General features: G+C 37.7%; 106 protein-coding genes, 14 tRNA genes, 2 pseudogenes and 2 riboswitches. Of the genes and pseudogenes, 26 read left to right on the top strand and 96 right to left on the bottom strand.

Annotation, left to right across the window (positions count from 1 at the left end):
- Nucleotides 1-351: 351 nt before the first annotated feature.
- From EDD71_RS08315 to EDD71_RS08275, 9 genes are all read right to left on the bottom strand, one after another.
- The gene (locus EDD71_RS08315) at nucleotides 352-1,047 is read right to left on the bottom strand and encodes a response regulator transcription factor (protein WP_133628268.1); all 696 of its coding nucleotides are present in this window, start codon (nucleotides 1,045-1,047) and stop codon (nucleotides 352-354) included.
- A complete protein-coding gene (locus EDD71_RS08310) occupies nucleotides 1,044-2,486 on the bottom strand; it encodes a sensor histidine kinase (RefSeq protein WP_133628267.1) in 1,443 nt (480 codons plus the stop codon). The genes EDD71_RS08315 and EDD71_RS08310 overlap by 4 nt, the downstream gene beginning before the upstream one ends.
- Nucleotides 2,487-2,495: 9 nt before the next feature.
- Nucleotides 2,496-3,248 carry an ABC transporter permease gene (locus EDD71_RS08305; RefSeq protein ID WP_133628266.1) on the bottom strand — a complete coding sequence of 251 codons (753 nt, stop codon included), beginning with the start codon at nucleotides 3,246-3,248 and terminating at the stop codon, nucleotides 2,496-2,498.
- Nucleotides 3,235-3,960, bottom strand: coding sequence for an ABC transporter ATP-binding protein (locus tag EDD71_RS08300; RefSeq protein ID WP_133628265.1), 726 nt, complete (start codon nucleotides 3,958-3,960; stop codon nucleotides 3,235-3,237). Before EDD71_RS08300 ends, EDD71_RS08305 begins: the two co-directional genes overlap by 14 nt.
- Before the next feature lie 83 nt (nucleotides 3,961-4,043).
- A complete protein-coding gene (locus EDD71_RS08295) occupies nucleotides 4,044-5,297 on the bottom strand; it encodes a hypothetical protein (RefSeq protein WP_133628264.1) in 1,254 nt (417 codons plus the stop codon).
- A gap of 362 nt (nucleotides 5,298-5,659) precedes the next feature.
- Nucleotides 5,660-7,075, bottom strand: coding sequence for an NADP-dependent phosphogluconate dehydrogenase (gndA, locus tag EDD71_RS08290; RefSeq protein ID WP_133628263.1), 1,416 nt, complete (start codon nucleotides 7,073-7,075; stop codon nucleotides 5,660-5,662).
- 275 nt (nucleotides 7,076-7,350) lie between these two features.
- Complete coding sequence (locus tag EDD71_RS08285; RefSeq protein ID WP_133628262.1) at nucleotides 7,351-8,052, bottom strand: DUF7986 domain-containing protein; 702 nt, start codon at nucleotides 8,050-8,052, stop codon at nucleotides 7,351-7,353.
- Nucleotides 8,053-8,744: 692 nt separating this feature from the next.
- The gene (locus EDD71_RS15295; protein ID WP_166636400.1) at nucleotides 8,745-8,903 is read right to left on the bottom strand and encodes a hypothetical protein; all 159 of its coding nucleotides are present in this window, start codon (nucleotides 8,901-8,903) and stop codon (nucleotides 8,745-8,747) included.
- 344 nt (nucleotides 8,904-9,247) lie between these two features.
- Nucleotides 9,248-9,321: transfer RNA gene (locus EDD71_RS08275), tRNA-Gly, on the bottom strand.
- A 230-nt stretch (nucleotides 9,322-9,551) separates the two neighbouring features.
- Here EDD71_RS08275 and EDD71_RS08270 point away from each other — a divergent pair.
- Entirely contained in the window at nucleotides 9,552-9,839 is a 288-nt protein-coding gene (locus tag EDD71_RS08270; protein ID WP_133628261.1) for a DUF1657 domain-containing protein, read from the top strand.
- Nucleotides 9,840-9,989: 150 nt separating this feature from the next.
- Nucleotides 9,990-11,162 carry a beta-aspartyl-peptidase gene (gene iadA, locus EDD71_RS08265; protein ID WP_133628260.1) on the top strand — a complete coding sequence of 391 codons (1,173 nt, stop codon included), beginning with the start codon at nucleotides 9,990-9,992 and terminating at the stop codon, nucleotides 11,160-11,162.
- 78 nt (nucleotides 11,163-11,240) lie between these two features.
- Here the strand turns inward: iadA and mltG are convergent, their stop codons facing one another.
- From mltG to EDD71_RS08245, 4 genes are all read right to left on the bottom strand, one after another.
- Complete coding sequence (gene mltG / locus EDD71_RS08260; protein WP_133628259.1) at nucleotides 11,241-12,245, bottom strand: endolytic transglycosylase MltG; 1,005 nt, start codon at nucleotides 12,243-12,245, stop codon at nucleotides 11,241-11,243.
- A gap of 630 nt (nucleotides 12,246-12,875) precedes the next feature.
- Entirely contained in the window at nucleotides 12,876-14,258 is a 1,383-nt protein-coding gene (locus tag EDD71_RS08255) for a sensor histidine kinase (RefSeq protein WP_133628258.1), read from the bottom strand.
- Nucleotides 14,255-14,953, bottom strand: coding sequence for a response regulator transcription factor (locus tag EDD71_RS08250; RefSeq protein WP_133628257.1), 699 nt, complete (start codon nucleotides 14,951-14,953; stop codon nucleotides 14,255-14,257). The genes EDD71_RS08255 and EDD71_RS08250 overlap by 4 nt, the downstream gene beginning before the upstream one ends.
- A 49-nt stretch (nucleotides 14,954-15,002) precedes the next feature.
- Complete coding sequence (locus tag EDD71_RS08245; protein WP_133628256.1) at nucleotides 15,003-15,245, bottom strand: SHOCT domain-containing protein; 243 nt, start codon at nucleotides 15,243-15,245, stop codon at nucleotides 15,003-15,005.
- 253 nt (nucleotides 15,246-15,498) lie between these two features.
- Between EDD71_RS08245 and EDD71_RS08240 the strand changes: the two genes are divergently transcribed.
- Nucleotides 15,499-15,843 carry a DUF2680 domain-containing protein gene (locus tag EDD71_RS08240; RefSeq protein WP_133628255.1) on the top strand — a complete coding sequence of 115 codons (345 nt, stop codon included), beginning with the start codon at nucleotides 15,499-15,501 and terminating at the stop codon, nucleotides 15,841-15,843.
- A gap of 270 nt (nucleotides 15,844-16,113) precedes the next feature.
- On the opposite strand, the gene EDD71_RS08235 is transcribed toward EDD71_RS08240, so the two are convergent.
- The 5 genes from EDD71_RS08235 to EDD71_RS08220 form a co-directional block, all read right to left on the bottom strand.
- The gene (locus EDD71_RS08235; RefSeq protein ID WP_207669314.1) at nucleotides 16,114-16,419 is read right to left on the bottom strand and encodes a DUF5661 family protein; all 306 of its coding nucleotides are present in this window, start codon (nucleotides 16,417-16,419) and stop codon (nucleotides 16,114-16,116) included.
- A gap of 402 nt (nucleotides 16,420-16,821) precedes the next feature.
- Nucleotides 16,822-17,847 (bottom strand): [citrate (pro-3S)-lyase] ligase, encoded by a 1,026-nt coding sequence (gene citC / locus EDD71_RS08230; protein ID WP_133628254.1) that lies wholly within the window; start codon nucleotides 17,845-17,847, stop codon nucleotides 16,822-16,824.
- 112 nt (nucleotides 17,848-17,959) lie between these two features.
- Nucleotides 17,960-18,040, bottom strand: a complete 81-nt coding sequence (locus EDD71_RS15735) for a hypothetical protein (protein WP_341472334.1) — start codon at nucleotides 18,038-18,040, stop codon at nucleotides 17,960-17,962.
- Nucleotides 18,021-18,170: a hypothetical protein gene (locus EDD71_RS15730; protein ID WP_243116425.1), complete on the bottom strand. Its 150-nt coding sequence runs from the start codon at nucleotides 18,168-18,170 to the stop codon at nucleotides 18,021-18,023. Before EDD71_RS15730 ends, EDD71_RS15735 begins: the two co-directional genes overlap by 20 nt.
- A gap of 354 nt (nucleotides 18,171-18,524) precedes the next feature.
- Nucleotides 18,525-19,115, bottom strand: coding sequence for a hypothetical protein (locus tag EDD71_RS08220; RefSeq protein ID WP_133628253.1), 591 nt, complete (start codon nucleotides 19,113-19,115; stop codon nucleotides 18,525-18,527).
- Between the two features lie 198 nt (nucleotides 19,116-19,313).
- On the opposite strand from EDD71_RS08220, the gene EDD71_RS08215 reads away from it, so the two are divergent.
- The gene (locus tag EDD71_RS08215; RefSeq protein ID WP_166636399.1) at nucleotides 19,314-20,252 is read left to right on the top strand and encodes a CPBP family intramembrane glutamic endopeptidase; all 939 of its coding nucleotides are present in this window, start codon (nucleotides 19,314-19,316) and stop codon (nucleotides 20,250-20,252) included.
- A gap of 131 nt (nucleotides 20,253-20,383) precedes the next feature.
- Here the strand turns inward: EDD71_RS08215 and ltrA are convergent, their stop codons facing one another.
- Nucleotides 20,384-21,793 (bottom strand): group II intron reverse transcriptase/maturase, encoded by a 1,410-nt coding sequence (ltrA, locus tag EDD71_RS08210; protein ID WP_133628251.1) that lies wholly within the window; start codon nucleotides 21,791-21,793, stop codon nucleotides 20,384-20,386.
- 458 nt (nucleotides 21,794-22,251) lie between these two features.
- A complete protein-coding gene (locus EDD71_RS08200) occupies nucleotides 22,252-22,878 on the bottom strand; it encodes a radical SAM protein (protein ID WP_133628250.1) in 627 nt (208 codons plus the stop codon).
- A gap of 145 nt (nucleotides 22,879-23,023) precedes the next feature.
- Here EDD71_RS08200 and EDD71_RS08195 point away from each other — a divergent pair, with 145 nt between their 5' ends.
- Together EDD71_RS08195 and EDD71_RS08190 are read left to right on the top strand one after the other, a co-directional pair.
- Nucleotides 23,024-23,305, top strand: a complete 282-nt coding sequence (locus tag EDD71_RS08195; protein WP_133628249.1) for a LysO family transporter — start codon at nucleotides 23,024-23,026, stop codon at nucleotides 23,303-23,305.
- Nucleotides 23,302-23,904, top strand: a complete 603-nt coding sequence (locus EDD71_RS08190; protein ID WP_133628248.1) for a LysO family transporter — start codon at nucleotides 23,302-23,304, stop codon at nucleotides 23,902-23,904. The genes EDD71_RS08195 and EDD71_RS08190 overlap by 4 nt, the downstream gene beginning before the upstream one ends.
- A 16-nt stretch (nucleotides 23,905-23,920) precedes the next feature.
- Here the strand turns inward: EDD71_RS08190 and EDD71_RS08185 are convergent, their stop codons facing one another.
- Together EDD71_RS08185 and EDD71_RS08180 are read right to left on the bottom strand one after the other, a co-directional pair.
- Nucleotides 23,921-24,514, bottom strand: a complete 594-nt coding sequence (locus EDD71_RS08185) for a hypothetical protein (protein ID WP_133628247.1) — start codon at nucleotides 24,512-24,514, stop codon at nucleotides 23,921-23,923.
- Between the two features lie 99 nt (nucleotides 24,515-24,613).
- On the bottom strand, nucleotides 24,614-25,177 hold the full coding sequence (locus EDD71_RS08180) for a TetR/AcrR family transcriptional regulator (RefSeq protein WP_166636398.1): 564 nt from the start codon (nucleotides 25,175-25,177) through the stop codon (nucleotides 24,614-24,616).
- A 214-nt stretch (nucleotides 25,178-25,391) separates the two neighbouring features.
- Between EDD71_RS08180 and EDD71_RS08175 the strand changes: the two genes are divergently transcribed.
- The 11 genes from EDD71_RS08175 (at nucleotide 25,392) to EDD71_RS08125 (ending at nucleotide 30,491) form a co-directional block, all read left to right on the top strand.
- Nucleotides 25,392-25,715, top strand: a complete 324-nt coding sequence (locus tag EDD71_RS08175) for a hypothetical protein (protein WP_133628245.1) — start codon at nucleotides 25,392-25,394, stop codon at nucleotides 25,713-25,715.
- 39 nt (nucleotides 25,716-25,754) lie between these two features.
- On the top strand, nucleotides 25,755-26,015 hold the full coding sequence (locus tag EDD71_RS08170; RefSeq protein ID WP_133628244.1) for a hypothetical protein: 261 nt from the start codon (nucleotides 25,755-25,757) through the stop codon (nucleotides 26,013-26,015).
- A gap of 459 nt (nucleotides 26,016-26,474) precedes the next feature.
- Nucleotides 26,475-26,897 (top strand): hypothetical protein, encoded by a 423-nt coding sequence (locus EDD71_RS08165; RefSeq protein WP_133628243.1) that lies wholly within the window; start codon nucleotides 26,475-26,477, stop codon nucleotides 26,895-26,897.
- 427 nt (nucleotides 26,898-27,324) lie between these two features.
- On the top strand, nucleotides 27,325-27,561 hold the full coding sequence (locus EDD71_RS08160) for a hypothetical protein (RefSeq protein ID WP_133628242.1): 237 nt from the start codon (nucleotides 27,325-27,327) through the stop codon (nucleotides 27,559-27,561).
- A 145-nt stretch (nucleotides 27,562-27,706) separates the two neighbouring features.
- On the top strand, nucleotides 27,707-27,949 hold the full coding sequence (locus EDD71_RS08155; protein WP_133628241.1) for a hypothetical protein: 243 nt from the start codon (nucleotides 27,707-27,709) through the stop codon (nucleotides 27,947-27,949).
- Between the two features lie 86 nt (nucleotides 27,950-28,035).
- On the top strand, nucleotides 28,036-28,314 hold the full coding sequence (locus EDD71_RS15530) for a hypothetical protein (RefSeq protein WP_207669312.1): 279 nt from the start codon (nucleotides 28,036-28,038) through the stop codon (nucleotides 28,312-28,314).
- A gap of 28 nt (nucleotides 28,315-28,342) precedes the next feature.
- Entirely contained in the window at nucleotides 28,343-28,588 is a 246-nt protein-coding gene (locus tag EDD71_RS08145; RefSeq protein ID WP_133628240.1) for a hypothetical protein, read from the top strand.
- Between the two features lie 91 nt (nucleotides 28,589-28,679).
- Nucleotides 28,680-28,928 carry a hypothetical protein gene (locus EDD71_RS08140; protein ID WP_133628239.1) on the top strand — a complete coding sequence of 83 codons (249 nt, stop codon included), beginning with the start codon at nucleotides 28,680-28,682 and terminating at the stop codon, nucleotides 28,926-28,928.
- A 71-nt stretch (nucleotides 28,929-28,999) separates the two neighbouring features.
- On the top strand, nucleotides 29,000-29,203 hold the full coding sequence (locus EDD71_RS08135; RefSeq protein WP_133628238.1) for a hypothetical protein: 204 nt from the start codon (nucleotides 29,000-29,002) through the stop codon (nucleotides 29,201-29,203).
- Between the two features lie 59 nt (nucleotides 29,204-29,262).
- Entirely contained in the window at nucleotides 29,263-29,760 is a 498-nt protein-coding gene (locus tag EDD71_RS08130; RefSeq protein WP_133628237.1) for a hypothetical protein, read from the top strand.
- Nucleotides 29,761-30,194: 434 nt separating this feature from the next.
- On the top strand, nucleotides 30,195-30,491 hold the full coding sequence (locus EDD71_RS08125) for a hypothetical protein (RefSeq protein WP_166636397.1): 297 nt from the start codon (nucleotides 30,195-30,197) through the stop codon (nucleotides 30,489-30,491).
- Nucleotides 30,492-30,546: 55 nt separating this feature from the next.
- Here EDD71_RS08125 and EDD71_RS08120 read toward each other — a convergent pair whose 3' ends face one another.
- The 31 genes from EDD71_RS08120 to EDD71_RS07970 all read right to left on the bottom strand — a co-directional run bounded on the left by EDD71_RS08120 (nucleotide 30,547) and on the right by EDD71_RS07970 (nucleotide 50,558).
- On the bottom strand, nucleotides 30,547-31,398 hold the full coding sequence (locus EDD71_RS08120; RefSeq protein ID WP_133628235.1) for a DMT family transporter: 852 nt from the start codon (nucleotides 31,396-31,398) through the stop codon (nucleotides 30,547-30,549).
- Between the two features lie 17 nt (nucleotides 31,399-31,415).
- The gene (locus EDD71_RS08115) at nucleotides 31,416-32,162 is read right to left on the bottom strand and encodes a CPBP family intramembrane glutamic endopeptidase (RefSeq protein WP_133628234.1); all 747 of its coding nucleotides are present in this window, start codon (nucleotides 32,160-32,162) and stop codon (nucleotides 31,416-31,418) included.
- Between the two features lie 368 nt (nucleotides 32,163-32,530).
- On the bottom strand, nucleotides 32,531-33,145 hold the full coding sequence (gene yihA / locus EDD71_RS08110) for a ribosome biogenesis GTP-binding protein YihA/YsxC (RefSeq protein WP_133628233.1): 615 nt from the start codon (nucleotides 33,143-33,145) through the stop codon (nucleotides 32,531-32,533).
- Nucleotides 33,142-35,469 (bottom strand): endopeptidase La, encoded by a 2,328-nt coding sequence (lon, locus tag EDD71_RS08105; RefSeq protein ID WP_133628232.1) that lies wholly within the window; start codon nucleotides 35,467-35,469, stop codon nucleotides 33,142-33,144. The genes yihA and lon overlap by 4 nt, the downstream gene beginning before the upstream one ends.
- A 193-nt stretch (nucleotides 35,470-35,662) precedes the next feature.
- A complete protein-coding gene (lonB, locus tag EDD71_RS08100; RefSeq protein ID WP_133628231.1) occupies nucleotides 35,663-37,348 on the bottom strand; it encodes an ATP-dependent protease LonB in 1,686 nt (561 codons plus the stop codon).
- A 98-nt stretch (nucleotides 37,349-37,446) separates the two neighbouring features.
- Nucleotides 37,447-38,748 carry an ATP-dependent protease ATP-binding subunit ClpX gene (gene clpX / locus EDD71_RS08095; protein ID WP_133628230.1) on the bottom strand — a complete coding sequence of 434 codons (1,302 nt, stop codon included), beginning with the start codon at nucleotides 38,746-38,748 and terminating at the stop codon, nucleotides 37,447-37,449.
- 22 nt (nucleotides 38,749-38,770) lie between these two features.
- Complete coding sequence (clpP, locus tag EDD71_RS08090) at nucleotides 38,771-39,355, bottom strand: ATP-dependent Clp endopeptidase proteolytic subunit ClpP (RefSeq protein ID WP_133628229.1); 585 nt, start codon at nucleotides 39,353-39,355, stop codon at nucleotides 38,771-38,773.
- Nucleotides 39,356-39,411: 56 nt separating this feature from the next.
- Nucleotides 39,412-40,704 (bottom strand): trigger factor, encoded by a 1,293-nt coding sequence (gene tig, locus EDD71_RS08085; RefSeq protein WP_133628228.1) that lies wholly within the window; start codon nucleotides 40,702-40,704, stop codon nucleotides 39,412-39,414.
- Between the two features lie 157 nt (nucleotides 40,705-40,861).
- Nucleotides 40,862-41,179 carry a hypothetical protein gene (locus EDD71_RS08080; RefSeq protein WP_133628227.1) on the bottom strand — a complete coding sequence of 106 codons (318 nt, stop codon included), beginning with the start codon at nucleotides 41,177-41,179 and terminating at the stop codon, nucleotides 40,862-40,864.
- A gap of 74 nt (nucleotides 41,180-41,253) precedes the next feature.
- A complete protein-coding gene (locus EDD71_RS08075) occupies nucleotides 41,254-42,102 on the bottom strand; it encodes a ComEC/Rec2 family competence protein (RefSeq protein WP_133628226.1) in 849 nt (282 codons plus the stop codon).
- Complete coding sequence (locus EDD71_RS08070) at nucleotides 42,099-42,887, bottom strand: sugar phosphate isomerase/epimerase family protein (RefSeq protein ID WP_133628225.1); 789 nt, start codon at nucleotides 42,885-42,887, stop codon at nucleotides 42,099-42,101. Before EDD71_RS08070 ends, EDD71_RS08075 begins: the two co-directional genes overlap by 4 nt.
- A 299-nt stretch (nucleotides 42,888-43,186) precedes the next feature.
- Nucleotides 43,187-44,035, bottom strand: coding sequence for a hypothetical protein (locus EDD71_RS08065; RefSeq protein ID WP_133628224.1), 849 nt, complete (start codon nucleotides 44,033-44,035; stop codon nucleotides 43,187-43,189).
- A gap of 230 nt (nucleotides 44,036-44,265) precedes the next feature.
- Nucleotides 44,266-45,096 (bottom strand): TolB-like translocation protein, encoded by an 831-nt coding sequence (locus tag EDD71_RS08060; RefSeq protein WP_133628223.1) that lies wholly within the window; start codon nucleotides 45,094-45,096, stop codon nucleotides 44,266-44,268.
- 65 nt (nucleotides 45,097-45,161) lie between these two features.
- A complete protein-coding gene (locus EDD71_RS08055) occupies nucleotides 45,162-45,653 on the bottom strand; it encodes a hypothetical protein (protein WP_133628222.1) in 492 nt (163 codons plus the stop codon).
- 264 nt (nucleotides 45,654-45,917) lie between these two features.
- A tRNA-Lys gene (locus tag EDD71_RS08050) sits at nucleotides 45,918-45,993 on the bottom strand.
- A gap of 19 nt (nucleotides 45,994-46,012) precedes the next feature.
- Nucleotides 46,013-46,089 (bottom strand) — tRNA-Arg (locus EDD71_RS08045).
- Nucleotides 46,090-46,123: 34 nt separating this feature from the next.
- Nucleotides 46,124-46,200: transfer RNA gene (locus EDD71_RS08040), tRNA-Arg, on the bottom strand.
- A 6-nt stretch (nucleotides 46,201-46,206) separates the two neighbouring features.
- A tRNA-Gly gene (locus EDD71_RS08035) sits at nucleotides 46,207-46,280 on the bottom strand.
- A 5-nt stretch (nucleotides 46,281-46,285) separates the two neighbouring features.
- A tRNA-Gly gene (locus EDD71_RS08030) sits at nucleotides 46,286-46,360 on the bottom strand.
- Nucleotides 46,361-46,504: 144 nt separating this feature from the next.
- Nucleotides 46,505-46,588 (bottom strand) — tRNA-Leu (locus tag EDD71_RS08025).
- Nucleotides 46,589-46,591: 3 nt separating this feature from the next.
- Nucleotides 46,592-46,667: transfer RNA gene (locus EDD71_RS08020), tRNA-Lys, on the bottom strand.
- Between the two features lie 18 nt (nucleotides 46,668-46,685).
- Nucleotides 46,686-46,761, bottom strand: a tRNA-Lys gene (locus EDD71_RS08015).
- Between the two features lie 4 nt (nucleotides 46,762-46,765).
- Nucleotides 46,766-46,841 (bottom strand) — tRNA-Gln (locus EDD71_RS08010).
- A 5-nt stretch (nucleotides 46,842-46,846) separates the two neighbouring features.
- A tRNA-His gene (locus EDD71_RS08005) sits at nucleotides 46,847-46,923 on the bottom strand.
- Between the two features lie 5 nt (nucleotides 46,924-46,928).
- Nucleotides 46,929-47,005 (bottom strand) — tRNA-Arg (locus tag EDD71_RS08000).
- Between the two features lie 5 nt (nucleotides 47,006-47,010).
- Nucleotides 47,011-47,084, bottom strand: a tRNA-Gly gene (locus EDD71_RS07995).
- 76 nt (nucleotides 47,085-47,160) lie between these two features.
- Nucleotides 47,161-47,236: transfer RNA gene (locus EDD71_RS07990), tRNA-Pro, on the bottom strand.
- A gap of 143 nt (nucleotides 47,237-47,379) precedes the next feature.
- The gene (locus EDD71_RS07985) at nucleotides 47,380-47,859 is read right to left on the bottom strand and encodes a metallophosphoesterase (RefSeq protein ID WP_133628221.1); all 480 of its coding nucleotides are present in this window, start codon (nucleotides 47,857-47,859) and stop codon (nucleotides 47,380-47,382) included.
- A 30-nt stretch (nucleotides 47,860-47,889) separates the two neighbouring features.
- Nucleotides 47,890-48,492, bottom strand: a complete 603-nt coding sequence (locus EDD71_RS07980; RefSeq protein ID WP_133628220.1) for an XTP/dITP diphosphatase — start codon at nucleotides 48,490-48,492, stop codon at nucleotides 47,890-47,892.
- Entirely contained in the window at nucleotides 48,452-49,246 is a 795-nt protein-coding gene (gene rph / locus EDD71_RS07975; RefSeq protein ID WP_133628219.1) for a ribonuclease PH, read from the bottom strand. The genes EDD71_RS07980 and rph overlap by 41 nt, the downstream gene beginning before the upstream one ends.
- Nucleotides 49,247-49,577: 331 nt before the next feature.
- Entirely contained in the window at nucleotides 49,578-50,558 is a 981-nt protein-coding gene (locus tag EDD71_RS07970) for an AIR synthase family protein (protein ID WP_133628218.1), read from the bottom strand.
- A 149-nt stretch (nucleotides 50,559-50,707) separates the two neighbouring features.
- Here EDD71_RS07970 and EDD71_RS07965 point away from each other — a divergent pair, with 149 nt between their 5' ends.
- Both EDD71_RS07965 and EDD71_RS07960 read left to right on the top strand, forming a co-directional pair.
- Nucleotides 50,708-52,165, top strand: a complete 1,458-nt coding sequence (locus EDD71_RS07965) for a hypothetical protein (RefSeq protein ID WP_133628217.1) — start codon at nucleotides 50,708-50,710, stop codon at nucleotides 52,163-52,165.
- 75 nt (nucleotides 52,166-52,240) lie between these two features.
- Nucleotides 52,241-52,402: a hydroxymyristoyl-ACP dehydratase gene (locus EDD71_RS07960; RefSeq protein ID WP_133628216.1), complete on the top strand. Its 162-nt coding sequence runs from the start codon at nucleotides 52,241-52,243 to the stop codon at nucleotides 52,400-52,402.
- Between the two features lie 21 nt (nucleotides 52,403-52,423).
- On the opposite strand, the gene EDD71_RS07955 is transcribed toward EDD71_RS07960, so the two are convergent.
- The 14 genes and pseudogenes from EDD71_RS07955 to EDD71_RS07890 form a co-directional block, all read right to left on the bottom strand.
- The gene (locus EDD71_RS07955) at nucleotides 52,424-54,061 is read right to left on the bottom strand and encodes a peptide ABC transporter substrate-binding protein (protein WP_133628215.1); all 1,638 of its coding nucleotides are present in this window, start codon (nucleotides 54,059-54,061) and stop codon (nucleotides 52,424-52,426) included.
- A gap of 131 nt (nucleotides 54,062-54,192) precedes the next feature.
- Nucleotides 54,193-55,176 (bottom strand): ABC transporter ATP-binding protein, encoded by a 984-nt coding sequence (locus EDD71_RS07950; protein ID WP_133628214.1) that lies wholly within the window; start codon nucleotides 55,174-55,176, stop codon nucleotides 54,193-54,195.
- Nucleotides 55,169-56,191 (bottom strand): ABC transporter ATP-binding protein, encoded by a 1,023-nt coding sequence (locus EDD71_RS07945; protein WP_133628213.1) that lies wholly within the window; start codon nucleotides 56,189-56,191, stop codon nucleotides 55,169-55,171. The genes EDD71_RS07950 and EDD71_RS07945 overlap by 8 nt, the downstream gene beginning before the upstream one ends.
- 14 nt (nucleotides 56,192-56,205) lie before the next feature.
- Nucleotides 56,206-57,120, bottom strand: coding sequence for an ABC transporter permease (locus EDD71_RS07940; RefSeq protein WP_133628212.1), 915 nt, complete (start codon nucleotides 57,118-57,120; stop codon nucleotides 56,206-56,208).
- A gap of 12 nt (nucleotides 57,121-57,132) precedes the next feature.
- Nucleotides 57,133-58,053 carry an ABC transporter permease gene (locus EDD71_RS07935; RefSeq protein ID WP_133628211.1) on the bottom strand — a complete coding sequence of 307 codons (921 nt, stop codon included), beginning with the start codon at nucleotides 58,051-58,053 and terminating at the stop codon, nucleotides 57,133-57,135.
- Between the two features lie 642 nt (nucleotides 58,054-58,695).
- Entirely contained in the window at nucleotides 58,696-60,123 is a 1,428-nt protein-coding gene (gene gatB / locus EDD71_RS07930; RefSeq protein ID WP_133628210.1) for an Asp-tRNA(Asn)/Glu-tRNA(Gln) amidotransferase subunit GatB, read from the bottom strand.
- 12 nt (nucleotides 60,124-60,135) lie between these two features.
- Nucleotides 60,136-61,587 (bottom strand): Asp-tRNA(Asn)/Glu-tRNA(Gln) amidotransferase subunit GatA, encoded by a 1,452-nt coding sequence (gatA, locus tag EDD71_RS07925; RefSeq protein ID WP_133628209.1) that lies wholly within the window; start codon nucleotides 61,585-61,587, stop codon nucleotides 60,136-60,138.
- A gap of 10 nt (nucleotides 61,588-61,597) precedes the next feature.
- Entirely contained in the window at nucleotides 61,598-61,885 is a 288-nt protein-coding gene (gene gatC, locus EDD71_RS07920; RefSeq protein WP_133628208.1) for an Asp-tRNA(Asn)/Glu-tRNA(Gln) amidotransferase subunit GatC, read from the bottom strand.
- A 28-nt stretch (nucleotides 61,886-61,913) separates the two neighbouring features.
- Nucleotides 61,914-62,180, bottom strand: coding sequence for a hypothetical protein (locus EDD71_RS07915; protein WP_133628207.1), 267 nt, complete (start codon nucleotides 62,178-62,180; stop codon nucleotides 61,914-61,916).
- Entirely contained in the window at nucleotides 62,177-64,174 is a 1,998-nt protein-coding gene (ligA, locus tag EDD71_RS07910) for an NAD-dependent DNA ligase LigA (protein WP_133628206.1), read from the bottom strand. The genes EDD71_RS07915 and ligA overlap by 4 nt, the downstream gene beginning before the upstream one ends.
- A gap of 272 nt (nucleotides 64,175-64,446) precedes the next feature.
- A complete protein-coding gene (gene pcrA / locus EDD71_RS07905; protein WP_479724198.1) occupies nucleotides 64,447-66,657 on the bottom strand; it encodes a DNA helicase PcrA in 2,211 nt (736 codons plus the stop codon).
- A gap of 136 nt (nucleotides 66,658-66,793) precedes the next feature.
- Complete coding sequence (locus tag EDD71_RS07900) at nucleotides 66,794-67,069, bottom strand: hypothetical protein (RefSeq protein ID WP_133628204.1); 276 nt, start codon at nucleotides 67,067-67,069, stop codon at nucleotides 66,794-66,796.
- Between the two features lie 254 nt (nucleotides 67,070-67,323).
- Nucleotides 67,324-69,456, bottom strand: a pseudogene (locus tag EDD71_RS07895) (heavy metal translocating P-type ATPase).
- Nucleotides 69,457-69,636: 180 nt separating this feature from the next.
- The gene (locus EDD71_RS07890) at nucleotides 69,637-69,966 is read right to left on the bottom strand and encodes a YerC/YecD family TrpR-related protein (protein WP_133628203.1); all 330 of its coding nucleotides are present in this window, start codon (nucleotides 69,964-69,966) and stop codon (nucleotides 69,637-69,639) included.
- A 345-nt stretch (nucleotides 69,967-70,311) separates the two neighbouring features.
- Here EDD71_RS07890 and EDD71_RS15290 point away from each other — a divergent pair, with 345 nt between their 5' ends.
- Nucleotides 70,312-70,464 (top strand): hypothetical protein, encoded by a 153-nt coding sequence (locus EDD71_RS15290; RefSeq protein WP_166636396.1) that lies wholly within the window; start codon nucleotides 70,312-70,314, stop codon nucleotides 70,462-70,464.
- A 2-nt stretch (nucleotides 70,465-70,466) separates the two neighbouring features.
- Nucleotides 70,467-70,622: a hypothetical protein gene (locus EDD71_RS15285; protein WP_166636395.1), complete on the top strand. Its 156-nt coding sequence runs from the start codon at nucleotides 70,467-70,469 to the stop codon at nucleotides 70,620-70,622.
- 8 nt (nucleotides 70,623-70,630) lie between these two features.
- On the opposite strand, the gene EDD71_RS07885 is transcribed toward EDD71_RS15285, so the two are convergent.
- The 3 genes from EDD71_RS07885 to EDD71_RS07875 all read right to left on the bottom strand — a co-directional run bounded on the left by EDD71_RS07885 (nucleotide 70,631) and on the right by EDD71_RS07875 (nucleotide 73,609).
- A complete protein-coding gene (locus EDD71_RS07885) occupies nucleotides 70,631-71,359 on the bottom strand; it encodes a pseudouridine synthase (RefSeq protein WP_133628202.1) in 729 nt (242 codons plus the stop codon).
- A 251-nt stretch (nucleotides 71,360-71,610) separates the two neighbouring features.
- Nucleotides 71,611-72,948 carry a patatin-like phospholipase family protein gene (locus tag EDD71_RS07880; protein ID WP_133628201.1) on the bottom strand — a complete coding sequence of 446 codons (1,338 nt, stop codon included), beginning with the start codon at nucleotides 72,946-72,948 and terminating at the stop codon, nucleotides 71,611-71,613.
- A gap of 28 nt (nucleotides 72,949-72,976) precedes the next feature.
- On the bottom strand, nucleotides 72,977-73,609 hold the full coding sequence (locus tag EDD71_RS07875; protein WP_133628200.1) for a lytic transglycosylase domain-containing protein: 633 nt from the start codon (nucleotides 73,607-73,609) through the stop codon (nucleotides 72,977-72,979).
- 160 nt (nucleotides 73,610-73,769) lie between these two features.
- Between EDD71_RS07875 and EDD71_RS07870 the strand changes: the two genes are divergently transcribed.
- Nucleotides 73,770-74,021 (top strand): hypothetical protein, encoded by a 252-nt coding sequence (locus EDD71_RS07870; protein WP_133628199.1) that lies wholly within the window; start codon nucleotides 73,770-73,772, stop codon nucleotides 74,019-74,021.
- Nucleotides 74,022-74,034: 13 nt separating this feature from the next.
- Here EDD71_RS07870 and EDD71_RS07865 read toward each other — a convergent pair whose 3' ends face one another.
- The 19 genes from EDD71_RS07865 to guaB all read right to left on the bottom strand — a co-directional run bounded on the left by EDD71_RS07865 (nucleotide 74,035) and on the right by guaB (nucleotide 90,043).
- A complete protein-coding gene (locus EDD71_RS07865) occupies nucleotides 74,035-75,018 on the bottom strand; it encodes an asparaginase (protein ID WP_133628198.1) in 984 nt (327 codons plus the stop codon).
- Nucleotides 75,019-75,123: 105 nt separating this feature from the next.
- The gene (locus EDD71_RS15280; RefSeq protein ID WP_166636394.1) at nucleotides 75,124-75,282 is read right to left on the bottom strand and encodes a hypothetical protein; all 159 of its coding nucleotides are present in this window, start codon (nucleotides 75,280-75,282) and stop codon (nucleotides 75,124-75,126) included.
- Between the two features lie 174 nt (nucleotides 75,283-75,456).
- Nucleotides 75,457-75,813, bottom strand: a complete 357-nt coding sequence (locus EDD71_RS07860) for a hypothetical protein (RefSeq protein WP_133628197.1) — start codon at nucleotides 75,811-75,813, stop codon at nucleotides 75,457-75,459.
- A 233-nt stretch (nucleotides 75,814-76,046) separates the two neighbouring features.
- Nucleotides 76,047-77,483 carry an NCS2 family permease gene (locus EDD71_RS07855; protein ID WP_133628196.1) on the bottom strand — a complete coding sequence of 479 codons (1,437 nt, stop codon included), beginning with the start codon at nucleotides 77,481-77,483 and terminating at the stop codon, nucleotides 76,047-76,049.
- Nucleotides 77,484-77,578: 95 nt separating this feature from the next.
- Nucleotides 77,579-77,680, bottom strand: a riboswitch (purine riboswitch).
- Nucleotides 77,681-77,844: 164 nt separating this feature from the next.
- On the bottom strand, nucleotides 77,845-78,513 hold the full coding sequence (gene ppaX / locus EDD71_RS07850) for a pyrophosphatase PpaX (protein ID WP_133628195.1): 669 nt from the start codon (nucleotides 78,511-78,513) through the stop codon (nucleotides 77,845-77,847).
- Between the two features lie 282 nt (nucleotides 78,514-78,795).
- Complete coding sequence (locus EDD71_RS07845) at nucleotides 78,796-79,920, bottom strand: TolB family protein (RefSeq protein ID WP_133628194.1); 1,125 nt, start codon at nucleotides 79,918-79,920, stop codon at nucleotides 78,796-78,798.
- Nucleotides 79,921-80,207: 287 nt separating this feature from the next.
- Nucleotides 80,208-80,786 (bottom strand): Uma2 family endonuclease, encoded by a 579-nt coding sequence (locus EDD71_RS07840; RefSeq protein ID WP_133628193.1) that lies wholly within the window; start codon nucleotides 80,784-80,786, stop codon nucleotides 80,208-80,210.
- A 100-nt stretch (nucleotides 80,787-80,886) separates the two neighbouring features.
- Nucleotides 80,887-81,291 (bottom strand): ParB N-terminal domain-containing protein, encoded by a 405-nt coding sequence (locus tag EDD71_RS07835; RefSeq protein ID WP_133628192.1) that lies wholly within the window; start codon nucleotides 81,289-81,291, stop codon nucleotides 80,887-80,889.
- 179 nt (nucleotides 81,292-81,470) lie between these two features.
- Nucleotides 81,471-81,656, bottom strand: coding sequence for a hypothetical protein (locus tag EDD71_RS07830; protein ID WP_133628191.1), 186 nt, complete (start codon nucleotides 81,654-81,656; stop codon nucleotides 81,471-81,473).
- A gap of 130 nt (nucleotides 81,657-81,786) precedes the next feature.
- Nucleotides 81,787-82,071, bottom strand: a complete 285-nt coding sequence (locus tag EDD71_RS07825) for a response regulator (RefSeq protein ID WP_133628190.1) — start codon at nucleotides 82,069-82,071, stop codon at nucleotides 81,787-81,789.
- Between the two features lie 108 nt (nucleotides 82,072-82,179).
- Complete coding sequence (locus EDD71_RS07820; protein ID WP_133628189.1) at nucleotides 82,180-82,668, bottom strand: hypothetical protein; 489 nt, start codon at nucleotides 82,666-82,668, stop codon at nucleotides 82,180-82,182.
- A 12-nt stretch (nucleotides 82,669-82,680) separates the two neighbouring features.
- Nucleotides 82,681-82,983: a hypothetical protein gene (locus EDD71_RS07815; RefSeq protein WP_133628188.1), complete on the bottom strand. Its 303-nt coding sequence runs from the start codon at nucleotides 82,981-82,983 to the stop codon at nucleotides 82,681-82,683.
- 165 nt (nucleotides 82,984-83,148) lie between these two features.
- On the bottom strand, nucleotides 83,149-83,787 hold the full coding sequence (locus EDD71_RS07810; protein ID WP_133628187.1) for an ABC transporter ATP-binding protein: 639 nt from the start codon (nucleotides 83,785-83,787) through the stop codon (nucleotides 83,149-83,151).
- Nucleotides 83,788-83,881: 94 nt separating this feature from the next.
- Nucleotides 83,882-84,379 carry a hypothetical protein gene (locus EDD71_RS07805; RefSeq protein WP_133628186.1) on the bottom strand — a complete coding sequence of 166 codons (498 nt, stop codon included), beginning with the start codon at nucleotides 84,377-84,379 and terminating at the stop codon, nucleotides 83,882-83,884.
- Nucleotides 84,372-85,181 carry a membrane-spanning permease gene (locus tag EDD71_RS07800; protein ID WP_133628185.1) on the bottom strand — a complete coding sequence of 270 codons (810 nt, stop codon included), beginning with the start codon at nucleotides 85,179-85,181 and terminating at the stop codon, nucleotides 84,372-84,374. The genes EDD71_RS07805 and EDD71_RS07800 overlap by 8 nt, the downstream gene beginning before the upstream one ends.
- A gap of 49 nt (nucleotides 85,182-85,230) precedes the next feature.
- Nucleotides 85,231-85,578: a hypothetical protein gene (locus EDD71_RS07795; protein ID WP_207669311.1), complete on the bottom strand. Its 348-nt coding sequence runs from the start codon at nucleotides 85,576-85,578 to the stop codon at nucleotides 85,231-85,233.
- 560 nt (nucleotides 85,579-86,138) lie between these two features.
- Nucleotides 86,139-86,708, bottom strand: coding sequence for a LytR/AlgR family response regulator transcription factor (locus EDD71_RS07790; protein ID WP_133628183.1), 570 nt, complete (start codon nucleotides 86,706-86,708; stop codon nucleotides 86,139-86,141).
- 340 nt (nucleotides 86,709-87,048) lie between these two features.
- Nucleotides 87,049-88,581: a glutamine-hydrolyzing GMP synthase gene (gene guaA / locus EDD71_RS07785; protein WP_133628182.1), complete on the bottom strand. Its 1,533-nt coding sequence runs from the start codon at nucleotides 88,579-88,581 to the stop codon at nucleotides 87,049-87,051.
- Between the two features lie 10 nt (nucleotides 88,582-88,591).
- The gene (gene guaB, locus EDD71_RS07780; protein WP_133628181.1) at nucleotides 88,592-90,043 is read right to left on the bottom strand and encodes an IMP dehydrogenase; all 1,452 of its coding nucleotides are present in this window, start codon (nucleotides 90,041-90,043) and stop codon (nucleotides 88,592-88,594) included.
- 90 nt (nucleotides 90,044-90,133) lie between these two features.
- A riboswitch (purine riboswitch) is annotated at nucleotides 90,134-90,233 on the bottom strand.
- A 163-nt stretch (nucleotides 90,234-90,396) separates the two neighbouring features.
- On the opposite strand from guaB, the gene EDD71_RS07775 reads away from it, so the two are divergent.
- Nucleotides 90,397-91,215 carry a histidinol-phosphatase gene (locus EDD71_RS07775; protein WP_133628180.1) on the top strand — a complete coding sequence of 273 codons (819 nt, stop codon included), beginning with the start codon at nucleotides 90,397-90,399 and terminating at the stop codon, nucleotides 91,213-91,215.
- Nucleotides 91,216-91,257: 42 nt separating this feature from the next.
- On the opposite strand, the gene serA is transcribed toward EDD71_RS07775, so the two are convergent.
- From serA to EDD71_RS15930, 7 genes are all read right to left on the bottom strand, one after another.
- Nucleotides 91,258-92,859, bottom strand: a complete 1,602-nt coding sequence (gene serA / locus EDD71_RS07770) for a phosphoglycerate dehydrogenase (protein WP_133628179.1) — start codon at nucleotides 92,857-92,859, stop codon at nucleotides 91,258-91,260.
- Between the two features lie 49 nt (nucleotides 92,860-92,908).
- Nucleotides 92,909-93,991, bottom strand: coding sequence for a pyridoxal-phosphate-dependent aminotransferase family protein (locus EDD71_RS07765; RefSeq protein WP_207669310.1), 1,083 nt, complete (start codon nucleotides 93,989-93,991; stop codon nucleotides 92,909-92,911).
- Between the two features lie 51 nt (nucleotides 93,992-94,042).
- Nucleotides 94,043-94,981, bottom strand: coding sequence for a homoserine kinase (gene thrB, locus EDD71_RS07760; protein ID WP_133628177.1), 939 nt, complete (start codon nucleotides 94,979-94,981; stop codon nucleotides 94,043-94,045).
- A complete protein-coding gene (thrC, locus tag EDD71_RS07755) occupies nucleotides 94,971-96,029 on the bottom strand; it encodes a threonine synthase (protein WP_341472333.1) in 1,059 nt (352 codons plus the stop codon). Before thrC ends, thrB begins: the two co-directional genes overlap by 11 nt.
- Before the next feature lies 1 nt (nucleotide 96,030).
- Nucleotides 96,031-97,287 carry a homoserine dehydrogenase gene (locus EDD71_RS07750; protein WP_133628176.1) on the bottom strand — a complete coding sequence of 419 codons (1,257 nt, stop codon included), beginning with the start codon at nucleotides 97,285-97,287 and terminating at the stop codon, nucleotides 96,031-96,033.
- A gap of 13 nt (nucleotides 97,288-97,300) precedes the next feature.
- Complete coding sequence (locus EDD71_RS07745) at nucleotides 97,301-97,783, bottom strand: ACT domain-containing protein (protein WP_207669309.1); 483 nt, start codon at nucleotides 97,781-97,783, stop codon at nucleotides 97,301-97,303.
- A 185-nt stretch (nucleotides 97,784-97,968) separates the two neighbouring features.
- Complete coding sequence (locus tag EDD71_RS15930; RefSeq protein ID WP_279233013.1) at nucleotides 97,969-98,094, bottom strand: hypothetical protein; 126 nt, start codon at nucleotides 98,092-98,094, stop codon at nucleotides 97,969-97,971.
- 79 nt (nucleotides 98,095-98,173) lie between these two features.
- Between EDD71_RS15930 and EDD71_RS16115 the strand changes: the two are divergent.
- The 3 genes and pseudogenes from EDD71_RS16115 to EDD71_RS07730 all read left to right on the top strand — a co-directional run.
- Nucleotides 98,174-98,239: pseudogene (locus tag EDD71_RS16115) on the top strand (IS200/IS605 family transposase); the annotation flags it as partial.
- 321 nt (nucleotides 98,240-98,560) lie between these two features.
- Complete coding sequence (locus tag EDD71_RS07735) at nucleotides 98,561-99,190, top strand: hypothetical protein (protein WP_207669308.1); 630 nt, start codon at nucleotides 98,561-98,563, stop codon at nucleotides 99,188-99,190.
- Between the two features lie 29 nt (nucleotides 99,191-99,219).
- Entirely contained in the window at nucleotides 99,220-99,432 is a 213-nt protein-coding gene (locus EDD71_RS07730; RefSeq protein WP_133628175.1) for a hypothetical protein, read from the top strand.
- Nucleotides 99,433-99,562: the final 130 nt, after the last annotated feature.

The raw sequence follows: 99,562 nt of genomic DNA, 5'->3' as shown, positions 1-99,562 counted from the left end.
GCGTATACCTTAAAGCCAAACTGCTCCTGATAGCCCTTTACGAGGTTTAGAAAGGCATCCTTATCCTTGTTTTCCCTGAAGAGAAGAAGCCCGTCGTTGCTCCTTACCATGATGTGATATATTGAATCGGTGCTTTTAATGCGTGCAGCCCTTGGCATAAGATCACTCCTTGATTTTTTTATTTTTAGTATTTCCAGGGCTTTGGGGAAATATACAGACTTGGAAAGTTTTTGTGAACTGTCCCTCAGTTTTTATTTTTATTCTACTATAAAGATGGAATGGTTATTTAACAGTTGTGACCCGTCCCTCGATTTTCCCCTCAAAAATAAAAAAAGGCGCCACCAAGCACCTTTACACCCTAAACCTATATCCTGCGCCCCAAACTGTTTCTATGTACTGAGGATTCGAGGGATTTGACTCTATTTTTTCCCTTATTCGTCCGATATGTACTGTAATTGTTGCATTATCTCCCAGAGCATCAAGACCCCACACCCTTTCGAAAAGCTCCTCTCTGCTAAATACCCTGTTTGCGTTTTGGGCAAGGTATAGAAGAAGTTCGAATTCCTTTTGCGCTAGGGCTACTTCCTTTCCGTTTACAAATACCTGCCTGGAATCCTTATTTATTTGCAGTCCCCGTATGGATATTATGTTGCTTTTAGGTTTACCCCCATATCTGTTCTTTAGCCTCTCGTAATTTTGAATATGGGACTTAACCCTTGCCACAAGCTCCCCCGGGCTAAAGGGTTTTGTAATATAATCGTCAGCCCCAAGGCTTAAACCCTTTATTTTGTCAATTTCCTCCCTCTTTGCTGAAACCATAAGTACAGGAATATCCTTTGTATCCTGTATGCTTTTTAAAACATCATATCCATTCACCTTAGGAAGCATTATATCAAGTATTATTAAATCATAGTTATTCTCTTTTATTTCCCTCAAAGCCGACTCTCCATCGGTACAAATTTTAACCTCAAAGTCTGAAAGCTCCAAATAGTCCCTTTGAAGCTCTGCTATACTCAAATCATCTTCAACTATTAATATCTTTTTCATAATGACCTCTCCACCATCTTTTTAAGTGATATTAGTATGCTTGTGCCTTCCTCGCCATGGCTCACAGCCCATATCCTTCCTCCATGGCCCTCAACAATTTCCTTTGCAATGGCTAAGCCAAGCCCGCTGCCCTTAGTTCCGCTTCTAGCTAAATCACTCCTATAAAACCTATCAAATATTTTATTTACATCTTCACTGCTGATTCCTCGCCCATTATCCCTTATCTCAATAATAATACTTGAATTGGTTTCTCTAAGGCCTATAGTAATTTGTCCCTGCTCTTTATTCATGTATTTTCGAGAGTTATCTATGATATTCATGATAACTCTTCTCATTCTTTCTCTGTCCATCATAACAAATCTCGAGTCCCTTAAATTTATAGCCAAGCTGATTTTTATGTTAGCCCTTGCAAGCTCTCCCTCAGTCTCACAAATACAATCATTGAAGTATTCTACTATATCCGTCTTCTCAAAATTAAAGGGAAGCTGCTTCAAATCAAGCCTTGAATATAAAAGCAAATCGTCGATCATTCCATCCATATACTCAGCCTTTGAATAAATGGTTTTCAAATAACTTTCCAGCTTTTCAGAGGTGTTTGCAACACCATCCAAAATCCCTTCAACATAACCTTTAATGGAGGTAATAGGTGTCTTAAGGTCATGGGAAATGCTGGATAAAAGAGCCTTTCGATTATCATCGTATTTAATCTGCATATTTATAGAGTTCTTCAGCTGTATTCTCATGGTCTCAAAATCGTGGCACAGCTCCCTTATCTCCTCATCACCCTCCTCCGGGATTTCATACTCAAGATTGCCGCTGGTTATTTCCGAGGCTGCTTTTTGAAGAAGTGATATTGGATTTAGTATTCTCTTTGAAAATCTATAGGAGCTAATTATGTTCACAACAACGAAGGACCCAACAAAAACTAAAATAATTAAAAATATTAGTTCCGTAAACAAATCCATTTCTTTTCCCGCAGGAGCTAATAAAATAACACTCCCTCTCGTTCCATCCTCTAATATAAGTTCTGAAACTTCAATAATATAGTTTATATTATTAAGGCTTATTCTCCTTCCAGGAGCCAAACTCCTCGACTTATCAATACACTTTTCTATATCGATTTTATTTAAATCTCCGGAGGAAGCTACAACATCACTACCCTTGAGTATTATAAACTTGCCATTAATACTTGGCAGTCTCCTTAATAGATAGTTCTGAAGGGTAGTTTCTTCAATTCCATCCTGACCTGATAGACTTCCCTGAATATTTAGCAGTTCTGATTTTATAAGTGTGAGCCTTTTAAAATTATCATAGCTCATATCCCTATGTAAAACCTTCGTGGAAACAAATATAAATACATAGGCGGTAAGAAAGGTAACTATAAAGGGAATTATTAAGGTTATTGTATTTGAAATAATAAGCCTTCTTTTGATATCCATTTATTCACCCTAAAATTCTTTTTTATCAAAGAGATAATACCCTGTTGTAAATAAAATTATAACATAGCCCACCATCATTGAAAATTTATTTGCGATTTTAAGTATTGGAAGGGGACTTATAGTAAAAAGTTTATACCAATCCAGCATGGAGGTAAATAGTATACCTGAATACCTTGAAAACACCATGCCAAGGGCTTTGAGTATTATAAAAACGAATATGGATAGAAAAAATACCCCTACTCCGCTTCTTAGAATGTTTGTAAAAACCACTATAACAAGTGTAAGTACAAGCATTGGGAGGAGAGTTACAAGGTAGGATACTATAATGTCTATAACTCCCCTAAGTGTAAAGGAGTTTGCATTAAATATAAGCCCTGCCAGGGTTGAAAGCACCATTACAAATAACAGATTAAAAAGTACAAATAAAAGTATGGCAGTTATTTTTGCTGTAAAAAACTTAAGCCTTGTAACGGGTCTTGTTAGAGCTATTTTCATGGTGTTATTTGAAAACTCCCCTGAAAAGCTGTCTATTGCAACAAGTGCTGTAAACAGAGGAAGAATTGTGTTTACCACAACAGAAAGCACAAGCATTGGAAACTCCATGCTTCCTACTCCCCTAATACCAAAGCCCCTGTTAACTCCAAGTATAATAAGCTGTCCTAATATTATAATGATAAAGGAAATAATAAGCGCTACAACTAGCTTTTTTCTCTTATATAATTTTTCAATTTCGTTTATTAAAGCTGTTTTAAACCTTCCCATTTGTCTCTACCTCGCTAACAAAATAGTTTTCAAGTGAAGCGTAGTTGTTTAGAATGTTTCTAGTCGTATCTACGTTCAGCAGTTTACCATTGTATAAAATCCCAATATGGGTACAGGTAAGCTCTACATCGTGAATAAGATGGCTCGATATGAAAAAGGTTGTATTCTCCCTTTCGGCAAGGCTTTTAATAAGATTTCGCATGTCAAGCATTCCCTCAACGTCAAGACCATTTAAAGGCTCGTCCAATATAATCACCTCAGGCTTTGAAAGTATTGCTGCTGCAATACCAAGCCTTTGCTTCATGCCCAGTGAAAACTTCCTTGGCTTTTCATTTTTATACTTTATTATACCGGTAAGCTCAAGCACCTCATTAATTCTATCATCATCCACATTTTTATAATATCTTGAAAACTGCTTTAGATTTTCATAGGCCGTAAGATAGGGGTAGGACTCCGCTGTTTCAATAATGCACCCCACCTTTTCCATAGCCTTTTCAAAGTCTTCTAAAACGCTGTGCCCCAGGATTTTAACATCACCACTGTCAGGCTTCATAAGCCCTGTCATTATTTTCATGGTGGTGGTTTTACCTGAACCATTGGGACCTAAAAAACCAAATATCTCTCCCCTATGTATATCAAGGTTAATATCAGTTATACCGCGGCCATTTTTAAAAACTTTTGTAAGATTTTTTATCTCAATAACCTTTTCCATTCATTTTCCTCCATATACTTTTAATGCGAAAATTCCGATAGGGGGCAGAGCCCCCCTCAAATTAGACTATAATTTACATTAAATTATTCAAATACTCTGTTAAATTCACCGTCATAATCATTCATATTAGTTTTAATCGTCTCCGGGTTTAGATTTATCTTAGGGATTGATGGATGGATACTAACGAAGCACATTCCGCTTGAGCCTGTAGAATCCTGAATGTTAACCCTTCCGCCAAATCCACCTTTTTCCAGCGGTCCACTGAATGTGTATTCCTTTATGCCACTGCTTGCATAATTCTCATATCCCTTTAGGTACTCCTCACGGTACTTGCCGGAAATATTCTTTCCGTCGAAGGAGGTAATCTCAACTATTCTTTCACCAATCTTTATGAACTTGCCATCCTTTTGTATTACTATATTGTTCTTGTAGGTACCAATATAGCTCTCTGGGTTACCTACTCCATTTTCGCTCGGCGAAACTATCTTTTCTACCTTTTTGCCAGTAAGGTCAGGTTTTTTAACCGTGGTTGAGTTAACATTTGTCAGCTTTCCCAGAACTTCAAAGGTAATATTATGCTCCTTGTCGTTATCATCCTTACCATAGAGTATTCCTGTTCCAAGAACGCTTTGTACTATGCCATTCTTGTCCACAACCATTTTCCCTTTGATTTCCTTAACGTAAATATCCTTTGTCATTCTAGGTATGCCGTTTCCAAGGCTTGCCCTATAGCCAAATTCATTTTTAAACTGAAAGGACACTATTGCATTTACAAGGGCAGGTATTTGAGATTCGCTCAGTGTTCCTGAAAGCTCCTTGCTTCCATCGGAATTCTGCGAAACTACAACATAATCCTTAAGGTTACCAACAAAGGCATCAACTATTCTTTCTATATCGGCAGCCTCCTTTTGTTTAAAGGGGTTTTGGTTTGGAAGGAAAACATCCTCCTTACCACTACCTGAAAGCTCATGCACATAATAAACATCCTGGTCGCTGTTGTAATTAATATATCTTTCTCTGTCCCTATATCTAAAGCTTTCAAACTTCTTATTGCCATCTACTCTGGTTTCAGTAATTTCTTCAACTTTCTTGGATACATCAATTTTAGTAACAATATTATCAGAATAAATCACATTACCATTATCCTTCATAACAAAGGACATATCCGTTGTATAGCTTTTCATTTTAGTTGCCATATTATCAGCTGTAATCTTCAGGGCATCCTTCATCTGCTCATACCCGCCCTTGGAAGCTATCTCGGCCAAGGCTGTTGAGCCAAACAGAAAAACGCCTACAGCTAAGCTTATAAGCATTGCTGTTTTCTTTTTTAGTTTCACTCCTTATCATCTCCTTATAAATCTAATTGGAAAGCTTTCCATATTTTAATTATACCGTCCATATCTCTACTTTCTCTAAACTAATTATAAACTAATTATAAACTTTAGAGGATTTATTTAAATTGTATTCTCTATTTATTTATAAATTTCTTCAAATCAACTACTCCTTTTAACAATAAAAGCAGCCACATAATTCGTAGGTTTTATCGCCAAAAGTAAATTCAAATCCTTCCATCACCCATCCCAATAAAGCCAATTAAAGCAACAAATACAATCGGGGACTGTAGCGTCGAGCTGCCCCATATAGAATAAACAAAGGGACCGTTAATAACCCTTTAGTGTCATTAACGGTCCAATGTCGTTTATATGTTTAACCAATCCGTATGGAAGATCCCTTCCTCATCTATTCTTTCATAGGTATGTGCTCCAAAATAATCCCTCTGTGCCTGTATTAAATTAGCTGGCAGCTGAGCACTTCTGTAGGAATCAAAATAATTAAGTGAAGCACTAAACGCAGGAACTGGAATACCGTTAAGTGCCGCAACGCTCACAACATTTCTCCATGCACTCTGAGAATTCATGATATTTTCCCTAAAGAAGGGATCGAGTAGAAGGTTATCCATTTGAGGATCCCTATAGAAGGCTTCCTTAATTCTGTCCAGGAACCTGGCACGGATAATACATCCACCCCTCCATAGCAGAGCAATTTCTCCATAGTTTAAGTTCCAGCCATACTCCTCTGAGGCCTTCTTTAAAAGTACAAAGCCCTGGGCATAGGAACAAATTTTTGAAGCATATAGCGCCTGCCTTATTTCTTCAATGAATTCCTCCCTGTTTCCCTGGAACTTTACCTCCGGTCCTGATAACACCTTGGAGGCATTTACACGTTCAGCTTTTATTGCTGATATATATCTTGCAAACACTGCCTCTGAAATGCTTGGTGTACTTACCCCAAGGTCAAGGGCTTCCTTGGACGTCCACTTTCCTGTTCCCTTTTGCTGAGCAGAGTCCAGTATAACATCTACCAAAGGTTTACCTGTTTTTGAATCTATTTTACTTAATATATCAGCTGTTATTTCTATAAGATAGGAATTTAATTCCCCCTTGTTCCATTCCTCAAATACTTTTTGCATCTCCTCTGTGGACATATTAAGCAGATTTTTCATTAAATAATATGCCTCTGAAATAAGCTGCATATCAGAGTACTCTATGCCGTTATGAACCATCTTTACATAGTGGCCTGCTCCATCTGGTCCTATATAGGCGCAGCATGGCTCTCCATCCCATGCCTTGGCAGATATATCGATTAGTATGTGCTTTACAGCCTCCCAGGCTTCCTTTGAACCTCCAGGCATTATGCTTGGGCCTTTAAGTGCTCCCTCTTCCCCTCCGGATATTCCAGTACCAAGGTATAAAATGCCCTTCTTCTCAAGTTCCCTGGTCCTTCTCATGGTGTCCTTATAGAAGGAGTTTCCGCCATCAATTATAATGTCGCCCTTCTCTAAATATGTAAGAAGATCATTTATTATATAATCTACTGGATCTCCGGCCTTAACCATTAAAATAATTTTCCTTGGCTTTGATAAGGAATTTACAAATTCCTCTAATGAATATGTGCCAGTTAACTTCTCATTATTTTCATTTTCTTTGATAAAATCCTCTACTTTTGATACTGTTTTGTTGAATACAGAAATACTATATCCATGGTTTGCAATATTCAACGCCAGGCTTTGACCCATAACGCCAAGACCTATTAATCCAATCTCCGAACTCTTCATCCAAAACCACTCCTCTGTTTGATTTAAGTAAAAATTCTTAATTATAAATCTTTATTCTAATTTTAATTTTATTTTTTATTTTAGTCAAACTTTTAATGCCAAATAATCAATTCGCAAAACAGTCTTGAAGGGATAAATAAAATATATAAAAGCAAAACAAAGCTGGCTTCAACATCCCTTGGGTCTAATCCATAAACGTCCCTTAAAAAGAGTCTCTCCCAGTTTGATGTTACAAAAAAGGAGAAACCTCTCCCCTCATTTGGTGTCTTTTGTGTTTAGTGATGGTGATGACCATGATGATGGTGTCCATGGTGGTCGTGATGATGGTCATGTTCATGGTGGTGGGTATGGCTAAAACCCATTTCCAGCCCATACATCCTATAGGCATTATAAAAGAATATATATTTATTAGCTGAGCTATCCTCGATTTTTTCTTTTGCTAACATCATGTAGCTGCTTGTAAGTGATGTTTCCAAACTATCATCAAATATCATAGGTGCTCCCGAAGTCATGTTAAGCTCTGGATAGGGAAGTACTCTTGTATATATTAATGAACTTATTCCCATAGTTTTGCTGAGGGAAATATCAACAAGCCTTATATTTTTGCTCTGATTAAAGGTATCTTTAAGGAATATCACAGGCTTTGAGGGTGAAATGTTAACAACCCTGTAAAGGGAAGTATACGAGTTTAAGAGTGCCTTAAGGGCCCTCTCCTCCATCTCATTTTCTGGTGCATGCTTTTCAGCATAACGCTCAACGGCATTCTTACCGTTTATTTTATATTCATATATTGCAAAATCCAATATGTAATTTAAATCGCTTTCATCGTCATAAATTATATTTCCCTTATCATCAATCATATCAAGGGCTTTGGCTGAATTTATAATAGCCTCTCTCTCCAAAGACTTTATGATTTTCTCATTCACAAATATCATCTGTTCATTTCTGTATTGCTTGTATAACTCCTGTAACTCCATTTTATTCCTCCAATTAATTTTTGATGGCTTATAATCTTTATAAACTGTTACAAAACAATGATTTTGAGATAGTTATGAACAGCTTCCCCTACGATTACAGAAATAGGACTTTTTTATCATACTTACATTTAGCCTCTCCTGAATTTAAACATTTTAAACAATAAAATTTTAATAAAAACAAGTAAAGTTGTAAGATTTATTTTACACCCTTTTTCCTGTTCACATCATTAATTTCCATACCCTCGTCTCTAATTTCAGTGCAGACTGCACTCCAAGTTTCCAGTTAAAACATAACTTAGTATCGAAAGCAGGTTGTTAAATAGTCGTTAATAAGCCATGAACAGGAACGCCCCACTCTTCATCATGATATTTTATATAATTCATCATCACCACACCAGGGACATCTATTCATTTTATCACCCTCAAAATAATTATTTCTCATGTCTTTATAATATCAAATTTAGCAGACAATTCATATATTAATCCAAAGCCGCACTTATAGCAATTGATCTGTATATTACAAGGGACAGTTCACAACTTGATACAAATTCAAGTATCTCCTCAGGAGGAAAGTCCCTAACAAGCATTACCCTCTCGCTTCTATGCTGGCCCCTTTCATTTTTAAATTCTACGGTTCTATCATAGCCTGGTTGTTATATGCATAGGCAAGCTCAAGATACATCTTCCTTGCCTTATCCATTCTGGTTAAATAGCTGCATTATAAAACCCTCATCAACTATATGAAAGGTATCCCTATGCTTATTTTCCCTGAAAAGAGTAAGCCCGTCGCTGCTCCTTACCATGATGTGATATACTGAATCGATACTTTTAATGCGTACAGCCCCTGGCATAAGCTCACTCCTCGATTTTTTATTTAGTATTGCCAAGGATTTTGGTAAATGCGCAGGTTAGGGAAAAAAATGTGAACTGTCCCTGTTTTCTAGTTCTTATCTCCGTGTTATTTATTTGTGTGATAATTTTTATTTAACACAAAGTAAGAACTTATGCCAATTTTTGTTTTTGGTTAATGTTACCAATCAGACTTTTATTTTTGCATAACTAAAGTTATCAAAGATATGCATCGTCTACAAAATAAAAATGTTGATGATCTGAAAGAAATCATCAACACATACATAGACAAAGTTATTGTATATGACAACAAGGTTGTTGCTAACCTTCGGGTTGTACATATGAGTGGAGCAGGTAACGGGAATCGAACCCGCACCGCCGGCTTGGGAAGCCGGAGCTCTACCATTGAGCTATACCTGCATCAATTTATATTATATTTTGATTTTTATTGTTTTTCAATTGTATATTTAAGGTTTTATTCAGAAAATTATTATTTTAATATGAAATTTTCCTCATTTTCTAAATATATCTTTTTATATCATTATTGTTCTAGCAATTTGTTTTTTTACAACGATACTACATATTCCCTACATACATTTATATTAATTGATAATAATATATCTTGTAAACAAATTCGAGGAGGCATATTTATGACTGTAATAAATAAATTAAACCAGACTCTTGAAATGCTAAAGTCCAGTGAATCCAACTGCAGAACATTTTCTATGGATACAGATGATCAAAATGCCAAACAAATGTTCAATCAGATTGCAGATACTATTAAGCAGGCTGAGGATATGCTGCAAAATAGGATAAACTACGTGATGAGCGAAGAACCTCAATATCAGCCACAGGCTCAGCAGAATCAAGCTAAGCAACAGCAAAATCTTCAGGCTCTACAGAATGACGTTGAAAAAGATGAAATTCCTGAGCTATAAAAAACGCCTTTTTGGCGTTTTTTTATATAAGAGATATTTTAATAATGACCTGAATAATGTAAAATTTAATCAATAAATATTTTTACATAATTTGTAATGTTAAAGCTTCAAATTTACTTAATATTTATCAATGATATTTGAGGTGATGCGATGCTTTTAATTAAATCTCCTTCCATTTACTCACCAGATTATATGGGTAAAAAAAGCATATTAATTTCAAGCGACAAAATAATTTATATATCAGGCGAAATTGCAGTGCCTGATAAAAACTTTCCCGAAGTTGAAGTCATTGACGGTGAGGGTTTAACTGCGATACCGGGCATAATCGATCTCCACGTCCATATAATTGGAGGTGGAGGAGAAGGCGGCTATACAACGCGAACTCCGGAATTAAACCTTACAGCCTTTACTCTTAATGGCATCACTACCTGTGTAGGGCTACTTGGAACCGACGGAACAACTCGAAATATGGCAAATCTTATTGCAAAGGCAAGAAGCTTGGAAATAGAGGGAATAACAACATATACATGGACAGGATGTTACCAGGTTCCAACAAGAACCCTCACGGACAGTCCAAGAACTGATATCGTATTAATAGACAAGGTTATAGGAATTGGTGAGATTGCCATATCGGATCACCGCGGCAGCCATCCATCGGAAAGGGATCTCATACATCTTGCAAGCGAAGCCAGAGTTGGAGGAATGCTCTCTGGAAAATGCGGAATACTTCACATGCATGTTGGAGACGGAAAAGCAGGCCTTAACCCGCTTTTCGATCTAACCAGAAACACGGAGATCCCCCATGAAAACCTTCTTCCTACCCATATAAACCGAAATAGTATGCTGTTTAAGCAATCCATCGAATATGCCCGTGAAGGCGGTTTTATTGATATAACAACCGGAATTAAACCTGAGGGAGACGATGCTATCCATCCTGTTGAGGCGTATAAGACAATGCTTAATGAAGGTATTTCTCCTTATAACATAACCATGAGCTCCGATGCAGGAGGAAGCATGCCCATATTCGATGAAAAAGGAAAACTTATCAAGATGGGTATAGGCCTTCCAAAAACTAACATAGAAATACTTCAGGGCTGTGTTGAAACCGGTATTCCCCTTGAAATTGCCCTTATTCCCTTTACATCATCCCCCGCAAAACTTCTCAAATTCCATTCTAAAGGAAAAGTTGCAGAGGGCTTTGATGCAGACATAGTTCTGCTTGACAAGAATATTAAACCTCATACCGTAATATCAAAGGGAAGAGTGATGGTTAAAAACTATAAACCAGTTGTTTTAGGAACCTTTGAATCATATGAATCATAAATGTCGTGTATAGTCAGTTACAATAAAAAAAGTTAAACCTATGGAGCATTTTCCAACATATTCTGATAAATCATGGCTTTACTTAATGTATTTATTCACATTTTTAACGTGCTCCTCATAGGTCCTGCTGAACACATGCCCATTATTTCCAAGGACATAATACAGGTAATCATGCTCTTCTGGATAAAGAGCTGCTTCAATAGAAAGCCTGCCTGGAGATGCTATAGGTCCAGGTGGAAGCCCCCTGTATAAATACGTATTATATTTTGACTCAAATTTGAGATTGCTTTTGTAAAGCCTTCCTATATTCCTCTCCCCCTTTGTTATGGCATAAATAACAGATGCATCGATCTGGAGTGGCATTTCCCTTTTAATTCGGTTATATATTACTCCAGATATTCGTTTTCTTTCTTCATCGTTAGCTGCTTCCCTCTCTATAAGGGACGCTATAGTTACCACATCATTTATACTAAGTCCAAGCTCCTTTGCCCTCTGCCCGTATTTTTCCGAAAAAACAGACTCAAATCTGTGGAACATAAGCTCTGCAATTTCTTTTTCAGATAAATCCTTTGGTACGTAATACGTATCAGGAAAAAGGAAGCCTTCAGCCTCATAATATACACCTTTACCAGGGGTTATGAGTTTTCTTCTGTCTATTTCATCAAGCTTTATGTTTATAAAACTATCTTTTTTTACCAGATTCCTTTCTTCAAGCCTGCTGGCTATTTGGTATAAAGTGAACCCCTCAGGAATAGTAACTATCTCAAAATCTGAAATACCACTTTGAAATTTTTTAAATATACCCTCTACTTTAAGGCCTGGGGATAATATATAGTTTCCAGGCTTTATTTTTTTGTCAAAGCCTTTTATTTTTCCATAGTATATAAAATACCTTGAAGACCTAATTACTTTTCTATCTAACAAAATTTTAGATATATCCTCCAGGGACTGTCCTTCTTTAATTACTAAATATACACTGCCAGTATTTATCGTTTGGCTGTACCTTCTTATTATATGGATTGAAGTACTCGCGATAATGGCTAAAATAAATAAAAGAGAAATAAATATAATAATTCTTTTCATATTCTCAACCTACTAATACTTAATATTAATATATAAAGAATGCCCACCCAGACACGAATGGGCACTTTAAATTAACTCATTGTGCTAGTTCAGGGGCTGAGCGGAGATAAAAATATATGAAGTTCACATAAAGCGGGCAATTAGAAGTTCTAGGCGAAGGGATGCAGAAAAATCCTAGAACTTTCGTTTGTTTGAGCTGGGCGAGTTAACGAAAGTTCTTGACTTTTCAAGTCCCGAGCCTTAGAACTTCTTTGCTAAGCGTGCTGGTGAATGAAATATATTTTTTATCGCAGCGCCGATCTGTAAATTTATCTAGCACAACAAGTTAAATTATATTATCTTATCATGGTGTAGAAAAAACCCCCAATAAAAGCAACTATCATTATCCATGAAACAACTCTTATTATAGTATTATTCCTTTTGCTTTTTTTACTCTTTACTGATGAACCTTTCACGGAAATCCTCCTTTCACAAACAGTAAAAGCTCACTTACATTATAAAACTTACACTCTATGGAAATATCATACACTGGAGTTTGAATGGAAGATTCAGATTAATTATATATCAAATGGCTTATAATTAGAACAACGTTATTTTCATTTACAATTGTCCCCGCCTAAAGTCCTATAACTATAAAGGAAGTTTTACCGTAAAAACGCTTCCCTTACCCTCCTGACTTTCAACCTCTATTTTCCCTCCATGGGCTGACACGAGGTTCTTTGTAATAGCAAGCCCTATTCCAGCTCCACCGGTTTCCCTGTTTCTTGATACATCCCCCCGATAAAACCTTTCAAATATAAATGGAATGTCCTTTTCAGATATGCCTATTCCATTATCCTTAACCTTTATTATAGCCCATTTGTTCTCCCTTGTTAAAAGCACCTCCACGGTTCCATTTTCACCGGTATATTTGTATGCATTTGACAAAAGGTTATGCATTATCTGCTTTAGCTTATCTCTGTCCATATTGATCTCTATCCCCTGGCTTATATAACCCTTTAAAGCGATATTTTTCTTTTTAAAAAGGGGCTTAAAGGAGTCGATTATCCTTTCTAAATCTGATGACAGGTCAAACCTGCTTTTGTAAAGTCCAAGGGTTGACTGCTCAAGTTTTGCCAGATTTCTAAGGTCATCTGTAAGTTTTGTAATCCTTTGAATCTCTTCATAACAGCTTTGAAGCCTTTCAAAAGTAGGCTCCCATATTCCGTCCATCATGGCTTCAAGATAGGTCTGAAGGGTGGTAAGTGGAGTCCTTATCTCATGGGCCATATCCGATGTCATCCTTTTTCTCAGCATTTCCTGATTGCTTAATGTTTCTGCAAGGTAATTCATAGAACTTGAGAGATGGTTTATTTCAAGGGTGCTGCTTTTAATATCGGATCTTATCTCAAGATTGCCATCCCTCATCTCATCAGCTATCTTTGTTATTTTTACAAGAGGGTTTGAAAGCTGCTTTGAAAGAATAAAACTTATAATAAGCCCGAATAGAAGAGCTGCACTTGTAGAAATAATAAGGGCCCGGTTAAGCGTATCCTTAAACCCTAAATCCTGCTCACTCACATTAAAGCTTCCAAAATACCCAACTATAATGGTTCCACTCTGCTTGCCATCTTTATTTAGTGGAAACTTTTCCTCAATATATTTACCAGGGTTTATATTACCATGTCTTCTCATCATATTTTTCATCATGCCATTCATCATTCCCTTATGGAGCAGATAATCCTTACCCGACCTATATATAACATTACCTTTATCATCCTTAACTTCTATATATAGATTTTCCATCATGGCATACCTTGATATTTCTTCGGAAATAATTTGTCCATTTTGGGTGTTATACATATCACCTATAAGGCCAACAATTTTATTTATTCTATCCCTATGTTCACTCTGCAAATACTCATCAAACCTTTTATCTATCATTCTGTTTGATATTATGCCAACTGTTAATATAGACATTATTATTGCAAGTAAAAAGCTTATTGCTAACTTTTTTCCCAGTGAAATGATCATCGGCTACCTCCAAATTTATACCCTACTCCGTATACCGTTAGGATATAGGCAGGATTTTTAGGATCGTCTTCAATTTTATGCCTGATATTTTTGATATGCGTGTCTACAGTTCTATCAAACCCTTCATAGTCATAGCCAAAGGCTTTTTCTACAAGCTGCTCCCGTGTAAACACCTGACCTGGATTTGAAAGAAGAACAGACAGTATCTTGAACTCATTGGGAGTTAATGCCGCATTCTCTCCTCTCTTTTTTACCTCAAACCTTTTAATATCAACCTCAAGATCTCCGTTATTAAATGTTAGATAATCCGCAAGGGGATCGCTTTCCCTGTACGCTCTTCTCAGAAGGGCCCTTACCCTTGATACAAGCTCCCTGCCGCTAAATGGTTTTGTAATGTAATCATCGGCTCCTATTGCAAGGCCCTCTATTTTATCATCCTCTTCGATTTTAGCCGTAAGCATAATTATAGGTACATCAGACTTTGTTCTTATCCTTTTGCAAACCTCTTCACCGGAAATTTTCGGAAGCATAAGATCAAGGACTATAAGATGTATCGGTTCCTCGTTAAATATTTGAAGTGCCCTCTCTCCATCCGAGGCTATTAATACCTCAAACCCTTCCTTTTCAAGATATGCCTTAACAACCTCAACTATCTTGAGCTCATCATCAACAACAAGAATCCTTTTTTTATTCATACTCTCCTACTCCCTATATTAAATATACAAAGATAGCTAGAGTGATTCCCTAGCTATCTTTAAGTATCTTCTTTTTTCTTAAATATTCTTCTTCGCTAATCTCTCCACTTGCAAATTTTTCATCCAGTATTTCAAGGGCTCTGTTATAGTTTCTGTAGCCTATTGGATTTTCTCTTTTTATAAGCCTCAAAAGGAAAATAACTCCTCCTATGACCAGAGCTGTTCCTATAACCATTCTTAAGATCATGAATATCCACCAAACCGAATATCCATCTGCGTACCATCTCATCATAACAATTCCTCCTTATATTATAATATCTTTTTAAAAATTAAAAAATATACTTAATCATTCTAGGACTCTTCTTTTTGCATGCTCATCTTCAAAACATCCATAAAAGCATCATACATATTCATCCTTTCTCATCTTTACCCTTATTATAACTGCGAATTATGAAGGAAGTGTGAAGAAAATTCTCCATATTTGCTCCACAATCTCCCCATATAATAAAACCATGATAAAAATAAGTTAATAGGGAGGAGTTTATATGAAAAAATCTTTAAAGGTTATCGCTTCTTCAGCCCTGCTTCTAATTATATTCTCTGGCTTCGCCCTTGCAGCAGGTATCGACACCCCTCAATGGTTTAAGGACATGATTAACTTCAAAAAGGAACAGGTGGAACAGGCGGTTAAGGATGGAAGGCTCACACCTGATCAGGCAAAGGCATGGAATGAACATTTTGATTATATGGAAAAGTGGCATAAGGAAAATGGATTTGGACCTGGGACTTGCGCCGGCGGTTTTGGGGGATTTGGCCCTAATGGTCAAAACTTTAAAGGCAGCTTCGGTCCCGGCATGATGGGTGGATTTTACAGCTCACAAAATCAATAATTTGGAGGCAGGCTTCTAATAACTAAGAAACCTGCCTCTAACTTAATCCGTTGTACTATTCTGAAAAGTCCGTTGGAATAAAAGCAGAAAATATATGCAAACTGACGCTGCGATAAAAAATATATTCCAGCCGCTGCTACGCTTCGCAAAGAGGTTCTATGGCACCGGATTCCCACAGCCTAAGAAGGTTCGTGAATCCATTTGACTTATCAGCCCCCAGAGCTCTAGAACCTCCCCCTGCGGTCCAAACCATGTCACTTCATCTTATCTTTACTTTCCATGCTCCAAAACTTCTTCACTTATGCATGCCTCCATTTTAGCAAGCCTTGTATAATAATCTGAAAATTCATTTAAGTGCGCAAGGGCTATTTTCCCTGTAAGTATTGGGTCATCCCCCGTAACGTCCGTTTTAGGGTTCCTCGTTCCATGCTCCAGTTCAACGTCAAGGCCCATCCTGAACTGCTCAACATCAAACTTTGTAAAATCTATTCCCAGTTCCCTTGCAATTTCTATCGCCTCTTCAGTCGTGAAGCTGGCCTTCGGATGATGAGGATGTCTCATGAGATCCTCTTCCATATAGTAATCAATATCCTTAAAATCGTTCTCCTCAGTACTTTCCATTGTATAATTTTCAAATTCATCCTCTTCTTCAGGAATATCATAGGGCTGATTTCTGTAACTAGTATAGTAATGGCACATGGGATTTGTACCTGCACACCAATAGGGACACATGTTATTACACATTTTAACCTCCAGATGAATATGAGTTCAATTTTATTGTATGCATTATAAGATTATATGACATTGGAGTATTTTGTTTTTCAAAGAAATTTATAAGCACTTTTTAATTGATTTTTAAGTTTTTTAAATTCAACTCCTCTTTCATATAAAAATTAGAACTTCCCTGCACAAACATATCAGTGAATGGAATATATTTTTATCGAAGCACCTTTAAAGCCCAAGGCAGCGCTTAGTATTTCATTTTCTCAGCCTATCCATTATATCATTTGCCTCATCTGAAACAAGAAATTCATAGGTTGTCTCAGGTACAAACGACCTTACCTTCTCCATTTCACCATCTTTAATAAGGTTTCTAACCGTAGATGCACTTACAGCAACTCCATCTATCTCAAGCCTTGGTATAAGCCTTACCTCAACTCCATATCCCGGAAGTATCTCATTCAGTGCAGCATTATAACTGTTTGTCATTGGACAGTAGGGTTCAGTTCCCACGTATCTTTTTACAATGTTAAATACAGGGGCAATGTATTTTCCAAATATTCCCGCATCCAACATAGTATATGCTGAAAGCCTTTCATCCTCCCGCTTTAAAAAGTAGGAGGGAAAGGTATTTGAGGATATTATATAATGCCCTCCAGGAACAACATGAACGTTTTTAAGTCCTTCTACTCCTTTTTTTACAAGTTGAAACCTTGCTTTAAATGGAAAAATGGATTTATCCTCCTCAACAACAAACACCACAACCTCATCGTTTTCCTTTGATGCAGTTTCTATGAGGTATCTATGACCCAGTGTAAAGGGATTGCAGTTCATAACAAGGGCAGCCTTTTTTCCATTGCCGAGTCCATTTTTTTTTAACATGCTTTCAACATATCTTTTTACATTTGCCATTCCACCTTCAAGAAGAGAAACTTCCCCTGTTGAATAAACCTCATAATATCCCATTCCCTTGAATATAGTTATGTTTTTAGGCTTTGTGAAAATGAAGGTTTCATATATACCCTTATCGAAAAGAAGGTTTGTAATATGAGTTATTAGCTTTGAAGCAATACCTTCTCCCTGAAGGTCTCCATCTACAGCAAAACATTTTAAAACATTCCCTGAGCTTGAACAGGTGCCGACTATTTCATCGTTGAACTTTGCAACAAAAGTACATTCAATATCGCTATCGAGAATTAAATTAAATTTTTCGAGAAAAGCTTCGACTTGATGTTTTTCATTGCTATCATTCAAATCTATATTCTTAATATCTAAATTATACATATACATAAAACCACCTGTCTAAAATTATTTGGGACGGCCAATCAAGCACTAAAACCTATTTGATTTTCCTCACAACGTCAATAACCGTTCCATCCCTGCACTCAACAACTGCTTAAATCCTATCCTCAAACTCTATCCCCTCAGGCTTTCCTGTCATTTCTTCCGCAATATTTTTAAGCTCCTCTATTGTCATAATCGTCAGATTTGTTCCCTTTAGCTTTTCTTCGAGGTTTATTTCTACTCCACCGTCCTTTGGCTGTACTAATAATGTATATATCGTTTGATTCCATCGTACCTGCCCTTGCAGGCTTTTTTATTTGCATAGTTTTCCCCCCATAGTACTTTATGATTAAGCTTTATATTTATTAAAGAATTCTATAAAGCAGTATGATTTCCTTCATAGTTTTAACATTATGTTAATTTTACTTGTTGTACTACTCTGAAAAGTTCGTTGGAATAAAAGCAGAAAATACCTACAGGTAGGCGCTGCGATAAAAATATATTGCTCTCACAACTACGCTTGCGCACAGAGGTTCTAAGGCTCGGCATAACGAGTTAATTTAAATACATCTTAAACTCCATCGTTATTATAGGTTAACTGACCCTATAGAGATATTATAAATCCTGCATCCCGACATTTCAAAATATTTCGAATTCTACATACGAAAAAAGAGCCTTCAGGCTCCATTAATTCTATGAATATTTGAGCTGTTTCTATGCGCATTATTATATATTGATTGCATTGTATACACTAATTCATTATACCTTTTTGTATACTTTTTAAGTTCATCCTTTATTTCTTCTATCTCAACCTGGCAGCCGGTTATAAAATCTTCCCTATTTATATCATTTATTCTAACGCTAAACACATTTGAGTATCTCTGTCCTGTTAAATTGATCTCGACTGGCCTTCCATTTGCCACTAGGACAATATTCTTAGTCAACATCTTCTTCAGCACTGTATCCCTGTCGTCTATAATCATAAGGGTTTTAACTTCTTCGCCTAAGTGGGCCTCTATGGACTTTATAATGACGAAGTACATGTAATAAGATGCTTCCCTGGGTTTTTTAATGTTTAATATCTCTCTATTTTTGACTATGCTCTCTTCCCATGGAGCATCGAACATAAATTCAACGCTTTCAAAGTCCGCAGTCACAATCCTTTTGGTATTTTCAATTATACCTGCTGCAATGTCATAGTTTAAAAAAGAAACGTTAAAGGTTGTATTGTAGAATTCGTGTCTCTTTGCTGTGATTCTTGCCTTCATATTATCACATCCAATCTAATCACAAACTCAATAAAACGATTATATCAGCCTCAGATAAGTATTACAAATGCAATTGATGGAGAAGCAGAGCATTGCTGTAGGAAATGGTTATAAAATCTTTAATAACTTTTATAGTTTCTATCGTAAATTTAAAACTTATCTCATATATATAAAATGAAGATTTACAGGAGGTGTAGAATGATGCGCATATTTATTAACAAAAACGGAAAGTTAAGATCCGGGTGGAAAATCTGGATCGTTCTTATGGCCAGTATATTTGCTGCCTTTGTTCTTAACTATGTTATAAGCTTTCTATCCCTTTCCCTTATGGTCTCATGGTCTAAGTTTAAAGCCCTTAGCATATCCGAGGATTATGCCATACAGATTGTTTTAAGAAGCCCTGTAAGAAATTATATGTTAGGCCTGGCAGGAAATCTCTCTATAATTGCTGCTGTTGCTGTGGCGCTTAAGCTAATTGATAGGGGGAAATTTAGGGATATTGGGGTTATATTCTCAAGGAAAAGCTTTAAGGAACTTATTTTTGGCCTTCTGCTTGGTATCCTTTCTATGTCAGTTATATTTTTTATACTTCTTAAGATCGATAATATAAGCCTCTCTCATCCTCAGTTTAACTATTATATGTTGTATGGGCTTATAACGTTTATCTTTGTTGGAATCGCTGAAGAAATGTTCAGCAGGGGATACTGCATAATGGTACTTAGGCAGACTCAAATCAAATGGGCTCCCGTCGCAGGTTCATCAATAATATTTACGCTGCTTCATCTTGGAAATCCAAACCTAAAAATTTTGGGCTTAATCAACATATTTTTAACAGGAATTCTGTTTGCACTTATGTACATAAAAACTGAAAGCATATTTATGTCGGCAGGCTTCCATATAACCTGGAATTATTTTCAGGGAAATATATTTGGCTTCCCTGTAAGCGGTGTTGATTCTAAGGGATTTTATGGGGTAAAGATTTTAAAGGACAACCTTTTGACAGGTGGAAGTTTTGGGCCCGAGGCAGGCATTTTAACTACATCCGTTCTTTTGCTTATAATGCTTGCCGTTTGGAAGTTTGGAACTATAATGAAAAAGAAGGAAATTTCAAACAAAATCAGCATTACAGCTCCTTAGTGGATGACAGGGTTAACGAAAGCGATATCCTTGCAACAACTAAATGAAGAAATCGAGTAGGAGCTGAATAATTATTTTATTCAGCGTCCTCTCACACCACCGTACGTACCGGTCTGGTATACGGCGGTTCGTTAGTTTTCATGCATTTTGGAATACTGTGATGTTAGGCTTTTATAACCTAGCTTTTCAAAATATTCGTTAGTTAGAGTTGTTGCTAGGATATGACTGTTTGCTATATGCCAATACCCTTTTCGGGTGTTGGCATATATTTTTGCAAAGTATGGGGTCATTCCTAATCTTATTAGATTCCTTATCCTTGTTCTAACCTTCTTCCATAATTTCCATTCGCACATCCTTAATCTTCTTCTTATCCATCGGTCTAGTTCTTCCATGTGTTTCTTCCCTTTTGCAAGAGAGAAGTAGTTTACCCATCCCGTTGTAATTTGATTAAGTTTCTCAATTCTTTCTTCTGTGCTTATTGGTTTCCTTCGACTAGTTATTTCCCTTATTTTACTCTTGAATTTCTTTATACTTTCTTCCGCTATCCTTATATTAGATTTCCCTCGGATTATATAGTATGAAAATCCAAGAAACTTCCTCTTCCATGGTCTATCAACTGCGCTCTTCTCCTTATTTACCTTTAATTTAACTACCTTTTCAATGTATTCTGTTATGCTTTCTCTAACTCTATTAGCTGCCCTTTTACTCTTAACAAATATATTGCAGTCATCTGCATATCTACAAAATTTATGTCCTCTTCTTTCTAGTTCTTTGTCTAAATCATCAAGTATTATATTTGCTAAAAGTGGGCTTAATGGACCGCCCTGTGGGGTGCCTTCTTCGTTTTTAACCTTTATTCCGTTTAGCATTACTCCGGATTTTAGGTATGCCCTTATTAGTTTTAGTACCCTCTTATCCTTTACCTTCCTTGCTACACGGCTCATTAGTATATCATGGTTTACTTTGTCAAAAAATTTCTCAAGGTCTAAATCTACTACCCATGTATACCCTTCGTTTATATATTCATTAGCTTTCTTTACTGCTTCTTTTGCACTCCTGTTTGGTCTAAATCCATAACTGCTGTTAGAGAAGTCCTTGTCAAATATTAATGTCAATTCTTGTGCTATCGCTTGTTGAATTAACCTGTCAAGCACAGTCGGTATCCCAAGTAGTCGAATTCCTCCATTGGGCTTTGGAATTTCAACTCTTCTAACTGGCTGTGGTTTGTATTTACCTTGTAGTATTGCTAATTTTATTTCTGGCCATTCTTGTATTAGAAAGTCCCGAAGTTCATCGGTTGTCATTCCATCTACTCCATGGCTGCCTTTATTAGCAATTACTCTCTTATACGCTCTTTGCATATTTTCTCTTGAGAGTATTCTCTCCAAGGTTCCGTATTCCTCTGCACTGGTTTCTCCTTCTGGGACTGCCGGAGATACTCTGTGCACTCCTTGTTTACCTTCATGTTCCACATTATTCTCAACAAGGTAGCCTGTATATTCAGTTTTCTGCAGTCTTTGAGTATCTCGCGAAGTCTTCAAAATTAAAACCTCGGAGCGTAAGTCCTTCCCGTGATAACGCGTATCTCACAGTACTATGACCTCTGCTGACTTCTAACAGTTCAGCTATCCATCACTGGGTAGGTTACCATTTAGAAAGTTCATTCTTTTTAATGGTGTATCTGTTAGACCTCCCCGGGTAAGAGCGACCGCCTTCATCCCATGCACTCGCCACATTTACTGCATGAGGTTCGGGTAGTGTTGGACTTTGTTTTGTAATGCAAACTCGTCCGCCTCAAGTCAGCCTCTTATGTGGTTCTTGTTCATCGAGTCGGGACTTTGCCTCCGGCTTCCTTCAGATTCCACCTCACGATGGACACCCTTGCCTTTGGCTAGTGGTTCCCACTACCAAGCCCACAGCGGACTTTCACCGCCAAGCTGTCGCCCATGCCGGGCGCACATTAAAATAGGCTGTCATCGGTATATTGCCATATGACAGCCTATTTCGATTTGTATAACACAACCCTTTCTTTTTCAATGATATTGCGCCTCGAAGGGAGTATATATTCCTCCCTATCCCTACCATGTGCCTCATCAAAGACAATTTCAATACCATTAAATTCATTCTTAAGTTTTTTTATATATTCAAATGTCTTTATGTCTGACTTATCCTTTATATTTCCTGTAACAAACACTGCCTTTAGCTTAACATCAAGGTCCGCGATCCTGGCTCTAATTATTGCTTCTTTTATCGTGTTCATATTTATAAATAATGAGTGGAAATAATCATATTCTATAACAATTCCTGATAGACCATTTCTTTTAAAATCCTGGAGTATATCTGTATATGGCTCCAATCCTCCCCAAAATCCATTAGTAACTATATATTTTTTTGTATTAAGATGTAAAATTTTTTTCATATACTTAAAAACCGTTCCTGAATGTAAAAATGGTTCCCCTCCTTCTATCATTATATAATCCTCAAAACCTCTATTATATTCATCTACAACCCTTTCTTCGAACTCATTTGGACTCATTATTCCCTTTTTTAATGGACTGCATCCATATTTGCAGTGGCTGCACATTATGTTGCAGTTGTATGTAACGACGACTCTTACTCCCTTCATCCCAACACCTCATCCTTATTTTAACATATGTATAATTTTTATACAAATAAGAATTAAATATCCATTTTAAAAGCTTATACCTCCATCCAAAATATATTGTATAATAGGACAAATAATGCAATAATGTTCTGTAGGGGGTGTGCTTATGTGGACTATAATAGTAAGCTTGATAATTGGAATGCTCCTTGGATTGAAAAAAGCTGTTCCAGACAGGGTTATAAAATATAATTCAAGATTTCAGCAGGCAGGAATAATACTCCTTCTATTTTCAATGGGAGCCTCAATTGGTGCAAATAAAGAAATGCTTCTAGATCTTAAAACCATGGGGATAAAGGCCCTGACATTTGCAATGTTTACGACTCTTTTCAGTATATTGCTGGTTTATATCATATCCAGAAGATTTATGGAGGAGGACAGCAGGAAATGACCTATACAATACTCATTGCTTTAATTGCAGGAATACTCAGCGGCAAATTTATACTTCCTCGGGAAATGGTATCAAATCTTGATTCCATTTCCTCCTTTGCCTTAAACCTGCTTATTCTATCAGTTGGAATAGACCTTGGCTCAAACAGAGAGATATTTTATAACCTTAAAAAAATGGGGCTCAGGGTTCTTTTAATTCCATTATCCATAATAGCAGGAAGCCTTATAGGTGGAGTAATATCAGGCCTTATATATAACATGCCCCTAAACCTCGGCCTTGCCATATCCTCCGGCTTTGGCTGGTACAGCCTTTCCGGAGTGATGCTGAAAAACATTGCAGGTCCTAAAGCCGGTACTATAGCTTTTTTAACGAACGTGTTCAGGGAGCTTATCGCCGTTATTGCAATACCCATTATAGCCGATAAACTAAACCATTTATCTGCAATAGCTCCAGCCGGTGCAACCTCAATGGATTCTACCCTGCCAATAATTTCGGAAGCCACTGATAAGGAAACGGCGGTTATATCCTTCATAAACGGTGCATTGCTTTCAGCGCTGGTACCTGTGCTCGTACCTCTAATATACGGCCTAAACAAGTAGAATATACGTGCCTTCTTTACTTTAAAAAATTTAGTGATTTTACTATTTTTTCTATTTTGTCAACATCGGAATACAGAACAAAATACCTCTGGGCCCTGCCGTCGATTATGACAGGCTCAGGGTATTTAACTATAAAGGCTGCCTGTTCTTTAAATTTTTCATTTTGATCGTAGGACGGAATAATAAATATTCCCCCTGTATTGTTTATCTCTACGCTGTACATATGGGGGCTTTCGCCATATGGCTTCTCTTTTTTTTGTACCATCTCCACCGCAATCGTATCCATATCAATGTTGTTTCCTTCTATTGTATCTATCTTGAAGAATCCATGCTTGCCTTCATAGGCAGTTGGCACTCCACTTTTATCCCTTGATTCCTCCTTTTCCTGCCAGTTTTTAGGATACATAAATGAAACTTTATAAACCCTATTAACATACTCTGCTTTATCCTCTTCTTTAATCATGTCCTTTACAATTTTTAATGTATTAGCTGCATCGACATATTCAGCGTCCTGAGATGGCTCATGTTTATCAACAATTCTCCTGTAGCCCAGCGCAAAAATTACAATAAAGATAATTAAAAGCAGAATAATAATTATCTTTTTTCTCATAACTTTACACCCCATCTTAAAATACTGTATAAAGATAGGATGTGAAGAAACAGGAATAGAAATACATAAAAACAATAAATAACCTGCCATTAAGATAGGTTATTTTCCTATTCCACCCATTATAAAATCCACAAAGGTATCTGCTAAATCCTTTACATTTTTTTCTCTGTGCATAAGACTGTAAATAATAGTTGATATCATAACTCCAAAGAAATTAAATGCAATTATCTCCATATTTTTATCCTTTATATACTTCTCGTCGGCTGCCTCTGTAAGATATTTTTCAATCAATTTGAAATATCCGGCTAAAACATCCCTTAATTGATTTTGCCTTTCCTCGTTTCCCCACATCTGACTGAGTATGGTTTTAAAGAACTCCACATGTTTTGTAACAAGTTCAATATGCACATAACATATTGTCCTTAGCTTTTCCACGGGATCTTCGAGATGCTCTGTCCTATCCAGTATTTCTTCTTCTATTATTCTTGTTCCTTCATCAATTATGAACTTAAATATTTCCTCCTTACTTTTAAAATGGTAATACAAAGTTCCCTTTGCAACGCCTGCTGATTCGGCTATTTCATCCACTGTTGTTTTATGAAATCCCTTCTGTGAAAAAGATTTTATAGCAGCATCAAAGATAAGCTTTTTCGTTTTATTCACATTTTTCACCTCTTTAAAACCCCCTTTATTTGATTATTGCATAAACTTATAGTTTATACAACTTGGTGCAAATGGTTAGATGATATAGACATGATATAATTTGACAATTTTATTCCTATTTTCTGTAACCATTTTTGTTTTCAGCGAATACATTATTATTAGATATAGTTAGACACTCTTCGACAGAACCATATACAGTAAAGGAGGTGTTTATATGAATTTAGGAGCTCTTTTTCCAGGGCTTGGCGTTCCTCCACAAAATGTCCCTCCAAAATCAAACAATTTAATAATAATAATCCTGGTTTTAATTATTATACTAATCTTTGGAAACACATCCCTTAAAATTGGAGGTTACGGCTTTTTAAACTACCCTTATCCTCTAAAAATAATTGAAAAAAAGCATCACAAACGCCACAGCAAAAGATGCAGGCCAATTTATCCACCTGTATGGGGACCAGGGTTTTCAATACTTCCTCTGATACTACTCATCGTTTTGATAATACTCCTGATTCCCCGAAGCCCGCGTATTGCCGGGTAGTTTAAAATAAAAGTTTAAACCTGTAAAGGAGGTTTTATAATGTCAAGGAGACATAAGGACTATGTAGGTTATGGTTATCCGAACATTTATATAATCATAATTCTTATTCTTATTGTACTTCAGTGGTTTAGAGTAGGCTGCTTGGGCACTGCCGGAGCAGCAGCTCCTGGAGCTCTGCCTGAATCAGGCCTTATTAGTAATGGAGGTCTATTTATAATCACTCTGTTCATTCTTATTGCATGCAGCTGCCTTAGACCAATGCATGAGCGCCACCATAGACATCATCGCTGCGGCTGCTAGAGTCAAAAAGGGCGGCATAGCTAAAATTGCAGAATGCTGCCCTATAGCTACTTATAAAAACCCCTTTCCTGAAACCCTATAGGTTCCATTGAAGATCCCTTATTTTAATTCTTACTTTAAAACCCTTATTTATCACATATCCCTTAAACTCAGGAAAGCGGGGTGGTGTTATGAATTATTTAGGCCTGCTGCCTTTATTCACTCGATTATCAAGAAGAAATCTCATAATTGTGCTTATTATAGCCTTCCTCATTATATTTGTTTATGGTAATAGACGAATTGCGCTTCCTTCATACTTTAGAAGATTTCCTATATACTATAACCTCTACGCCTTTAATAAAAACAACTTCATCTTTGTCGTCCTGGTTATAGCACTGATATTGATTATAGGAAAATGCTGTTAAATAACAGGGATGGATTGATTTCCCTCCCCTACATATTTATAAACGAGGTGATACTATGGGACATCACTATAAGAAAAAAGATCATAATACTTCCATTTCTGAAGTTGATTTAAATTCTCAATCTCAAACCTTAAATAACATAACACCATCAGATTTGTCGAAGGTTATGAAGAATATAGACATTAATAAGATAATATCTATGATGTCAAATGCTTTTCTTCCACTCTATAATGCTGAGGAAAATAAATCATCAAATTCTGAAGACATAATAAGTCAACATCCTTCCCTATCTTCTGATATCACCAAACAAACACAGTATAGTCCACTCTCTCCATGTGATCCTTCAATAGTAATTTTAAATTCACTAAAACCTTTCCTCCCGGAGGACAAGTGCAGGATAATTGATGGAATGCTACATGCCCTGGGGATAAAGTCAGTAATCGATACATTTCTTTCTGGCAGCAAAGCTTCAAACTAGCTCCGCATGAAACAAAGTTCACCAAAAGATTATGAAAATAGTTTCTAGATTAACTTGTTGTACTAGTTCAGGAGTTGAGCGAAGATAAAAAATATATGAAATTCACATAAAGCGGGCAATTAGAAGTTCTTGGCGAAGGGATGCAGATAAATCCTGAAAGTTTCGTGACTTTAGCAAAGCCTGTTTAAAAGCTAAAAATAGCACATCATATAAAGTTAGAACTAATTCTAATAGGTTTTTCAAAACAATAATTTAACATAACTTATAAAAAGGGATATATATCCCTTTTTTTGTAACCATCCTATCCTAAATGAATAAATTATTATTAGGAATCTAATGACAATTTTCGACTTTTTATTGCCTTTATGTGACAGAACGCATCATAAAATGCTAAATTACTTCTTTAGCTTGAAGAGGAGGTGTTTATATGGGATATGGATATACCTATCCTGATCTATATGCCATAATCATTCTCATCCTTATAGTTTTACAGTGGATGGGTACACCTACCACTGATCCCAACAATCTGGTAAACAATGGAGGCCTCTTTATAATTACACTATTTAGCATTGTTGCATGCATATGTACCAGATATCAGATACCATACAGATATATGCCATATAGATATATGCCCTACAGAAGAATGTACTATCTTTACTACTAAAATTACTACAAAAAATCTAAAAAAATGCTCTAGAAGTTAAACGTTATGTAACCTATCCTATACTATCAGAATACACTGTATTAGGAGATAATTTTACAAAATTCGATTATCTTCAACAGAAAAAACTTAAAGGAGGTAAAACAGTATGTATGGATTTAATGGAAGCTTTCTCTGGGCCATAATAATCCTTATCCTCATCGTTCTCCAGTGGTTTAGAGTTGGATGTGTCGGCGGTGTAGCTGGTGTTCCTGGAGCTGAACCTGGATTAATGGCTAACGGCGGATTGTTTATAATAGCCCTCTTCATCCTCATTGCCTGTTCTTGCTTTAACCACTATCCAGTAGTCAGAGGATATTGCGCATATGGTAGAGGTGGTTATGGATATTAGTAATTTCCAGGGAGGTTATCCTCTCTTCCCTCTAATAGTTAATGATAAATTTTCCTACCCACCCAGATTGTATTGGAGGTGAAATTATGAATTTAGGTGCATTATTCCCTGGCGCTGCCCCTGCTGCCGCTCCTGCATCTACAGGCTTTGGATGGTCCTGGTTAATATGGTTGATAATAATCATCATAATACTATTATTTAGTAGATTTGGATTTGGCGCCTACGGATTCTTTGGATATCCAACTTCCGGATATGGAGGATATGGTTATCCAGGATATGGCATGTTCGGTTATGGAGGCTGGTCATGGCTGTTTATCATTCTTATAATAATTCTGATCCTGTGTCTCTGGAAGTTCTGTGTATAAGTATATAAGTTATAAAGGAGGTTGTGCTATGTACGGGTTTGGTGGTAATTCTCTCTGGGTTATAGTAATCCTTATTCTCATCGTTCTTCAGTGGTTTAGAGTTGGCTGGGGCGGTGGCGTAGCCGGGGCTCCTGGTGGTGGTCCTGAGTTTGGATTAATGGCTAACGGAGGATTATTTATAATTGCCCTCTTCATTCTCATTGCCTGTGCTTGCTTTAGGCATTTCCCAATTGGAATGGGAGCAGCTCCTATGGCTTGCCCAAGATGCTATTAATAAACACATGATGTACAAATGATTAATAATTCTTAAGTTTTTAAAATCAATTATATTAGTTTTAGATTTATTTTATAAAGGAGGTTGTACTATGTACGGATTTAGCAGTAACTTTCTCTGGGCTATAATAATCCTTATTCTCATAGTTCTCCAGTGGTTTAGAGTTGGCTGGGGCGGTGGCGTAGCTGGTGCTCCTGGTGGTGGTCCTGAGTTTGGATTAATGGCTAACGGAGGATTATTTATAATTGCCCTCTTCATCCTCATTGCCTGTGCTTGCTTTAGGCATTTCCCAATGGGTATAGGCCCAGCTCCTGTAGCCGGTGCTAGATACTCCTGCTAATAGATAGGGGGCCTACCCCTATCTATATCTAAATAGATAATAGAAGGGATTCCTTGAAAGGAGGATTTTATATGTACGGATTTGGTAGCAACTCTCTCTGGGCTATAATAATCCTTATCCTTATCGTTCTCCAGTGGTTCAGAGTTGGCTGTAGCGGTGGCGTAGCCGGGGCTCCTGGTGGTGGTCCTGAGTATGGATTAATGTCTAACGGTGGATTGTTTATAATCACATTGTTCATCCTTGTTGCCTGCAGCTGCTTCAGAGGATACTATTAATCGGGGACCCCATTGAGGCCCTGGGGGCCCCTTACATAAATATTAAGGGCGGTGATAAAATGCAAAACAACCAAACTCCTGCAATACCAGGTTTTGATCTTAATGCGATGGGAAAGCTCCTTGGAGGTATGAATTTATCATCACTAGCCAGTGCACTTAATGGCATTAATATAAACCAGTTAATTCCTCTAATACCAATGGTTACGAAAATGTTTGGAAATGCTTCGTCGGGCCCTGCTGCAAACCCCGGATATCAATCATCAAACCCCGGTATTTTTCCTCAGCCCTACGGCCAGGTTCAAAATCCTGGTGTTCCATCACCTTTTCTTCCAATACCTGAACCCTATTTACAGGATCCAAGGTTTGTTGTTTTAAATACCATGAAGCCACTCCTACCTCCGGACAAAATTAGAATCGTAGATTCTATAATGGGTATACTTGCAGTTATATTAACAATCAACTCTGTACTTCCACATAAACCAGCCCCTGTGGTAGCTCCTCAAGCTTCATCTACTCCTGCACCACCAGTTATAACTCCAAGTCCTCCAACAGCATAAAAGAGCTACCGCAGGGTAACTCTTTTTTAGCGCAAATATATTTGTAACCTTTTGGTTGAAACAGGAATAAAATATTATTAAGCATCCATATTTCGACATTAAATATTTTAATAAATGAGGTGAGACTATGTTACAGGAGGATATATGCCCTAACCCTGCGCTTACCATCCCATGTGACCATAAAAAACATCATAAACATCACAAGCACCATAAGCATCACCATGATCATAAGGAAATGCATCTGGTGTATATATCTCCGAGCAATATATTTTTCATAGTTTTATTAATAGCTTTGATACTTCTCATAAAAAAACGCGGCCCCGCTGCATGCTGATTTGAGAGCATAATGCTTTTTAAAGGAAACACCAAAGTATGGTAAATATAAGACATATAGGTGCAAGGTATGGGCCACAGAGCCCATGCTATACATACTTTTGAAAGGAGTTGAAATAATGGGACGCCATGACAGGAATAATCAGCCTCAACCAATAGACTTTAATGCCCTTGGACAACTTAATTTTGCACAATTATTCCAAATATTAGGTTCAATGGATATAAACCAGCTCATGGCTATGTTGTCACAGGTAAAGATAGACCCAAACGATCCAAACAACTTACTTAAGGAGGATGATCCAAGAATAGGACTTTTATATTCTTTAAAGCCATTTCTCCCACCAGAAAATGCATATATAATTGACGAAATCGTTAAGGGGCTTACTGGAAAAAAATAATAAATCCCCATTATAGAGTAAGCAGTTATATTCCTTTATATAACTGCTGCTTATTTTATTGTGAACTGAACTCGACTGCTATCATGCCTAAAAGTATGAGCATTGCCCCCAGCGCCATTTTAACTGTCATTGCCTCCCCTAAAAAAAGTGCAGCAATTATTATGGAGAATACCGGCTCTCCCAGGAATATAACCGCCGCATGGCTTGCAGTAGTATATTTTTGCATCTCCATCTGAACCCAGTATGCAAGCGCTGAACAGAAAATCGCTGTAAAAAGTATTGAAAAGACTGAGGTTGGGGTAACAACAACCTTAAATCCCTCAAAGAAGATTCCAAGTATACCTGAAAAAAGAGCGACTACAACCATCTCTGTAACAGTAAGTGCGAGTGAATCAAATTTTGCACCATATTTATCAACAAAAATTATTTGAAATGCAAAAAAAACGCTGGAGAAGAGGGTTAAAATATCTCCACCGTTTATTCCTGTATTGTTGTTTAAAGTTAAAAGTCCAAGCCCTAATAACGAAGCTAATATACCAGCTGCTGCTTTGAAACCAGGCAGTTTTTTATATAATACCGCCATAATTACCGGAACAAATATAACTGCAAGTCCGGTTATAAACCCTGATTTAGATGCCGTTGTATACTGAAGGCCCAGTATTTGAAAAATACTGCCACATGCCAGGGCTAATCCTATTAAAAATCCATATTTTAAAGTTTCTAGGTTTAAATTTCTTATTCTGTTTCTAAAAAACAGAATAAGCACTAATGACCCCAAAAAATATCTTATGGCTAAAAAAGTATAGGGAGGTATATCCTTTATACCTTCCTTCATAAGAGTAAAACTGGCTCCCCATACTATAGTTATTCCAAGAAGTGATAAATCAGCTTTTGTTTGTCGTTTCAAATATATCCCTCCGAAAGCTATGTCAAATTAAAGCCGCTAAATCTTACAAGCAGTGCCATAACCACAGACGTAAGATTGAATATGAAATGGCTTAAAACCGCCGCCCTGTAGCCTTCCCTTTCATATAGATAACAATTAAAAAGTCCTACTGAAAAAATGGCTGCGGAGCTTGCAAGGTTAAAGTGAAGCACTGTAAACATAATACTTGTTAAAATTGCCGATAGAACCCTGCCGATTTTCATAGCAAAGCCCCTGTATAAAATGTGCCTGAATACAAACTCCTCAAGGACCGGTGCAATAACCACTGCAAGAATTGATAAAAGAATTACAGAAATAATATCCTCATTCATAAATTGATTGGATATCTCCTGTTCTTTGACTGCAAATCCAAGCTTTTGTAGTTCATATACAAAATACATTGTTATTATAAGCGTTGCTATTTTAAAGAGAATGGAATACCAAATCACCTTCTTCTTTCTCCCGCTTAAACTTCTAAGATAGTAGTTTATCTCATTATTATCATTATTTTTCTTTGCAAGATGTATGGTTATAAGCACCAGTATAAAGGGAATAATAGTCTGTGTAAACTGAGAGAGAAGAAGCCCGAAGGTACAAATAAAGGTATATCCTAACGTCATCAAAACCGTTAAAAAAGCAGGAATTCGTTTTTTAAGCTGTCCAAGCATTGCAAACCAGGGAGGCATTATTAAAAATATTATAAAAGCAATTAGCTTTATCATATCCACATAGCTAATATCCTTCATAAAAATTCTCCTTCATAAGCTATATAATGCATTGTGCCAGTTTGGCTTTTTAAGCAGGCTGCGATAAAAATATATTACTCTCACAACTACGCTTGCGCACAGAGGTTCTAAAGCTCGGGGCAGCTGACAAGCCAAGTAAGCTTTTAAAACTTGCTTAGCTCAAACACCACGAACTCTACTTCAGCTTATCAGTTGCCCACCCGCTAAGAACCTCTAGTTGCTCGCTAAAATAGTTCGTTTCATATATTTTTTTATCACAGCTTATAAAAAAGGAACTATCACAACAACTTAATATAAAAAAATTATATCACACAATACAGTCTACTATCAAAATTAAAAAATTATTAAAAGACTAAAAGCCTAAGCTCTTAGTCCTTTGTGATAGATTTCTGCCCTTCTATCAGGCAGTATTTCTCAATAATATTCCACAGCTCCTCCCTTCCCTGCTTCGTCTCTGAAGAGAAGGGAATGAGTATATCGTCTAAAGCCATATTCAGACTCTTTCTTATTAAAGGAAGGTTTTTATTTATCTGGTTCTTTGAAAGCTTATCTGATTTCGTAGCAGCAACAACCATTTTAGAACCGGTAGCTTTCATCCACTCAAACATAAGCTTATCATCCCCTGTTGGCTCATGCCTTATATCCACCAGAAGAATAACAAGTTTAAGCTCCTGCCTCTTATTTAAATATTCTTCTATGATTTTCCCCCATTTCTTCTTTTCCTCCATAGATACCTTTGCGTATCCATAACCGGGGAGATCCACAAGGTAAAGAGCATCGTTTATATTATAAAAGTTAATGGTTCTTGTTTTCCCCGGAGTACTGCTTATCCTTGCAAGGGACTTTCTATTTACAAGGGAGTTTATAAGGGATGATTTACCCACATTTGATCTTCCTGCAAAGGCTACCTCAGGATAACCCGCTAAGGGATACTGAGAAGGGTCTACAGCAACTTTTTCAAGCTCTGCTTTTCTTATTATCATGACTCCTCCCCCTTTAATGCAACCTCTAGAACCTCTTCAACTCTGTCCACAAATATAAACTTGATTTTCTTCTTAACGTTTTCAGGTATTTTATCTATATCCTTCTTATTGTCTGAAGGAAGTATCACTACTTTTATCCCAGCTCTGTATGCTGCAAGGGACTTTTCCTTTACTCCACCTATAGGAAGCACTCTTCCAGTAAGAGTAATCTCTCCAGTCATGGCTATATCGCTTCTGACGGGCTTTTTAGAAAGGGCTGAAACCATGGATGTTATCATTGTAACTCCAGCTGATGGACCATCCTTTGGAACCGCCCCCTCGGGAACATGAATATGGATGTCCGTATTTTTATAGAATTCCTCATCAATCCCAAATTCCTTTGCATGGGCCCTTACAAAGCTGTAACCAGCCCTTGCAGATTCCTTCATAACATCGCCAAGCTTACCTGTAAGTTCAAGCCTTCCACTTCCGCTCATAGGGACAGCTTCAACTGGAAGGGTGTCACCACCGTAGGCAGTCCATGCAAGGCCCATAACCACACCTATCTGATCCCTGTTGGCCCTTTCTTCATATTTAAACCTTGGTGCTCCAAGATACTTTTGAAGGTTTTGCTGTGTAATTTTAACCCTCTTATCAGGATTTTCAGCAACCTCTATGGCAACCTTTCTACACAGGGCACCAATTCTTCTTTCAAGGTTTCTTACACCTGATTCTCTAGTATAAAGGTTTATAATATCCTTTATAGCTTTTTCTGATACTGTAAGATTTTCCTCCTTTAACCCATTTTCCTTAATTTGCCTTGGAATAAGATATCTGCTGCATATGCGTGCCTTTTCTTCATCGGTATATCCGGAAAGCTCTATAACCTCCATCCTGTCCAATAGAGGCCTTGGAATAGTATCGAGTGTGTTTGCAGTTGTTATAAAGAGTACCTTTGAAAGATCAAAGGGAAGTTCAAGGTAGTGATCCCTGAAGGTGCTATTTTGCTCTGCATCAAGCACCTCAAGGAGTGCATCTGCAGGGTCACCTTTAAAATCTGAACTCATCTTGTCTATTTCATCAAGCAGAAAAACGGGGTTTTTAGAACCGGCCTGCTTCATACCATATAAAATTCTTCCAGGGATTGCACCTATATATGTTTTTCTGTGTCCTCTTATCTCTGCTTCGTCCCTTACTCCACCAAGGGACATTCTCACAAACTTTCTATTCATTGCATTTGCTATTGAACGGGCAATTGAGGTTTTGCCCACACCTGGAGGTCCAACAAGGCATAGAATAGGCCCCTTCATATTCTTATTTAGTTTTCTTACCGCAAGATATTCAAGTATTCTTTCCTTTACATCCTCCAGGCCATAATGTTCTTTTTCAAGCACTTCTCTTACTTTATTGATGTCATCAACATCCTTTGTTTCTTTGCTCCATGGAAGATCCACAACCCAATCAAGGTATGTCCTTATAACTCCGCTTTCAGGCGATGCAGTACCGAGCTTTTCAAGCCTTGAAAGCTCATATAACGCTTTATCCTTGGCCTCCTTTGGAAGCTTTGCCTTCTCTATTTTCTTTTTATAGCTTTCAATCTCAGCCTGCATGCCATCCTTATCCCCAAGCTCCTCCTGTATAACCTTGAGCTGTTCTCTCAGGTAATACTCCTTTTGCATCTTGTCTATCTTTCTCTTAACCTTTGCTCCTATTTTTCTTTCTATCTTCAATATATCTATTTCATTTGAAATTATGGATAGCAGCTTGCTAAGCCTTTCAACAGGATCTACTGCCTCTAATAGCTCCTGCCTCTTATCCTGCTTTAATAACAGGTATGAAGTTATAACATCCGCAAGCTTTCCTGGCTCATCTATACCCTCAAGGGTCATAAGAACATCGGGAGAAATTGAATTGTTCTGCTCCATATATTCTTCAAAAAGCTTCACGGCCTGCCTCATATAGGCTTCTACTTCCGGCGTCTTATCTACTTCCCTCTCACTATGTATGTTCACCCTGGCTTGAAAGAAAGGGTCTTCCTGCACAATCTCCAAAAGCTCTGCCCTGTGAACCCCCTCAACCAGAACTCTTATTGTATCCCCTGGAAGCTTTAAAATCTGCTTTATCTTGGAAACAGTACCTACCTTATAAAGTTCATCCTGTCCAGGGTTTTCAATTCTTGGATCTATTTGGGTAATAAGAAAAATGGTCTGGTCCTTTACCATTGCCTCCTCAAGGGCAAGTATAGACTTTGCCCTTCCTACATCAAAGTGTAAAACCATATGGGGGAAAATCGTTATTCCCCTCAGAGGTAAAAGGGGAAGTATGCTGTTGTTTAATTCATTCATCTATATCATCTCCTTCTATAGAGATCTTTTCTTTTTTGAGAAGACTTATAATATTATACCTTATAATATAAAAACTTTTCAACTTATAAGAAAATTACACATCAATGCTTATTATTTAGTCTTTCCTAATACCGCGAAACAGTATACCAATTATATATTGTTTCTAAACAAAAATAGGGAGCATAACTCCCTATCAAGATACTCCCTCTGCTGAAAGCACATCTACATTTGACTTTACGTCGTTAGTGAAGTTCGCTGATTTTCTGTTGTCAAACATAAGGGCTTCTTTTATTACCTCTTCAATTCTTTCAACGGGAACTATTTTTATATCATAGTCCTTAAAGGTTTCCTGCCAGTTGTCCTTTGGAATGATTACCTTTTCTGCTCCTGCCTTTTTAGCCGCCTCTATCTTTGCAAGAACCCCTCCTATTGGCTTTACAAAGCCCCTTATTGAGATTTCTCCAGTCATAGCTACTTTATTGTTAACGGGTATTCCGGTTATTGCACTGTATACTGCAGTTGTTATTGTAATTCCTGCTGAGGGGCCGTCTATTGGAACACCTCCGGGAAAGTTAATATGTATATCATACTTTCTCGGATCGGCCTTTAAATACTTTCTTATTACAGCTATTACGTTATCAACTGAACCCCTTGAGGTGCTCTTTCTCTTAAACTTTCTTCCATAGGAACCTGTTTCCTCCTCTTCAACTATACCCACAACGGTGACCCTTCCGTTACCATCTTCAGAGGGGATGGCTGTAACCTCAACTTCAATGAGAGTTCCCATATTTGGTCCATAGACCGCAAGGCCATTTGCATATCCAACCTGCGGCTCCGAATCGATTTTCTTCTCAGGGCGCGGATTATAATGTCCACTCTCAATTACCCATTCAACGTCCTCAAGTGTTATGTTTTTTCGCTTTTCGTTTATGGCAATTCCGCCAGCTATCTGCACGATGTTTACCGCTTCTCTTCCATTTGTAGCATATTTGCTGACCTGATGGGCTGCATCATCGGATATTAAAAAACCTCCCTTTTTGGCTGCATTCTTAGCTATAAGCTCAACTTCATCAGGCATTAAACTTCTAAAAAATATTTCAACACATCGTGAGCGTATTGCCGGAGGAATATCCTCTGGATTCTTTGTTGTGGCACCTACCAGCCTGAAATCTGCAGGAAGACCGTTTTCGAATATGTCCTTTATATGAGTTGGTATATTGGGATCCTCAGAGCTGAAGTAAACGCTATCCAGCATAACCTTTCTATCCTCCAAAACCTTTAAGAGCTTATTCATCTGAATTGGATGAAGCTCTCCTATTTCGTCAAGGAATAAAATTCCTCCATGGGCCTTTGTTACTGCACCTGGCTTTGGCTGTGGTATTCCTGCAATGCCCAGCTGTCCTGCCCCCTGATATATCGGGTCATGCACAGAACCTATTAAGGGATCGGCAATTCCCCTGTCATCAAACCTGACCGTTGTAGCATCAACCTCAACGAATTTAGCACTGCTCTTAAAGGGAGACATGGGGTTCATCTTTGCCTCCTCCAGGACAAGCCTTGCAGCTGCAGTTTTTCCAACCCCAGGCGGGCCATATATTATGACATGCTGTGGATTCGGGCCGCAAAGTGCAGCTTTAAGTGCTTTTATGCCTCTCTCCTGGCCAATTATTTCCTCAAAGGTAGAGGGCCTCGTTTTTTCAGAAAGCGGCTCCGAAAGCCTTGTATCCCTCATCCTTTGAAGCTTATCCAGCTCCTTTCTGCTTTCCTTTTCAATATATATCTTTGTGCTCTGCTGGCCCTTCAGGAGATTATAAAAGTATAGGCCAATTATGGCTGTAAAAATAAGATTAACAATGACTAATATCTGACTACCATACATCAAGAAACCCTCCCTTCTTATACATGCTTAGTATGCAACTTATCATGGAATAATATACAAAAAAAGAAAAAAAACCCTATGATTTAATCATAGGGTTTTTATGATACTATTTCGCTTTTAATCTGTCCTTTTCTAACTCCTGATGCTTTTTTATTTCCCTTTCTGCCCTTTTCTCCTAAAACAAGGTTAGGTGGCTGCTTCTTAGTAACCGTTTCTTCAGTAACGATACAGCTTGTAACATCATCCCTTGAGGGTATATCGAACATAACCTCAAGCATGAGTTCCTCCATTATTGCCCTTAAACCTCTAGCACCAGTCTTTCTCTTGAGGGCCTCATCGGCTATTCTCTCAAGGGCCTCCTTCTCAAACTCCAGCTCAACTCCATCCATTTCAAATAGCCTCTTGTACTGCTTTACAAGTGCATTCCTGGGTTCGGTTAAAATTCTAATGAGTGCTTCCCTGTCAAGGGAGTTGAGGGTTACAACTATTGGAACTCTACCAACAAATTCAGGTATTAGACCGAATTTTAGCAGATCTTCAGGAAGTATATCCTTTAATATTTCTCCCACATCTCTATCATCTTTGCTTTTTATCTCTGCCCCAAAGCCCATTGAGCTTTGATGGGTTCTCTTCTGTATTATCTTTTCAATGCCATCAAAGGCTCCTCCACATATAAAGAGTATGTTGGTCGTATCTATTTGAATAAACTCCTGATGGGGATGCTTTCTTCCTCCTTGAGGAGGAACGCTTGCTACAGTTCCTTCAAGTATCTTTAAAAGGGCCTGCTGAACTCCTTCACCAGAAACGTCCCTCGTAATGGATGGGTTTTCTGACTTTCTAGCAATCTTATCAATTTCATCTATATAAACAATACCCTTCTCTGCTCTTTCAATGTCATAATCAGCATTTTGTATAAGCTTTAAAAGTATATTTTCAACATCCTCACCTACATAACCTGCTTCAGTTAAAGTCGTGGCATCCGCTATTGCAAATGGAACATTTAAAAACTTTGCAAGCGTCTGTGCAAGGAGTGTTTTTCCAGAGCCAGTAGGTCCTAGAAGAAGGATATTGCTCTTTTGTAGTTCAACATCATCGTTTTTCATCTTGGGAGCGTTTATTCTCTTGTAGTGGTTATAAACCGCAACGGCAAGGGATTTCTTAGCTTCATCCTGGCCTATTACATACTGATCCAGGAACTCCTTTATTTCCCTTGGCTTTGGTAGATCCGTCAATTCCACATCCTGATCCACTTCAAGCTCCTCTGTAATTATTTCGGAGCAGAGCTCAATACATTCATCACATATATATACCCCAGGACCAGCTATAAGCCTTCTAACCTGATCCTGGCTTTTACCGCAGAAAGAACACTTTAGCTGCTTCTTGTCTTCAAGTTTCGACATCTTCACACCCCTCAATTATCACTTAACTCTTTTTGGTGATTACGTCGTCAATAAGCCCATAGGCCTTTGCTTCCTCAGCTGACATCCAATTATCTCTATCCGTATCCTTTTCAATCTTTTCTATTGACTGACCTGTTCTTTCACTCAATATTTCGTTAATCTTTTTCTTTAATTTCAATATGTGTTCAGCCTGAATGGCTATATCAGTTGCCTGGCCCCTTGCTCCCCCTAGAGGCTGATGTATCATGATTTCCGCATTTGGAAGTGCAAACCTCTTTCCCTTTGCACCTGCTGCAAGAAGGAAAGCTCCCATGGAAGCGGCCATGCCTACACATATTGTTGATACATCAGGCTTTATATACTGCATTGTATCGTATATTGCAAACCCTGCTGATATTGAACCGCCAGGGCTGTTTATATAAAGATATATATCCTTATCAGGATCCTCTGATTCAAGGAATAAAAGCTGCGCTACAACAAGGCTCGCAGTTACATCGTTAACTTCTTCTCCAAGGAAAACTATTCTTTCCTTCAAAAGTCTCGAATAAATATCGTAAGATCTTTCACCCCTGCTCGTTTGTTCAACAACTATAGGTACCAAGCTCATATTTATCCCTCCTATCTAAACTTTAGAACAATTGCCATGTTTATCTGGCAATTGTTCTATTCTAATTCCCTGCTTTCATTAACAAGGAATTCAATAACCTTATTATTTACAAGTTCCTCTTTAATTATAGCCTTTTCAGTTCTAAGTATTGCTTCCTTCATCTTTTCAATATCTTCATTTCCATAATATTTTGCAAGCTCTTCCGCTCTCTTTTCTATTTCTTCATCGGTTACATCTATATTTTCAGCCTTTGCTATGGCTTCAAGCACAAGGTTTGTCTTAACCCTTGTCGTTGCAACCTCTCTGTAGTCATTCTTTAAAGTATCCATTGTTATACCCATTATTTCAAGGTATTTATCAACTGTAAGCCCCTGATATTGAAGCCTGTAATCAAGATCCCTTATCATATAATCTATTTCCCTGTTTATCATAGCCTCAGGAATATCAACCTTCGCAAGTTCAACAACCTTCTTAACAACTTCATCTTCATAATCCTTCTTAGCCCTTTGCTTGTTTGATTCTTCCTGATGCTTTCTTATGTCAGCTCTGAGCTCTTCAAGGGTATCGAATTCCGAAACGTCCTTTGCAAACTCGTCATCTAGCTCTGGAAGCTCCTTAACCTTTATGGATTTTATTGTAACCTTAAATAGTGCCTGCTTACCCTTTAGCTCCTCTACGTGATAATCTTCAGGGAATGAAACGTTGACATCAACTGTTTCTCCAATCTTTGCCCCAACAAGCTGATCCTCAAATCCTGGTATGAAAGTTCCTGAACCTATCTTAAGCTCGTAGTTCTCTCCCTTGCCACCTTCAAAGGGAACTCCGTCTATAAATCCTTCAAAGTCAATAACAGCTATATCATCCTTTTCAACTGTTCCTTCTTCCTTAGTTATTATTCTGGCATTTCTATCCCTCATTGAGTTAAGCTGTGCCTCTACATCCTCATCCGTTACAGGATACTCTATCTTCTTCACTTCAATACCTTTATACTGTCCAAGCTCAACCTCAGGCTTTACGGTAATCTTGGCTGTATATGTAAGATCCACTTCTTTTCCTACCTGAGCTATATCAATTTCAGGATAGTCAACTGGTATAATGTTGTTTTCCTTTAACGCCTCTGGATAGGTTTTATCAATAAGCTCATTTATTGCATCTTCAAAGAAAACACCTTCTCCGTAATATCTTTCAATTATCTGCATTGGTGCTTTTCCTTTTCTAAATCCGGGGATGTTGAATCTTCCCACATTCTTTTTGTATGACCTCTGAAGAGCTTCTCTAAACTTTTCTACAGGTACCGTTACTTCAAGCTTTACAATGTTTTTTTCTATTTTTTCTACCTTAGTATTCATTTGTGTTCCTCCTATCTATTTACTCCGGGCAACCCACATAGCCCTAATATACCATTAAAAGATAATATTGGCAGTTTGGAATTATTCTATAACATTGTAATAATATCATACACTAAATATATATTCAAGTCTTTAAGCTTTTTAAGCCTCCACTTTATCATTTATAGAATCTTGCAACTATCTTTTCCTGCGGCATTTTTCTCATCTCTTCCTGGCTCAATTCCTCAAATTCGGCACAATTTAAAAGGGTTACATCGTAATGTTTTGAAGCGTTAAAAACTCTGAATCCCTTAAGGTTTCCATCTTCATCAACTAAATCCACCATATCGAGTACCAAGCTTGCTGCTTCGTCAATTTCATACTCTCTCTCACTCTTACTTTTAGAAAGGCCATTTTCTTCAATTATACCACTTTCACCCTGCAAATCAAAATATATGCTCACAACATCGTTTTTTCTGTCGTAAAAAACTTCCAAACCCCTGGCCTCCCTTCATAATGTATATATAAATTATACCCTTTATAATCAACGATTTAAACACCAATATCTGTTTATTTTTTAGCACTTTTAATATTATATCCGTCGGTTGAAAATGAAACCGTTCCATCGATGTCAGTTCTGTATGTTTTGATTTTAAGGTCGCTGAGAAGCTTTAGAGTTTCTCTGTGGGGATGACCATAATCGTTTCCCTTTCCGCACGATATTACTGCATATTCTGGATTTACAGCCTCAATAAACTTACGTGATGAAGATGATGAGCTCCCATGGTGGCCTATTTTTATTATATCAGCACTTACATTGAAGCCCCTTGACATTATTTCATTTTCTGAAAGCTTTTCAGCATCACCCATTAAGAGAAATGAGCTTTTCCTGTATGTGACTTTAACAACGGCGCTATAGTTGTTGACTTCCTCATATTTTGAGCTGTTTGGTGCTATAAAATCAAAGTTTACGCCATCCAGGCTAAAGGATACACCTGCCTTTGCGTTTTTGATGGAAAGATTCTTATCCCTTATAGCATCCATTAAATCTGCAAAGGTTTTGGTTGAGGCAGTAACTTTTGGCAGATATATTTCACCTACGTCATAGTCCCTTATAACGTCATCAAGATTTCCTATATGATCTTCGTGGGGGTGGGTGCCTATAATCACATCGATTTTGTCTATGTCCTGTGTTTTTAAAAAATTAAATAGCTTATCCTTTTCAGTTTTTGAACCTCCATCAACAAGAACATATTTATTCTTCGGTGTTTTTATAAGAATGCTATCGCCCTGTCCTACATCTATTACTGAAACTATAAGGTTTGTATTTTCATCCTTGTTTATATTTCGAGCTAACGGCGCACATGAAGTTATCAATGTAACAAACAGCAGTACTATAAAAAGTCTTAACCTTTTCATTCTCCTTCCTCCAGCCTTTCCATATATTCCTTCGATATTTTAAGCTCTTTGTAACTTGTAAAATTTTCACTATAAACCTCTATTATAAAGGGAACATCGGGATTTAAAATCTTCACCCTGTCTACAATACTCTTTAAATCGATATCTCCCTGACCTGGCAAAAGGCATGTGGATTTTTTTGATGCATCATTTATATGTACATTAATTATTCTATCTTTAAAAACATCAATGTAGCTCTCCGGAGAATAACCACTTCTAACCGCCTGCTTTATATCAAGATTGAAATATATATCCTCCTTCATTCTTTCCCTGACAAGCTCCAAAAATCTTGGTGAACAGGACATACACCATGCAACATTTTCCCAGGCAAGCTTTATCCCATATTCTCCTGCTATTTTACACAGATTGTCCATTCCTTTTGCTGTATTATCAATATTGGGAAAATCAGGTGTTTTTCTTATGCCGTGGAATACATAACATTCAGCTCCAAGAATTTCACCAGCCCTGCAAATGGCCCTGAACTTTCTCTCCATCTCCAGCCTTCGCCTTTCATACCTGTCAAACAGGAAGGGTTCGAAGCTTACGGAGTATGGATGAACAGAATATATATCAATTCCAATTTTATCAGCTTTTTCTTTAAGAGACAGGCAGTATTCCTCCGTTGTTTCACATTCTGCCTCAAGAAACACCTCGCAGATGTCAGCACCTGTTTCTTTTATAATTTCAAGGGTATCTTCCGTATTAATATATGGATAAAAACAAGCCGATGATATACCTATCCTCATTTATTTCCTCCCCTGATATATAGTGATAATTATATTATATCACTCATGTGTGTCATAAAAATATAGGCATGCATCAGATTTATTGTCTTATATTTACGCATGCCTTTTTCAAATATTAAATAATTTTCATGAATAAAATTTCATGTAATGGAAAATATATTAATGGTATTAATAGTTAACATTTTATTTAATTGACAAAAAAGGCAATCCCTAACTCCTGTTTAGTTCCTGCTTAGTTTCTGTATCAGTGCTGCCGTATTATATAAGATCTAATATTGTTTCCATGGGGGTTGCCTTTTTTAATGCTGATATTTTGTACAAGCCTTATACCGATCCGTTTCAACACAGCGCAGCTTACATGATGAACAACCATCAAAGTGTATACAGCTTTTGCAGTATCCATATTTCAGGTTATCAAAGGGCACATCGGGAATTTTATAATAATATTTAAAGTATATATCAAGGGCATTTCCATGTAGTCCCTTTGCCTCCTTCTCAGCAGCAGACTTCATATACTCATTATTCAACGATGGAACTTTTTTGTGTAATATAGCCTGTTTTATCATTGAAATGGCTGATTTTATATCCTTTTTTCTTCTCTGAAAAGCCATCAGTTCAAAACAGCTGTAAGTACATCTATCCTGGAAAATAGTTTCCCCTGTTACATTTTCAGCTTCCTTAAAGAAGTTTAACCTGCTCATCAAAATTCTATCCGTAATTTCTTCAAACCTTTCTTCATCATTTAAGATTAAATAAACCTCAGCTTTTCTAAGCCAGAGCTGCTCGACCCATGATATATGATATACCCCAATTTCATCCCCCAGTATTACATCCCTTGACCAGTTCCTTTCAGCTCTTTCTATAACAGATATGGCTTCATCGTATAACCCGTCATCTATTAGCTCTCTTGATAAGACATAAAGATTCCATATAAGCAGATTCCTGTCCTTCAGATCCTCTGTATAATCCCTGATACTGTTTATTATCTCTATGGATATGGAGTTCCCCTCATCTCTGAGGCCATATGCCCTGTGAAATCCTGCAATAATGGAAGCGAGGTTAAAATTTCTATAATCCCTTCGATACATATCAAGTATTGATGGAGCTACTTTCTCTTCAAGATCCTTTACACTATGATAGCCAAGCATAAATATCCCCCAAACATTACTTTATTAAATTATATGTATCAGTTAATATTTTTTTGTGTCATTATTAAAAATATATAGCTGTACATGTTCGTTTAAGATTTTCCACTTCATTCAGTGTTAATATCAGCGGGGGTAAAAAATACTCAAATAAACATGAAGCGTAGGATTAGAATTTCAAATAGAAAGAATCTCGATAAAAATGAAAACAGGCGTGCTTTGCAGCCTGCTTTCTATTGAAGAGCTATGTGATTTGCCCCCGGGGCAAGATAATAAGACTTATCTCCGTCCTTTATCTTTAGTCCTCCTTTTTCGTCAAAACCATCGTAGGAAATATTGTTTATGTTATAACCAAGCTTGCCGAGAAATTTATGTCCTGTGCCATCCATATTTACAGTCCAAAGGTAAAGATTGTTTCCCTTCTTTACGAAGGGAAGATGTGAAACATAAACAACTCTCCCATCGGAGGTAAAATGGGGCTTTTGTGCCCATATATGCCAGGGCTTATTTTTAACAGTTGACTCCTGTTTTATTACAACTCCTGAAGCCTTTGATATGTATTCTTTAAGCTGTATCTTTATAAAAGTGTTATTCACATCTCCAAGGACTATATCACCTGAGGCTTTATCTTCAAAAACAATTCTCTGCTTATCCGGTGAGATATCAAAGCTTACTGTACTATTATCCTCCTTAAGACCTATTATCTCCTTTCTATCAGCCTGGACAGTATATTCTACCTTAATTGTCCCTCCTTCAGCAGTCTTATATTCATAATAGGAAATATTTTTTCCCTCAGCTTGTTTTTGTTCATTACCTGGGTTCTGAAGGTTAGCTTGACTTTTGTTGTCCTGGGATTTGTCCGGAGCCTGTTTATTATCGTTCTTCTGGCCTTTTTGTATATCTGCAGCCTTTTCTCCTTTTAAAAATTTAATATCGTTACTAATATAATATTTAACTCCAAAGAAAACTGCACTTATAAGTATTAATACTATTAAAATTATGTTTATCCTTCGACGTCTCATCTGTTCTCTATAGTTGCTGCTAAAGATGCTGGGTTTCCTCATGGAACGCACCTCCAATTTTTATTTCTTATTTATTATACCCCAATTAGATCTATAAAAAAAGAAGGCTAAGCCTCCTTTTTAATGATATATTCCCTTATTGTGCCATTGAAATAATTTTCTATAGAAATCAATCCTATTCCGTCCTTTATATAAAAAAGATACTTTCCGTTATTATGATCAAGAGTAAGCATTTTACAACGCTCAAACTTTATTCCTTCGTATTCAACATCAAACTCCCCTTCAACTGTTTTGATTGTATCCTTTTCGGTAATTTTAATTCCATCCGACAGAAGATTAATCTTGTTTATTTTGAATATGGGATTTTCTAAATCACTTTCTGTAATTTTTCCATAAAAAAGCCCCTTACCGGCCCTTAAAATTGAAATATTTTCGTCATCCTCTGATGCTATAAGAAAATATTTTCCCATGAAGGGGCCTTCAAAAGTAATTAACCTGCAGTTCAGTTCGATTTCAGTGACGCTCAAAGAAATATTAAAGTTTACAAACTGAGACACATACTTATAATTCATACTAATTCCTGGAGCTGGAATAAACATAATAAACCTCCTTTACAAATACTGCCTCAGTTTATAATATTCAATTAATGAGGGACAGTTCACAGTTTTTTATAGATTCCAACTTCTTTTTCAGAGGCAAGAAATCCAGTAAATACACAAACATTCCAGAATCATTTTCAAAATTCATTAATCATTTTTAAACAGGTACGATTTACAACTAAGCAACAAACGTAAAAATTCAATTGTGAACTGTCCCTGTTTCCCAATAATAAAAAAAGAGAGACGTTAATCTCTCTTTTATGCTGGTGCGCCATCGGGGACTCGAACCCAGGACACCCTGATTAAGAGTCAGGTGCTCTACCAACTGAGCTAATGGCGCATGATAATTATATCTAATGTGGCGCGCCCAGTAGGATTCGAACCTACGACCTCCAGATTCGAAGTCTGTAACTCTATCCAGCTGAGCTATGGGCGCCCGATCAAACCGCTTTGGGCCCAAAAGTCTTATCTGGTGCGCCCTAAGAGATTCGAACTCCTGACACACGGCTTAGAAGGCCGTTGCTCTATCCAACTGAGCTAAGGGCGCAAATACTGGAGCGGGTGATGGGAATCGAACCCACGTAACCAGCTTGGAAGGCTGGGGCTCTACCATTGAGCTACACCCGCATATCTGGAGCGGAAGACGGGATTCGAACCCGCGACGTTCACCTTGGCAAGGTGACGCTCTACCACTGAGCCACTCCCGCAAATTAGATATCGGATGTCAAACGTCAGATGTCAGACTCCTTAGTATTCCTTTCGGGTCTTTTTTAATCTATTTTAATAAAATTAGATTCCAGAAGTCTTGTGATTCTCTCTGACCTCTCACCTCCGACTTCTGTCCTCTGAAATGGTGCGGGCAGAGGGACTTGAACCCCCACGCACGAGGCGCTAGATCCTAAGTCTAGTGCGTCTGCCAATTCCGCCATGCCCGCATTTGGTGCGCCATCGGGGACTCGAACCCAGGACACCCTGATTAAGAGTCAGGTGCTCTACCAACTGAGCTAATGGCGCATGATTTTTGATTTAAAATGGTGAGCCACCGGGGAATCGAACCCCGGACACCATGATTAAAAGTCATGTGCTCTACCGACTGAGCTAGTGGCTCACATTGGCTGGGCTGGCAGGACTCGAACCTACGAATGCGAGAGTCAAAGTCTCGTGCCTTACCAACTTGGCGACAGCCCAGCGTTTGGGGTGGATAAAGGGATTCGAACCCTTGGCCTCCAGAGCCACAATCTGGCGCGCTAACCAACTGCGCTATACCCACCATAGTGGTGCGCCCAGAGAGATTCGAACTCCCGACACACGGCTTAGAAGGCCGTTGCTCTATCCAACTGAGCTATGGGCGCTTATATGGAGCGGGTGATGGGAATCGAACCCACGTAACCAGCTTGGAAGGCTGGGGCTCTACCATTGAGCTACACCCGCATAATATGATGAACTAAATTTCAAACAAAAATAATTATATCACATCATATCAACTTGTCAAGATAGGATGTTATAGTGGTCGGGGTGACAGGGATTGAACCTGCGACCTCATGGTCCCAAACCACGCGCGCTCCCATCTGCGCCACACCCCGATATCATTTTATTTATCGCCTCGTTCCAGCGACAATATAGAGTATACAGGATATTATGTTAATCGTCAATACCTTTTATAAACTTTTTGTCTTGTATTTTTTGGTTAAATATAAAAACATAATATCCTATATGCCGTACATTGCTAATAATCCAGTCTTAATAAATTTACATCTATATCCCCACTTTCATCTATTTCAATAACCGCATATCCAGCCTTTGAATCCCTTGGCCTCGATACACTCCCGGGGTTTAAAAACACCATGCCTCCTTCTCTTACGAGGGATTGTATGTGTGTATGTCCATAGAGAACAATGTCAGCCTGCACCTCTTGAGCTTTAAAGTACAGCCTGTCAATTCCATAGTATACGCCATATTTATGCCCATGGGTAATAAAGATAGTTTTTCCACCAGATACTACTATCCTGTCATATATTGGATTCATAACAAATTCGTTATTCCCAACAACGTACTCCACAGCTTTTTTATACTTTTCATTTACCTTTAAAATATCATAATAAAAATCCCCCAGGTGTATAATAAGGTCCACATCCCCCATCCGGGATATAGCCTTATCAAGCATATAAAGATTTCCGTGGGAATCACTAACTACACCTATGCGCATAGCGTCCTCCCCCTAAACTTAAATGTTGTATTATAAAATTTTCTTTAGCTTACTCTTCAAATCCGCAAGAGCTCTTGATCTGTGACTTATTAAATTTTTCTCCTCAGAAGTCAGTTCTCCAAAGGTTTTATTCAATTCAGGTACTATAAAGAGGGGATCGTATCCAAAACCATTCTTTCCCTTTTCTTCATAGCCTATTTTTCCTTCTATGTACCCTCTTCCTATTATTTGCTCTCCGTCGGGTGATACAAGGGCTATTATACTTACAAACCTTGCCCCCCTCTCTTCATCAGGAACATTTTTAAGCAGGTTTAATAATTTTTTATTGTTTTTCTTATCATTCCCATGCTCCCCGGCAAATCTTGCTGAATAAACTCCAGGTTCCCCATCCAGTGCATATACTTCAAGACCCGAATCGTCTGCGAGGGCCATCTCACCCGAAACCTTCATAACTTCCACTGCCTTTTTTAGGGCATTTTCCTCAAAGGTTTTACCATCCTCGTCAACCTCTATATCTATTCCTGCCTCCTTTAATGACAATATTTCAAAGGGGAACTCCCTGAGTATCGCCTTTATCTCATCAACCTTATGTTTATTGTTGCTGGCTATTATTATCCTGCTGTTCTTCCTCAATTTTAACTTCCTCCCCCGTTCCTATTTTATTACCATCTTCTCCAAGACTTTTCTTCTGTATATCAATGATCTCTCTAATGCCCTTTTCTCCAAGGGCAATAAGTTCCATCATTTCATCCCTCGTGAATGGGCTTTTCTCACCTGTTCCTTGAACCTCTACAAACTGACCGTTATCCGTCATGACTATGTTCATATCTACCCTTGCCCTTGAATCCTCATCATAGCATAAATCAAGCATTATTTCATCATCAACTATACCAGCACTTATGGCTGCAACATAATTCCTTATTGGATATATACTAAAGGGCTGTGCATTATCCATTTTATTTACGGCATCCACAAGGGCAACAAAGGCACCTGTAATAGACGCCGTCCTTGTACCTCCATCAGCCTGAATAACATCACAATCAACCCATATAGTCCTTTCCCCTATTGCCCTTAAATCAACAACTGATCTTAAAGCTCTTCCAACAAGCCTTTGTATTTCCATGGTACGACCATCAACTTTACCTTTGCTTGCATCCCTTGCCTTTCTGGTTTGGGTCGACCCTGGAAGCATTCCGTATTCTGATGTTATCCAACCTTCCCCCGTTCCCTTTAAAAAAGGAGGTACCTTATCATCAATCATAGCAGTGCATATAACCTTTGTATCCCCAAATTCTACAAGAACAGAGCCCTGGGGATGCTTAATAAAGTTTCTGGTTATTTTAACCTTTCTAATTTCATCCCTTCGTCTTCCGTCAATTCTTACCATTTAAAATCCTCCTTAGATCTACCTTATAATTTAACTTATGATCGGTAAACATCCATCATATATAACTAATACAATTTACATTTTGGATGGTCTATAATGATGGACTGCTTACCTGGGTTGTCATCTGACCCGAACCCTCCTGAAACCTTATGCACAAGCGTAGTTGTTAATGCAGTATCTCAATGTCTTTCAAAACAAAATCAGCGCAGCAAACAAACAATTCTAAATGTATTATATCCAGTTATGTAAATTAATACGCCGCACCGGTTAAGCCTTTATCGGCAGTTCAAACAAAAGCATATGGAGAAAAGGCAATATATGCCAACCATCCTTACACCTTCACCCTGTAAATCTCATCTGCTTCAGGAGGAGCTATCTCTTCTTCCCCTTGTGAAGTTGCTATAATTCTTTTTCCATCAGTAAATTTACCTACAACCCTGGCATCTATTCCGTTTTCACCCAGGAACCTGCAAAGGCCTTCTCCGTCGCTGCACGCTATTATCATTGATCCGCTTGATATAAGCCTGTAGGGGTTTAATCCCAGCTCCCTGCATATTCTTATAGTCTCATCCTTTACAGGAAGTTTTTCTTTATAAATATATACACCTTTTCTTGATGCCTCCGCCATTTCCCATATAGCCCCAAGTACTCCTCCCTCAGTGGCATCATGCATTGCGTGCACTCCATAATCAGCTGCTAAAAGCCCTGTCTTTACAACGCTTATGCTTTTGAGCATATTCTGGGCCCTTAATAAAAGTTTACCATCGAGTCTATCCTTTAAAGAATCATAGTAATCCTTGGCTATTATAGCTGTTCCCTCAAGCCCTGCATATCCTGTAACGACTATGTCGTCTCCGTCCTGTGCACCGCCTGTTGTTACAAAACCATCCCTTTTTCCTTTGCCTATGGCAGTAATTGAAAGAACAATTCTATTTACAGCATCCGTCACCTCGGTATGCCCTCCTATCACATCAACGGAAAGTTCCCTGCAGACCTCGTTTATCTCCTCCATTATCCTCTTAATATCCTCTAGAGCTGCAGAAGGTGGTGCAAGTATGGTAACAAGTATGCCAAGCGGCCTAACCCCTGCAGAGGCAATATCATTACAGCAAATATGCACTCCAATTGTGCCCGCATTGTTGCTTGCCGCAGTTATTGGATCCGTAGTTAAAACACAAACTTCATCACCAAATTCAACCACAGAACAATCCTCACCAACCCCGGGCCCAACAATTATATCTTCATTTTTCTTATCGATTCCCGATATAATAACCTCTCTCAATACTTCATTAGAAAGCTTACCAATCTGCATAACATTACCTCCATTTCTATTAACATTATACATGCATTGTGATCCTTTTTACAAATTCAATTAAAGAACAATTAATTAAATAGTAACGCTACATGTCCATCTATCATACACTATATATAAGAAATTAATTGTCAGGTGGTGGGTATCCTTTGAAATACCGCTTTAAGAATATAAGCGATGCCTTGATCGATATCGTACTAAAGCTATCAGCCTTTTCCTTGGCCAATATCGAATGGGGATGCCTTTACTCCGGTGCAGGCATAATAGACATATTAAGCGAAAAGGATGTTCAAAGACTAAATAATGCCTGTGGTATAAAAAATATTCAGGAGCTTACAAAGGATGTAGCCCTATTAAAATGTATATATAAAAAGGCTAAATCCTCCTTTACAAGTCCACCGGATGAGATAATAAACCCTGGAAGATATATGTGGGATTTTACGAGCTTTAACAAAGAAATATCCCTATCCTCTCAGGCCTATGGAATGCTCAGCCTTTGCAGAGGGGCTGAAGTATTGATGAATAGTAGGCCCGTCACCGGAATTCTTATGAAAAAGAGCGCTGAGGCCTATTATGACTTCACAACAACATATTTAAGAAACGATGATGGGCTTTTTGTATCCGCTGAAAACAAAACCAGATTTATAAGCGATGAACTTAACATAAAACAGAACAAAGGTGAACCCAAACTGCTGGATCAGGTACTTATACATGAAGCATTTTTATCCCTGTATAACCTGACTTCAAACAAAAACATAAAAATTTACTACAATTCAAGCTCTGACAACTACTTAAATGAAGCAAACAACATTTTTAATTACCTTTTCAACAACTACAACCTTTTGCTTGAATCATCATCTCGAAACATAAGTCAGTTCATATCATCCTTTGCAAGATGTTGTATGATGCAGAAGGACCCTCTTAGAAGGGTTAACTATCAGCATATGATAGCGCTGCTTTGTGCAGAGCTTGAATCAAGGATAAAAATTACCGGTGAGGTAGAGAAAAATTATAATGATTTTGAAACTGCCTCCCTTATAACGCACTTTAGAGTTGCTTCAGCCTTATTAGAAGGTTTTTGGGAAACGGGTATTGAAAAATTCAAGGAAATATCAACAGCAATTTACCAATTTGTTGAAAATTTCTTTGATTATTCATTAAATCTTTTCGTACAGGGAGATTACAAGAAGATAAGCTATTCATCAAGGGATATTGCAGAGATTATAAAATTTCTCTTTATGTACCATGTTGAAACCCAGGACGAAAGAGTATTTAACGTTCTTAACAGGTTCTATGAATCCGCCGTTTTAAGAAGTGGTATAGTTCAGAGCATACCCGACAGACACATAAATCTTTTGGGATATGAAGGTATGATCGATGAATGTATACCCCTTATGGCTGACTCAGGAAGGGCACCTGTTTTCTTAAAAAGCTTTAGAATCAATACAAAAAAAATTACAGCACTAACTGTTTCCAAACACTTCAGCAGCAGCCACAGCCTCTACCTAAGCTACACGGTACTCCATTATCTTATACCCCTGATAATGAGCAGTGGGCCAATAAATACGGAGTCAGAAGGCATATCAATTGAAAGTGTAAGGGAATAATTAGAACTTTATTCATCTTCCTCCACAAATATTTAACCATCAAAAATACTATACTAACTAATAGGAGGGGATTATATGACAAATATAAACTGTTCAGCAGATTGCATACATCAGTACAATGGAAAATGCAGCCTGAACCATGTGGTCATAACCGCTAATGTAATCGGCTATGGATCTGATTGTGCATATTTCTCACCTCGTGACAAATATGAAAATACTCCTCCTAAAAAAAAATAAGCCCGGGTCTCCGGGCCTATTTTACTTTTGAACATATCCTGTATCAAAGAATACGAATCCAAGCTGAGATTTTGTAACACCCTTTACATAAGGCTTTATTGCCACAATGTTATTGTAGTAGTAAAGTGGTATAAGAGGCATATCCTTCATCAACAAATCTTCTGCCTGGTGCAGAAGGCTAACTCTCTTTGCTGGATCTGCTTCTTTCTTAGCTGCAGCTATTAATCTGTCATATTCTGGATTATTATATCCAACATCGTTGTTGCCGCTATTTGACATCCACATATCAAGGAACGTCATCGGATCGTTATAATCTGCAATCCATCCACCCCTGGCTATTAAATACTGCTTCTGAGTTCTAGTAACCTGGAATACCTTCCATTCCTGATTTTCAAGCTTAACATTAATATTGAGGTTCTTTCTCCACATTTCCTGTATAGCCTGCGCAATATTTTGATGTCCTGTTCCTGTGTTATAAGTTATTGTTATTTCAGGGAATCCGCTGCCATCTGGATATCCTGCTTCAGCAAGAAGCCTCTTAGCCTCTGCAACATCTCCCTCTGGCTTGTAATAATCCTTTGTTTTAAACCTATTTCCCTTTTCATCTACCACAACTGAATCGGCAACAAAAGTAGTAGCAGGTGTTTGTCCTCCCTTTAATACATTGTCAACAAGGGCCTTTCTGTCTATAGCAAGTGAAAGAGCCTTTCTAACTCTTGCATCCTTGAGTACCTTTGCAGCTGCTGGGTTAACAGAAGCCGCCTTATCTGAAACGTTTATCTCATAGAAGTAGGTTCCAAGATATGGCAGAGCCTGTGCTTCTCCACTCTTAAGCATGTTTGGTACTTCCTGTGATGGAGGTGATTCTATATAGTCAAGCTGTCCTGATCTAAATGCTGAAAGGGCTGCTGTTGCATCTTCAAGCATTCTCATTTCAACCTTTGCAAGCTTAACTCTCTTTGCATCCCAGTAGTTTTCATTCTTTTCAATAACTATCTTATCCTTTGGCAGCCATTGTGTCATCTTAAATGGACCATTTCCTATGTATGTTTCTGGCTTTGTAGCCCAATTGCTGTTGCCTTCAACTATATCCTTTCTTACTGGCATGTATGTTGGAAATGCCATAAGTGAAAGGAAATATGGTGTTGGTGCTTCAAGTGTTACTTCAAGAGTATAATCATCAAGTGCCTTTACCCCAACCTGATCGGCAGTGGCCTTATTTGTGTTATATGCCTCGCCATTTTTCAGATAGTAAAGCTGGTAAGCATACTCTGCGGCTGTGTTAGGATCTAAAGCCCTCTTCCATGCATATTCAAAGTCCTTTGCTGTAACAGGCTTTCCATCTGACCACTTGGCATTCTTTCTAAGATAGAATGTGTATTTAAGTCCATCCGCTGATTTTTCGTATCTTTCAGCTACACCTGGTATTGGGCGGTCCTTTTCATCAAGCCTCATTAGACCTTCAAATACATTCTCGATAATTGTACCTGCCTCAACTGCTGCGTTTAAAGCTGGATCAAGTGTTTTTGGCTCTGCACCAAGGTTATATCTTATAACCTGTGCTGCTCCACCTCCGCCCTTAGCACATCCAGCCAAAAGGCCAAGTGCAAAAACAAGGGCTAGTACAAGAGTCGTTAATTTAACTCCCCTTTTTCTCATTTCTATTCCTCCTTTATGTATTTTTTATCTATGCTAGTCTTAGCTTAACTGCCATAAGGCAGTTAAGCTATATTAGCACAAATTTATTTATATATATTATTTGCTTTTTAAATAATTATTTATTTAAATAATTATTTATCGTATAAATGGCATGCAACCATATGTCCTCCACCTACATCCTTAAGTTCAGGTGTAACCTCCCTGCATTTCTCAGTTGCATACTTACACCTTCCTGCAAACCTGCATCCCTTTGGAGGATCTATTGGAGATGGGATTTCTCCCTCAAGAACTATTCTTTTCTTTGAAGCTGCCTCATCTGGATCCGGTATTGGAATTGCAGAGAGCAGTGCCTGGGTATATGGATGGAGAGGCTTTGAATAAAGCTCATTGCTTTCTGCAAGCTCAACCATTTTGCCAAGGTACATAACACCTATCCTTGTTGAAATATGCTTAACCATTGAAAGGTCATGGGCAACAAAGAGATAAGTTAGCTCCAAATCCTCCTGAAGGTCTTCGAGCATATTTACAACCTGAGCCTGAATAGATACGTCAAGGGCTGATATAGGTTCGTCAGCTATGATAAATTCAGGCTCAACGGCAAGTGCCCTTGCTATTCCTATTCTTTGCCTCTGTCCACCTGAAAACTCATGTGGGTACCTGTTTGCGTGCTCACTGTTTAATCCTACTCTGTTTAAGAGGTACTGAACCCTTTCCTGGGCAGCTTTTTTATCCATAAGGTTGTGTATCATTATAGGCTCACTTATGATGTCGCCTACAGTCATTCTTGGGTTTAGGGATGCGTATGGGTCCTGGAATATCATCTGCATCTTTCTTCTGTATGGTATCATCTGCTTTTCATTAAATTTTGCAATATCAACACCATCATAAATGATTTGCCCATCTGTTGGTTCATAGAGCTTTATTATAGTTCTTCCAGTCGTAGTCTTACCGCATCCAGACTCACCAACAAGTCCTAAAGTTTCACCCTTATTTATTGTAAATGAAACATCATCAACGGCCTTAACATAGCTTGGAGTTTTGTTGAACAGACCTTTCTTTACCGGAAAATACTTTTTTAATCCCTTTACCTCAATAAGAGTTTTCTTATCACTCATTTGTTTCCCCCCTTCCTACAGGTGGTTCAACCTTTGGAGCATCAGGGTGATTTAACCAGCAGGCAGCCTTATGCCCTTCCCCAACTTCGAATAGAGGTGGCCTCTGCTGCATGCATATCTTCATTGCATACTCACATCTATCTGCAAATGGACATCCTACCGGAGGCTTTAATAGATCAGGTGGTTGTCCTTCTATTGGTTTAAGCCTCTCCTTCTCATCCTTTTTAGGATTTGGAATACTTTTTAAAAGTCCCCATGTATATGGATGCTTTGGCCTGTAGAATATATCTCTGGTTGATCCCGTTTCTGCCACAAGACCTCCATACATAACATTTATCCTGTCGCATACATCCGCCACAACTCCAAGGTCATGGGTTATGAGAATGATGGATGTGTTTATTTTATCCTTAAGCTCCTTCATCAATTCAAGAATCTGAGCCTGTATTGTAACATCAAGGGCTGTTGTAGGCTCGTCTGCAATTAGAAGCTTCGGCTCACACGCAAGGGCCATGGCTATCATAACCCTCTGCCTCATACCCCCTGAAAACTCATGGGGGTACTGCTTCATTCTGCTTTCAGGGCTTGGAATGCCTACAAGGGAGAGCATCTGAACTGCCCTATCCCACGCCTCCTTCTTTGACATCTTCTTATGCTTTATAAGGGGTTCCATTAACTGATCTCCTATAGTTAAAACGGGGTTTAGGGATGTCATTGGATCCTGAAATATCATTCCTATTTCGTTACCCCTTATTTTCTGCATCTCCTCCTCTGAAAGCTTTGCCAGATCTCTGCCCTCAAAGATAATTTCTCCATCTATGATTTTTCCATTTTCCGAAAGCAATCCCATGAGGGACATCATTGTGATACTCTTGCCGCTTCCTGACTCTCCAACGATTCCTATGGCTTCGCCTTTATTTAAATCGATGGATACTCCACCCACCGCCTTAACTTCTCCAACATGTGTATAGAATGATGTTTTTAAATTTCTTATTTCAAGTAACTTTTCCTTTTCCACGCTATCCCCCCTAACTATTTACGCATCTTTGGATCAAGGGCATCCCTTAATCCATCACCAAGCAGCTGGAAAGCAAAAAGTGTTAATGAAATTGCACCTGCCGGGAAGAACAGCTGATATGGATATAGCTGATATCCCTGTAGAGCCTCTGAGGCAAGAACTCCCCATGAAGCCATAGGCGCTGAAACTCCAAGGCCTATAAAGCTTAGGAAGGCCTCTGAGAAAATCGCCGATGGTATAGCAAGGGTTAATGTAACTATTATCGGCCCCATACTGTTAGGTATTAAATGCCTGAGCAGTATTCTTGTACTTGAAGCTCCTATTGTTCTTGCAGCAAGTACGAACTCCTGCTGCTTAAGCGATAAAATCTGACCTCTAACTATTCTAGCCATACCAACCCAGCTTGTTATCGCAAGGGCTATGATGATGCTTGTAAGCCCTGCGTCGAATATAAGCATCAATAGAATTACATATATGGTCGATGGTATGGAAAGCAGAATATCCACTATTCTCATCATAAAGTTATCAACTTTTCCACCAACATATCCAGCGATTCCACCATATAAAACGCCTATTGTAAAGTTTAAAATGCTTACAGCATATCCAACTGTTAAGGATATTCTCGCTCCGTATAGAATTCTTACAAAAAGATCCCTTCCAAATTGGTCTGTACCAAACCAATGCTCTGCACTAGGGGACATATTCGCTATACTAAAATCCTGAGTTCTGTAATCATATTTGGAAAACCATGGCCCAACTATGGCTAAAACGGTGATGAATATAACGAAGAACAAACCCGCCATAGCAAGCTTATTGGCCTTAAGCCTTCTCCAAACGTCCTGCCAGTAAGTTTCACTTGGCCTGACTATTCTATTTAGATTCTTCTCCTCTGCGGGAACTCTTTCAAACAATTCTTTGCTTATCTCCATTGTTCCCCCTCCTTAACCTTCAAGTTTTATTCTTGGATCTATTACTGCATAAAGTAAATCCACTATGAAGTTACATGCTATGAGCAGCGCTCCATAGAATACAGTAACTCCTGTTATAGTCATTGCATCTCTGTTTGTAATGTTTTGTACAAATTCACGTCCAAGCCCCGGTATACCGAATATCTGCTCAACAACAAAGCTTCCTGTTAATATTCCAGCAACAAGGGGTCCAAGATAGGTTACTATTGGAATCAATGCATTTCTTAAAGCATGCTTGTATATAACAGCATTTTTGGATAATCCCTTGGCCTTTGCAGTTCTTATATAGTCCTGCCTTATTACATCAAGAAGGCTTGATCTTGAAAGTCTTGCTATAAATGACATTGAATACCCCGATAGTGCTATTACAGGAAGTATATAGTTGGCCGGGCCATCAAGTCCAATTGAAGGAAGCAGCCCCATCTTTACTGAGAAAAGATATATTAAAGCAGTAGCCAGAACAAAGCTTGGAACAGTTACACCAAGTGTAGCTATTACCATTGTAAGTCTGTCCTGCCATTTACCCTGATTTAACGCTGCTATAACTCCCATGTATGTTCCAAGAAGCACAGCAACAACTATTGATATTGAACCCAGCTTTGCTGATGCTGGAAATGAATATTTTATAATATCGTTTACTGTTCTTCCTTCATATCTTATTGAAGGACCTAAATCTCCTCTTAAAAGATTTTTTAAATACATGATGTACTGCTGATGTACTGGTTTATCCAGTCCAAATTTAGCCTCAAGATTTTTCTTAACCTGATCAGGCAGTTTTTTCTCTCCATCAAAGGGTCCACCTGGCAGTGCATGCATCAGGAAAAACGTTGCGGTAACAACAATCCATAAAGTTACAAGGCTCGCTACAAATCTTTTTATAATGTAGTTTATCACTTAAAATCTCCTCCCATCTTTTGAATGTGTCCCCCATATAAAATTTCAAATGACATTTATATATATATTAAATTATTTTGTTGAATTTTGCAATAAAACTATTGATATATTACGACAATAGCATTTTTATTTTCTATAAATTTCATGTCTATTTTCCATATTTTTATGTCATTTCAGGAAAAATTCATATCATAATTAATAAATTATATTGCTTTTACTTTGAAATTTCAATATAATTTTATACGTTATTTGTGTGTAATTGCTGGATATCCTTCGATAATTTTCGACATTTACCAGATTCTATGTATTAATTTTAATACTCATTATGGTAAGAAATGTACTTAATAACTCTTTTTCCAATTTTGAGGAATTATTCCGTGTAGATTGGAATTTAGATACACTTGAATATTTTACTAAAATTCTGTACCATCATTTTTCCATATGAAAAACATTTTTTCATTTCATGCAAAAATGTTTAAAACAGTCATCATTTTATAACTAAATAAAAGATTTTATATCCATGCCACAAACTTCTAAAAATGAATAATGCTATTGCTGAAAATGCAGAAATGGTATTAGATGTTCCTCTGAACTTATAATTCAAAAAACCCTGTTTGTGGTTCACAAACAGGGTTTTTTGAATCATCTCTTATTTAGCTCTTCGGTGAGAATCTTATTTACAATCTGGGGATTGGCCTTCCCCTTGGATGCCTTCATAACCTGGCCAACGATAAAGCCCATTGCCTTTGTTTTTCCCGCCTTAAAATCTGCAACTGATTGAGGGTTTTCATCTAAAACTTTGTTTATAAGCTCTCTTATGGCCCCTTCATCCGATACCTGAACAAGGCCCTTTTCCTTAACTATCTTTTCAGGATCCTCTCCAGTTTCAAACATATCTTTAAACACCTTTTTGGCAATGGTCCCGGATATGGTTCCCTTATCAACAAGACTAACAAGCTTTACAAGGTGTCCTGGAGCAAACTTTATGTCTTCAATTTCCATACTTCTGTCCTTGAGAGTCCTTAAAATCTCACCCATTATCCAGTTACTTATTTCCTTTGGCCTTCCACCCTCATTTACACATTCCTCAAAAAAATCTGCAAGCTTTTTGGAGGATGTAAGTATTTCTGAATCGTATTCCGGCAGTCCAAATTCATTTATATATCTTCTCCTCCTTGCATCAGGAAGCTCGGGAAGGCTTTTTCTTATGCTTTCTATCCATTCATCATCAACTGAAAGATATATCATATCGGGTTCTGGGAAATATCTGTAGTCATGGGCCTCCTCCTTGCTTCTCATGGTTACAGTTTCTCCCCTTCCTTCATCCCACCTTCTCGTCTCCTGTATTATCTTTTCTCCCCTTTCATATGCCTCCATCTGCCTTTTAGCTTCATATTCAAGGGCCCTCTCAACGGCTCTGAAGGAGTTCATGTTCTTAACTTCAACCTTTGTTCCAAACTCATTAGAACCTTCAGGCCTTATGGAAATGTTGGCATCACATCTTAAAGAGCCTTCTTCCATTTTGACATCTGAAACCCCTGTATACTGAAGAATGGCCTTCAGCTTTTCAAGATACATCCTTGCCTCCTTAGGGGACCTCATATCGGGCTTTGATACTATTTCAATAAGAGGTACCCCTGCCCTGTTGTAGTCAACATAGGAACTATCCTCCATATGGACATTCTTTCCTGCATCCTCTTCTATATGGATTCTCTGTATTCCTATTTTCTTTAAGCCGCCTTCAGTTTCAATTTCTATATATCCATCCCTGCACAGGGGTGTTTCATCCTGGGTTATCTGATAGTTTTTAGGGGTATCGGGGTAGAAATAATTCTTTCTTGCCATATGGGTTAGCCTGTTTATATCGCAGTTTAGAGCAAGGCCTGCCTTTATGGCATAATCAACAACCTTTTTATTTAAAACAGGAAGGGAGCCTGGAAGCCCGAGGCATACCGGACAGCAGTGGGTGTTTTGCTCTCCGCCAAACTCAGTAGTACATCCACAGTATATTTTGGTGTTGGTTGAAAGCTCTGCATGAACCTCAAGACCGATTATAACTTCAAAATCCATCCTAAGCACCTCCTATATAGATGGCCTTATCCTATGATGTTCTGTAGCCCTTTCAAAGGCATGTGCTGCCTTTAAAAGCGTTCCTTCTTCAAAGTAATTTCCCATAAGCTGAAGTCCAACCGGAAGGCCATTTGAAAGCCCTGCCGGAATAGATATTGCAGGAATACCTGCAATATTTACAGGAACCGTATATATATCTGAAAGATACATTGAAAGAGGATCGTTTATCTTTTCTCCAAGCTTAAAGGCCGTTGTTGGAGATGTTGGTGACAGTATTATGTCAACATTCTTGTAGGCCTCCTTGAACTCATTTATGATAAGAGTTCTAATTTGAAGGGCCTTTTTATAATATGCATCGTAGTATCCTGCTGACAGTGCATATGTACCAAGCATTATTCTCCTTTTAACCTCATCTCCAAAGCCCTGGCTTCTTGACTTGGTATAAATATCAACGGCATCGCTGTAGCTTTCAGCCCTGTATCCATATCTTATTCCGTCAAACCTTGCAAGGTTGGAGCTGGCTTCGGAGCTTGCAAGTATGTAGTAAACCTCAAGGGCATACCTTGACATTGGAAGGCTTATTTCCTTAACCTCGGCCCCCTGGGATTTAAACACCTCTACTGCATCAATTATAATTTTTCTAACATCCTCCGAAATTCCCTCGCCAAAAAACTCTACAGGCATTCCTATTCTCATGCCCCTTATATCCCGGTTAAGGTATTTTGTAAAATCCTCGACTTTAACGTCTGCAGAGGTTGAGTCCCTTTCATCCTTTCCTGATATGGCATTTAACACAATTGCACAATCCTCAACGTCCTTTGTAAACGGACCTATCTGATCAAGGGAAGATGCAAAGGCTACAAGGCCATACCTTGAAACCCTTCCATATGTCGGCTTTAATCCTACAACTCCACACATTGCCGCAGGCTGTCTTATGGAACCACCCGTATCTGAGCCTAATGAATAGTATACTTCACCTGATGCAACAGCTGCTGCAGAACCACCCGATGATCCTCCTGGTACCCTTTCCAAATCATATGGGTTTCTAACCTTTTTAAAGTATGATGTTTCATTTGATGATCCCATTGCAAACTCATCCATATTGGTCTTTCCAATTATTACAGCACCGTTTTCCTTAAGCCTTTCAGTTACTCCTGCATCGTAGGGCGATACGAAATTTTCAAGCATCCTTGAGGCGCAGGTTGTTTTAGTTCCCTTCATGTTCATGTTGTCCTTAAGTGCCGTTGGAATTCCTGCAAGGTCAGGAAGCTCTTCTCCGGATGCTATTTTTCTATCAACATCCTTTGCAGCCTCTAACGCCTGTTCCCCATATACGCTAATAAAAGCTCCCAGCCTATCATCAATTGAATTAATTCTTTCAAGGGCAATTTTCGTTAGCTCCACCGAGGAGATCTCTTTTCTTCTCAGCAAATCCCTTATCTCATGTACAGTTTTTTTGTGCATTTTATCCCTCCTAATCTATAACCTTCGGTACTTTAAAGTATCCATCCTGCTTGTCAGGGGCGTTTTTAAGTATTTCTTCCCTGTCTAAGGACGGACTTATCTCATCCTCCCTAAGTGCATTGTACATGGGATACGCACCTATTGCAGGTTCCACCCCGCTTGTATCAACCTCTGAAAGTTTTTCTACGTATTTTAATATGCTGTTCAGTTCTTCAGTAAATTTCACCTTTTCCTTTTCACTGAATTCAAGTCGAGCAAGTTTTGCAACGTATTCAACATCCTTTATAGATACTGACATATATATCACTACCTTTCATATGTAATTTTTAGTATATTCCAAGGACTACAAATATAAGCAGTACCCCTCCAAACAGGAAGGAATAAAGCACTGTTATTCTGCTGTCCCTGGTGTAATGGTTGTATATGCTGTTTACTCCCCAGAGGAAAAAGGTTACTGCAAGGCTTATTTCAAGTGGCATGAAGGTAGCAAAGGGGGGTATCCACTTTATTCCGAAGGTTACAAGCATGGTTAAAATCGATATAACAAAGGATACAGCTATTGAAATCCACATCATGCCGTCTAATATTTTCATTGCTTATCACCTTCGCCTATCATTTTCTCAAAATCATCCTCTGATATTATGGAAACTCCAAGGTCCTGTGCCTTTTTCAGCTTGCTTCCCGCTTCCTCCCCTGCAAGTACATAGGTTGTTTTCTTTGAAACGCTTGATGAAACCTTGCCACCAAGGCTTTCAATAATCTCAGAGGCCTCGCTTCGAGTGTATTTTGAGAGAGTTCCTGTAAGCACAAAGGTCATGCCTTCAAATATCTTCCTGCCATTTCCTTCCCTGGCCTTCAAATTGAAATTGAGTCCCGCCTCTCTGAACTTCTCAATCAGCCTTCTATTATGCTCTTCCCTAAAGAAGGATAAAACACTTTGTGCCATCTTATCACCTATTTCCTCAACCTTTATAAGGTCATCATAGGAGGCCTTCATAAGATTATCCATGGACTTAAATGCCCTTGCAAGATTCTTTGCCGCCTTTCCCCCAATGAATCTTATTCCAAGTCCAAATATCAGCCTGTCTATATCGTTTTCCTTAGTCCTTTCTATTGAATCCAGGAGGTTCTGGGTTGATTTTTTGCCCATCCTTTCAAGCTTTACAACGTCGTCAAATTTAAGATAATAAAGATCCGCTGCATCATGTATAAGGCCATTATCCATTAGAAGTCCAATTATCTGGGGGCCAAGCCCATCTATGTTCATTGCATCCCTTGATGCGAAGTGGATTATTGTACGCTTTAACTGTGCGGGACAGGACATGTTTGTACACCTTACTGCCGCCTCCCCACTCTCCCTTACAACCTTACTTCCACAGGAAGGGCATATATCAGGCATTTTAAATTCAACCTCATCTCCATCCCTGTCATCAAAAACGACTTCAACAACCTCCGGGATTATCTCTCCTGCCTTTTGAATTATAACGCTGTCCCCGATTCTTATATCCTTTTCCTTTATGTAATCCTCGTTGTGGAGGGTTGCCCTTGAAACCGTTGATCCTGCAATTCTTACAGGTTCAAGTATTGCCGTTGGAGTAATGACCCCGGTCCTTCCTACCTGAACTAATATATCCTTAACCCTGGTCTTTTTCTGCTCTGCAGGGAATTTGTAGGCAGCTGCCCATCTCGGAGTTTTTGCTGTCTGGCCTAATATCTCCCTCTTATCAAGCTCGTTTACCTTTACAACAACTCCATCTATGTCAAAGGGAAGCTCTCCCCTTGTTTCACCTATTTCCTTTATCGCCTCAATTACCCCTTCAATATTTTTATATACCATCCTTTTGGGGCTTACTTTAAATCCAAGGCCTTCAAGGTAGTCGAGGGCTTCCCTGTGGGTTTTAAAGGGAGCTCCTCCATATCTTTGTATGTTGAATATAAATATATCAAGCTTTCTATCGGCGGTTATTTTAGGATCAAGCTGCCTTAAAGAACCAGCAGCCGCGTTTCTCGGATTTGCAAAAAGGGGCTCCTCCATCTCCTCCCTCTGTATGTTTAGGATTTCAAAGGCTTTCCTTGGCATGTAAACCTCCCCACGAACCTCAAGGAGGTTTTTATCCTTAATTTTAAGGGGTATGCTTCTTATTGTCCTTATATTTTGAGTTACGTCCTCCCCTATGTTTCCATCCCCCCTCGTGGCACCTCTGACAAGCTCTCCGTTTTCATAGAGCAGGGACACTGAAAGTCCGTCTATTTTAAGCTCAACTACGTATTCCGCATCCTTAACAGCACTTTTTACCCTTTCATTCCATTCCATAAGCTCTTCAAAACTAAATACGTCCTGAAGGCTCAGCATTGGAACAGCATGCTCCACCTGATTAAATTCCTTAAGGGGTTTTCCCCCAACCCTCTGGGTTGGGGAGTTTATATCAAAGTATTCCGGATGCTCCTTTTCAAGCCTTTTAAGCTCGTTCATAAGCTTATCATATTCATAGTCGCTTATGGTTGGGTTATCTAAAACATAGTAGTTATAGTTGTGTTCCTCTATTATCTGCCGGAGTTCATCAATGCGCTTTTTTATATCCTCCATATGATCACCTCAACATTTACTTTATGAATCGCTAATGGTGGGCAGCTGCAGGGGAGAACATCGTTCTCCAGCCAAGTAATGGCTACATTACTGGCGAGCGTTGTTCGCCCCTACACCTTTACGCTGTTCGCCCCTACACCTTTACGCTGTTCGCCTCTACACCTCTGCACTGTTCACTTGCCACTTGTCACTAATCATTATCCATCATCCACTACCCACTATCCACTATATCAACTTATCACTTGTCAATTATAACTTGTCACTAAAAAATATTACAGTATCTCTATCGGCGCCGAACTTAAAAGCAAATTCTTAAGCCCAACGTTATCAAAATGAACCGTTATCTGCTTATCCTGACCTGAAGGCTTCACTGCTATTACAAGGCCCTTGCCAAATACCCTGTGCTTTATTTTAATCCCTGCTTTGATTTCGCTAACCTTTACTGCATTTGAACTTGATGATACCGTAGAAGATACAGGGGATGCTATATGCCTTGGTTTTGATAGGCTGTGGGGCTGGCTGTAACCTTCGTAGCCGTAGACCCTGTTAAAGCTCATGCTTCTTGAGGATACATCGTCAATAAGTTCTTCAGGAATCTCCTCCAGGAAGGATGATGGTGAGTTAAACATGGTTCTGCCGAACATGAGCCTCTGCCTTGCGCAGGTCATATAGAGATTTTCCTTTGCCCTTGTAATCCCTACATAGCAGAGCCTTCGCTCCTCCTCCATCTCGTCTCTATCCTCAAGCGCTGAGAAGTGAGGGAAAATCCCCTCCTCCATACCTGCTATAAACACCACCGGAAACTCAAGCCCCTTTGCTGTGTGCATAGTCATCATCGTTACTCCGCCTGCATCATTTAACTCATCCTGGTCAGATACAAGGGCAACCCTTTCGAGGAAGGCCGAAAGGCTCTTATCCTCCGAAGACTCCTCAAACTCAACGGCCGATGAGTAAAATTCCTGAAGGTTTTCTATCCTTCCCTGGCTTTCGGGGGTGTTATCTTCCCTTAGCTCCCTTATATACTCTGTCCTTTCAAGTATTTCATTTATAAGCTCCGATACCTTTATCTTATCCTTCATAACGAAGAAGTAGTTCATAAGGCTTATGAACTTATCCATGGCATTTGCGGCCCTCTTGGTAAGGCCTTCTATGTTATCAATTTCAAGCATGCTGCTGTAGAGGCTGATATCCTTTTCCAGAGCATACTCCTTAACCTTTGCAATGGAAGAGTCTCCAATTCCCCTTTTGGGAACGTTTATTATCCTCTCAAGGCTTACGCTGTCAAGGGGATTGTTTATAACCCTGAGGTATGCAAGTATGTCCTTTACTTCCTTTCTGTCATAGAACTTGAGTCCCCCAACAACCCTATAGGGAAGTCCTGAAGTTACAAAGGCTTCTTCAAGTATACGGGACATGGCATTAGTCCTGTAAAGAACTGCAAAATCCCTGTAGGAGTACCCTTTAGAAGCAAGCTTATTTATTTCGCCTATTATAAACCTTGCCTCATCCCTATCCGTTTCAGCCCTGTAGAATTTTATGTTATCCCCGGCACAGTTTTCTGTCCAGAGCCTCTTTGCCTTTCTATTTTCATTGTTGGCTATAACATAGTTTGCAGCTTCAAGTATCCTCTTTGTACACCTATAGTTCTGCTCAAGCTTTATAACCTTCGCATCGGGATAATCCTTCTCAAAGTCCAGTATATTCCTTATGTCAGCCCCCCTCCAACTGTATATGGACTGGTCATCATCCCCCACAACGCAGAGGTTTCTATGGCTCTTTGCAAGGAGGTTTGCAAGCTCATATTGGGCCCTGTTTGTATCCTGATACTCGTCTATGAGTATATACCTGAACTTTCTCTGGTAATAGCTGAGGACATCTGGATGCTCCTTAAAAAGCTTTACAGTTTTCATTATTATATCGTCAAAGTCAAGGGCATTATTGGCCCTGAGCTTCTTTTGATAAAGCTTGTATATTTCTGCAAACCTTTTATTTTTAAAATCGTTTCCGTACTGCCTGTAATATGTATCCTCGTCTATGAGCACATCCTTCAGGGAACCTATTTTGTGAAGCATATCCTTAGGTGGAAATACCTTTTCATCAAGGTTAAGCTCTTTAAGGCAGTCCTTCATAATCTTTTCCTGATCGGAAGTATCATATATAACAAAGTTTCTATCATAGCCAAGTTTACTTATATCCTGTCTCAATATTCTAACGCATGAGGAATGGAAGGTGCTGATCCACATGTTCCTTGCATCTTCTCCAACAAGGGACTCAACCCTTTCCTTCATTTCCTTTGCCGCCTTGTTGGTAAAGGTTATTGCAAGAATATTTCCCGGGTAAACATCCTTTTCCTGAATCAAATATGCTATTCTATATGTCAAAACCCTCGTTTTTCCCGAGCCCGCTCCCGCAAGTATAAGCAGGGGCCCCTCAGTAGTTTCGACAGCTTCCCTCTGTTCCTTATTCAGACTGTTTAAATCTATCATAACTTCCTCCTGTGTCCTTTATTATCTTTAATATTATAGCATTAATGAAGAAATTGCAAAACACATAACAAAAAGGGGAAGCACCAATATTTTGGTGATTCTCCTTTGGTATCAATAAAATTATTTAAAACTTCTAGGCACTTCTTAATATTTTCCAAGCGAAAATAAGAATTATATAATGAAACAGTAGAAGGTTATAATAAACAACAGATAATTGATTATCATCGATAGATTTCTTTTCCGCTGCTTTAAGAGTTAGTATTCCTTCCTCATAATTAGAAATTGCTGCCTCCGATTTTGCCTTATTCAAAAGATTATTAAAAGAGAGTTTATCTGGGGGTACCCTATTATAGATATCAACAGCCTCCTTATACTTTCCTTGAATAAAGTATTCTTCAGCTTTTTGCAAATCATTAGAACACCCATAAGTCAATATTAAGGAACAGATTAATAGTATAAATACTAATTTTTTAACTATTGTTCTCTTTATAATCCTCCTTAATAATTTTTATCGCCCATATATTAACAATTTTGTTATTATTGTCTATAATTAAATTTTAGCATAAAAATAAAAATTCTGCTGTAGGAGTAATTACTCCTACAGCAGAACATATGAAACAAACTATCTAATTATTTGTCAAATGGAAATAATGCACAAATTATCTACACATCCCTCACATTCAAAACTCTCATGGCATTAAGCACAGCAATCAGCGCCACGCCTACATCTGCAAATACCGCTGCCCACATTGAAGCCATTCCAAGGGCACCTAAAAGAAGCACGAAAAGTTTTACTCCAAGGGCAAATATAATGTTCTGCCATACGATTCTTCTCGTCCTCCTTGCAATTCCTATGGCGCCTGCAACCTTTGAAGGCTCATCGGTCATAATTACAACATCCGCCGCCTCAATTGCTGCATCTGAGCCAAGGCCTCCCATCGCAATACCTACATCCGCCCTTGCAAGTACAGGGGCGTCGTTTATTCCATCACCAACGAAGGCTATTTTACCCTTTACGCCCTCCTTTTTTGAAAGTTCCTCAACCCTCTCAACCTTCTCATGGGGCAAAAGCTCTGCAAATACTTCGTCTATTCCAAGCCCTGAGGCGACCTTTTCTCCAACGGATTTAACATCCCCCGTCAGCATGACGGTTCGTTTAACTCCTAAAGCCTTAAGTGATCTTATAGCCCTTTCCGAATCCTCTTTAATTTCATCGGATATTATTATATGTCCTGCGTATTTCCCATCCACAGCTACGTTAACTATTGTACCTGCTGCATCTACTTCCTCAAATGATATATTTTTCATCTTCATAAGCTTTGCATTTCCGGCAAGTATCTCCCTGCCTCCTGCAAAAACCTTTATTCCGTACCCTGGAATCTCCTCATAACTTTCTATATCCTCTTTGTTTATTTCCTCACCATATGCCTTTAATATGGATAGTGCTATTGGATGGTTTGAGTGTGACTCACAAAGGGCTGCAAACCTTAAGAGTTCATCCTTTCCTATACCATCAGCGGGATTTACCTCAGTAACATTGAAAACTCCCTTTGTAAGGGTACCGGTTTTATCAAATACTACAGTGTCTACATAGTTTAGGGCCTCAAGATAGTTGCTTCCCTTAACAAGTATTCCGTTCCTTGATGCCCCTCCGATACCCCCAAAGAATCCCAGAGGTATTGATACCACAAGGGCACAGGGGCAGGAAATTACAAGAAATATTAAAGCTCTATAGAACCAGTCGGAAAATCTCGCTCCAGGTAAAACAATGGGCGGAATCGCTGCAAGGACAAGGGCAGTAAACACGACTGCAGGAGTATAGTACCTTGCAAACTTTGTTATAAAGTTTTCCGTCTTTGCCTTTCTGCTGCTTGCATTTTGAACGAGGTCAAGTATTTTAGATACCGTGGATTCCCCGAATTCCTTCGTTACTCTTACAGTTAAAGCTCCATTCTTGTTTATAAAGCCTCCAAGTACCTCGTCCCCTTCTATAACTTCCCTTGGAAGAGATTCTCCCGTAAGGGCTGATGTATCTACCATAGATTTACCATCTATCACAACGCCATCAAGGGGTATCCTTTCACCGGGCTTTACAAGTATTATATCCCCTGCCTCAACCTCCTCGGGTGAAACCCTTTCCACATCATCTCCAAGCTTCAAATTTGCATAATCAGGCCTTATGTCCATAAGGGCTGAAATTGACTTCCTTGAGCGATTAACAGCCATATCCTGGAACATTTCACCTATCTGGTAAAAGAGCATAACCGCAACACCCTCCGGGAACTCCCCTATTACAAAGGCGCCTATGGTTGCAATGGTCATAAGGAAGTTCTCGTCGAAAACCTCTCCCCTTGCGATATTTCTTACCGCCTTGGTTAGGACTTCACATCCAACCAGAAGATAGCTTATGAAAAACATTGCAAACTCCAGGTAGAAATTAAATTTAAATATTGTTGGTATAATGAGCAGGACTGAACCAGCCACAAGCCTTATAACTTCCTTCCTTACTCCGCCTTCTTCTGCCTTTTCCTCCCGCGCATCCATATGTCCTTTTATTTTACGTTCATCGATAACCTCTACATGGCTCTCTATCCCCTTTATTATTTTTTCAGCTTCCTCAGTAATTTGACGTACTCTTCCTCTGTCCTCTATTTCAATTGTCAGCCTTCCTGATGCGAAATCTATTTTTGCATTTTTAACGCCATCCAGGCGCCTTATACTTCCCTCCATTTTGGAAGCACAGTTGACTCATCCAAGCCCCTTAAGAAACAGGGTTTTGTTGTATGATTTGGCCATATTCTTTTCCATGCCATCCCCTCCATTCTATAAAAAAATCTGCCTTCCTGCGTCATATTATCATATCAGAATACTTTATTTATTATATGAATATTTGTTCATATATTCTAATTTTATTATATTATCAATCATTCAAAAAATCCACTCAAAAAAAATAAAATGCAGGAAAAATCCTGCATTTTATTTTTCATTTTCAGTTTTGTTCTTCTCCTCTAAGGCCTCCAGCCTTTCAAACACCCTGTTATACCCATCACTTCCATAGAGAAGGCATCTATTTACGCGGCTTATGGTTGCTGTGCTTGCTCCTGTGGCATCTGCGATGTCTATGTAGGTCCTTTTCTCCTTGAGCATTTTTGCAACCTGAAGCCTCTGAGCTATGGCTTTAATCTCGTTTATTGTGCATATGTCCTCAAAAAATCTGTAGTAATCCTCCAGCGTTTCAAGGGTCATCATGGCTTTAAATAAAAAGTCCATTTCCTCACTTTTTAATTTGGACTCATACTCCCTCACTGTATCACCTCAAACATTCTAAATCTTTAGGAGCATAAACTACGGCTAACTATTGCCTAAATAGCAAGGAATACGAATTAAACTCATAAATAATGCCAATTACATTATAACATATAACAACTTTTTTGCCATAGATAAAGATAACTTAAAAAGATTGTTCCTTTAGCTAAATATGGACATAAATATCATATTTATTATTTTTCTGCATACAATATACATAATTTAACTCGTTGTGCTGGATAAATTTACAGATAGGCGCTGCGATAAAAAATATATTTCATTCACCAGCACGCTTAGCAAAGAAGTTTGAACCAGCACAACGGATTAATGTAGGGAGGTCTTACTATGGAAAAGGGATTTGAAAATCAGGACAAAAAAGATATATTAATCAAACTTCCTGATGGAAGGGTAATAAACACTTCCATATCAATCATTCAATCTAATGCCCGCAGGGACGAAACACAATCCCGAAGTAAATACAATGAAATGATGGGGTAAATATGACGGGTGTAGTTATAAAAATGGAAGAGGATATAACAACTATACTTACAGATGACAACAGGCTTTTAGAGGTAAATTCCCTATTTCTGCCTGTTAAGCTGGGTACTGGAGACAGAGTTGAAATTGATGGCAACAAAATAGTTCTCAGGCCATAGCCTGGGAACTATTTTGCTACTGCCCTTTTAAGCATATCTATCTCATCATCCGTAAGCTCCCTGTATTCACCTGGAAGCAGGCTTTCATCGAGCTTGAGGGGGCCTATTTCTATCCTTTTTAGATATACAACCTTTTTGCCAACGGCCTCGAACATCCTCTTAACCTGATGATATTTGCCTTCATATAAAACTACTTCTATTTCAGAAATCTCATCTGAGTTTAATATAATAAGCTCTGAGGGCATCGTCCTATAACCATCGTCCAAAATCACACCTCGCTGGAATTTCTTAACGTCATCCTCAGTAACCTTCCCATGTATTCTGGCATAGTACTTCTTTGGAACATGCCTCCTTGGGGACAACAGCATATGATTAAGCTCTCCATCGTTTGTAAGAAGTAAAAGACCCTCCGTATCCTTATCAAGCCTTCCAACCGGTGCCGGCTTAAATAATGAGTGCTCAGGCTCCAAAAGGTCAACTACCGTTTCATCATAATCATCCTCGGTTGCAGATATAACCCCCTGGGGCTTATTCATCATCAAATATATGTACTTTCTATAGAAAAGCTCCTCCCCCGAAACCACTATAACATCCTTTTCAGGGTCTACGTGCATGGATGAATCCCTAATCAGCACACCATTTACAGTAACCCCTTCATCCTTTACAAGCTTCTTTACTTCCTTCCTGGTTCCATACCCCATATTCGCAAGTACCTTATCCAGTCTCTCTCTCGCCATGTGCAGCCCTCCATATGCTTAGAATATATATACATAGTATACATTAAGTAAGAGAAAATTACACTTTTTATAAAATGCCAAACATCCAATGTAACCATGTCCAAATACTTTAGGGAGCTAAATAGGTAAATTGAATTTGCAGGGGCTAGAGATGGAAGGTCTAAAATTTTATCACCAATATAGTTGCAACCAGTTCACATTTCACATTTAGGTTCTAAAATGTGAAATGTGAACTGGTTGCCATTAAAAACCTAATTCTTCTTCGACAACACAAGTGATAAAAACATGTTTGCAATTGAAATCTTGGGGAATGCCACTGCTATGAACCTTCTAAACCTCTTTAGCTTCTCGTCGGTCTCATTAAGATAAGGTTCATAGGATATTATAAACTTTCCCTCAATAAGCGTCTTTTTAAGCTCCCTGTCAAACTCAAGCTGATTTCTGCTGATCATAAGGCGTGTAAGCCCCTGCATGTACTCCTTAAAGTCCCTACTGTTTTTTATATTCTCATATTCCTTCATTATCTCATCAATAAGCTCACTTAACGTATACACCCTTTTCCTCTCGATTCCAAGCTGCTCTGCTGTAATTTCCGCCATGGCAGGGAAAACCGTATCACCGGTTAACCTATTATCTGCATACTGACGAATGGTTCTCATTATTCTGTCCAATATAAACTTATTATTTACACTGGATTTCCCTCCCAAATCCATGCCGAGGAAGGCAAACATCTTCTTAAAATCTTCAATACCAAGGTTTTTAATATAAAGCTCCTTTGCTTCATTAAAATCCTCATTTGGAAATATGAAATATCTGCTTCCTTTAAGCTTTCCGAAGGCCTTTAAGGTATCATAATATCCAAGTTCAATATTAGCTTTTGATCTTTCACCATTAAAATCAAGCGTTCCTCCAAGGTCCTCCGAGGCCTTTATCTCTATAAGGTTTAAACCTTTCTTATCAACTTTTCTACTTATCCCCGGCCCCGATATATCAACTGAAATTATATCCTTTATTCCTTTCTCAAGCATCAAGGATATTGGCACATTATCATATACTCCTCCATCGATAAACCTTTTATTATCTATCTCATGGGGTTTAAAGGCCGGAAAACATGCACTTGCAAGAAGATAATCAACAAGCTTTCCCTCTGGAATATCCTTTTTAAACAGTTTTAAAGGTTTAAAATCACTAAGGGAAAATGTAACTATCCCAAGGTCAACGGGGGAATTTCTTATCCTATCTTCATCTATTATTTCTAAAAGCATCTCCTTTAAGGGAGTAATATCAAGCCCTCCCGCAGTTATAGCATTTTTTATTGCAGTTAAAAGCCCCATGGATTTCTTTCTATTTTCATTAACAACGGCAACTTCCTTTTCAAGCTTTATAACGTTTTCTATACTGATGCTCGTCCATAACTTATACGCAGTATCGAAGTCATCCTGTGCAATAATAGCTCCATTTAATGCACCAACAGAAGTTCCTGCAACGGCTTTTATCGATATGTTCAGCTCCCTCAGCGCCTTCCATACCCCGATCTCATATCCTCCCTTAGCGCCGCCCCCAGCAAGTACAAGACCATATTCCTTCATATCGTTTCCCCCTCAATAGAGCATAATATCATAATCCCAGAAATCTTTGGTAGTTTCTCATAACTCTGTCTACGTAGTTTTTAGTTTCCTCAGGCATTTTATTTATTTCCTGAGCAGTATCAACTCCAAGTCTTTTCATCCTTCCAATACCTCCATTGTATGCGGCAAGAGCCAACTCCTTGCTGCCGCTGAAGGCATTTAAAAGATTTTTAAGATACCTGGTTCCTCCATCTATGTTTTCAAGCACATCGAAGGGATTTTCAACTCCAAGGGATTTTGCAGTCCCGGGCATGAGCTGCATAAGACCCATGGCCCCTGCCTTTGAAAGGGCCGTCGGATTAAAACCTGATTCCTGAGCTATAACAGCCTTTATAAGCTCCCTTTCAACGCCGTATTTATTTGAAGCATAGTCAATGGCCTTTGATATATCTTCTGATTTCACTTTATCAAAATTATTCCCATCTATTTTGCTGTTTTCAATCTGTGCGGTTTGAGTATTTTGTTTATTTGATAAATCATTGGTATAGACGTTATTATTGTCGTTTAACATACTTTGAAGCACAAGCTCAAACATTAAAGATGTTTGGGTGTTATTTGAATTTGAATACAGGTTTTGAAGCATATAGACCTGTAAAACCCTTGCTACTTCATCGGCTTTCATGTATAATCACTCCCTATTGTATAAATTATAGCATAAATTCAGAGAATTTTTTATTAAAGTTTTTTTCATAAGCAGCTTTGCCTTTATACAATGTTGAATATAAATATTTCCCGGTAAATAAGCACATATTATAAATAAAAGTAGCGAAGGAAGTGAAAATATGTCAATATATAATGAAAACGATAGGCCTATTGATCCAACTGAAAACCATAAAAAAATAGATATATATCAACCTGAGGGAATGGATTACCCTATAATAGAGCAAACATACAACGCACTTCTATGGCCTGAGGCCCCAAAGGGAAGGATAGATCTTGAAAACACATACGAGATATCTACTGTTCCAGAGGATCCTGACACGCCCCTTGAAACGGTAGAAACCCTCGCAAGAAAAAAGGTTACACCAAATTGAAAAGGGGCTTCCTTTAATATAGCCCCATTTCAAATATCTCCTTTATTTCCTTCATATCGCTGGTTTTGCTCAGTGCAACCATAAGCTTAATTCTTGCCTTTTGTCCCGGAAGTGTATCTCCAAGTATTACGCCCATATTTGTAAGTTCTTTACCTCCTCCATGGTATCCATAGGAGTCAAGAACCCTTCCCTGATAGCATCTTGAAACTATGACTACAGGAACCCCCCTTGCTATTGCCCTTCCTACGCCATCCACCATACCAGGAGGTATATTGCCTCTTCCAGTACCCTCTATTACAATTCCCTTTACCCCCTGGCTTAATGAAAAATCAATAAACTTTGAATCCATACCTGCAGCACACTTTATAAGGTCAACCCTTGTTTCAATATCATCTATGTCAAAATGTTGTCTCTTTATGCTGTTCCTGTAGAATAAAACCCTATTGTTATCAACTATTCCTATTGGGCCAAAGTTAGGTGAATGGAAGGCATCAAGGCTCATAGAATTAGCCTTTGTAACCTCGCTTGCATAATACAGCTCATCATTAAAACACACCATAACCCCTCTTCCTATAGATTCATCTGAAATTGCTGTACAGATGGATGCTGCAAGATTAGCAGGCCCATCATAGCCAAGCTCTGAGCTGTTTCTCATTGCACCCGTCATAACAACAGGCTTATTGCTTTTTATAGTCAGGTCAAGGAAATATGCCGTTTCCTCAAGGGTATCCGTCCCATGTGTTACTACAGCACCTGATATATCCTCTCTATCAAGAATTTTATCTATGTATCCAGAAAGCTCAAGCATCATTTTTGGAGTCATATGAGGCCCGGGAAGGCTTGAAAAGGTATATGATTCAATTTGAGCATACCTTTCTATACCAGTTACCATAGACATTATTTCTTCTCCAGTCAACGTTGGAACAGCTGCTTGAATTCTTGGGTCAACCTTCATTGATATGGTTCCACCGTTAAATATTACAGCAACCTTTTTCATCACAATTCCTCCCGAATACCGTAAAATACATTCCAAAACTATTTTACAACTATTTTAATCAATAAAAAAGAAAGATAAAAACTGCCCCGACGGAAGCAGGGCAGTTTATTCCCCCCTGTAACTGTTTACAGCTTCAATTATATCCAGCATGCCCTTTCTGTATCCCTCTATATAATCCCTTGAAAGACTGTCTGGAGGGTAAATTATAAACTTATAAAAAATCTCTATAAGAGAAATCAACAGCTCATCCTTATCAACCTTCATATTCCCCTTCCCCCTTATAATGAGAATCCAAAATTTGTTCTCCCAGGAAAAAACCTTCTCTTTAATGTATTTTTAACCTGTTTTTTATATGATATGATATATTCACCATAAAGTTACATATAAATCCATAAAGATACCGGAAACCACATAAAAGGCTCCGGTACTTAACATTAACTATTGTTCCTGGGCTCTTATCTTCTTCTCATATTCCTCTTCACCAAACACAGCCAAAAGGGCTGCCTTACATACAGCCTCTATAAGGTTGTCCGCATGGGCTATATAGCGTTTGTGACTTTTCATACTGTCAAAAATGCAGCTGTGCTCATATTTGTTTATGTTAGTTATAGTGTATTTAAAATTCCTTTCTGCAAGCTTGTTGATGATTGTCATGATTATTGACGGGTCAGAGGAAAAATCCCTTAAGATGTTGTCATCTTTCCTTTCATCAGGTGTAATTCCAAGAACCTTCTGGCTAATGAGCAGGTTAAACTCCCTGCCCGGTTTCATATTCAATATATCCTGCTTATTCATATCCCACACTTCCTTTCGTTTTATTTTTCTGAAGGCGCTGTATAACCCCAGATTCAGGTGGATATATGAAAAGTATAGTGTTTAGTAGAACTTTTCGTATATTATATCATATATTTTTAGCAGAGTGTTTTCCAATTTTAGCCTAACAACAAAGGAGTGTGTTCCCGATTGAAACACACTCCTTTCTGCTATATAACTCCCACGGTGCGTATATTAAATTTTTGAAGCTGCCATTAGTTAGGCAGAAGCACAAATCTTAAAATAAACAATACTGCAAAAATATATATTATGGGATGAATTTCCTTACGCTTTCCTGTTATTAGCTTTATTGCTGGATAGAATATTAATCCTGCTGCTATGCCGTTTGCAATGCTGTATGTGAATGGCATAAGCGCTACTGTAAGGAATGCAGGAATTGAAGTTTCAATATCTGACCAATCTATCTTGGAAAGTCCGTCAGCCATTAATATACCGACAACTATAAGAGCCGGCGCTGTAGCTGCTGCTGGAACCATTCCTGCAAATGGAGCGATAAACAGACTGAGTAAGAATAATATACCAACTACCACAGAAGTAAGCCCAGTCCTTCCTCCCAGGCTTATACCTGCAGCACTTTCAACATAAGTCGTAGTGTTGCTTGTTCCAAGAAGCGCACCTATTGAAGTCGCAGTTGCATCTGCAAATAACGCCCTTTCAAGCTTTGATGAAAATCCATTTCCATTATCCACTGATTTTTCATCTTTTTCATCAAATATCCCTGATTTTCTACCTGTTCCGAGGAAAGTTCCAATTGTATCGAAGGTATCCGTAAGTGAAAAAGCAAATATTGTCGTTAATGCTATAAACATCTTCTGCCCATTAGCAAACAGTCCGCCAAAATCAAGTTTAAATAACGTTGGTTCAAGGCTTGGTACCGCAAAGCTTATACTTGAAAGTCCAGGAACACGAGTTACGTTAAAGAATATTCCAATTATTGTTGTAAGAACTATACCAAGGAGTATTGCACTTCTAACCCTGAGAACCATAAGAACTACTGTAATTATTAGACCTATAAGTGCAAGCTGTGAAACCGGATCTCTAAAGTTAACAATTGCAGGAATAATATCACTAAATATTCCCCCTTCGCCAAGGGAAACAACTTTATTTGCTGCTTCTCCAGTGAATTGAAGGAAATGGGCTTCCTTTATTCCAATATATGCTATGAAAAGTCCAATTCCACCGCTTATTGCATATTGTAGGGAAGCTGGTATTGCATGTATTATCATCTTTCTTATTTTAGTTACGGTGATTATTATATTTATGATACCGCATATAAATACCATAGCTAAAGCCTGCTGCCAGGTATATCCGAGGCCAAGCACTACTGTAAATGTGAAGAAAGCATTGAGGCCCATACCGGGCGCCTGGGCAAATGGTACGTTGGCAACAAATCCCATTATAAACGTTGCGATTGTTGCTGCAAGTATTGTTGCTACGAATACAGCACCCTTATCCATCCCTGCTTGAGCGAGAATTGATGGATTTACAAATATTATATATGCCATTGTAACAAAGGTCGTGATACCGGCCATAACTTCAGTTTTAACATTTGTACCGTTCTCTGATAATTTAAATAGTCTGTCCACAAAGGATCTGCTCGATTTTTTTACTCCTGGCTGAGTAATATCCATTGTACATCCTCCTTAAAATTAAAATTCCATCGCCGGAATCCATACAGGCAAACCCGGAGGTGGAATAATTGCTAGAATATATAATATTAGCATGCTCCCAACCTGGGCTCACCCATAGCCGGAGAGTTTGCGGCTCCCCCGTAGATACTCCTGAACCATATTATCAGGATTATATGGATGGCGTGGTTTCATTAAAATTACATGATTATAGTATCATAGAAAAACATATTGGTCAATATATTTTCATTAATTTTATCAAAAATGTTCGTATTATTATCGAATCGTAAAAAATAAACTACAATAATGTTCGTATATATACGAATATTATTGTAGTTTCTGTGCCAGTTTTGACTTTTAATAATCAGGCGCTCGCTCCATCAAACCTGTGGGAGGTGCTGTCCTCTACAATATCCAAAAGATCCCTTAATTTCACGATTACATAATCCGGGTTAGTATACACCACGTCTTTAAATGGTACTGCGCTATATTTTACAAAGCAGGTTTTAGTTCCTGCATTTTTTCCGCACAATATATCAACTGGGCTGTCACCCACCATTAGTGCTTCCTCTGGGGATACGCCTAAAAGCTTACATGCCTTAACCGCCGGCTCACCTTCAGGTTTGTGCTTTAATGTATCCTCCGGTGTAATTACAACATCCATCAATCCCAGGAGATTGAATATATTAAGTCCCCTCTCGGCCAAAGTCCTTCTTTTTGAGGTTACAATACCAAGTTTTATACCTCTATTCTTTAATTCCTTTAGTACTTCCTCTGCCCCCTCTATTCCCTTTATCATGGAATCATGAATACTTTCGTTATATTCTCTATAGTCCTTCAAAAGCCTGTCAGCATTTTTTTCATCGTATCGCGCAAGGGTAGTATGTAGTGGTTCTCCAAAGAACTTCACTATTTCATCTTTAGAAATATCGATATTTAGATGTTTTTTAAAAGTATATTTAAAGGACTGAACAATAAGCTCATTGGTGTCAATTAGTGTTCCATCCAGATCAAATAATACTGCATTAATCAAATATATCATCCTTCCATGTTAATTCACATATATTATAACATAATTTCCAAAACAAAAAGAACCTGAAGAGGTTCCTTTTGTCTATCTCTGCTTTTACTGGGGGAGTATAGCAAAGAACTATTTAAAAAACCCATAGATTTAATCGAGGGGTTGACAACTAAAGCCAGCATATCCTAAACCCATAGCCACGTGGTTGCTATCCTACATCAACATGCACTTAAATTTTGTAAACATTCTAGCATTTATGTTATTTAAAGTCAATATTATGGGATAATTTTCTTATTAAATATTTTTCTCAGTTATCCAAAATAACATCACAATGCTGGCGCAGTAGGGCCCATTCTCTTTAATTTCCCATATTTTTTGAGGTGGTTTATCACCGTCTACTGCTTTTCTAAATATAACCTGCCTGCCTTCTATACCCCCATCTACCCTGCTCTCAACATAATCAGCATAAACAATATATCTTCCATCGGTGGAAAAATCAGATATGTATCCATTTTGAAAATCTAATGATTTATTTTTATTCATGTCGAACAGTCTTATATTTTTTACACCGCCCTTCTCTATTGTATATGATATATATTCATCATCCGGAGACCATTTAATAGTTCCCTTTTTAACACCATTTTCCCTGTCAATTACCCTTTCTTTCCCTCCATTTAATAAATCACTTATACACAATATATATTTATTTCCTTCACGTCTTAAAAAGGCCAGTTTTCTTCCATCTCCGGAAACAACCGGGTTTCTGTCATCATATTCTGACTGTATAACCCTTTCTTCAATTCCACTTGAAAGACTGTATTTATATATTTGATGATTTTCTTTCCCTATTTCCCTTTTAGAATATATAATGGTATCGCTGTCAAAAAAGGAGATATCCATAACATCTCCCTTTATTTTGCTTATTTCTTTAGGATCCTCATCTGAGGATTTCATGTAATAAAGTTTTTTATAGATTTTTTTATCCTTTTCAGTTCTGAGTAAAAATGCAAAAACGGAGCCGTCACTGCTTATGGCAGGAGACTCGCCTTCATATAGTTTGTAATTACCTTCATAGCTTTTTATAATATTACCGTCAAAATCAATTATGGTGAATTTGTCCTTTGATGAATCCTTTTTATTTACATTATTAGTTTTATCATCATAAAGAAGTATTCTGCTTCCATTTCTCACTGAAACATCAAATTCTTCTCCATATATTTTATCTATTCCCCTTCCCTCAGGGTCAAAGGCAACTATCTCCTTCTCACTGCCAATGCGGCCTGCATATATATACTCTGTGGATTTATTGGGGGTTTTCTGTTCCCCCTTCGATGCGTTTATATCAGAGCTCTGCAGCTTATTGCATGAGAAGGAGGTGAGCAAAAGAATTGTCATTAAAAATAAAATGGATTTTCGCATAAAGCCAACCTCCTATGGATTCTACCTGGAGGATATTGTTCCCATAGAAGGTTGTTTTTATAACTTTACTCCCATTTTCCAGATATATATTTGATTTAAATCTCACATAGTTTGACCTGTTGTCCGAAGGAAGACAGGAATACCCTGTGGATAGATGTAAAATGAGCCTTCCTGGAACATCCTGACTTTACCCAATTCATATGCAAGTACGGAATCCCCCAACAGCATTGGGCATCTGAAATTTGCACCGCTATATACTCATTTTATTGATTTTCAGCATGTATCAATTATTGTTCAAACACTTTATTTAAATCCAATAACAAGTCTTCAAATATTCCTATTTTTACCTTATCCTCTTTCGAATATATCTCAGGCCTTCCATATCTTTTATTCTCATTCAATTTGTACACCATAACAATCTCATCAGTAGGATGTACAATCCAATATTCTTTGATTTCATTTTTTTCATATAAAGCTAATTTTTTTATATAGTCAATTGAAGCTGTAGATGGAGAAACTATTTCCATCACAAGATCCGGACTTCCTTTGCAGCCCCTATCGTCTAACTTCGATTTATCACATATTATTGATATATCTGGCTGAACAACATTTCTTATATCATTATCTTCATCTTCTATCTTGGCTAACCGCACATCAAATGGTGATCCATAGACTTTACAAGTTTTATCAATTAAATAGTTGGATATCTGTCTTAACAGCTCCACCTGTATTTCCTGATGCCTTCGAGAAGGAGCAGCACTCATATATGCCACTCCATCAAGTAACTCCCATCTTTCCCCTTCCGGCCACATTAAGTAATCTGCGTATGTATAGTTGCCTGATAGTTTTCTTAGCGGCTCTTCCATTCTTTCACTTCCTTTTATCAGTTTATCTATATTATGCCATATTTAGCGTTAAAATTCATGTAGTTATACTACATGCCTTGACTAATAAAACTCAATATGACTACTGTAATCTTCTTTCTTCCAATTCAGCTTGCATTTTCCTGCATCTGTCATACCACAATATTTCATATTGTTCGCCATCAAGAATCCTATTATCTAAATGAGAGATATTTGTAATACCCTCGTTCACACACCAATCCACACAAATCTGATATGCCTCCCAATTCAGCTCATCTGTATCCCAAAATACACGAATTTTCTCAAATCCCAGTTTATATAGAGCCAAAGCTCTCGTATGCCCATCGGTAAATATTATTTTCCCGTTCAGGTATTTTACTGGTATTGGGTCATAATTATAATCATTCTTTGCATTTAACCATTTATAAATCGCCATAAGTTTTTCATTTGATATAAATAATTGTGAAGGTTGAATATCTAAAATGCTTAATTCAGTCAATTCTGACATACCTAAAATCCTTTCTCACCTAACTTAAAATTTTTGCTATCTTAGACGTAACTGCAAGAAACTTGAATAAATATATAACCCAATAAGGCTGACACCTGTCTCTACAGCATTTAAATCCTAAGAAACGTGGGATAGCTGTCACTCCACTCATAGTTCTTTATCCTGTTTTTCAGAAGGAGTCAGTTCATTATTTTTACGATTAACTTAATAATTAACAAAGGTATACCTATACTTGCCGAAGCACCTAAAATTACAATGAGAATTGATTTTACTTTATCTTTTTCTCTTAAATCTGTAGATTTCCTTTCTCTTACATCAACAACATCAACAATAAAACCAACTGCATTTCTTATAGCTTTAAACATAAACTCCACTCACTCAGTTTTATTATACCATGTAATTATCATTGTAGTAATAAAATGGTAATAAAATGTTTAAATATTACAAAATAGAGGTTCAACAATGAATTTTATGATTTAAAATTTATCCCATAAATTACATTGCAATATCGTTGGCAAAAAATATAGAAAGCCATCCGATACCTCTATACAGTATGTGAGCATCCGTTTTATCCCAACCCCTTCTGCAAACTTCATACCCATCCGCCCCCGGAAGCATAATATCCAGAAGTATCAAATCATAACTGAAGGATTCTATGCTTTTAAGGGCCTCATCCCCTGCATAGGCTCCGTAGGTTTCAAAACCTTCCTCCTCCAGTATGCCCCTTATCAAATTAACAATATCCCTGTCATCATCTACAATCAGTATCTTTTCCTTCATTCCATCACATCCTGCGTTATTTTATATATAATTTACCATAAAAATTGTCTGAATAAAAAGCAAATAATCACATAAGGGGAGAATACATGTATTCCCCCCTTAGTGTTATTACGGAATCATACCCATGAGTGTGTCCAAGTCTGAGTTTAACTTGGTTAGAGCGGCATTTCTATCCTTTTGCATCTGGATTATTTTATCCAGCCCCGCAAGTGCCCCATCATAGTTTTTATTAATCTTGTTTGTCCTTATTCTCTCATACTCAATGAAGTACGAACCCCATCCCTTAACCTTTATCATGTCATCCTTGATAACCTGAAGCTGAGCCTCCATCTTGTCCAGTGTTTCCATTGGAATTGCCTTTTTGTCCTTTCTGAGTGCCTTCACCTTTTCCTTCATTTGTGCTGTCTTCTCCTTTGCCTGCTCCCTTAATGTCTTGTTCTGCTCTTTTTGTTCCTTAATAACCGAGAGCTTTTCCTTTAGCTTTTGCCTGTACTCGGAAAGCTGTGCCCTGGTTTCCTGAGGGGTTGTTTCCGCATAGGCAAAGCCTGCAGGAATAATAACAAGAAGTGCCATTAATGCTGCAAGTAGTTTTTTCATAATACTACCTCCTTAAAAATTTAATTTTGACTCATCTAAATCCTCAAGCGAGTCCAAAAGCTTATCAAGTTCCTCCGAGGTTCTAACAACATCGCTTTGGATTTTGTCCGCCTCATCCCCCGTTGCCTCAGCTTCCTGCTTTTGTAAATTGGTATTTGACTCTTTACCTGAATCTGACTTCGAAGGAACCTCAGTATTGATATTTGATGTATTTATGTTTTTTGATGAGTTACTGCTGTTTTGGATTTTTAATGCCTTGACGCAGCCCGTAAGCACAATCAAAACAGCAAGCCCAAGAGCAAACAACCTCTTCATATTCCATCTCCTCCAAACCTTTCATAATTTAATTATATTCCCCAATTATTAAATGCAAATATAATAAAAATTAAAAAATTATTAAGGCTAGATATAAATAATTAGCAGCCAGTTCACATTTGAATACTCAAATAGAATGTGAACTGGCTGCCAACTATATGTACTTTATGCAATACTCTCTATCATTTTTATTGTTCTATCTTTAACTTGATATATGACATCACAAAGTTCTTCGATGTCTTCCTTGTTATGACTTGACAGTAATATTATTTTTTTATGTTTTATTTCCTTCAACAATTTTCGTACCTTTACGACAGTCTCTTCATCTAAAGAATTCATAGGCTCATCCAGTATCAAAATTTCTTGGTCTTCCATTAAAGCTTGTATTAATCCAAGCTTCTGCTTCATTCCCAATGAATAGTCTTTGACTTTCTTTTTATCATCTGGGTTAAGGCCAAAAAACTTCATATATTCTTTGATTTTATTATCCGTTATAATTCCATTAATATCTGCTAAAACTTTTAGATTTTTAAACCCTGAAAGATTATTAATAAATCCTGGAGATTCAATTATTATTCCACAACTTTCAGGAAAATCTCTGTCCTTCCCTATTTGCATATTATTAACTTTTATTTTACCCTGCGTAGGTGACATAAACCCTGCTATCATCTTAAACAGAACGCTTTTTCCGCTACCATTTTGTCCAACAAAACCATAAATTTTACCCTTTTCTAATTTTAAATTTATATTTTCTAATATAGTGTTACTCCCAAACTTTTTTGTTAAACTTTCCACAATTATCATATACCATCTCTCCCAACAGATAATCTTATCATCTTAACTGTAAATAGATATACAGTAAGCGTAAAATAATCCCCACCTATTATGTAGATGGGGATTATTTTACGCTTACATTTATACCAGCAAACTCTATTGGATTATAAAATTTTGAATAAACTCTCAACCTATGGGCCACTGAACTCCAATTTAATCCGTAACCTGATATTATGATGCCGATAGCTAGTGCAAATATTGTTGCTAAAGTGATACTAATAAAATTAAAAATAAAATTGCTTATTATTTTAGAGGTAAACCAGGTTAAGAAATTGTTTACCCTTATCTTTATAAACATATCTTTTTTATTGTTTTGAAAGCTGTTAAAAATAAAGTATAAGCTTGAGAAAATTAGGACGCTCACCAGTATATTGCTATCTATAAATACAAATGAATAGAAATCCCACATATTTGCTGTATCAGAAACATGCCTATTTAAGTAAACATATTCTCTCCCTGCATATATTATAAATGACAATAATATCAAGCCAAATATTGTAATAATCCTCAAGTTTAGTTTCTTGTAATCATATAATATTGAATATTTTATTACTCTATTCATAGCTATTACCCCAATATGTTTTATACAAAAATACTGTAATACTTAATACGAATAAGATAGCTAATTGAATAAATATGTGATAAAGGTTTATCCCTTCGTAAGTGTAAAAATGATTAACTATTAATGGGTTAATTATTTTTATTCTATTTCCTATATATGCTCCAAGATAATATATTGTAAAAGGAGATACCAAAGCAACCAATGTGTTGTCCACTAGCGACGATATGGCAAGTCCCATAATTGCATATGTACCTCCCATAAAACTGGTTATTATACTATATACAAAGGCAAATAAATTAAAATTATTTTTATTAAGACTAGAAAGAAATGTATTATTATAAAAAATACTTCTAAATTCTTCCCCGGAATCCACCAAATTTATTATGGCTATATATATCATGGAGATAATAAATATGGATAGAAATCCAGATATAAATGTCGTGATAATTCTAGAGTATATATAATTTTTATAGTTGCTTCTTATAATTAAAGTTTTGTTAAAGCCACTTTTCTTGTCACTTAAATATGAAACGGTATATGGAATGCAACATATTAATGGCATTAAAACTGTATAGAAATAGTTGCCAAAGTTCCATAATGTGGCTTTATTTAAAGAGTTTCCTATTAAATGTAATTTAGCTGCATACGTCAAATCTGGTGCATTTGATAGATATAAACGTAATGCACTTTTTAAAGGTTCCATCAGCATACCGGCTAATATAGATACCAGCCCTAATATTATAGATGCTATCATGTTCCTGCTTAGTATTGCTCTCTTCAAATCAACTTTAACTATATTCATAAATTATACCTCGAACTTTCTATCCATTTTTTATAACACTAACGATTAATTATCTATTATCAGGTGACCACGATCCCGTTATATAACCTGATGTCCATTGAGAATCATGGTTCATAAAAACTGCTTTATAAATATAATTTGCTTGTCCCCAAGATCTAATTTCATGTCTTCCTAAACCAACTACTGTATAATCACTTCTTCTTTCACCATTTGAATTAGCTAAATATGTATCTACAGAGCTGCAATTATCTAGTTTAGTAAGATTTACAACCCAAGGAGCATTCGTTATTGATTTTGTCAAATAATTTGTTGATACCACTGTTTGCCATCTGGGTAATTCAAAAACACTTAAAGTTCCAATTTGACGTGCGAAAACTGACATACCAGGTATCAACATACCTAATACCAATGCTGAAATTAAAACATTTCTAAATCTTTTTTTTCATAATAAACCTTCTCAAACTTTTTATTTTTTCGTATGCAGCTAATCATTGCATTAAATTGGATTTAAGATGTTCGCGAATATTCTTTATATTCACATTATACCTAATGAATTTTTTAGTACAAGCCATTTTGCATGAAACCCCTTTTTTCTTGAATGAAATCCGTATAAGAAAATAAAATAGTGTTTTCATGCGCAAAAAAAGCCTTTTCATGCATCAAATATTTATTTTTTATTACAAACCTGTTACATTAATTATAAAAAGGAATGATTACATTGATAAATCGATTAGCTAATCTATTAACTTGCTGCATTGATAACTATAAGGTAGTAAGCAATGAGGATATTGAAAAAATAAATATGCTCTGGAGGTTCTTTTAAATGAATTTTTTAAAACAGTCTTTTTAGTTGTACTTTTTTATTCTATTGGAGGAAAATTAACATGAACACTAAGGAGAACCCAAGCCTCCAAAAACCCTTTTAAAATAATATCCTGAAAACTGTGTATCCATTTTCTAAAGATAGTTGAATTCTACCATTATTTTTTTAAGGGATAAATTGTTCACCTTATATTTTCCATTTATCGTATGAAAAGTACATTCCCTTATAAAGACTTCTACAAAAATGATTTCATCCAAATAAACCTTTATGAATATTCCTTTAATATCAAGGGTGATATAATCCCTTTCCTTTTTGGGAATAGATTCCCTGTTTACCGTATTCCTCGTAAGTTTTATAGTCATTTCCTTTACAAGCTTTTTATCATAGAGCTTTATTATATAATCATAGCAGTGGATTTTTTTGAATGCGTCTATCATATAATCAGCAAAGGTAGTTATAAACACAATCCAGCTTAAACCATATTGTGGTAATTTCCTAATTTCATATGCCAGGTCAACACCTGAGAAATCAGGAAGGTTTACATCTATATAAAAAAGATCTATTTTGTTATTCCTGGAAATCTTCATTGCATCATTTGCACATGCTGCCTCTAAAATATTAAAATTCTCGCCAAGCTCCAAGAGCATCTTAACAAGGTTACATCTTTGTACTTTATCATCTTCAACAACAAGTATATTGGCCATTTAGAATCAGTCTCTCCCTGGATTTACTTCTAAATTAAAAAAATTTAACTGTTATTGAATTTCGACGACAAATGATAAATTCCTTCTTTTATTTAACATTTGAAGGAATAATTTAAAATGTAGAACCTGCCTTAGATAAAGTTTAAAGAAGAATAACTTATTATAAATGAAATATACATTGCATTAATACCAGCATAGGTGATATCCTCATAAGATATTAGATATTGTAGAAACACTAAAAGGTGCTACAGTTTAACCCATAGCACCTTTACCATTGTAAGCTAATCGGGAGCATCCATAGATTTGTGTAAATCACATCTGTGGATGCTCTTTTTATTAACTATTCCCACTCGATGGTAGCCGGAGGCTTGCTTGTTACGTCGTATACCACTCTGTTTATTCCCTTAACCTCGTTTACTATCCTTCGTGATATATTTGCAAGAAGTTCATAGGGCATTCTATACCACTCGGAGGTCATTCCATCGACGCTCTCAACAGCCCTTATTACTGCTGTGTATGCATAGGTTCTCTCATCTCCCATAACTCCTACGCTTTTTATATCAGGAAGTACTACAAAGTACTGCCAAATATCATTTTCAAGCCCTGCCTTTTTGACCTCATCCCTTAATATATAGTCAGCCTGCCTCAATATCTCAAGCTTTTCATCCGTAACCTCACCAAGAACCCTTATTCCAAGTCCTGGACCTGGAAATGGCTGTCTGTTTACTATTTCAGGAGGTATATTTAACTTCCTTCCAACTTCCCTTACCTCATCCTTAAATAGCTCCCTTAGGGGTTCTATAAGCCTGAACTTAAGGTCTTCAGGAAGCCCTCCAACGTTGTGGTGGCTCTTAATCGTTGCAGATGTTGATGTGCCGCTTTCCACCACGTCAGGGTATATTGTACCCTGTACAAGGAATTCTGCATCGGAGAGCTCGCCTGCTTCCTCTTCAAATACCCTGATAAACTCCTCTCCTATTATCTTCCTCTTTCTTTCAGGGTCTGTAACTCCCTTGAGTTTGCTTAAAAACCTTTCCCTGGCATCAACCATAACAAGATTCATATCGAACTTTTCCCTGAAGGTTTTATAAACCTCCTCAGCCTCTCCCTGTCTTAAAAGCCCATGATCAACAAATATACATGTAAGCTGCTTTCCCACGGCTTTGTGTACAAGCACCGCTGCCACTGAAGAATCAACCCCGCCCGATAAACCGCAAATTACCCTTTTTTCTCCGACGATTTCTTTAATCTCTTTAACCTTATCCTCCACAAAGGAAGACATGTTCCAGCTTCCACTAATTCCACAAACGTTGAAGAGGAAGTTTTTAATCATCTCAAAACCATACTCTGAATGGTTAACTTCAGGATGGAACTGAACCCCATATATCTTAAGCTTATCGTTTGCAATTGCTGCGTTTTCGCAGTTTTTGCTCGAGGCTGTGGTTTTAAAACCCTCGGGAAGTTTTGATATGTGGTCAGTATGACTCATCCAGCAAATGTTCTCTTCCGGTATGCCTTTAAAAATCGGTGAAGTTCCATCCACCTTTATTTTAGTATTTCCGTATTCCCTGACCTCAGAGCCTGAAACTACTCCTCCAAGTGTGTATGCAATTAGCTGTGCCCCATAGCATATTCCAAGTACGGGAATCCCTGCTTCAAATATTTTCTTTGAGATCTTTGGAGCCCCCTCTTCGTATACACTGTTTGGCCCACCCGTGAAAATTATCCCCGCTGGCTTTCTCTCAAGTATTTTATCAACTGGAGTAGTATATGGAACAATCTCACAGTATACTTTACTTTCGCGCACCCTCCTTGCAATTAGCTGGTTATACTGTCCTCCAAAGTCTACGATTAAAACCAATTCCTTTTCCATATTATCCTCCTTAAAGAGTTGTGTAGTTTGGTGCTTCCTTTGTCATCTGTATATCGTGTGGGTGGCTCTCCCTGAGTCCTGACGAAGTCTGCACAACAAACACTGCGTTTTTCCTCAGCATCTCTATGGTTTTAGCCCCGCAGTAGCCCATTCCCGCTCTCAATCCTCCAACAAGCTGATAGATCGTATCCGATACAGGCCCCTTATAAGGCACCCTTCCTTCGACTCCTTCAGGTACAAGCTTTTTATTATCTTCCTGGAAGTACCTGTCCTTGCTTCCCCTCTGCATTGCCCCTATGGAGCCCATGCCTCTATAAACCTTAAACCTTCTTCCCTGGTATATCTCTTCCTCTCCAGGGCTTTCAGCACATCCTGCAAAGAGGGAACCTATCATAACGGTTGACGCCCCTGCTGCAAGTGCCTTTACAACATCTCCCGAATACTTTATTCCTCCATCTGCTATAACTGGTATCCCATGCTTATCTCCTTCTTCTGCACAGTCCATGACGGCAGTTAGCTGGGGAACACCAACACCTGCAACAACCCTTGTGGTGCATATTGAGCCCGGCCCTATTCCAACCTTAACGCAGTCTGCTCCTGCAAGTATTAAATCCCTTGTAGCTTCAGCCGTTGCAACGTTTCCACCTATAACCTGAAGCTCAGGGTAGGCATTTTTAATTGTGTATATAGCATCCAGTACTCCCTTTGAGTGCCCGTGGGCAGTGTCTACGACAACAACATCTACCCCCGCATTATAAAGGGCAGTTACTCTATCCATCATATCCTTTGTAACCCCAACTGCGGCACCTGCTAAAAGCCTCCCCCTGCTGTCCTTTGCTGAATTTGGGAACCTTTCAGCCTTCTCAATATCCTTTATGGTTATAAGTCCTTTAAGGTTATAGTTTTCATCAACTAAAGGAAGCTTTTCGATCTTGTGTTTTCTAAGTATCTCCTCAGCCTCCTGGAGGGTTGTTCCAACCGGAGCTGTAATAAGATTATCCTTTGTCATAACTTCCCCTATTTTCCTTGAAAAATCCCTTTCAAACCTTATGTCCCTGTTGGTAATTATTCCAACAAGTTTCGTTCCCTCTACGATGGGAACTCCGGATATTCTATATTTTTCCATGAGCCTGTCTGCGTCCATAAGGGTGTTCTCTGGGGTTAAAAAGAAGGGATCTCTTATAACACCGTTTTCAGAGCGCTTAACCTTATCAACCTCTGTGGCCTGCTCCTCTATAGACATATTCTTGTGAATTATACCTATTCCGCCCTCCCTGGCCATTGCAATTGCCATTTTGGACTCGGTCACAGTATCCATTCCGGCACTTAGAAAAGGAATGTTTAATTTGATTTTCTTCGTAAGATATGTCGTAAGCTGAACGTCCTTTGGAAGAACCTCTGATTTTTGTGGAACGAGTAAAACATCATCGAATGTGTAGGCTTGTTTTAAGATAATTCCCATTTGATTTCCTCCTTAAGCTCTGCCACTCATACGGGGAAAACAAAAAAGCATATTGCCCCCTCCTTATAAGCGAAGAACAATATGCAAAAATGCAAATCGAACCCCACTCATAGGCGGAAGTTTACGGCTTCCGGTAGAGACTCCCGAACCATATTATCGGGATTATATGAGTAAGCATGTGTTTTATTTGTTTTTTCAGTATTATAAACTTTGCCTCAAGGCTTGTCAATAGGTGACGGATACATTGTTATCGTCAAGTTGCATTAGTTTTTTTTTAATATTATAATTTTTACAATATCAAATTTTAAAAGCTCAAAAGCTGAGCTTTTGGCTTATTTAAAGGAGGAAACAATATGGCAGCAGATTATCATGTTCACATAGAAAAAGGTCCTTATACTATAGAATGGCTTAAAAAGTTTGTAGATACGGGACTTGGCAGGGGGCTAACCGAAATCGGTATTTCCGAGCATGGTTATAGATTTGATGAAGGTTATAATGCTTTTTCAAGTGATGGATTTAGAGGTGAGTGGATTAAAAGGCGCAAGGGACAGAAAATTTCCGAATATGTAGCGCTTATAGAAGAAGCAAAGGCAATGGGGCTGCCTGTGAAGCTTGGTATTGAAGCAGACTATATACCGGGAAAAGAAAAGGAAATTAAGGAATTTCTTGAGCCGTATCCATGGGACTACATCATAGGATCTGTTCACTGGATTGAAGATTGGGGTATAGACCTTAATGAATGTATGGAGAAATGGAATTCATGGGATGTTGATTCGGTTTACCTTGAGTACTTTAATATGGTTGAAAAAATGGCCAAAACGGGCATGTTTGATTTTATAGGGCACATTGACCTTGTAAAAATTTTTGGATTCAGGGCAAAACCCCATACCTTTGATAAAATAAAAAGAAACCTTGAGGAAATTGCAAAAACAGGTATTGCCATCGAAGTCTCTACGGCAGGGTTTAGAAAACCCGTAGGCGAAATTTACCCTTCAGAAAAAATAATGAAAATGATCAAGGAATACAATATACCTGTATTAGTAAATTCCGACGCTCACACACCTGAGGATGTCGCAAGGGATTTTGACAGGGCTTATAATTATATAAAGCCATACGGAATAAATACACTTTATTATTTTAAAGAAAGGAAAAGAATACCATATAACATATGAAAGGAGCAGATGCTTGCTCCTTTCATAACTTTCTAAAACAATCTATATCAATCCCTTTACGGCCTTTGCCTTTATAATACTGTTCAATTTGTTTAAGGATTCTACAGCCTCAACTGGAATTTCCTTATCCGTGTTTACAACCATAAGAGCCGTTCCGTCACTTTTATTTGGGCTTACCTGCATTGCAGAAATGTTTATGCCAAAATCACCTAAAACATTTCCGATATGACCTATAACTCCAGGCACGTCTTTGTTTTTCACAAACATCATATATTCCGTCGGCTCAAAATTAACTTTATGGCCCATATACTCCACAATCCTTATCTCATTTCCATATGTTGTTCCAGCAAATTCCACCGTTTTGCCATTGGTACCCGTAATCTTAAGTATAATAAGGCTTGAATAATGGTCTATTTCTTCAACCCTTCCCTCAACAGTTTCTATGCCCATTTCCCTGGCCCTTAGTCTGGCATTTACTACGCTTACGCCTTCCTTTAAAGCCGGCTTTAAAAGACCTTTAAGGGCATGAAGCGTTACAATTTCCGTATTGTACTTCGATATATCACCCTTATATATGACTTCCACAAGTTTAACAGGCGTTTCGTTTATCTGATAATAAAGAGCTCCCATAGCTTCACTGAGCTTCATGTAGGATTTTAATTCCAAAAATTCTTCGGATTTTACCTCTGGCAAATTCACTATATTGCCGTATAATTTTCCCTTTAATGCTCCAATAACTTCCTTTGCAATGGATATGCCTATGTTGTTCTGAGCTTCAACAGTTGAGGCGCCAAGGTGGGGTGTCACAATGACCTTTGGAAGCTCAAGCAGAGGGTTGTGAAATTCCTGATGTTCAGTATTGTATAATGGTTCAACCTCAAACACATCTATCGCCGCTGCTGCAACAATGCCTTCTCTAATGGCATTGTAAAGGGCTTTCTCGTCAATAAGGCCTCCCCTTGCACAGTTAACAAGGCGCACACCTCTTTTTACCTTTTTAAATTCCTCTTCACCTATCATTCCCTTTGTCTCCTCCGTTTTAGGAGTATGTATCGTTATAAAGTCGGACTGTTCAAGAAGTTCAGAAAGGGTAACTTTTTCTGCGCCGTATTTTTCAAACCTGCTGTCGGGTATATACGGGTCATAGGCGATTACCCTCATTTTGAAGGAAGCCAATCTCGCAGCGACAAGGGATCCAATCCTTCCTAATCCTATTATTCCAACGGTTTTACCGTTTAACTCAATACCCTTGAATTTATCTCTTCTAAAATCCCCACTTTGACATCCATTGTGAGCCTGAGGAATATTTCTTGCAATGGAAAGCATGAGCCCAACGGTAAGCTCTGCAGCGGCAACGATGTTTCCATCAGGAGTATTTACAACAATAACTCCTTTTTCTGTAGCAGCCTCAAGATCAATATTGTCAACACCATTTCCTGCCCTTCCTATAACTTTAAGCCTTTCACCCTTTTGTATAAGTTCTCTGTCAACTTTAGTTGTGCTTCTAACGATAATAGCATCATAATCCTTTATAATCTTTAAAAGTTCTTCCCTTGGAATATCCAGCTTTACATCTACATCTACATGCTTTTTGAGATATTCCATGCCGTTTTCCGATATTCTTTCCGTGACAATTACTTTCAAAATTAATTGCCTCCTTTGATTTTTAATATTTTATTATGCTAAAAAGCATTTACATTGAAGATAGGGCATCCCTTAACGCTTCAAAGGTTTTTTCAAGCATTTCTTCCGCAACATATCCCATATGGCCTATTCTTATAATCTTGCCTTTCAGAGGACCTTGTCCCCCTGTTATAAGTACATTATGCTTTTCACTCATATAGCTTATAATCTTTGAGGCATTGTAATTTTCGGGAACTTTTACTGCCGTTATCAAATCAGAAGCGATGCTTTCCTCTGGAAATAATTCCAAACCCAAACTTTTTATATATTCTCTTACCCTTTTGCCATATAAAGCTTGATTTTTGTATACATTATCCATACCTTTTTCAAGCAGCATATCCGTAGCTTTTTTTACTGCCATAATAGTGGACACCGCAGGAGTATTAGGAGTATCGGGTTTAGCTTTTAAAACGCCTTGCCTTGCTTTCTTTAAATCAAAATAAAATTTTGGAAGATTTGATTTCTCTGCCATGTTCCATGCCCTGTCACTTAAAGCCACAAAGCTTAACCCCGGAGGCGACATGAGGCACTTTTGAGAACATGTTACAACAGCATCAAGCCCCCATTCATCCATTTCAAGGGGAATGCCACCTAAAGAACTTACAGCATCGACGATGACGGGAGTATTGTATTTGTTGGCTGTCTGGGCGATTTCTCTTATGTTATTTGTAACACCCGTAGATGTTTCATTGTGTGTAACAAAAAGGGCCTTGTAATTGTCATTTTTTAGCTTGTTTTCAAGTATATTAAGGTCTACAGCCTGTCCCCAGCCAAAATCACAAAGTTCAGCGTCAAGCCCATAGGATATTGCTATATTATAAAACCTTTCACCGAAATTGCCTATACTTGCAACCAGCACCTTATCCTTTGAAGAAAAAAGATTTGCCACAACTGCTTCCATGCCGCCTGTCCCTGAGGATGTAAGGGTTAAAACTTCGTTTTTTGTTTTGAATATTTTTTTAAGGTTTTTATTAAGATTTGAAAACAACTCATAAAACTCCGGAGTCCTGTGGTGAAATGGTTGTAATCCACTGATCCTTTTTACCTCTTCAGGTACCATTGTTGGTCCCGGTGTCATCAAAATTTTATCCATTATCCTATCACTCCTATTAAAAAATATAGGTTCATATTTTGTGCTTTTTATTTACAACAGGCAATTAGTTGTTGACCCGTTTTTTATAATATGTGCACCCTTGTTGTCGCATTTGAGTTTATATACTCTGTAATCTATTTCCATGCTTTTATAAACGCTTCCTACTCCTTCTACTACTTTATCTGCACTTTCTTCGGAACAAACAGCCATAATTGTAGGACCTGCACCACTTAAAAAAGCAAAATACGCTCCACACTCCAGGGCTTTATCAAAACATTTGTACATTTCAGGTATGAGCTTGGAACGGTATTTTTGATGCAGCACATCCTGTGAAGCAATTTTTAGTAAACCATATTCTTCTGAAAAAAGGGCAGCCGCAAGAAGAGAAGATCTTCCAGTATTGAATACGGCATCTTTAAAATCTACCTTTGCAGGCAGTACATTTCTTGCTGTTTCTGTTTTTAAAACTCTGTTTGGAGTAAAGGCAACAAATTTCAAATCTTCATCCAATTCTTTCCTTATATAATAGGTTACTGCTCCGTCAAAGGCCATTATATTAAGTCCTCCAAGCAGCGCAGGCCCTACATTATCCGCATGGCCCTCCATTGAAGCAGCAAGGTTTAAAATCTCATCATCTCTCAGGGGTTTCCCAATTAGTTCATTTGCCGCCACCATGCCGCCAATTATAGCCGATGCACTGCTTCCCAGTCCGCTTCCCAGGGGGATGCCGACTTTTATTTTTATATTTAGTCCGGTATAGTCTGTCTGTGTTTTTTCAAACACTTTTTTTGCTGCCCTGTATACGAGATTATCTTGATTTTTTTCTATATCCTTATAATCCTCACCTAAAACTTCTATCAAAAGCCCATCCTCCACGAATCCCATAGAAATCTCTGTATATAAATTTAATGCAACCCCTATACAGTCAAATCCCGGTCCCAGATTTGCCGATGATGCCGGTACCCTTACCCTCACCATATCACTTACCATACAGAATTTCCTCCATAAGCTTTAAATTAGCGTCTATCGTCTCTACCTTGTCACCAAGTTTTATTGCGGTATCAGGGTCTTTTAAACCGTTTCCCGTTAAAACACATACAACTGATTCCCCTTCTTTAAAAAATCCTTCTTTATATTTCTTGATAACACCTGCAATGGAAGCAGCTGAGGCAGGCTCCGCAAAAATCCCTTCATTTTTCGCCAAAAGGCTGTATGCTTCAAGTATCTCTTCGTCAGTAACCTTATCAATGAGCCCTCCGGATTCATCCCTTGCAGTAACAGCCTTTTTCCAGCTGGCAGGATTTCCTATTCGTATGGCAGTTGCAATAGTTTCGGGATTTTCAATTATTCTGTTTTCAACTATAGGAGCCGATCCTGATGCTTGAAAGCCTATCATTTTGGGCAGCTTTTTTATTCTATGGGCATTGTAGTATTCTTTAAAGCCCATCCAGTATGCAGTTATATTTCCTGCATTTCCAACGGGAAGCGCCATGTAATCGGGAGAATCCCCAAGTTCATCGCATATTTCAAAGGAGGCAGTTTTTTGACCCTCCAGTCTATAAGGATTTATAGAATTAACCAGCATTATGGAAAACTTTTCCGAAATTTCTCTAACCAATCTTAATGCATCGTCAAAGTTTCCGTTTATAGCAATAACTTTTGCCCCATAGGCTATGGCCTGTGCAAGCTTTCCTAAAGCGATTTTGCCCCCGGGTATAAGTACAACACCTTTAAGTCCTGCCTTTGCCGCATAGGCAGCAGCAGAGGCAGATGTATTTCCTGTTGACGCACATACAACAGCACTATAGCCTCGCTCCTTTGCCATAGAAACCGCCATGGTCATGCCTCTGTCTTTAAACGAACCCGTTGGGTTTAATCCTTCGTATTTTAAATATATTTTAATTCCTGGAAAAATTTTCTCAAGATTTGCAGCTTCTATAAGAGGGGTATTGCCTTCTTTAAGACTTACTATATTTTCCTCCTTTATTTCAGGCAAAAACTCTCTATAGGCCTTTATTATTCCTTGATATTTCATCATTTTACTCCCCCTCTACCCTTATAACACTTTTTATGCTCTTTATTTCCTTAAGACTTTGCATCTCTTTTAAAGCTTCAAATATTTTTCCTGTACTTGCAATATGGGTAATCAAGACAATTTCCGCCGTATCCTCCATAACTCCTTTTTGTACCACTGACAAAAGGCTTATATCCTTATTCCCCAGTATGCCTGTAATTTTGCTCATGACACCGGGTTTATCAAGGGCAATAAGTCTTATATAATATTTGGATACAGTATCCTCAAAGGAAACGATATTAGCATCTTCATAACCGTTTTTAATTACAATATTATTTTTTACATCCATTATGTCCGCAACAACTGCGCTGGCAGTAGGCATCATACCTGCACCTTGACCATAAAACATGACCTCTCCTACAGCATTTCCGTCAACTAATATGGCATTAAATACTCCATTTACTCCATTTAAAGGGTTGCCTTTCCTTATCATAACAGGATGCACCCATGCTTCCAAACGGTCTTCTTCATCGACCTTTGCGCAGGCTATAAGCCTTATATTATATCCCAACTCTTCTGCATATTTTATATCGGATTTAGAAACAGACCTTATGCCCTTTGTATATATTTTTTCAGGAAGAATGTATTTATTAAAAGCCAATGTACAAAGTATCGCAAGTTTTCTCGCAGCATCGAATCCGTCAACATCATCTGTAGGGTCAGATTCCGCATATCCTTTTTGTCGCGCATCCTTTAAAGCTTCTTCAAAATCGAGGCCTTTCTCCTTCATTTCTGTAAGAATATAATTTGTAGTTCCGTTTAATATGCCTTTGATTTCATGTATCTTATTTGCTGCAAGGCACTGCTTTAATGGCCTTATGATTGGTATTCCACCACCAACCGATGCTTCATAAAGAATGCTTACGTTGTTTTCCATTGCAAGCTTTATAAGTTCCTTCCCATATGCTGCTATAATTTCTTTGTTGGCAGTAACTACGTTCTTGCCTTTTTTGATAGCTTTTATCATATATTCAAGGGCCGGGTGTTCTTTACCCATAACTTCTACTACAACATCTATTTCTTCGTCTTCGAGAATATCATCGGGATTGAAAATAATCTTTCCATCTGCAAGAGGTGCCCTTTTTTTATCAGGGTCTTTGACAAGTATCTTTTTTATCTCGATTTTCTCCCCTATCTTTTTCTCAATGTTTTTGCCGTTTTGATTGATTAAATGCAGCACGCCTGTTCCAACCGTTCCAAGGCCCAACAAACCTATTTTCATTTATATCCCCCTTTTACTCCCCTAAAATTTCCACTTTTCTTACGCCGTTTTGACTGGCTAATTGGCCAAGAAAATTTTCCAAACTTATTTCCATATACTGCGTATCAATAGAAATAGTAACACTTGCAACTCCCATTGATGGCATACTTTGATTTATGGTAACAATGTTGCCTCCTGAGGATGCCACCACATCGAGTATCGATGATAGCACTCCCATCGTATGTTCTAAAACCATGGAAAGCGTTATGATTTTCCCTTTGCTAAACTTAGTAAAAGGAAAAATATAATCTCTATACTTGTAAAAAACGCTGCGGGATATACCTACCTTTTTTACAGCTTCATTGATGGTCTTTGCTTTGCCTGATTCCAATAATTCCTTGGCTTTTAATGTTTTCTTTAAAAAATCGGAAAGAATCTCTTCTCTTATGATGTAAAGTTTGCTGTCATCTGCCACAATTCCACCTCCATTGTCCTTATATGGTAAACATATTTCCATGTATGAAAAACATTTTACCGCATTAACTTATAAAAATCAATATTAGTTTGGGCTTGCTAAATAAAAAATAAAGTAAGCGTAAAATAATCCCCACCTATTATGTAGATGGGGATTAATGTATCATTATTCTTGACTAAGAACTCTACAGTTGTCAGGTAATGTATCTGACCATGAAAGTAAAAAATCTAAATGTTCTTGTCCCTGGTATCGACATTTGGAGGATGTTCAAAGTAAATGGATTTACTCAGGTCACTGATTTTGTAGTCAACAATCCGCTTTTCCCATTCATCTCGTATTTCTGTTTTATTCATGATACGATTCCTCCTTTTCTCAGGAGTATTTTCTCATGAATAAAACAACATTTCTATGTGGGAAATGTTTGATGCTTACAAAGAAGATATAGGGAAAATATTGAGGAAATTATGCGAATATAAAGGAGTAGAAATAATAGAAGCAATTGTGTAATATTTTGGAATTAGAATATATGTTGTGAAAAAATAGTCACTAAAATATAATTTTAATAGTGACTATTTATGAAAAAAATGTCAATATATGAATGGACAACCAATTATGTGAACTATTACTAAATTGTATCGCCATTACAACTTTAGAAAGTATTTTAATTGCTTTGATTCCAAAAATGATTATGAACGAACGGTATTTTTTTAATATATAAAAGAAGGTGATGGGAATGTAAATATAAAACGAAAATTCAACAACAGAATTATTATAACAAAGGGGGAGATTTTATGAAAATGAAAAAAAACTTTACTAGCATTGAGTTTAACTGTAGGTATTGTTTTGACATCAAGTTTTCCAGCTTTTGCTCAGGAGAAAATTCCAAGTTATAAAGGACATAAGGCAAATGTCATTAGTGGGACTACAGAAGTTTCAAAAATGGAAATGAGCGAAGTTTTAACCTTTGACGAAATTATTGCTGAAATTGCCTTGAGTAAAAATATTTCAAAAGAGCAGGCAGCTGCTCAAGTAGTAGCTAATTTTAAGACAGATTATTCAACAATGTCAATATCACCTTATGCAGCTACATATCGAACACTCACATCTTATTTTTCTGTTACGACTGAGTATCAACCTTCTTTAAAATTTTATTGCCAAACAGAAGAGTGGTCAGGTAGTTTTAGGGCAATAGTCAGTATATTAAATGTAGGGATGAATAGATCATCCAATAATATGGTCAAACAATTTTCAGGAACTGTATACACTCACTTAGAAACTGCTAATAGAATATTTTGGATTGTAAACGGAGATTTTTATAATTTGGGAAGTACTACTGTAAATGGTGGTGTTAACATTAAGGTTGGACAATCTGCAGAAGTAAATTTTGGAGTTTCTTATGCAACAAGCTACTACGCATATTGTTACAAAGAAGGTTATTATTATTTCTGATGCAAACTAATTAATGATGGAGGGCTAAAATGAAACTAGATTCACAAAAAATTCGCACCTTTAGTATTTGCTGTGCCATAGGTGTTTTAATAATATTAAGTCCCATTATTATTACAGGCCGTTTGTATAATGAAAATAAAATTATGGGAGGACTACTTATTAGTGAGTTTGTCATGAGAACATCATGTTTCATGATTGGTTTATTAGTTATTTATGATGCGATTAAAACGCATTTTAAGTAAGTTTTTATTCTCTCGTTTCAGAAGTTTCGCAGCTAAAAAAATAAATAGGGCGTAGCCCCTTGATATGTAAGGGTTTAGATGAATAATAATTGAAATATGTAAATTCCGATTTTTACTGGAAAAAATTTAG

This window comes from Fonticella tunisiensis, assembly GCF_004364155.1.
Lineage (GTDB): Bacteria > Bacillota > Clostridia > Clostridiales > Caloramatoraceae > Fonticella > Fonticella tunisiensis.
Note: the sequence above shows the minus strand (reverse complement) of the source record. Positions and strands in the feature narration are given on the sequence as shown.

Excerpts from the sequence above, each read along its gene's own strand:
- EDD71_RS08315 (WP_133628268.1), bottom strand. The coding sequence starts at position 1,047 with ATGAAAAAGATATTAATAGTTGAAGATGATTTGAGTATAGCAGAGCTT.
- EDD71_RS08310 (WP_133628267.1), bottom strand. The coding sequence starts at position 2,486 with ATGGATATCAAAAGAAGGCTTATTATTTCAAATACAATAACCTTAATA.
- EDD71_RS08305 (WP_133628266.1), bottom strand. The coding sequence starts at position 3,248 with ATGGGAAGGTTTAAAACAGCTTTAATAAACGAAATTGAAAAATTATAT.
- EDD71_RS08300 (WP_133628265.1), bottom strand. The coding sequence starts at position 3,960 with ATGGAAAAGGTTATTGAGATAAAAAATCTTACAAAAGTTTTTAAAAAT.
- gndA (WP_133628263.1), bottom strand. The coding sequence starts at position 7,075 with ATGAAGAGTTCGGAGATTGGATTAATAGGTCTTGGCGTTATGGGTCAA.
- EDD71_RS08285 (WP_133628262.1), bottom strand. The coding sequence starts at position 8,052 with ATGGAGTTACAGGAGTTATACAAGCAATACAGAAATGAACAGATGATA.
- EDD71_RS15295 (WP_166636400.1), bottom strand. The coding sequence starts at position 8,903 with ATGCCAGGGGCTGTACGCATTAAAAGTATCGATTCAGTATATCACATC.
- EDD71_RS08270 (WP_133628261.1), top strand. The coding sequence starts at position 9,552 with ATGACTGTAATAAATAAATTAAACCAGACTCTTGAAATGCTAAAGTCC.
- iadA (WP_133628260.1), top strand. The coding sequence starts at position 9,990 with ATGCTTTTAATTAAATCTCCTTCCATTTACTCACCAGATTATATGGGT.
- mltG (WP_133628259.1), bottom strand. The coding sequence starts at position 12,245 with ATGAAAAGAATTATTATATTTATTTCTCTTTTATTTATTTTAGCCATT.
- EDD71_RS08255 (WP_133628258.1), bottom strand. The coding sequence starts at position 14,258 with ATGATCATTTCACTGGGAAAAAAGTTAGCAATAAGCTTTTTACTTGCA.
- EDD71_RS08250 (WP_133628257.1), bottom strand. The coding sequence starts at position 14,953 with ATGAATAAAAAAAGGATTCTTGTTGTTGATGATGAGCTCAAGATAGTT.
- EDD71_RS08245 (WP_133628256.1), bottom strand. The coding sequence starts at position 15,245 with ATGATGAGATGGTACGCAGATGGATATTCGGTTTGGTGGATATTCATG.
- EDD71_RS08240 (WP_133628255.1), top strand. The coding sequence starts at position 15,499 with ATGAAAAAATCTTTAAAGGTTATCGCTTCTTCAGCCCTGCTTCTAATT.
- EDD71_RS08235 (WP_207669314.1), bottom strand. The coding sequence starts at position 16,419 with ATGGAAGAGGATCTCATGAGACATCCTCATCATCCGAAGGCCAGCTTC.
- citC (WP_133628254.1), bottom strand. The coding sequence starts at position 17,847 with ATGTATAATTTAGATATTAAGAATATAGATTTGAATGATAGCAATGAA.
- EDD71_RS15735 (WP_341472334.1), bottom strand. The coding sequence starts at position 18,040 with ATGACAATAGAGGAGCTTAAAAATATTGCGGAAGAAATGACAGGAAAG.
- EDD71_RS15730 (WP_243116425.1), bottom strand. The coding sequence starts at position 18,170 with ATGCAAATAAAAAAGCCTGCAAGGGCAGGTACGATGGAATCAAACGAT.
- EDD71_RS08220 (WP_133628253.1), bottom strand. The coding sequence starts at position 19,115 with ATGAAGGCAAGAATCACAGCAAAGAGACACGAATTCTACAATACAACC.
- EDD71_RS08215 (WP_166636399.1), top strand. The coding sequence starts at position 19,314 with ATGATGCGCATATTTATTAACAAAAACGGAAAGTTAAGATCCGGGTGG.
- EDD71_RS08200 (WP_133628250.1), bottom strand. The coding sequence starts at position 22,878 with ATGAAGGGAGTAAGAGTCGTCGTTACATACAACTGCAACATAATGTGC.
- EDD71_RS08195 (WP_133628249.1), top strand. The coding sequence starts at position 23,024 with ATGTGGACTATAATAGTAAGCTTGATAATTGGAATGCTCCTTGGATTG.
- EDD71_RS08190 (WP_133628248.1), top strand. The coding sequence starts at position 23,302 with ATGACCTATACAATACTCATTGCTTTAATTGCAGGAATACTCAGCGGC.
- EDD71_RS08185 (WP_133628247.1), bottom strand. The coding sequence starts at position 24,514 with ATGAGAAAAAAGATAATTATTATTCTGCTTTTAATTATCTTTATTGTA.
- EDD71_RS08175 (WP_133628245.1), top strand. The coding sequence starts at position 25,392 with ATGAATTTAGGAGCTCTTTTTCCAGGGCTTGGCGTTCCTCCACAAAAT.
- EDD71_RS08170 (WP_133628244.1), top strand. The coding sequence starts at position 25,755 with ATGTCAAGGAGACATAAGGACTATGTAGGTTATGGTTATCCGAACATT.
- EDD71_RS08165 (WP_133628243.1), top strand. The coding sequence starts at position 26,475 with ATGGGACATCACTATAAGAAAAAAGATCATAATACTTCCATTTCTGAA.
- EDD71_RS08160 (WP_133628242.1), top strand. The coding sequence starts at position 27,325 with ATGGGATATGGATATACCTATCCTGATCTATATGCCATAATCATTCTC.
- EDD71_RS08155 (WP_133628241.1), top strand. The coding sequence starts at position 27,707 with ATGTATGGATTTAATGGAAGCTTTCTCTGGGCCATAATAATCCTTATC.
- EDD71_RS15530 (WP_207669312.1), top strand. The coding sequence starts at position 28,036 with ATGAATTTAGGTGCATTATTCCCTGGCGCTGCCCCTGCTGCCGCTCCT.
- EDD71_RS08145 (WP_133628240.1), top strand. The coding sequence starts at position 28,343 with ATGTACGGGTTTGGTGGTAATTCTCTCTGGGTTATAGTAATCCTTATT.
- EDD71_RS08140 (WP_133628239.1), top strand. The coding sequence starts at position 28,680 with ATGTACGGATTTAGCAGTAACTTTCTCTGGGCTATAATAATCCTTATT.
- EDD71_RS08135 (WP_133628238.1), top strand. The coding sequence starts at position 29,000 with ATGTACGGATTTGGTAGCAACTCTCTCTGGGCTATAATAATCCTTATC.
- EDD71_RS08130 (WP_133628237.1), top strand. The coding sequence starts at position 29,263 with ATGCAAAACAACCAAACTCCTGCAATACCAGGTTTTGATCTTAATGCG.
- EDD71_RS08115 (WP_133628234.1), bottom strand. The coding sequence starts at position 32,162 with ATGAAGGATATTAGCTATGTGGATATGATAAAGCTAATTGCTTTTATA.
- yihA (WP_133628233.1), bottom strand. The coding sequence starts at position 33,145 with ATGATAATAAGAAAAGCAGAGCTTGAAAAAGTTGCTGTAGACCCTTCT.
- lon (WP_133628232.1), bottom strand. The coding sequence starts at position 35,469 with ATGAATGAATTAAACAACAGCATACTTCCCCTTTTACCTCTGAGGGGA.
- lonB (WP_133628231.1), bottom strand. The coding sequence starts at position 37,348 with ATGTATGGTAGTCAGATATTAGTCATTGTTAATCTTATTTTTACAGCC.
- clpX (WP_133628230.1), bottom strand. The coding sequence starts at position 38,748 with ATGTCGAAACTTGAAGACAAGAAGCAGCTAAAGTGTTCTTTCTGCGGT.
- clpP (WP_133628229.1), bottom strand. The coding sequence starts at position 39,355 with ATGAGCTTGGTACCTATAGTTGTTGAACAAACGAGCAGGGGTGAAAGA.
- tig (WP_133628228.1), bottom strand. The coding sequence starts at position 40,704 with ATGAATACTAAGGTAGAAAAAATAGAAAAAAACATTGTAAAGCTTGAA.
- EDD71_RS08075 (WP_133628226.1), bottom strand. The coding sequence starts at position 42,102 with ATGAAAAGGTTAAGACTTTTTATAGTACTGCTGTTTGTTACATTGATA.
- EDD71_RS08070 (WP_133628225.1), bottom strand. The coding sequence starts at position 42,887 with ATGAGGATAGGTATATCATCGGCTTGTTTTTATCCATATATTAATACG.
- EDD71_RS08065 (WP_133628224.1), bottom strand. The coding sequence starts at position 44,035 with ATGCTTGGCTATCATAGTGTAAAGGATCTTGAAGAGAAAGTAGCTCCA.
- EDD71_RS08060 (WP_133628223.1), bottom strand. The coding sequence starts at position 45,096 with ATGAGGAAACCCAGCATCTTTAGCAGCAACTATAGAGAACAGATGAGA.
- EDD71_RS08055 (WP_133628222.1), bottom strand. The coding sequence starts at position 45,653 with ATGTTTATTCCAGCTCCAGGAATTAGTATGAATTATAAGTATGTGTCT.
- EDD71_RS07985 (WP_133628221.1), bottom strand. The coding sequence starts at position 47,859 with ATGCGCATAGGTGTAGTTAGTGATTCCCACGGAAATCTTTATATGCTT.
- rph (WP_133628219.1), bottom strand. The coding sequence starts at position 49,246 with ATGGTAAGAATTGACGGAAGACGAAGGGATGAAATTAGAAAGGTTAAA.
- EDD71_RS07970 (WP_133628218.1), bottom strand. The coding sequence starts at position 50,558 with ATGCAGATTGGTAAGCTTTCTAATGAAGTATTGAGAGAGGTTATTATA.
- EDD71_RS07960 (WP_133628216.1), top strand. The coding sequence starts at position 52,241 with ATGACAAATATAAACTGTTCAGCAGATTGCATACATCAGTACAATGGA.
- EDD71_RS07955 (WP_133628215.1), bottom strand. The coding sequence starts at position 54,061 with ATGAGAAAAAGGGGAGTTAAATTAACGACTCTTGTACTAGCCCTTGTT.
- EDD71_RS07950 (WP_133628214.1), bottom strand. The coding sequence starts at position 55,176 with ATGAGTGATAAGAAAACTCTTATTGAGGTAAAGGGATTAAAAAAGTAT.
- EDD71_RS07940 (WP_133628212.1), bottom strand. The coding sequence starts at position 57,120 with ATGGAGATAAGCAAAGAATTGTTTGAAAGAGTTCCCGCAGAGGAGAAG.
- gatB (WP_133628210.1), bottom strand. The coding sequence starts at position 60,123 with ATGGATTTTGAAGTTATAATCGGTCTTGAGGTTCATGCAGAGCTTTCA.
- gatA (WP_133628209.1), bottom strand. The coding sequence starts at position 61,587 with ATGCACAAAAAAACTGTACATGAGATAAGGGATTTGCTGAGAAGAAAA.
- gatC (WP_133628208.1), bottom strand. The coding sequence starts at position 61,885 with ATGTCAGTATCTATAAAGGATGTTGAATACGTTGCAAAACTTGCTCGA.
- EDD71_RS07915 (WP_133628207.1), bottom strand. The coding sequence starts at position 62,180 with ATGAAAATATTAGACGGCATGATGTGGATTTCAATAGCTGTATCCTTT.
- ligA (WP_133628206.1), bottom strand. The coding sequence starts at position 64,174 with ATGGAGGATATAAAAAAGCGCATTGATGAACTCCGGCAGATAATAGAG.
- EDD71_RS15290 (WP_166636396.1), top strand. The coding sequence starts at position 70,312 with ATGGAAAAGGGATTTGAAAATCAGGACAAAAAAGATATATTAATCAAA.
- EDD71_RS15285 (WP_166636395.1), top strand. The coding sequence starts at position 70,467 with ATGACGGGTGTAGTTATAAAAATGGAAGAGGATATAACAACTATACTT.
- EDD71_RS07885 (WP_133628202.1), bottom strand. The coding sequence starts at position 71,359 with ATGGCGAGAGAGAGACTGGATAAGGTACTTGCGAATATGGGGTATGGA.
- EDD71_RS07880 (WP_133628201.1), bottom strand. The coding sequence starts at position 72,948 with ATGAAGGAATATGGTCTTGTACTTGCTGGGGGCGGCGCTAAGGGAGGA.
- EDD71_RS07875 (WP_133628200.1), bottom strand. The coding sequence starts at position 73,609 with ATGAAAGCCGATGAAGTAGCAAGGGTTTTACAGGTCTATATGCTTCAA.
- EDD71_RS07870 (WP_133628199.1), top strand. The coding sequence starts at position 73,770 with ATGTCAATATATAATGAAAACGATAGGCCTATTGATCCAACTGAAAAC.
- EDD71_RS07865 (WP_133628198.1), bottom strand. The coding sequence starts at position 75,018 with ATGAAAAAGGTTGCTGTAATATTTAACGGTGGAACCATATCAATGAAG.
- EDD71_RS15280 (WP_166636394.1), bottom strand. The coding sequence starts at position 75,282 with ATGAAGGTTGATAAGGATGAGCTGTTGATTTCTCTTATAGAGATTTTT.
- EDD71_RS07860 (WP_133628197.1), bottom strand. The coding sequence starts at position 75,813 with ATGAATAAGCAGGATATATTGAATATGAAACCGGGCAGGGAGTTTAAC.
- EDD71_RS07855 (WP_133628196.1), bottom strand. The coding sequence starts at position 77,483 with ATGGATATTACTCAGCCAGGAGTAAAAAAATCGAGCAGATCCTTTGTG.
- EDD71_RS07845 (WP_133628194.1), bottom strand. The coding sequence starts at position 79,920 with ATGCGAAAATCCATTTTATTTTTAATGACAATTCTTTTGCTCACCTCC.
- EDD71_RS07840 (WP_133628193.1), bottom strand. The coding sequence starts at position 80,786 with ATGGAAGAGCCGCTAAGAAAACTATCAGGCAACTATACATACGCAGAT.
- EDD71_RS07835 (WP_133628192.1), bottom strand. The coding sequence starts at position 81,291 with ATGTCAGAATTGACTGAATTAAGCATTTTAGATATTCAACCTTCACAA.
- EDD71_RS07830 (WP_133628191.1), bottom strand. The coding sequence starts at position 81,656 with ATGTTTAAAGCTATAAGAAATGCAGTTGGTTTTATTGTTGATGTTGTT.
- EDD71_RS07825 (WP_133628190.1), bottom strand. The coding sequence starts at position 82,071 with ATGAAGGAAAAGATACTGATTGTAGATGATGACAGGGATATTGTTAAT.
- EDD71_RS07820 (WP_133628189.1), bottom strand. The coding sequence starts at position 82,668 with ATGAAAAAACTACTTGCAGCATTAATGGCACTTCTTGTTATTATTCCT.
- EDD71_RS07815 (WP_133628188.1), bottom strand. The coding sequence starts at position 82,983 with ATGAAGAGGTTGTTTGCTCTTGGGCTTGCTGTTTTGATTGTGCTTACG.
- EDD71_RS07810 (WP_133628187.1), bottom strand. The coding sequence starts at position 83,787 with ATGATAATTGTGGAAAGTTTAACAAAAAAGTTTGGGAGTAACACTATA.
- EDD71_RS07805 (WP_133628186.1), bottom strand. The coding sequence starts at position 84,379 with ATGAATAGAGTAATAAAATATTCAATATTATATGATTACAAGAAACTA.
- EDD71_RS07800 (WP_133628185.1), bottom strand. The coding sequence starts at position 85,181 with ATGAATATAGTTAAAGTTGATTTGAAGAGAGCAATACTAAGCAGGAAC.
- EDD71_RS07795 (WP_207669311.1), bottom strand. The coding sequence starts at position 85,578 with ATGTTGATACCTGGTATGTCAGTTTTCGCACGTCAAATTGGAACTTTA.
- EDD71_RS07790 (WP_133628183.1), bottom strand. The coding sequence starts at position 86,708 with ATGGCCAATATACTTGTTGTTGAAGATGATAAAGTACAAAGATGTAAC.
- guaA (WP_133628182.1), bottom strand. The coding sequence starts at position 88,581 with ATGGAAAAGGAATTGGTTTTAATCGTAGACTTTGGAGGACAGTATAAC.
- guaB (WP_133628181.1), bottom strand. The coding sequence starts at position 90,043 with ATGGGAATTATCTTAAAACAAGCCTACACATTCGATGATGTTTTACTC.
- EDD71_RS07775 (WP_133628180.1), top strand. The coding sequence starts at position 90,397 with ATGGCAGCAGATTATCATGTTCACATAGAAAAAGGTCCTTATACTATA.
- EDD71_RS07765 (WP_207669310.1), bottom strand. The coding sequence starts at position 93,991 with ATGGATAAAATTTTGATGACACCGGGACCAACAATGGTACCTGAAGAG.
- thrB (WP_133628177.1), bottom strand. The coding sequence starts at position 94,981 with ATGGTAAGTGATATGGTGAGGGTAAGGGTACCGGCATCATCGGCAAAT.
- thrC (WP_341472333.1), bottom strand. The coding sequence starts at position 96,029 with ATGATGAAATATCAAGGAATAATAAAGGCCTATAGAGAGTTTTTGCCT.
- EDD71_RS07750 (WP_133628176.1), bottom strand. The coding sequence starts at position 97,287 with ATGAAAATAGGTTTGTTGGGCCTTGGAACGGTTGGAACAGGCGTGCTG.
- EDD71_RS07745 (WP_207669309.1), bottom strand. The coding sequence starts at position 97,783 with ATGGAAATATGTTTACCATATAAGGACAATGGAGGTGGAATTGTGGCA.
- EDD71_RS15930 (WP_279233013.1), bottom strand. The coding sequence starts at position 98,094 with ATGAATAAAACAGAAATACGAGATGAATGGGAAAAGCGGATTGTTGAC.
- EDD71_RS07730 (WP_133628175.1), top strand. The coding sequence starts at position 99,220 with ATGAAACTAGATTCACAAAAAATTCGCACCTTTAGTATTTGCTGTGCC.